Below are 81079 nucleotides of genomic sequence, written 5' to 3'. Positions count from 1 at the left end.
CTTAAAATCCAATGAATGGATCGCTAGTGTGGATTTAGGTGTAGATGTTTTAATGGCTGTAACTTCTAATCAACCGGACTTTGTTCCTTTGTTGATAAATGGCAGACCCTTAAAAAGCCTGAATCAATTCTACAATAAACGGAAAGGCTTTCTTCAATCCCAATTAAAAGGAAATAGTCCCACCTCTAAGAGAATCCAGCGTCTGACTCGATGCCGAAATCAAAAAGTGGAGAACTATCTCCATCGAGCCAGCCGTTATCTGGTCAATCTACTCATTCAGAAAAAGATCGCTACTTTAGTCATCGGCAAAAATGAGGGTTGGAAACAAAATGCCCATATGGGGAAAGTGAACAACCAAAAATTTGTAGGGATTCCTTTCAACCGTCTGATTGAAATGTTGACTTATAAATGTCAATTACTAGGGATTAAAGTGGCGATCGCTGAAGAGAGTTATACGAGTCAGTCGAACTTTTTCAACTTAGATCCGCTTCCCGTTTATGGAGAAACAGTAGAAGTGCCTAAGTTTACGGGAAAAAGAATTAAAAGGGGTCTTTACCGGACTGATACAGGATTCTTGTGTCAAGCGGATATTTTAGGCTCTTATAATATCTTAAGAAAAGCATTCCCAAATGCCTTCACTTCGACTCCGCTCAGTGCAAGGGGCTATGGGATAGAGAGGTGCGTAGTTCACCCAAGGAGAATTAATCTCTCGAAGCCAAAATGAAGGGGATTTTTGCAATAGAATCCATGTCTTGTTTATATCTGACTATATTTTGGTTAACTATAGGACATTTCGCTATATTCTCGAATGCTATATGCGATCGCTCTATCCCGTGGATAATGTTCTCCCTATGGGGGATCGCTACCAGGATTTTCCCTTCTTGATCTTCAGTAGCTACAGTTTAGGGGACATCCGCAAGCAATGGTTTGGCGATCGCTATCTGCTCAATTCCCATGAACTGAATATCCTCAATTTGGTGCTGTCTCAAGATTGAGAATATATAGCAAACCTAAATGAGTTATGTAACGATTGCCCCTCATCCCCCTACCCCCTTCTCCCGCAGGAGAAGGGGAAAGTCCCTTGAAAAGGGCGATTTAGAGGGATCGCTAGGAGGGATAAACTGGGTGAATGTGCCAAATATCTCTCGCGTATTCGGCGATCGCGCGATCGCTGGAAAACTTACCGATTCTTGCGGTATTCAATATCGATTTCTTCGTCCAACTTGCCCGATCTTGATATCCATCACTCACGCGCTCTTGACAGTGGATATAATCGGCATAATCAGCAAAGAGTAAATATTCATCCCGCTCCAATAAAGAATCAACAATCGGCTGAAATAACTCCGGATTTTCCGGTGAAAACTCCCCGTTGGCAATGCCATCGATCGCTGCTTTCAGTTCTCGATTCCGGCGATAATAGGATTTCGGATGATACCCCCTCCCTTTCAGAGCTTGCGCTTCCGATGCGTTTAAACCGAATAGGAAGAAATTCTCCTCACCCACCTCCTCCCGGATTTCAATATTCGCCCCATCTAACGTGCCAATCGTAACCGCACCATTGAGAGCAAATTTCATATTTCCCGTCCCCGATGCCTCTTTTCCTGCCATAGAAATCTGTTCCGAGAGATCGGCAGCCGGGTAAATTTTTTGTCCCAAGGAAACGGAATAGCCCGCCAGAAATACCACTTTTAGGCGATCGCCCACCTCTGAATCGTGATTTACCACCCTCGCCACCGCATTAATCAACTGAATCACCATTTTTGCCATAAAGTAGCCCGGAGCCGCTTTCCCAGCGAAAATAAACGTCCGAGGAAGAAGATTTAGCCCAGGGTTGCGCTTAATCCGATGATACAACGTGATAATATGCAACACACTCAAAAGCTGACGCTTATACTCATGCATCCGCTTCACTTGAATATCAAACAAAGAACTTGGATGCACTTCTAAATCATTAAACAACAGAATATGCTCGGCCAACGCCACCTTATGATCGTATTTAATCTGCTCCCATTCCTGTTGAAACTGGGGATCGTCAGCATAGGGTTCTAACCCCCGCAACTGTTCTAAATCCGTAATCCAACCTTGACCAATTTTTGCAGTAATCAATTCAGACAATTGGGGATTACTCAACAGCAACCAACGCCTCGGAGTAATGCCATTAGTTTTATTCTGAATTTTTTGCGGCCAATAGTCATGAAAATCATGTAAAACCTGAGCCTTTAACAAATCCGTATGCAGTTGAGCCACCCCATTAATACAAGAGGAACCCACGCAAGCCAAATGGGCCATTCTAATCTTTTTCTCTGGATATTCCTGAACTAAAGACATGCGCGACAGGCGGTCTAAATCTCCTGGATATCGGGAACGAACCTCATTAAGAAATCGCTGATTAATTTCATAAATGATTTCTAAATGTCTAGGCAGCAAAGACTCAAATAAACTCACCGGCCAAGTTTCCAAAGCCTCCGAAAGTAGGGTATGATTCGTATAGGCAAAAACATGCTTCGTAATGTACCAAGCCCGATTCCAGCCCAAGTGGTATTCATCTATTAATAACCGCATCAACTCCGCTACGCCAATGGAAGGATGGGTATCATTAAGCTGAATGGCGACCTTTTCATGGAAGCGATCGAACGTTTCATACTGCCTTCTGTAGCGATTAATAATATCTTGCAAAGAACAACTAACAAAGAAATATTGCTGTTCTAGCCGTAACTGTTTTCCCTGGGAGGTATTATCATTGGGGTAAAGGACTTTAGAAATACTTTCCGAGAAAATTTTATCCGATACCGCTCCCACATAATCCCCGCGATCGAACTGGGCAAAATTCAGTTCTTCTGTGGCATGGGCCCGCCATAATCGTAACCGATTGACGGTCTGATTTTGATATCCAGGCACGGGGGTATCGTAGGGAGTTCCAGTCACTTCGCGATCGCCAATCCACCGCACATGCATTTGCCCCGATTCATCGGGAACAAAATCCGTATAGCCCCCAAATTTGACCCGCACACTCGCTTCTGGACGGCCCACTTCCCAAGGGTTTCCGTAGCGCAACCATTTATCGGGACGCTCCACTTGTACCCCATTAATAATCTGTTGATCGAAAATGCCAAATTCATAGCGAATACCATACCCGATCGCCGGTAAACTCAAGGTAGCTAATGAATCTAAAAAGCAGGCCGCCAACCGACCCAAACCCCCATTACCTAAACCCGGTTCGGCTTCTAAAACCACCAAATCTTCAAGGTTTAAGCCCAACTGCGTTAACGCTTCCACCGTATCCTCATAGATGCCTAAATTGAGTAAATTATTACTCAGTTGCCGACCCATGAGGAACTCGGCGGAGAGATAATAGACCGCTTTGGCCTGATGTTCTTGGTAGCGACGGGTGGTATGGAGACGATAATCCAGGAGGCGATCGCGCACCGTATAGGCCAAAGCCATATAATAATCATGGGGAGTAGCGAGATCGATCGTTTTCCCTTGAATACAATGCAGATTACGAATAAAATCCTTTTTTAAGGCTTCCACCTGACTATCAAGATCAACTGTTCTCACCTCATTATCTTGGGCAAAAAATTGGCTTGACATAATCTAATTTTAATCCCGAATAACGATTACATAATTTTTAAGTGTAGATGCCAGAACATACCTAATTAAACGACTGTTCTACTCTATTTTTAACTTTAACAAGGGGCCCCCAGCCCCTTACCTTTTCCCTTAAGAATGTTTGACCCCATCCGGCATAATAGCTTTACTCAAGTCAGTTTTATCCAACTTTGCCGTATCGAATTGGGCATTCGTTAAATTAGCCCGACATAAACTAGCCAGACTCAAATCAGCATAACTTAAATTAGCATCCGTTAAATCAGCCCCACTTAAATCAGCGCTACTTAAATCAGCCCCACTTAAATCAGCACCTCGGAGATCTGCGCCAATTAATTCAGCTTCACCCAAATTAATTCCACTCAAATTAGCGCAGTACAAATTGGCTCGAATTAACCGAGCGCGGAACAAATCAGCACCTAACAGATTAATCCGAAACAGATTAGCGGCAAATAGATCCGCTCGCAATAAGCGAATCCCCGGTAAATTAGCACTACTCAATTCAGCTCGGAACAGGTCAACGTCCTTAAAATAGCGTTCCCCTGCGGCATAGCGGTCTAGAAATTCATTGACATCCATAGAGACGTTCAGGTTGAAACATGAACACATTCTCTATTCTCCCAACTCAAGGGGACAAACGTCACCTATGCAGGGGGTTTTTCGTAACAATTTGTTATATAGCGCTTCCCTCTGGTAATGGGTAATTGGTAAAGCGTTTTTTACTCTATAGTGCCCATTCGACGGTATCTGTAGGGGTGAAAATTTTTCGCCTCTACAGGATCTATAGGGTTTCTTCTAGGCTTTTCTGGGCCAATTTGGAACCATAAAGGATTAAGCTCAATGTGGCGAAAACCCCGATCGCATAAATTGCCCCTTGAGCGATCTGCGCTCCCATCCCTAAATCGAGGCTTTCATTGCCCAATTGGGTGATATCGCCAATTAAAGAGCCGATATAAGTATAACCGACAATAGCCGGAATCATCCCCACCGACCCCAACACATAATCTTGTAGAGAAACTTGCATCACCCCAAAAGCATAATTGAGTAAATTAAACGGAAAGATCGGAGATAAGCGAGTCAATAACACAATCTTAAATCCCGATTTCACCACCGCTCGATCGAGGGCGCAAAATTTCGGAGATTGGGAGAGTTTGCCGATGACCCAATCCCTAGAAACATAGCGTCCTAATAAAAAGGCGATCGTCGCTCCTAATGTGGAAGCTACAAATACATAAATTGATCCCCAGAATACGCCATAGATTGCACCCCCACCTAGGGTTAAAATCACGGCGGGAATTAATAGCACTGTGGCAATATTATACAAGAGAATATAGGCAATGATTCCCTGTTGACAATTTTGAATTGAGAGCAGCAGGGTTTTCAGCAATTCCTGCATGTTTTTCCCTTGCAGGATGATAATCATGAAGGCAACACTAGATATAATTAGGATTAAGGCGATCGCTCGTTGACCTAGACCTCGCTTCATCTGATTTACCCCACCTTCCCCAACACTGAGCTAAGGGCTAGAATACTCCATGCCGGTGGGCCTAACCTGAAAATCGGCTGAGGAGAAAATGAAAATTGTTAATTGATCTAAGCGTCTACATGCTGCAAGGCATCTTCAGCCGCTTTTTTTTCCGCTTCCTTTTTGCGACGGCCTTTACCTTCGCCGTACTTTTTGCCTTTGACCCAAACCTCAACGCAAAAGAATTTTTCATGGTCTTCGCCCCATTCCTGAACTAATTTATAATCTGGGGTTTGTTGATACTCTTTCAGTGCCCATTGCTGAAGTTTGCCTTTGCTATCAATTAAACTTGGAGAATGTTCAGCGTCGGATGAGTCCATCAAATCATCCGCAACTTTGGTAAACAAACGAGTCACAAACTGACGAACTTTAACAATACCCGCATCTAAATAATAGGCTCCGATAATGGCTTCTAGGGTATCACTAAGCAAGGCGGGATTGTTTTGGGCATTGTTTTGGATTGCCCCTTTACCTAAACGCATCACTTGACCGACACCTAATTCTTCTGCTAATCGCGCCAATTGCTGTTCATCGACTAATTTAGAGCGCAACCGAGTCATTTGCGCTTCTGTAATATTTCCCGCACTCCCATAACGTTTATAAATGAGTTCGCTGACCAAAAAGCCTAAAACCGCATCCCCCAAAAACTCTAATCCTTCGTTATCCTCTAGGGTATCGGAATGTTCGTTGGTATAGGAGCGATGGGTTAAAGCATGAAGCCAAAGGGCTTCGTCTTTTAAGGTTGGCAGTTCTATCGGTTTGGCGGAACGAGGCATAAAATGATCTCAGAGTCTAGAAGGCTAAATCAATATTCAACCCAGGGAATAAGATTAAAAATTGGGCAACCAAACCCAGATGAGCATTCAGGCATTTTGGTTAACCCTTGATCTCAACTTAGATCGTTCTAAGATGAGGTATAAACTAGAAGATACATTATATCATTATTTTACTCTTGGGTCAACGATTTAGAACTCGTTGGTAAGGCGGAGGATGATGGGTTCCTATTGCACAACCCAACAGGTTAAAGAGTCACTTAAATGATCCCATTCAGCTTCGGAAATCAAGCCGCGATCGCAAAACTCGGCCAAGATCTGTCCCAAGCTTGTCCATGCATTTTGTCGGTCGATGCGATCGTAAGCTTCCTGAAGAGCCGAAAAGGGATCGCAATGAATGCCGACTAAACAGCCAATTCCGGAATAATCACCATCGGGAGTCATCACATCTACTTGCCAATATTGATCGTATAAAAAAACTTGAATACTCCAACCCTTATAATATTCAATCATTACCCTTTCCTTCCAGTAAAGTTCTATCAATTCTTGACGTTAATACTCTACTTGAATGGTCTACTCTTATCCGGATTGCTCCTGTTTATGTGGACATTTTAGGGTTGGGACTGGGGCAAGGTTCCAGGGCGAATGGAAATCTCTATTTTCTGACCTCCTCGACTCACGGTTAACACCAATAACTCACCCACCCTAGACTGTTCGACCAGCTCTTGGACTTCCGTGGCCTTTTGTACGGGAATGCCATCGACACTGAGAATTATATCACCGGGTTGCAGTTGGGACTTTTCTGCCGGAGAATTCCTGACAATTCCCGTAATAATCACCCCTTCATTGAGGCTATCGGCGATCGGGAATTGCTGCTGTTGTAATAAGGATTTAGTGGCAGGAGTTAAATCGACCATTTGAATACCTAAAAAGGGATGTTCTGCTGTACCGCTTGTAAACAATTGATCGGCAACCCGTAGGGCTGTTTCAATGGGAATAGCAAAGCCTAACCCTTGAGCATCGGCACGAATAGCGGTATTAATGCCAATCACCTGGCCTTGCTCATTCAATAAGGGGCCTCCTGAATTTCCCGGATTAATGGCGGCATCAGTTTGAATAAAACGGACGCGCTTATCGGGGATGCCAACTTGAGCGCTCGATCGCCCCGTGGCGCTAATAATCCCAGCCGTCACCGTATTATCTAAGCCTAACGGATTACCAATGGCGATCGCCCATTGTCCCGGTACTAAGGCCTCAGCCCCCCCCATTTCTACCACGGGCAAGCCCTGAGCCTCAATTTTAACCACTGCAATATCCGTCACGCGATCGCGGCCCAACACCACTCCCTCAAACGTGCGCCCATCGCGCAGGGTAATATCGACCACATCCGCCCCTTCCACCACATGGGCATTGGTAATCAACTGTCCTTGGGCACTCAAAATCAACCCCGATCCCGTTCCTCTCTCCAACCGTTCGGGTTCAGCCGGGAGATCCTCACCAAAAAACCGATCCAACAACGGATTACGAAACGGGGCAGAACTCGGAGATTTAACCCGTCGAGTTGCATCAATTCTCACCACGGCCGGGCCAACTTTTTCCACGGCTCTGGCAATAAAATTCCCCTGGATCGGCTCTGTGGACTCAGCCATGACGGAAGGTTCAGGTAACGGAGGCAAAACCACAGGAACCGCAGAAGGACGAGGACGACTCAAAACGTCCTTGTCTTCCAGGTATCGGCTCCCTAGCCAACCCGCACTGCCTCCCATAACAAAAACACTCAGATAAATGATTGCCCGTTTAATCAATAAGTTCATAGCCTCTTATCCACCCAGAACAATTCTGATGAGTGTGAAGAATAGAAACCCATCTCCTCCACCATCAATACCTTAAAGTAAGTCCCTCAATTTTACCTTCCCGTTTTCAATTAACTTTCACCTGTCACCCAATTTAAGCAGCAGCTTTTTGGTTCTAGTGGTATGATCGGCACAGAAATTCAGCAAAAGGGTGAATAGGTTATGACAAAAGCACCGATATCTCCTGTGGTGCTAGTCATTTTAGATGGCTGGGGTTACCGTGAAGCCACCGACGGAAACGCCATTGCCGTCGCGAAAACACCCATAATGGATAGCCTACAGGCAGCTTACCCAAATACCTTAATTCAAACCTCTGGAAAAGCTGTCGGGTTACCTCAAGGGCAAATGGGTAACTCAGAAGTGGGTCATATGAACATTGGCGCAGGTCGCATTGTCAAGCAAGAACTGCTTCGCATTACCGATGCGGTTGAAGACGGTTCTTTACAAGAGAACCGAGCTTTACAATCAATCTGCGAGCAAGTCAAATCTCGCTCTGGCAAACTCCACTTGATTGGACTTTGCTCAGATGGAGGCGTTCATTCCCACATAGACCATCTATTGGGGTTACTAAAACTAGCCAAAGCACAGGAGATTGAACAAGTTTGTATTCACGCGATCACCGATGGTCGTGATACCTATCCTACGGATGGGGTGAAAAGCTTGGAAAAATTGCAAGCAGAAATCAATAGCTTAGAAATCGGCAAAATTGTCACTCTCATGGGGCGCTATTATGCGATGGATCGGGATCATCGCTGGGATCGAGTGCAAAAAGCTTATCAGGTTCTCACCGACAATAGGATTACGGCTGAAGGGGATGCGATCTCACTGTTGAAGGCTTCCTACGAACAGAAAGTCACGGATGAGTTTGTAAATCCTGTCCGTTGCGCTGAGGGTGCGGTAGAAGCGGGAGATGGGATGATCTTTTTTAACTTCCGTCCCGATCGCGCTCGTCAACTGACTCAAGCCTTTGTCGATCCCAATTTTGACGCATTTGAGCGATCGCCCATCGATCCCCTGTCCTTTGTCACGTTTACGCAATACGACTCCCATCTGCCGGTGTCTGTGGCCTTTGAACCTCAAGACCTGAATAATATTTTGGCTGAGGTTTTGGCCGCGCAAGAACTGCGACAGTTTCGCACCGCAGAAACGGAAAAATACGCCCATGTGACCTATTTCTTTAATGGGGGACTTGAAGATCCCGTAGAAGGAGAAGACCGGGAGTTAATTCCCTCTCCCCAGGTTCCTACCTACGATAGTCAGCCGAGTATGTCGGCTGAAGAGGTGACAGAAACGGCGATCGCCGCCATCGAAGAACAAGTCTATTCTATGGTCGTGATTAATTATGCCAATCCGGATATGGTGGGCCATACGGGAGTCATGGACGCAGCCATTCAAGCCATTGAAACCGTCGATGAATGTTTAGGTCGCCTGCTCGAGGCGATCGCAAAAGTCGGGGGAACCACCATTATCATTGCTGACCATGGCAACGCCGAACTCATGTACGATGAAAAGGGCAATCCTTGGACAGCCCATACAACCAACCCTGTACCCTTTATCCTGCTTGAAGGCGAAAAACGTAAAATTCCCGGCCATGGTAACGATGTTGCCTTGAGAACCGATGGCTGTTTAGCCGATATTGCGCCCACGATCCTGGAAATTCTGCAAATTCCTCAACCCAAGGAAATGACCGGAAAATCCATGTTCGCCCAAGCTGCCTATGAAGTGCAACCCAATCGATCGCCGGTTTCCCTCTCTCGGTAAAACCGCACCTCTAACTTGATGATTGTTCATTCCATTTCTATAACCCTATGACCGTTGTCAGCATCCTACAAATTGTTTGGGCCATCTCAGCCTTTAGTCTCATCGTCTTAATTCTGCTCCATAGTCCCAAAGGAGACGGAATTGGCGGTATTGGTGGCCAAGCCCAACTGTTTACCAGCGCTAAAAGTGCCGAAACGACCTTGAATCGGACAACCTGGGCTTTAGTTGTCATGTTTCTTGGCTTAACCGTTGTGTTAAGCGCTGGATGGTTAGAACCCATCGGTTAAGTCCATGGCCTTTTGGCTCTGGAGGGCTAGAGGTTTAAAACCTCCCCATCAAGGTCTATGGTTGAGAGCTGCTCTGGGTGCGAAAAGATTCCGCATACCTCGACTGCGCTCCCTAGCCACTGCTTATGCGATCGCCACAATTATGTTGGCGGTCTTTTCTTGTGCAGTTGCAGTGGCGCTCCCCCCTGGCATCCGATTTCCTCAAGCGCAAGTTCATCCCCTTCCCCCCAGCCTAGAAAAATGGCACGACCGAGAAGACTCTGGAAACTATTTTGAAGCCATTAAACGCCTTGATGTAGGGTATTTAATTTGGTCTGAGTTTCCCGTGCAGGTGTACCTCGATTTCGATAGCCCCGATCGCCCTTGGGTAGAAGCCGTCACCCAAGCGATTGAACAATGGCAAGCCTATTTTCCCCTAGAAATTAGCGATCGCCCAAATTTAGCCCACATTACCATTCACCGGCAGCGCCCTCCCCTCAAACTGGGCCCGGATGGCGAGCTGGGACGAGTGCGATCGGCGACCACTGAATATCAACTCTATCTTGGCTCCCGTGGCCATCTCCCAGATCGCCAATACCTGCTCCATCACTGTCACATCTTCCTCACCCCAGACCAAACCCCAGAGTATACCCTAGCCACCGCTCGTCATGAACTCGGCCATGCGATCGGCATTTGGGGCCACTCTCCCGAACCCACCGACGCGCTCTATTTTGCCCAAGTGCGCCATCCTCCCCCCATCTCCCCCCGCGACCTGAATACCCTCAAACGCATCTATCAACAACCCACCCACCTCGGTTGGCCCATGCAACCAGAACACTCTAGACTCTGGAACACTTTACCAACCCTACCAACCCTTCCCCCACTTCCAGGTCTTCCTCAACTCCCTCAACTGCCCAAATTGCCCAAACTGCCTGAACTGCCCAAACTGCCCAAACTACCTGAACTTTTTTAAGCAATCTTATCTAAAAGATTACGGCGTTTTTGTTCAAACTCGTACTCAGTGATCAACCCCTCTTGCCGCAAAGCCTCCAACTGGCGTAAAGCTTCTGCCACCGACTCCACCTGGTCGGAGATCGGGCCAGTCGGTTCCGAACTCCCTTTTGGCCAGAACCTTGACCAATCCACTTGGGGGATCTTCAGCCCTGGAATCACCGGAACCAGGCCCGGATAATTCTGCTTAAATTCCTCATCATCTTGTACTAAATACCACACTCCCTCAATCGCACTAGCCACATGGGGAATCGGAGTCCAAGACAACAACAAATAGACCACCCCCCATAAAGGCTGGCCTAAATAAAACTTATGCAATCCGGCGATCGGAATCAAAACCCCAGAAAACGCCAGAATCATCCCCACCTTGCGACTCTTCTCCTTATTCACCACCCCTAAAGCCCATCCTAATCTGCTCCTACTATGATAATAACCCCATTCCCCCATTCCCCCATCCCCCCCATTCCCTCAAATACGGAAAACCGAATTTTACGGGACTCTCTCACTCCATTAGAATAAAATGAGTGCATCATCATTACCGCGCCAAGCGCTGTAACTTACCGTCAGTCAACCTATCCAAAAAAAGCCATGGGATTCTTTGATTCAGAAATTGTGCAACAAGAAGCCAAACAACTCTTTGAGGATTATCAATCCCTAATCCAGCTTGGCAGTGACTATGGCAAATTCGATCGAGAAGGGAAAAAGCTGTTCATCGAACAGATGGAAGCCCTCATGGATCGATATAAAGTATTTATGAAACGCTTTGAACTCTCCGAAGACTTCATGGCTCAAATGACCGTTGAACAGCTCAAAACCCAGTTAGGTCAATTTGGAGTCACCCCGCAACAAATGTTCGATCAGATGAATTTCACCCTAGAGCGGATGAAATCTGAACTCGAAAAACAATCGTAAATTAACCATACACCCTAGGGCTGTGGGCGGGGAAATTCACTCGGAGAACGAAAGTTTTCCACCGGTTCGTTTGCCAAAGCTTTGTGCATAAAATCTCGCCAAATCGGAGCCACAAAACTACCTCCAGTCACTCCCCTAGCTAGAGGTCGATAGTCATCATTGCCCACCCAAACCGCTACAGACAATTGGGGCACATACCCCACAAACCAAATATCCCGCTCCGAAGTCGTTGTTCCTGTTTTACCGGCTGCTGGGCGACCCAATCTTGCAGAAGTAGCTGTTCCTCGGCTAATCACCCCTTGCAAGGCACTGTTAAGAGAAGCCACCGCCCAAGGATCGAGAACCAGCTTCGGTTTCGGGGTATTATCCAATAAAACATTGCCATGACTATCAATCACTTGGGCAATAAACGTCGGTTGTGAATGCCAACCATTATTAGCAAACGTCGCAAACGCTCCCGCCATTTCCAGAGGCGTTAAGTCAACCGACCCCAGGGGTAAAGAAATAACCGGGTCCATAGGACTTTTAATCCCTAAATTGCGAACGACTTCAACGACTTTATTGAGACCCACTGCCTGGCCAATTTTTACGGCCGGCACATTCAAGGACACTTCCAGAGCTTTACGCAAACTGACTGCCCCAGAAAAACTACCGCCATAGTTTTGGGGAGAGTAATAGCCACTCCCATCCCGATATTTTACGGGTGAGTCATTCACCACAGAATTGGGCGTATACTTGCCACTGGCAAAAGCCGTGTAGTAAACAAACGGTTTAAACGAAGAACCCGGTTGTCGTTGAGCTTGTACCGCTCGGTTATATTGACTGGTTTCATAATCAAATCCTCCCACCATCGCCTTCACAAAGTGGGTGCGGGGGTCAACCGCCACCAGGGCCAATTGTCCATTATCATAATCGTAATAGACCCCTTGGTTATAGAGGCGAGTATGCCAATCCTTAACCGTTTGCTCTGCCAGTCTTTGTAACTTCAGATCAATGGTGGTTTGAATCCTTAAACCCCCTTTGACCACCATATCGCGACCAAAGCGGTCTGAGAGTTCTTGAATCACCGCCTCCGTCAAATAGGGCACTTTACTTTGACCAAACGAGGTCACCCGGCCCACCAATAACGGCTGTTCCTTCGCTTCCTTCTCTTCCTCGGCCGTAATCCAATTCAATTCTCGCATCCGACCCAGAACGATCGCCTGTCGCCGTTTGGCTAACTTATAATCCACAAACGGACTCAAACTCTCTGGCGCTTGGATCAAACCCGCCATCATTGCCCCCTCTGCCAACGTTAGATCCGCAGCAGACTTGGCAAAATAACTTTGGGCCGCCGTCTCTACCCCATAGGTATTATGGCCCCAGTAAACCTGATTCAGATACAGCTCTAAAATCTCATCTTTAGTCAGAATTTGCTCCAAGCGCATGGCCAAAACCGCTTCCGCCACCTTCCGACTCAATTGCCGCTCTGGAGACAGAAACAGGTTTTTCACCAACTGCATCGTAATCGTAGAAGCACCCTCGCGAATCCCTCCCTTTTCAATATTGGCCAACAACGCCCGACCCACACTACTGGGATTAATCCCATTGTGCTGATAGAAATGGGAATCCTCGATCGCCAGCACCGCCAGTTTCACGTGGGGCGAAATCCGCTCTAAAGGCACAACTTCCCGGTTAGCCTCATCATGGATACGGGTAAGCAGTTCGCCATTAATATCATAGATATAACTGGTCTCTGTCGGCATATAGCTCCTCAAGCTGCGGACATCCGGCAGATTCCGAAAACTTAAGGCTAAACCCACCAGTCCTCCAGCAAAGATAGAACTGGTGAGCATCATCACTCCCAAAATCGTACCGCCTGCCACTTTGCCCACACCTTGGACAAATTGAAGAGCGGGGGTGATAGATTTAGATGACTTACGACTGATAGTATTAGACGACACGGTGATTTAACTTCCTCACATCAAACAAATGGATAGGGATAAGAACCAGACCTGGAGTCTTAGGGATGGATGAACGGGGACTGACCCATAGTTTAACCTTTACCCGCGATAAGTGTTAACAGTTATTACAGAGATTCGCAAAATATTAATCGTATTATAGAACTTCTAATCCTATGACAAGTCTCAACTCAACCTGGAATTGGCTGCATCGCGGTGTTAGTGAAATTTTTCCCCATCGCCCCGATAGCGACGATCCTGATGAAAACCTACAACGGCGCATTGAGCTGTCCGGACAACCCTTAAGGGTGAAATTGGGCATCGATCCCACCGGAACCGATTTACATTTGGGCCACAGTATTGCCGTGCGGAAATTGCGAGCGTTTCAAGATGCTGGCCATACAGCCGTTTTGATTATTGGGGATTTTACCGCACAAATTGGCGACCCCACCGGAAAATCTGAAGTTCGCCGTCAACTGACAGCCGAACAGGTCAAGAAAAATGCCCAAACCTATTTGGATCAACTGCGCCCGATTCTGGATTTTGATACTCCCGGACGCTTGGAAATTCGCTATAACTCGGAATGGTTAGCCCAGTTAGACTTAAATCAGATTTTACAGCTATTGGCGACGATGACCGTGGGTCAAATGCTGGCCAAAGAAGGATTTGCCGAGCGCTACAGCCAAGAAAATCCTATTTATCTCCATGAGTTTCTGTATCCTCTGATGCAAGGGTATGATTCTGTGGCTGTGAAAGCGGATGTAGAGTTGGGAGGAACCGACCAAAAGTTTAATATTGCTGTGGGTCGAGATTTACAGCGCCATTTTGGACTGAAACCCCAGTTTGGTTTACTCGTGCCAATTTTGCTGGGGACGGATGGAGGGCAGAAGATGTCGAAGTCTTTGGGTAATTATGTGGGGCTGTGGGAAAATGCGGTGACGATGTATTCTAAGTTGGAGAAAACCCCGGATGCGATTATTCAGGAGTATGTGGAGTTGCTGACTAACTTGACTTGGGAGGAGTTACCGGAAAATCCGAGGGAGCGCCAAAAGGTTTTAGCTCTGGATGTGGTGACTCAGTATCAGGGTAAGGAGGCTGCTTTGGAGGCGCAAAAGGCGGCTTTGAGCCAAGGGGAAGCGGGGAGTATTCCTGAGTTTAGTTTGCAGGATGTGCAATTTCCCGTAAAGTTATTTTACATTGTCAGCGCGGCGGGGTTGTCGAAGGGGTCTTCGGAGGCTCGGCGCTTGATTCAAGGGGGCGGGGTAAAATTAGCGGGGGAAAAGGTGAGCGACCCCAATTTAGTATTTGAACGGGCTGAGGAGATGGAGGGAAAAGTCTTGCAGGTGGGTAAGAATAAGTTTGCCCGGTTGGTGAAGTAAGGGGGGAGAAATGATGACGGCCGCAGACCGGATTATTGTACCGTTGGATGTTTCGAGTGGGGAGGAGGCGATCGCCCTTTTGGATCGATTGCCCGATGTTGGGTTCTGGAAAGTCGGCCTAGAATTATTTGTCAGCACCGGCCCGAGTATCCTAGAGGAACTCAAACAACGGCAAAAGCGTATTTTTCTCGATCTCAAATTCCATGATATCCCCAACACCATGGCCGGAGCCTGTCGAGGGGCTGGCCGCTATGGGGTGGACTTGCTCACCGTCCATGGAGCTGCCGGCCGAACGGCTTTGCAGCGTGCCCTAGAAGCTTCTAGAGAAGGGGCGCAATCGGCCGGATTATCCCCCCCGAATCTGCTGGCGATTACCCTGCTCACAAGCTTAAATTCGCGGGATTTAGCCTTTGACCTCAAAGTGCCGGTGGAGTTGCCCGAATATGCCCTCCAGATGGCCCTACTGGCCCAGGAATCGGGCATTCCGGGGGCCGTCTGTTCTCCCCAGGAAGCGGCTGGGTTGCGGCGCGTCTGTGGGGATGAATTTCTGTTGGTCTGTCCGGGAGTGCGCCCAACTTGGGCGGAGGGGGGAGACCAGCGCCGGGTGATGACTCCCCAAGAGGCGCTCAAAGCCGGAGCGAGTTATTTAGTGATTGGGCGACCGATTACAGCGGCCGACGATCCCCAAGGGGCCTGGAACCGGATTAATGATGAGCTTGTAGGTTAAATCCGATGGTGTTTTGGGAATTGACCCTCGGACAACTTTGGGTTACCTATGAGGGTTCAGAAGTTAGGGTTGCCTCAACCCAAAGTTGCGGGGAGAATTTCGAGGTATTAATCCAGGAGATGGTGCGGGATTTTACCGGTTATGCCAATCGGGTAATTCAGCGTCAGCGCGATCGCTTCGAGCCTTATCCTATACCCTCAGTCATTACGGTGGGGCCACCCGACTTTGATCCCTTGCCCCTTCCCTTTGGGGAAGAGGTTCCGGAAAATTCCCGCCAAGTGTTTCTCACTTCCTTAGAGCGCATCTATCAAGGATTAACCATTGTGGATCGAGAGGTCTATTATTGGCTGTTTTTCAGTGAGACTGAACAGGGATGGGAATTAGTCTTACTGTTGTCTGCAATGACGGATGGGGAGCGGTTGTATCGTTTACCAGAGAATCGAGAAACGGCCATTTCTGAAGCGATTCGCATTTGGCTGCGCGATTACAACGCAAAGTCCTGTAGTCGGGGAATGGGGGAATGGGGGAATGGGGAGATAGGGGGATAGGGATTACCCATTACCAATTACCCATTACCTATTACCGCGCGTTTCATGTCTGCGAAGCAGAAAGCGCTATACCTATCGCGAAGCGCTATAAGACAGACAAAGGGCGAACCCGTTGGTCTAAGCCCCTTGCCTGACCTGGATTAAACTGGCGTTTCTATCGTCAAAACTTGACAGCCTTTTAACCCTAAATCGGGTTGTTGGCGATAGGCTTCTAATGGCTCCATCACGGTAACGGTAAAATTCGTTCCGACTTGATAGAGATAATCTACCTTTGGATCGTAGTTTAAGCCGACGCGCAAGTTAGAAAAATCATCTTCACACAATTCAAAACCAAAGCGAACAATAATTTGGGCTACGAGACATTCAGGAGTATGAACTGTTTCCCCCATGGTGTCGCGCTCTTGTGTAAAGGTATCTAAAAATCGTTGCAATTTGGGTAAAACTTTCTTAGGATTGCCATTACGACTGGCGTAGACAATTACTGGGTTACCTTCAACGATGAAGTGACAGGAGACAGCCATAGATTTACAGTGATCTAGTGTTTAAGTCTGATCCGATCATATGCTGGTCTGGGTCATTTTGCTTGACCCGATTTTGAATTGACGGTTGAACATCCCCTTGAGCCACTGCACAGATACAGGGTTTCTCGCTTACCAAACCACTGATAACGATGGTCGCGGATTTGTTCATAGAGGCGATCGCCTACCGCTTTGACTCCTGGTATCCCCCGATAAACCCCGATCAGCGCCTCACCTCCAGGAAGTAAGCGACTGATTTCTTCGGCTGCTTCGCTCCCTTGCCATCGATTTTGGGGATTTTCTGTATCAATTAAAATCATCCCTAATTCACAATCTTGGGGTGTAATGCCCCATTTTGCCAAGGCTTCTTCGTCTTGCATGGGGCTATAGGTAAACTGTTGTCCTTGGTCAAACCCGGCCAGCACCTGAACCAAAGACGAGCATAAATTACAGTTTCCGTCGTAAATAATTTGATATCGCATACTAAGAATAATTTCCTAACCCGGAGGTGGCAAGTTGTAAAAGCGTGGAAAAGGGGTTAGGAAATTTTAGATCGAGTTAGAGCGTTTGGCCCAGTCTGCTAACTGTCAGGGTTAGAAGGCGGAAGACAAATCAAATTATCATCCAAGGTAATAATCAGGCCTTTCGAGCGCAACTTACCCATTAACCGAGTAACCGTTACCCTCGTAGACCCAATGGCGCTACCAATTTGGGCATGAGTCAACGTCCAGGGCAAATAATATCCCTGTTCGCACACTTCGCCATACTCTTCGATCAATAGGGTCAAAAAGCCCAACAGCCGATCGATCGTGCGCCGTTGGCCCATGGTTCCCAACCACAGCAGTTTACGCTGGTTTTGATAACGGAAGGCTTCCATCACTTCACGACGGAAATGGGGCCAGTTATCTAAATCATGCCAATACATCCACAAAACCGTGGTTTTATCCACATGGGCATAACTGGAAATGGTAAACGGAGATTGGGAGACGATTTCAAACGGTTGACCTGCTCCCACAAACCCTAAAAAGGATTCATCAGGACTGAGATTATCGGGATCGGTGTTAGCGCTTAAGCGGGCGACTAAACTGGGCGTTTTGGTCGATGCACTAATTTGGGCACTGACGAGTCGAACGGAACCGCGCTGTACCAGATAGAGCAAGCCCGGACGGACAGGAATTTTATCATCCTTGTTAAAGGTGCGGGTGCGATAGTGATCTTGCGCCCAATCAATAATTCGCTGCCAGGTCAAAAACGGACGGGAGGTTGAAGATTCGGATTCTGGAGACACTGAAAACATAGGTTAGAAATTGTGAAAGAATAACAAAGACAACCAGTGAATTGTTGCTAGATATCAGGATACCCTGTTTCTAGTAAAAACGGTCACTGATAGCCGAAGGCTATTGTTTCTGTTATTAGCCTTCTAGTTTATCACGAGAGTAGCAAAGACTACTCTTTCATGATCAAAATCTTATCGATGTAATAAAAATGTATGGTAATGATTGATAATTCGTCATTGAGCCACTGGGTAATGGTAATATTGCTGATCGGGTTTGCGATCGCCCATAGCGGACTCGCCAGCCTTAGACCTTGGGGAGAACAGAGGATTGGCGCAAGAGTCTATCGGGTAGGGTTTGCCCTAGTGAGTATTCCCTTTGCGGTCATTTTGATTATTTATTTTTTCAACCATCGCTATGACGGTATACAACTGTGGCAAGTGCAAGGGGTTCCAGGGGTGCGATCGCTGGTTTGGGTACTCTCAGCAATTTCATTTTTGTTTTTATATCCAGCGACCTTTAATTTACTGGAAATCGCGGCGATCGCCAAACCGGAAGTTCATCTCTACGAAACCGGAATTATCCGCATTACTAGGCATCCCCAAATGGTGGGTCAAGTGATCTGGTGTATTGCCCATACCCTTTGGCTCGGTACTAGCTTTACCCTCGTCACCTCCCTAGGACTCATTCTCCATCATCTCTTTGCTGTCTGGAATGGCGATCGCCGCCTGTACAACCGCTATGGGGAAGCCTTCCTCAAGGCCAAAGAGCGCACTTCTGTTATCCCATTTTTGGCGATCGTTCAAGGTCGTCAAACCCTAGAACTCCAAGAATTTCTCCGTCCCGCTTACCTCGGCGTACTGCTCTTTATAGGCCTTTTGTGGTGGGCCCATCCTTGGCTGATGCAAGCCACCCTTAAAGTTCCCATTTGAGAGGATAGGGGGATAGGGGACAGGGGGAAATTACCTCTTGCCTTTTGCATGAGTGCCTATTCCCTTAAACTGTGTTGCTCAATCCAACCCAAATGGGTGTAGCATGATCCCAAGAGCAAGTATAAGAAATCCAGATACCAACAACGGCATAATTATGGTGGTACAAATCAGTGAACGCGCCTTTAATCACGAAGTCCTCGATGCACAAACCCCGGTATTAGTCAACTTTTGGGCCCCCTGGTGTGGAATTTGTCGGCTTTTAACCCCTGTCTTAAGCCGCTTTCAAACCGAATGGGGACAAACCATCAAAGTGGTTTCCATTAATGCCGATCAAAGCCTCAAGCTTGCCAATGCCTATCGACTGCGAACCTTACCCACGGTAATTTTGTTCCATCAGGGGCGAGTGCAAAATCGGGTTGAAGGCTTCCATAGTGCAGAAGACTTATATCGACAACTGGAAGTGAGTTGTCAAAGTTTATCCGGGACAAAAACAGTTGATGCCATCGATCTTGAAACCAGTCGCTAACTGAACATAGATGGATCGAAACTCATCAACTCTCCCCTCTGAATGCCCAAAAGATATGCCCAACCAGAAGGCGTATCTTTTTTTATCGAAAATCGTACCATTTCCCTATTTCCATTCCCTCTTCCTTTGACCTGCAACGACCCACTGCCAGAGGGGGTGATGTTCTCCCTGTTGACGAATATGAAAGACCTTACGCTCTAAGCCTTTCTGGTAAGGGCGTGGAAAACCGACGAGAATATTCCGACTTTGCCAGACTAAAACGGCGGTGGTTAAACCGATACTGCTAGAAAAGCCGATCGCCGCTAGGGGATGAAAGTATAAGCTATAGTAGAGTCCAGACCAGGTAAAATGGTCAAGTAGGAGCAATAGGGGCGATCGCATAGCCCAAAGACTGGGCAACCCGAAAACTAGCCACCATAAACTCACCACAAACCACCGTCCCCCAACCAGTAGCCGATGATAGCGCATTACTTGCGCCTGAAACTGGGGATCGAGGTCAATCTGGGAATCTGAGGAAGCCAAGTCAATTCCAAATTATAAATTACACCTGATGTGAATTATATCCCTTTCTGCCATCCCGGATATGAAATGGCCGGGTCACTAGGTCAGCGGTAATGAGGATCGTCAATCTTAAAGGCGATCGAGTTTAAGCGTGATGATGGGAAGGTTGAAACTCATCTAAAGTCAAATGGGACTGAACCACTTGACCATCCCTAAACCAAATGATGCGGTTGGTTAACCGAGCCACATCGGGTTCATGGGTGACCATAACCACTGTCATGCCATCCTGGTTTAATTGGGTAAAGATATCCATCACTTCTTCGGTGGTTTTGGTATCTAATGCGCCCGTTGGCTCATCCGCAAGTAGGACGACGGGACGATTGACGATCGCTCTGGCGATCGCCACCCGTTGTTGTTGTCCTCCAGAGAGTTGATTGGGTTTATTTTGCATTCGATTTTCTAAACCTACTTGTTTCAAGGCTTCCGCCGCTTTGTCTCGACGTTCTCGCCCTTTTATCCCCGCATAAACCATGGGCAACATCACATTTTCTAGGGCGGTTAATTGGGCTAATAAATGAAATTGCTGAAACACAAACCCTAGTTTTTGATTGCGAATGGCGGAAAGTTCTTTTTTCGGTAACTGAGCCACATCTGTGCCATCTAAGTAATACTGCCCTTTGCTGGGACGGTCTAAACAGCCGATAATGTTCATGGCGGTGGATTTTCCCGACCCAGAGGGGCCCATAATGGCGCAATATTCCCCCGCTTGAATACTTAAACTGACATTGGCGATCGCCTGAACTTCTACATCCCCCATCTGATAAACTTTAGAGATCTGTTCTAAGCGAATAATATCTTTTTTTTCTAATGCTTGGTTCATGGATTTTAGAGCGCTGGGCCCTATCTTAATTGGATTGTCCAGAGGATAAAGGCGCGATCGCACTGAGTTTCATATCTGGATGATCGCCTTGGACTTGGTGTAAGTTCCACTCATTCTTAAACAGTAGCACCGGTCGATCCCAATTATCTTTAACGGTCATCGTATTAAACAAGCGACCTATTTGGTCTAAAAAGTCCCAACCATTCAGCACCCATCGCGCCACTGAATAGGGTAACAACTCGGTGCGAGTGTCTACCCCATATTCATTCAGCAGTCGAAATTGCACCACTTCAAATTGCAACTGTCCCACGGCCGCTAAAATGGGGTCGCGCTTAGATTCATCGCTCGAATACATAATCTGTACTGCTCCCTCTTCTCGCAATTGGGTTACTCCTTTGTGGAATTGCTTAAACTTGGAGGGATTGGGATTTCTCAAATAGGCAAATAATTCCGGGGAAAAACAGGGGATGCCTTCATATTCCAACTTTTTACCCGTATAAATCGTATCGCCGATCGCAAACACCCCCGGATTATTCAACCCAATCACATCCCCTGGATAAGCCACATCCACCGATCCTCGGTCTTGGGCAAACAGTTTTTGAGGGCGCGAGAGCCGTACTGTTTTCCCCGTGCGGGCATGACTAACTGTCATATCCTTTTCAAACTTACCCGTACAAACGCGCACAAATGCCACGCGATCGCGGTGTTTCGGGTCCATATTCGCCTGCAACTTAAACACAAACCCCGTAAACTCCGGATACTCTGGAGACATCAACCCCTGAGAACTTTGGCGATCGCCCGGTTTCAGGGCATACTCTAAAAAGGCATCTAAAAAGAGCTGTACGCCAAAATTGGTCATGGCGCTACCAAAAAACACCGGGGTTAGCTCTCCCGCGTGGATCTCGTCCAAGTCAAACTCTGACCCCAAGCCATCCAATAATTCCAAATCTTCCTTGAGCTGATAATACAAATCCTGGTCTAACAACTCCTCAATGCGCGGATCGCCCAAGCGAATCATGGTATCCTTTGCCGCTTGTTTACCATGGGCATTGCGTTCAAACAAATGGATTTCCTGAGTATGGCGATCGTACACCCCTTGGAAGCGATCGCCCGTCCCAATCGGCCAATTCACCGGATAAGTTTTTAACCCCAACTCCTGCTCAATCTCATCCAACAACTCCAGAGGTTCGCGGGTGGGACGATCCATCTTATTAAAAAACGTAAAAATCGGAATGCGCCGCATCCGACAAACTTCAAACAGCTTCCGGGTTTGTGGCTCTAACCCCTTCGCCCCATCCTCCAACATCACCGCATTATCCGCCGCCGCCAACGTGCGATAGGTATCTTCACTAAAATCCTGGTGTCCCGGAGTATCCAACAAATTAATCTGACAGCCCTGATACTCAAACTGCAACACCGTCGAGGTAATCGAAATTCCCCGTTGTTGCTCCATTGCCATCCAATCCGATGTGGCTCGGCGCTGACTGGCTCTCGCCTTTACTGCCCCCGCTTCATGAATTGCCCCTCCATAGAGCAGCAATTTTTCCGTTAATGTAGTTTTCCCCGCATCCGGGTGAGAAATAATCGCAAAGTTGCGCCGGCCATCAACCGCGTTGTGTATTTCCGTAGACAGTTCAGTAGACATTAGGGATATAAATGGGTAATGGGTAATGGGTGATGGGTAATGGGTAAACCATTTTCCCTTAAAGTCCCCCCTAAGAAGTGAGAACAATAGAAATTTATTATTATGTACCAAAGATCTATGATAAGCCATCGGCCAAGCAATGGAGAACTGAAATCCTTGATGAGGAGTATGTCAAAGGAGGGTTCAAGGAGAGTTACTCGATCTCAACTATCTGCAAGAGTGGGGGATACAACTCGGTTTGAGTGCGGATTTGCGTCTGGTGCGTGCAGAAGCGGGTTTGAATTGATGCGATCGCAAGACTGTTACCAAATCTCCCCCACTCCCCCGCTCCCCTGCTCCCCATCATCCCTGCTTCCCAAAGCGCACCAATAATTCCTCACGGGAAAGTTGCAGAAGTGGGGGAACCCATTCTTCTGAGGGGAGGGAGGCGATCGCATCTACAATTTCCGCTAGTTCCTCATCAACTTCACCAAAGCGTGTCCGTAGAAGATTGTTAATCAAACCCAGAGTCGCTTGTTTTTTTCCTTGTTGAAGGAATTCTTCTTTGGCCTGCTGGCGGATTTCTTCCCGCACATCTGCCATCGCTTCTTCATAGAGTTCTGTTAAAGTCACGATTAACTCCCTATCGTCACGATCTAAATTTTGTTCTTGGTTTTGTCGTTTGGTTAACAGAGCAACCAATTCTCTTACCAATTTTATAACACTTTCTCGACTGCGGTTTTCTTGGGGTAAGGTTTCGAGTTCTTGAATCGCTTGTGCTTGGACTCTCCCTTTTCCTAATAATCTCAGCCATAGGGTTTCCAGGGTTTTGGGCAGTTTATGAATGACTATCACTCCCATTTTCCAACCTGACCCCGCATCATATATTCCTTCCTCTTCCCATTCTTGGGAGGAATGACAACGAAATTGTTCTAGTAAGTTCTCTGAAGCTGTTGGTGTTAAAATCCATAATTGCGGCATTTTCGTATCATCGAATGATATTTTTTTACGTTTGGTTTCTCTTTCTAATTCTCCATGAACGGCTAAGAGTTTCATCATACAATTCCGGATCTCGTTTGGTGTAACGGGATTACGAAAGGGTTCAAGTAACGTCGGAGTTGTGGTTAATTTGCCCAACAAGCCGAGATTTTTCCTTTCTTCTTCCTTGGAGTCAGAAGGAGTAAAGAACAGGTCAATTTGACGGACTTCTGGGCTAACATCTTTGCTGCTTTCTACTTTTCCCAAAGGAGAAAGCAGTTCACTGAGGTATTGTTTGGCGAATTGGTCGTGAATGAATCGCGTCACGAGAGGATATCAAACAGAACCAGGGTATTGTATCAGAAATCGAGCGATCGCATTCGCTAATTTAGACGAACCCATCAACTGTTGTTTTACCTATTTTGCGCGAGTGGAGTGGACTACCCTAGTACCCTAGTACCCTACTCTAGAAGTTTTGAGGAATAACCCTTCTGTCCTTCAACGACAAATGATCGTCATATTGATGTTTCAGATCTCGCTTACCCAGTTTCACCGGTTTAATTGACAACTCCTCATAGGGAATTAAACTGAGAAAATGGGAAATACAATTGAGGCGGGCCCGTTTTTTATGATCGGCTGGCACAATATACCAAGGAGCCAAATCCGTATCTGTCGCTTGTAACATCTGATCTCTGGCATGGGAATACTCATACCAGCGTCGATAGGATTGGACATCCATGGGACTCAACTTCCAGACTTTACGCAGATCATGAATACGGTCTTGAAAGCGATGCTCTTGCTCTTTCTGACTGATATCCAACCAATACTTAATCAGTTGAATGCCCGAATCGACTATCATATGTTCAAAGGTGGGTATATAGTGCAAAAACCGTTGATATTCTTCATCGGTGCAAAACCCCATCACCCGCTCAACGCCAGCCCGGTTATACCAACTGCGATCGAAAATGACCACTTCTCCGGCTGCGGGAAAATGCTGAATATAGCGCTGTAGATATAACTGGGTTTTTTCCCGCTCGGAAGGGGTGGGCAAGGCAACCACGCGGAACACCCTAGGACTGAGGCGATCGACGATGCGCTTAATCATGCCACCTTTTCCGGCTGCATCTCGACCTTCAAAGACAACGATAACTCTTAATCCCTTGGCTTGTACCCAATATTGCAACTTCACTAATTCTGCATGAAGCTTGGTTAATTCCGATTCATATGTTTCCTTAGAGAGTTTACCGGGCTTTTGGTCACTAGCCTTCTGTTTTTTTCCCATTCATCTACCGATTTGAATCGACTCTACTAGCCTATCATCCCCCCAACCTCGCCCATCTGTGCCAACTTCACAAAGTTTTGTAACAATAGAACCAGTTCCCTTATTTCAGAATTGATCTATGTTTCTATTTGGATTAGGCAAGAAAACGACCCTCCCCACTCCCGAAGAAGCCTTACCAGGGCGTAAAACCCCCATGCCTGTACCCGACCAACACTTTGTTAATGGTAACCCTCTCCAACCCCCTTACCCAGAGGGACTGGAAATGGTGGTGTTTGGCTTAGGCTGTTTTTGGGGTGCAGAGCGCTGTTTCTGGAAACAACCGGGAGTGTTTACCACTGCGGTGGGTTATGCGGGTGGATATACTCCTAACCCCAACTACCATGAAGTCTGTACGGGTAAAACCGGTCATAATGAAGTGGTGCTAGTGGTTTTTGACCCCCAGCAAATTAGTTATGAAACCCTGCTCAAAGTTTTCTGGGAAAGCCATGACCCCACCCAGGGAATGGGCCAAGGGAATGATGTGGGAACCCAATACCGTTCTGGGATTTATGTGTATTCTGAGGCTCAGAAAGAACTGGCGGAAAAATCTCGTCAACTCTACCAAGAAGAGCTGAAGAAAGCGGGGTACGGGGAAATTACTACGGAAATTCTTGATGCGCCTGAGTTTTATTACGCTGAGGACTATCACCAACAGTATCTGGCGAAAAATCCGGGGGGTTATTGTGGCTTGGGCGGAACGAAGGTGTCTTGTCCAGGGGTGACGACGGTTTCTTAATCACTCTTTAGGGTCATTGTCAATAACAATCAAATAGCAGATGATCTAGGGGCGAACAGCCCTTCGCCCCTACAGATAGGCTTTCGGGTCTAATTCTTGCTGATGAATTTCTGATAGCCTTCACTCAATTCTTCCACGGCTAACTGATAAAATTCTTGGCCATGTTCTGGAGTGGCTAGGGCGGGGTTTGACCCCATGCGACCATCGGGATAATGGCGACGGAATTCGGCGGGGGTGGTGATGGGGTGGCCTTTGCCGACTTCTGGAGAGAGGGGGGCGGTTTTGATGGAGTCGGGATAAACGTATTGGGTGAGGGCGACTTCGCTGGGGGTGGCGTGAGATCCTTCTTGATCTCCATATAGCTCTTGGGCCCGTTTATACACGCTGCGACACATAAACCAGTTGGCTAAATGGCAGGTGACTTTTCCTTCGGGGTCGATGTTGAGGTGGGCTAGGTGGGTGTAGACTTCGGAAAAGGCGGCTTTCATGGGGGAAATATTGCCCCCGTGACCGTTAATAAAGAAGAATTTGGTAAATCCGGCTTGGGCTAGGTGGGTGAGGTAGTCCTTGATGAGTAAAATTAGGGTGGAGGGCTGGAGGCTCATGGTTCCGGGGAAGGCGGTGTGATGGAGGGCCATGCCGACGTTGATGGTGGGGCCGACTATGGCTCCGGTTTTTTCTCCGACTCCTTTGGCGATCGCCTCGGCACAAATGGCATCTGTACCAATTAATCCGGTTGGCCCATGTTGTTCGGTGGAGCCAATGGGCAAAATTAAGCCTGTGGAGTGTTCGAGGTAGCGTTCGACTTCTGGCCAGGTGCTGAGATGGAGCAACATGAGACTAAAGGAGAAAAGAGTATCCTCTAGGGTAGCAAACTCTTTGGGTTCCGGGAAGGCGATCGCGATCGGTTACGGAAAAAATTTGCCCAATTTACAAAAGTTGATCCAATTATGTGGTTCTATCGTTAAAATAAGCGATAACATTTGAAAAGCCCAACTCTAAAGCCACATATCAAGAGCCAATTATGCTACATCGCAAGATCTATCAACTCTGCTCCGAGGGTCGTGAAGTCTGGATTTTCTTGCGAGACCAGCAACGCTGGATAGAATGCGCTCGCATTCTAGAAATCGAAGGAGATTTAGTCACGATCCGCTATGAAACCGAAGAGGAGGATGAGATCTGTGCTTGGGAAGAAATGGTTCGCCTAGAAAGCATTGGTGCAGTGACCCAAAAGCTCTCTAATGTCTCCAAGGGCAATACTGAACTGCTGGTCTCAGATGAGTGTCCGGAAGCCGAACAAATTCGCCAGCACCCAGAATCGAACCCCGATTAATCCAAGCTCTAATCCTAGCGATCGCCCCTTGGCCCAGTACGCTATCATTCACAACTGAAAACCTTAAATCATAATCACAAGACTATGGATGTTAAATTGGTTCTAGTCATTCTAACTGCCCTGTTTACAGTCACCACCTTATTTTTCGGAACCAAAAATGGGTTCTACGACTCCGACAGTTACCACGGTAACGGTTCTGCCCATTAATTTATAGCATTTTTAATTAAACGAGCGATCCACTTGACCTCATCCCCTAGCCCCTTCTCCCGTGGGAGAAGGGGAGTAAAAGTCTCTCTCCTAGGGGAGAGGGATTTTCTGCAAGCGGACATGAAAGGGAGAGGGCATTTCAGTCTGGTCTTGTTGCGATCTCTACCTAGTGTCAACCCTTGATTACCCTTGAATGCATTCCCTATGGTACAGGTCAATCTGGGGATGGGGTCTGTCTGCTGGTGCGGATGGGCCCCTATCGCATCCTGCTCGACTGCGGTTTACATCAGATAGACCCCCTGCTTGCGACTGAGGCGGCCGATTTGGTCTTTTGCTCTCATGCCCATCCTGACCATTGTCGCGGTCTTCCGGATTTATCGGCTCGGTTTCCCGATCTGCCGATTTATGGCAGTGAGGTCACCCAGCAATTATTATCCCTGCATGGCCTAGAACCGGAAAATTGTCAGGCTTTAGAGTGGCGATCGCCGCAACCGCTCAAAACCGATCTCAGTGCCGAACTCTACCCTTGTGGCCATCTCCCAGGAGCCGCCTCCCTCCTGCTCACCTACAGGGCCCCAGAACGGACTTACACCCTCTTCTACACGGGCGATTACTTTTCCTCTAACTCCCGTCTCGTTGAACGGATGCGGATTGAAGATGTGCGCGGCCTGCAACCGGATGTCCTGATTATCGAAGCCACCTATGGAACCGCCCGTCATCCCAACCGCCGCCACCAAGAAAACCATCTGGCTTCGCGAATTTACACTACGCTAAAGCATCAAACCTCCGTGTTGCTACCGGTTCCGGTTCTCGGTCTCGGCCAAGAATTACTGATGTTGCTGCGCTCTCACCATCAGTTCACCGGCCAGGATATCGATATTTGGGTGGATGAAACCATTGCCAGGGGTTGTGATGCCTATCTAGACATTTTGCCCCATCTGCCCAGCAACGTACAAAATTTTGCCCAACATCAATCCCTTTTTTGGGATGAGCGCGTCCGTCCCCAAGTGCGTCGCCTTCCGGCTAATCAGGATTCTGGGCAACTGCCTCGATATCCCTCGATTGTGGTTGCCCATCGCCAATCCCATCTCCAGCAGTGGATTGAAGCCGATCCGGAGGGGTGGTTAGTCTTGCTCTCTGAACATGGCGAAGATACGAGTCAACTGACCCAAACCTTAGAGTCCATTGAAGGCGTAAAAATTGAAACCTATCTTTTTTCCCAACATTGTGACGGCTTAGGAACAACCCAACTGATTCATAATATTCGTCCCCAACATATTGTTTTTTTTCATGGCAGTCATGCTTATCTGACAGATTTAGCCGGTTTGGAAGAACTCCAAAATCGCTATCATCTCCATTGTCCCCAGGTGAATAAACGAGTAGAATTACCTATTGGTGATACCTTTATTCAACCGGCGGCTCCGGAAACCCATTATGAAGGGGAATTAACGGAATTAGAGACCACTGTTAGCATCCATTTACCCGAAGAAATTACCCGCGATCGCCGTTGGCAACAGTTCAGCGATACCGGCATTCTGGAAGCCCGTTGGCAAGGGGAAGAGTTAGTCATTCGCCCTCTCTCTCAACGGGAATTACTGTCCCAAGGAATTCCGAAAATGCCCCCCGATCTCGACTGTTGCGGGAACTGCGCCCATTATCGTCGGCAGCGCTGCTGGAATCCAGCCTCGGCCTTATTTGAATTTCGGGTCAGTCCCGATGGTTTGTGTCCCGTCTTTGCCCGAAGAACCGAGTAATCCTCTTCTATTACCTTTCTGCCCATTACCCATTACCAGCGCAAAGCGCTAGATTAATGTTAAAATCAGTAACAAACATGAGATAGTTATTTACTAAGGGAACCGAAGAAATTATGGGTCGTGTTGGGGTTTTACTCTTAAACTTAGGTGGGCCGGAAAAATTAGAGGATGTTCGCCCGTTCTTGTTTAATCTATTTTCCGATCCAGAAATTATCCGCCTGCCGGTGACCTGGTTACAGAAACCCCTAGCCTGGTTGATTTCCAGTAGTCGCTACAAAAAATCTCAAGAGAATTATAAGCAAATCGGTGGCGGGTCTCCCTTACGCAGAATTACGGAAGAACAAGCCCAAGCCCTGGAAGCGAGTTTAGCCGAAAAGGGACAAGAGGCGAAAATTTATGTGGGAATGCGCTACTGGCATCCGTTTACGGAAGATGCGATCGCCGAAATCAAAAAAGATAAAATCGATCATCTGGTGATTTTGCCCCTCTATCCCCAATTTTCCATTAGTACCAGTGGTTCGAGCTTCCGAGTCCTGGAAAAACTGTGGGAAAAAGACCGAGTATTGGGCAATAATGTTAAATATAGCCTGATTTCCTCCTGGTACGATCGCCCCGGTTATCTCCAAGCCATGGCGGACTTGATTGCCCAACAATTAGACCAATTTGAACATCGCGATCGAGTCCATCTGTTTTTTAGCGCCCATGGGGTTCCCGTCAGTTATGTGGAAGAAGCAGGCGATCCCTATCAACGGGAAATCGAAGCCTGTACAGCTTTGATTATGAAAACCCTCAACCGTCCCAATCCTCACACTCTAGCCTATCAAAGCCGCGTCGGCCCGGTAGAATGGTTACAACCCTATACGGAAGATGCCTTACAAGAATTGGGAGAAAAACAGGTTAAAGATGTGTTGGTGATTCCCATTAGCTTTGTGAGCGAACATATTGAAACCCTCCAAGAAATCGATATTGAATATCGAGAAGTTGCTGAAGAAGCTGGGATTAGCAATTTCCGCCGCGTCCCTGCCCTGGATACCCATGCCCGATTTATTGACGATTTAGCTGATTTAGTGATTGATTCGCTCAACTCTCCGAGTCAAAAATTCTCCGATGTGGTGCGTCCTTCCGAAGAACTGAAAATGTATCCTCAAGAGCGCTGGGAAATGGGAATGACGACTAGCGCTGAAGTCTGGAATGGTCGGTTAGCGATGTTGGGCTTTATTGCTCTACTGGTAGAGTTGTTCAGTGGAAAAGGAATTTTACATGCGATCGGTATTTTGTAGAAGTTTTTCCTAACCCCCTTTTCTGACTGGCCGACATTGCCAGGAGAGACCAGACAATGGGATAATCAATCCCATAAGCTCTGTATCCCTGCCCTTAACCCCATCATGGATTGTATTCACGTCTCCAATATTCGCTGTTATGGATATATTGGCTACTTACCGGAAGAAAAAATACTCGGACAATGGTTTACCGTCGATCTATCCTTGTGGTTAGATTTATCGGTATCTGGGCAGAGTGATAATATCGATGACACCTTCAATTACTGTGAAGCCATTGACCGGGTAAAGGGAATCGTGAGCAGCAACAAATTTGACTTAATTGAAAAATTGGCTACGGCGATCGCCGATGACCTCCTGAATCTGGAAAACCAGTCCCACCAACGCCCGGCCATACAAAAAGTCGGCGTGCGCGTGATCAAATCTCCTCCCATACCCGACTTTGGCGGCCAAGTCACCATTGATATTACACGAGAGAATTCTAAATTCGCCTAATGCCAGTCAACCGGGCAGATCCGCCATTTTTAGCTGGGTTTAGGCTCCCCGCCTTTGCCAAGAAACTGTTACATTAGTTTATAAGCATAGCGATTGACAAAACAGCACAGTAGTGAACTGCTACTGTTATTCAATCTCGAATGCAAAAGCGGCTCCGACCTAAAAGGCTAGAAGTTGTCGCGGTGAACTGTACGGAGGTCTAACGTGAATAACCCGTCGAATCAAAATCCTGAATTATTTCAGGGCGACACTGACAATAACTTATTATGGGACTATGTTCAATCTTTGAGTCCGGAAACCGTGGCTCAACTCTCTAAACCTACCTCTTCCGAAGTTTTCCAAGTGATGGAAAGCAACATCATTGGACTTTTGGGCCATCTCCCGTCAGAACAATTTGGGGTTACTGTAACCACCAACCGAGAAAACCTCGGCCGCCTCTTAGCCTCTGCCATGATCAGTGGCTATTTTTTGCGAAATGCAGAACAGCGTATGATGTTTGAACATACGTGGTCAGCCTCTGAATCTCACGGAGCTGAGACTGATTGACAGACTCCCCGGCCTCCGCTTCGTTAAAGGCTGGGGATTCTCATTAGTATTCGAGCTATTGGGTGAACCGATCCCATCTTGTTTAAGGAGATGTGACGCGACTACAGGGACAGCACTTTAATTTGTGAGCCATCATTGGGAAGGCTGTTGGCTTGAAGCGTGAGGCGATCGCCTGCTATTCTTTGCACAGGAGTCCCATTCATCAGGGCCAGAAACTCATCAACCCTAGCCAAGTTGCAGGCTTGAGGATCGGCCTGTGGGGTTTGGTAATGGCTGGGAATCACAATTTTGGCATTGAGCATCTCTAGAGCAGCTTTAGCCTCTTCCGGATTATAGGCCTTGGGGCCGCCTCCCACCGGAATTAACACCACATCGGGCCTGCCGATAAGAATTTTTTGCTCTACGGTAATGGGAGAAGCCATTCCCCCTAGATGCAGAATTTTCATCCCCGCTTGTCTCCACACCCAAGCTACATTACTGGGAAACCGACTTCCAGGGCGTTTTTCCAGCCGCTCGGCCACCATTCCCCGCACCTGCAACCCCTCATCGAGTTGATAATCTCCGGGTTCAAATAGAAGTCTCGGTTGGCCGGGCAGATTTTCCACATAGCCTTCATCCAACAGTTGGGAACTGATTAACACGAGATCCGCTTCCACATTGGGGGCGGGGTATTGGGCGGTACAACCAATGGGGCGAAAGGGGTTGACCAAAATGTTATGACCGCCCCCGGTAAACAGGAAGCAGGTATGGCCCAGGCTCTGTATGGTCAGTCCACTGGGAGTTTGGGCTTGGGAAGAATACACAGAACTGACGAGGGTGGCGATCGCCATTGCCCCTGTCATGCTGATAAAGTTGCGCCGTTTCATGGGTAATTAATTATCTCTCATCCACTATTTATTATCTATGGTGCGGTTGATCTATGTATGGTGCAGTTTCGCTCTTCAAGAAGAAAGCGATCGCACAAAGTTCCGCAATAGGTCTTTCCCTTTCGTGGTGAGAATACTTTCGGGATGGAACTGAACCCCTTGGATGTGGGGATATTGACGATGGCGAACCCCCATAATCGTACCATCTTCAACCCAAGCGGTAATTTCTAGCTCTTCTGGGCAACTGTTGCGGTCAATGGTCAAACTATGATAGCGAGTCGCATTTAAGGGCGTTTCTAGGCCGGCAAAAATCCCCACTCCGTTATGGTGAATGGGGGAAATTTTACCATGCATGAGGACAGGAGCCGAGACAATTTTAGCGCCAAACACTTGGCCGATACCTTGATGACCCAGACACACCCCCAGAATGGGCAAATTTGGCCCTAATTGGGCGATCGCCTCTAGAGACACTCCAGACTCTTCCGGTCGTCCCGGCCCCGGAGAAATCACGATCGCATCCGGTTTCAGCGCTTGAATTTCCTTCAGGGAGATGCGATCGTTTCGATACACCTGAATCTCTTTGGCTTGGGAAAACTCTTGTCCCAATTCCGCCAAATACTGAACTAAATTGTAAGTAAAACTATCGTAGTTATCGATAACAATGATCATGGGAGCCGTTAAGAGAACAGGAGAAGCATTTTAGGCAATAGTAGAATCACACCTACCAGAATTGAGGCGATCGCCGAGAGCATCACCGCTCCAGCCGCACAATCTTTAGCAATTTTCGCCAATTCATGATAGTTCTGTTCTACCGTTAAATCTACCACGGCCTCTAAAGCCGTATTGAGCAACTCTAGCACCAAAACCAAACAAATCATCACCGCCAAAATCGCCGCTTCCACCGCCTTCACATGCAACAGCGACCCCAGAATCATCACCAAACTCCCACAGATCACATGGATGCGAAAATTGCGTTGCGTTCTAAAAGCGTAAGTCACCCCCGCCCAAGCATACTTAAAACTCGTAAGCAAATTCTCAGCCACCTGCCAAGACGAGTTACGATGAGTAACCCTTGAGGAATGGTTAGATTCAACGGTTGAAATCGAGAGTTTACTGGACATAAGGTTCACCATAATTGAGGGCAAAGGTGGGGATCTGTTGATATAAGCAATGTGAGCGTCCGTCAGATTCCGTCGTCTGTAGAGCAACCCAGACCATAAGCAGAAATTGAATTCACCATGAGGGTAACTCATCTGACCGAAGTTGACATCCCCTCTCGGTTGCCTAGCTCTAAACCCACTTGCACCAGAAGAGATTCCTGTTTTTCCCACATCGCCTGTAAACTGGCTTCATCGGGATGATCCCAACCCAACAAATGCAGTAAACCATGGACACTCAGCCAAGCCAGTTCCACCGTTTCTGAATGGCCCTGTTCTTGAGCTTGATCCCTAGCGATCTCCACCGAAATCATCAGATCCCCTAAGTATAAGGGGTCTTCACTCTCTGGCAGAAGAGGGGTATCGGTCTCTAGAGCCGCAAAAGCTAAAACATCCGTGGGTCGGTCTTGCTGGCGATATTGGCTATTAAAGCTCTGAATCTCTGGATTATCCGTTAACCGTAAACTTAATTCATAGGCACGAGCCGGAGGCAGCTCTAGATTAAGCTCTAAATGCTCCAGCCAAGCACAAAACCATTGATTGAATTCTTCTGGACTTACCGGAGGCTTAGAAATAGACTCACTAACCTCAATATTGACTTCAACATCCATAGAGCCAATCTCCTATCGGGTGAGGTAAGAGAGTCCCACCAATAGACCCAAGAGAGCAAGGGTAGTGAGGGTAAAGTGGGTTAAAGATTTTCTCCCTTTACGCACCATGTTCCTCATCGCTAGTTTCACGTAACTCGGTTGAGGTTCTTGTGAAGGAGTTTCGGGAGTTTCCGGTTGCTCGGAAGCAATAGGAGGAGTTTGAGGTTCAGTCATAATCAAGGCGCTTGAAATTACTTCTTTCAACTGTAACAGTTTTGTTACAGTTTTAAAGCTTAAATCTCTTTTATATAAATTAAGAATATATACTGAATTAATTTGTTTTTTCACTTAAATTTTACTCAAGATACACCCGTGCGCGATCGCCTCTGAAGAAACTGTGATTAAAATACCAGATCGATCATCTGCTAAAATCTGAACGATCATCCTCGTCAATTCATGGAGGTCTCAAAAATGATCATGCCCAACTTTTTACTCATAGGTGCTGCCAAATCAGGAACCAGCTCCGTGCATAACTATCTCAATCAGCACCCTGAAATTTATATGAGCAAAAATAAAGAACCCAATTTTTTCGCTTATGAAGGATGGCAACCCGATTTCTGCGGCTCTGGAGATGCAGAATCGACAACCAATGTCAAAACCATACCCTACTTAAAAGAGTATCAAGCTCTTTTTGAAGAGGTCACCGAAGAAAAAGCGATCGGAGAATCCTCTACTTTTTATCTTTATATCCCAGAAACAGCAGAACGAATAAAACACTATATTCCAGATGCAAAGTTGATCGCGATTTTACGTCATCCTGTCGATCGCGCTTATTCCTTTTATTCCCACTTGCGCCGAGATGGACGAGAGACACTTAAAGATTTTTCCAAAGCGTTAAAAGAAGAAGAAAATCGCAGAAAAAATCATTGGTCTCCTGTATGGCGCTATCAAGATTTTGGGTTCTATGGCCTGCAACTGCAACGCTATTTCGATCGATTCGATCGCCAGCAAATCAAGGTCTATCTTTACGAAGACTTACAAAGTGATGCTAAAACAATGCTTAAAGAAATTTTCCAATTCCTAGAAGTGGATGATACCTTTACCCCAAATTTAAAGCTTCGCTATAACAAATCAGAGGTTCCCAAAAATAAACTTTTCCACAATTTTATCAGCAATAAAAATGTGGTCAAAAGGATAATCAGACCTTTGATTCCCGCCAAAATTCGTCAGCCGATGGCTGCAAAAGCGTATCGTAAAAATTTAGGTAGACTAAAGCCACTATCTCCTGAACTGCGACAAGAATTAATTCCCATCTTTAGAGAAGATATCTTAAAACTTCAAGATTTGATTGGGCGAGATCTGTCCCATTGGCTCGTCTAGTCTCGAATGATTTGACAGGTTTTACCTTCTCCAGAAACCCTCGCCATAACCACTTTACTCTCGATCTCCTTGCCATTCAGGGTAAGATTAAGGCGCTTGATTTTACCTAATTGCATAACCACTTGTTCGCCATCATAAAACTGGATTTGAATCAAGCCATCAGCAATTTGAAAATTAGTGACCAGTTTCATTAAATCTTCAATTGTGTCATTACCCATTTTTCCATAAACCATATTGGCAAGATAAAAAGACTTCTGAGTTTTGTTTTCAAACCCTAAAGCGGGAACAACACTCGATTTATATCTAATATTGTTCTCAATATCCTGAGAGATTAAAGGTTGAGCGGGAAACTGTCGATCGTAGCCATACAAATTGCGAATAAAGCTAATTTTACCGTCTTTATACGCTGCTTCTGCACCTTCTGTTGAGATAATCTCTGGTACACCTTCGTCAAATCCTAATGGATATCCCCCTTCTTTGAAATTCAAAGATTTCCGAGCTTTAATGTGGTGAACATTAATCATAAAGTCATCTTTGACTAGGGTGTAAGTCCATCCCCAACCGAGGTTACTATAGATTCGAGGTAACCAGTTTGTTGCCTCCCGCTTGAGAATTCGCAATGGATATTTAGAGGCAATAAAGTTTGGTTGGCAATAGAGGGGTTGAAGCTGCGATCGCTGCACATATCTATTCCCCTCAGAAAAAGTCAACGCATTGTCACAAAGAGAACTATCACTATCGTATTTTTTTCTAATGGGGCCGATATCATAACCGAAGAGAGAAGAATAGGCAAAATTGGTATATTTACTGCTTAGATCGGGATAACTATGATGAGATTTATGGTTGAGGAGCTGAACATGACCCGATTGGCGATCGCCTACCAGTAACAAACCGGCTGACTGAATGGGAATAGAAAAACTTTGGCGATCGATCGCTAAAGGTTTTTCCTCAGCCTGCCAAAAAGGATGAGATTCTGGCAGCAAGAGAAGGTTAAAGGCTTTTCCTACCCAGTATGGAGAAGCAGCACAGGAGTAAAATTCTAGCAGTCTGGGGGAATGACGGAGATATCCAGGGGTTAACAGATGGTCATCGCTGAGAATGTCTCCAGTGAGAAAGAATTGCAGCGAACGATTACAAATGCTCTTGAGTTCTCCCAAATCTTGCTCTAGGCAACCGAGATACAACCCCAAAGCAATAGGAGCAAGATAGGCAAACCGATAGGTTACCGATCGCCCAAAACAGGGTACATTGCCTTCCCTAGAGACGAAGTAGCGGAAGTTGTGCATGTACTCTCCCATCCTCTGGATATGGAGTTGGGCAATATTTGGGTGGCGATCGCCATCTAAAACAACCCACATCAAAAAATAATAATGGAATCCCCAGGCATTGTAATAATCAATTTGCTTCGTCTTTCCATCTCGATACCAACCCTCTCCAAGGTACATCTTTTTACAAATTTCTAGATTTTTAAAGATCTCTTTTTTAGAAAAAGGCATCCCCAATTTTTCTAAGACCGTATTAATAATCACCTTAAATAACAGCCAATTATTCGCATGAACCTTAACCCCATTGCATTGCAGCAGATAATCAGCAACCTGTTGTTTTTCTCTATCTGAATATTTATCCCAGATATGAGCTTGTGAAAGATATAAAGACCATGCCAAAGATCCACATTCCACAATATTCTGGGAATAATCTTCAATCTGACCCCAATACTCAGGATGCTGAGGATTCGTTCCGGCCAAAATTCCTTCACGATAAAAACCTACAAGATCCAGAATTTGATTCCCAACAGTAAATTTCAAGTTAGGATTACCTTTGAGCAATGGCGTAGCCATAATCAAAGACCGAGAAAACCCTTCAAGTTCATCAGCCACAACACCATGAGTGCTATTCACTCCGGGTAGCTTAATCCTTGCCTTTCCCGGAGAAGCATAGGCAAGCATTCCTGCAAGTAAAATCAAAACCGCTTCTTCCCAGTGTCTTCTAGTTAATCCCGTTACAGAAGCAGTTTGATAATCCCATGGGCTTGTCCATTGAAAGCTATTCATGATTTGATTTTCTTGTACCAATACTGCACATAGTATATACTAAAGTTTAGTTCCAAGGAGTTGAGCAGATATGCCCCTCATTTCTGTCATTATTCCAGCTTACAATAGTGAAAACACCATTGGTGAGACGGTTGAATCTGTTCTCAAACAAACCTTTACCGACTTTGAGTTAATTGTCATTAATGATGGCTCAACAGATAACACTCTAGAAGTGCTATCAAGTATACAAGATCCTAGGTTAAAAGTTTTCTCCTATCCCAATGCTGGATCTAACCCTAGTCGCAATCGCGGTTTTGCACAGTCTTCTGGGGAATATATTGCCTTTCTAGATGCAGATGATTTGTGGACAGCAGATAAACTAGAGGCTCAACTCAAAGCTTTACAAGATAATCCTCAAGCAGCAGTTGCCTATAGTTGGTGCGATCGCATTAATGAATCCAGTCAATTGGTTCGTAAAGGCGGGTATTTTACAGCCCATGGAGATATTTATCCCCAACTTTTACTGACCGATATTTTAGAAAATGGTTCTAATCCCTTGATCCGCCGGGAAGCATTGACTCATGTAGGGGGATTTGATGAATCTCTACCGGCTGGACAAGATTGGGATTTATATCTACGGTTAGCCGCTCACTACCATTTTGTTAACGTCCAACGTCCACAAATTTTGTATCGAATTTCTACATATTCCCTCTCCTCCAATGTGGCAAAACTCGAATCAGGATGCTTGCAAGTGATTACGACAGCTTTTAATCAAGCTCCTGAGTCCCTTCAATATCTTAAGCGAGATAGTCTGGCTAATCTCTATAAATATCTCACTTACAAATCCCTCTTAGGAATCCCCGATCGCTCAAAATCCTTCTTCACCACTAAGTTGATTTTGTTAGCCATTAACTATGATTACTCTCTTTTACGAAGACGAATTTTATGGAAGGTTTTATTGAAAGTTGGCATATCAGTTATTTTGCCTCACAAACAGGCTGAGAAAGTAATGATAAAAATGAACAACTTAACTGATGTTACTACTTTAATGAGACTTTTACGATACGATCCTTAGATGGCACGATATGTAGATTTACTTACTCACTCTATCAACTCCCTTAATAACTGATTCACGGTTTGACCTGCAACAGTCCAATTTAAGCGAGTTTGATATTCTTTAAAGGAAGAAAGCGCTAGTTTTTCATATTGTTCATAATTTTTCATGAAGGATATGATATAATCGCAGTATTCTTTGATATCTGTATCTAAAGCAAATGTTTTGCCATTGGCATTATCTCTAATCACAGAAGGAATTCCTCCTACTTTCGTGGCTAAACAAGGAACACCAAAAGAGTTAGCTTCGCAAAAAACGTGACCAAAGCATTCTGCTCGTGAGGGTAAAATTAGGAAGTGAGATTCAGCTAAGAGCTGATTTAACTTGGCTAATCCTTCAGGTTTCGATTTATCAATAAAGCCCACAGAATGGACATAATCAGGTAAGGGTTCCTCAGACACTGGCTTTACTCCAACTACGTTTAATTCAGCCGATAGTCCAGCACGATTAAGCGATTTAACTACTTCCAAGGCAACATTCCCACCTTTGCGTATCCAATCTACTCCCAAAAAGAGTAATTTGCAGCGATCTGAAGGTCTGGATTTTATGATTGTGTTAATATCATCTACTGTCCGATCGCACTCCAAATTTGCTCCATGAGGAACAACTTTAACCTTAGAGGGATCGATTTGATAGTTATCAATGACCGTTTGGGCAGCCCATTCAGAGGCTAAGATAATAAGATTACAGTTATTCAAGGCTAATCTATCCAGAGTTCTCAAATGCCGCAGGGATTCTTGACAGACATTGAAATAGGTTGGATAAAAATTAATCAACCCTGCATATATGGTATCAGTCCACAGCACAATAGGCTGTTTACATTTCACATAAGAGATGAGATTGGGATCTGAGGTGAAAACAATATCGGGTTGAAAGCTAGAAAGTTTATCATGAATTTGCTTGGCGAAGTCTTGACTAAATATAGGTTCTGCCCAGTAGTGATAGACTTTCTGAGATAGGGTGGAATATAAACGTCTCTTAATTTTAGGAATAATAACCTTTTTGGAGATTAGGGGACTAGCATACTGAACTGTGGTTGAGTCAGTTTCCAGAGATTTAGCAATATAATAGCAATGTCCCCAATGACCGATTTGCTTTTTTGGCCAATTGCCTTGCTGAAAACTAGCAAGATCAAAGTCTGTAATGTATGCTATTTTCATCATGTTATTAATTTCTGTAAAAGTTTTTTGGCTTGTTGGCAACCCACAGACCAGCTTAATCTGGATTGATACTGTTCAAAAGCGGACAGGGCGAGTTGCTTATATTGGTCATAATTATTCATTACAGAAGTGATGTACTTGCAATAGTCAGAAATTTCAGCTTGATGAGAAAACTTCTGACCATTCAATCCATCTTTGATAATGGTGGGTATACCACCAATATTAGTAGTTAAACAGGGAACACCAAAAGCATTAGCTTCGCTCAAAACAATACCAAAAGTTTCTGCTTGAGTGGGGAGAATGAAAAAATGGGTTGCTCCTAATAATTCTTGAATTTTTTGTTCTCCCGATCGCTGGGAACGGTCTATAAACCCATAGACTTTGACAAAGCTGGGTAAGGGGTCTTTGCTCATGGGTTGACACCCGACTATACTTAACTCGGTGGGAAACCCTTGTTTATTTAACTCTTGAGTCACTTCTAGGGCAATATTTCCTCCTTTGCGTATCCAATCGACTCCAATAAACAGAAGCTTGCAGAGGTTTTGGGGTCGAGAGTCTATGAGATGATGAATCTCTTCTGTAGTGCGATCGCCTCTAATATTGGCTCCACGGGGAATCACTCTTACTTTCTCTGGTTGTAAATTATACAGTTTAATCGCCTCTTGAGCCGCCCAATCCGAAACTAAAATAATAAGCTGACAGTTTTCTAGGGCTGCTTTTTCTAAAGCGTAGATTTTTTTCTTAGTTTCTGAGCATAAATTGCTTAAGTAGGGATAGTAATCAATTAAGCTTCCTAAAGGCGCATCTGTCCACAAAACTAAAGGTCTATTGGCCTGAAGACCAGCAATTAGCATAGCATTTTCTGGACAGAGAACCAGATCGGCATCAGAGTGAGATAATTTTTGAGAAATTTGCCGAGCGTAATCTCTATACACAAAGGGTTCTGCCCAGCTATAATAATTTTTCTTGAACAAATGACGATATGCCAACCACTTCACTCTCGTAATTAGAGATTTGCTGCGTTGCAAAGGGCCTAAATAGTCAATGGAAACAGATTCAGATTCCATGTATTTAGCTATAGTAGATCCTGCGCCAAATAGTCCTCTGTTTTGGGGTGGCCAGCTTGAGCTATTGAATACGTCATAACTGGTAATGTACGCTAGTTTCATAGATTAGAAAATCGATTTTTCCTTAACTCTTGCTGTTGCAAAATATGAGAGTGGAGGTGTTACTAGGTTGATTTATACAGTTAATTTACAAAAATGCCCGATCGCCTCCACCAATCCCTCAATTTCCCCAACTTCGGTAAAATAGTGAACACAAGCCCGGACACAGTTGGGATTTAGGATCGTTCTCACCATCAGGTTTTCAGCTTCTAAAGCACTGACAAGTTGCTCGTGTTGACCGCTTTCGAGTTGGAAGGAAACTAAACCAGATTCGGGTGGCGTGGTTCGCAGTCGATGCACTTGGGGAACTTGTCCCAACTTGTCCCAGAGTATAGCACTGAGTTTACAGATTTGATCGTATCGCTGTTGGGCAGTGCCCCAGGATTGATGAAAGGAAATGGCCTCGCGCAGTCCTGCGAGTAGGGGATAGGCAGATGTAGCCACCTCATAGCGTCGGCTGTCGGCTTTCCATCCCTTGGGTTGTGCGGTGGTGGTGGTGAGAATGCCACGCCAACCGATATAGGTGGGATTGAGGGTTTCTAAGGCTTCAGGACGCACATATAAACCGCCTAATCCTTCCGGGCCACACCACCATTTATGACCGGTAAAGGCATAAAAATCAACCCCATCATCGGTTAAATTCAGGGGTAAAGAGCCGACAGATTGGGCGGCATCGACTAAGATTTGAGTGTCTGGATTTTGCGATCGCACTTGCTCGACAATTTCCTTTTGTGGCAACACTTGGCCCGTATTCCAAAGCAGATGGCTGATAATCACCAGTTTAGTGTTAGGTTGGACTCGACTGGCGATCGCCTCTACCGGGTTCCCTTCATTCAGCGTTTCCAAAACCGGACAAGTAGAGAGCGAAACCCCAAACCGACGGCCAATTTCTTGAGCTGCGGCAATAATTCCCGGATGCTCGCAATCACTCAATAGAATATGATCTCCCGCTTTCCAGGGAATTCCCCACAGGGCAATATTACATCCCATGGACACATTTTCTGTGAGGGTAATACTACTAGAGGGAACCTGAACTTCAGCCGCGATGACTTCCCTGGTTGCCTGCAATTCTTGAGCCACCCAATCCCCCACCCCATGGGAAAATGGCCCTAGATTTTGAATGTGGCGATAGGAGTTAAAAATGGCTTCTAGTGCAGCTTCCGGCAGCGGCCCTTGACCCCCATAATTAAAATACCCCTTATTGTGCAGAGCCGTAAGCTGTTGCCGGTGTTGAGTCACATTCATGAGCTATTTTAAGTTTTCTCTTCCTAGCTCTCATGATAAATGATCGGTGGCACGATCCATTCATGGGAAAATGTTAGATGAAGCTTTCAACCGTAACCATGACCCAGACGTACACGATTAAAATCCATAATCGCCACACCAACCAACACCATACCCTGCAAGTTCCCGACGACCGCTATATTCTACAAAATTGCGAAACTCAAGGGGCAGAACTGCCCTTTTCCTGTCGTAATGGGGCTTGTACCACCTGCGCGGTGCGTATCCTGTCTGGAGAAGTCTACCAACCGGAAGCCATGGGACTCTCCCCCGACTTGCAACAACAAGGTTATGCCCTGCTGTGTGTCAGTTATGCCCGATCCGATTTAGAAGTGGAAACCCAGGATGAAGATGAAGTGTATGAACTGCAATTTGGGCGCTATTTTGGTAAAGGGAAAGTGGAAATTGGCTTACCTTTAGAGGATGATTAAATATAAATCCGGCTGGAATCGTGCATGGAAAACCCTGGCTTGGGTGAGCTTGAGTCTAGGTTTGGCGGGCTGTCCATCTTCTCCTCCGGTGGGCAAAACGGTGACGGTGGAGAGAATTGTTAGTGGCAATACCCTAGAGGTAATCGGCGATCGCTCTACCTCGGAAACCATCAGACTCATTGGTATTACTGCCCCATCTGAAGAGCAGAAACCCTGGGGCAGGGAAGTTCAACAGTATCTAGAAAACCGTCTTCATCAACAAGCCGTTATCCTGGAATTGGATCGAGAAACTGAAGACCGCTATGGGCGTATCTTGGGCTATATCTGGCATGATGGGGAGTTGATTAACGAAGAATTGGTTAAAGAAGGGTATGTTTTAGCCCAACAATGGTTTCCCAATACCCAATATAGCCAGCGTCTCCAGTATGCCGAGCAAAGGGCAAGAACCCTGGGTTTGGGCATTTGGAATCCGGAAAACCCCATGCGCTTGACTCCTAGTGAGTTTCGTCGTCGTCAACAGCCTGACAGCACTTTGCTCGGTCATCGGTAATGGGCCGTCTCTGTGTCTGAGGGCAAAAAAAATAAGGAGAGCCATAGGACTCTCCCTACCATCAGGGTGCATCTACTTACCATATTATTACATAATAGGGGTGTGGGGTGTAACCCCTTTTTGTAATGTTTTGATGAAAAAAATGGGGTGTTTTAGACCCCATTTTTGTGCCCAAATTCCGTATTTTTTCTAGTTGTCTCCCGTACACTCCCTAGGAGATGAATTAATTTTTGAAGTCAACTTCAGGGTAATCTGGGGGAATACCGCCGATTTTTTGGCAAAAGAGCTGAATTTGGGTTAAACCCTCAGTGTGACTACTGAAAAGACTACGGATCGGAGATCTGGGCACTAATGTGAAGCAATGATGAAGTTCACCCGTCTAATTAACCGTCTAACTGTTTGGCTAACAGTTGGTTGGTTAACTTGGGATCGGCTCGCCCCCCTGTTTTCTTCATCATTTGTCCGACAAAGAAGCCTTTGAGCTTGGTTTTACCCTTGCGATACTGTTCCAGTTCCTTGGGATGAGCGGCTAGAACTTCGGCAATCATGGCGTTGAGGGTTTCGGGATCGGAAATCTGGGTTAACCCCTTACTCTCGACTAATGTTTTCGGCGATCCGCCTTTAGTGAGGAGTTCCGGGAGCAGATCCTTGGCAATTTTGGAGCTAATGGTTTTGGCTTCAATGAGCTGGATCAACTCGGCTAAGGCTTCTGGAGTGAGGGCAATTTCAGTGATTTTCACTTTCTCGGCATTGAGATAAGCGGCAATATCGCCCATAATCCAGTTGGCGGCAAGTTTGGCGGTTCCTCCAGCCGCGAGGGTGGCCTCGAAAAAGGTGGCAACGCTGCTATCATCAGTAATCACGCGAGCATCATAGGAGGATAAGCCTAACTCGCTTTCATAGCGATCGCGTTTTTGAGCTGGTAATTCGGGTAATTCTCCCGTCCATTCCGAGAGTCGATCCGCAGAAACCTCAATGGGGGGTAAGTCGGGTTCGGGAAAATAACGATAGTCGCTCGATCCTTCCTTACTCCGCATACTCACCGTGCGTTGCGCTCCTTCTTCCCACAAGCGGGTTTCTTGAAAAATGGGTTCTCCCGCTTCAATGGCTTCAATTTGCCGTTCAATTTCGTAATCAATGGCCTTTTGAATGGCGCTAAAGGAGTTCATATTCTTAATTTCCACCTTCACGCCAAACTCTTTTTGCCCAACGGGACGCACGGAAATATTCACATCACAGCGCAATGATCCTTCTTGCATGTTGCCATCGCTAACGCCCAGATAGCGGACGATGCGGCGCAATTCTTGGGCATATTCGGCCGCTTCTTCGCCAGAGCGCAAGTCGGGTTCCGAGACAATTTCAATCAGAGGAACGCCTGCGCGATTGTAGTCTACCAGGGAGAAGGTGGAACCGGAAAGGCGATCGCTCCCTCCGTGGACTAATTTTCCCGCATCCTCTTCCATATGTAAGCGGGTAATGCCAATTTTTTTCCGTTTCGCTTTCCCATCTTTATCGGATAACTCAATTTCCAGCCATCCATGTTCGGCAATAGGCAGGTCATATTGAGAAATCTGATAATTTTTGGGCAGATCGGGATAAAAATACTGTTTGCGATCGAACTTACTGTATTTGGCGATCGTGCAGTTCAGGGCTAAACCCGCTTTCACCGCATATTCCAAAACCTTCTGATTCAAAACCGGCAACACCCCCGGTAACCCCAAGCAAATGGGATCGATATTCGTGTTCGGTGTTGCACCAAAGGCTGTGGAAGAATAGGAGAAAATCTTGGTTTGGGTACTCAACTGACAATGAGTTTCCAAACCAATAATCGCTTCATACTCGGTTTTTGCAGGTGCAGCAGTGGCCATAGGTGAAGTCTTCTTATAATTTCAGGTTAAGTTCTATTATCACCGATCTGTGGGGATGGGGGAATGGGGAGATAGGGGGATGGGGGGATAATTGCATAGTCGTAGGGGCGGGTTCACCGAGATCTGGGCAACCGACAAATCGATGTGGTAAACCCGCCCGATCTCCCGCGATAAACGATGATTAATTTGGGTGTATTGGTGGGGTGGGGGCGGGTTTAGGTAAGTTATCGGTAGGTGTTGTAGATTTGGGTAAAACCCGCCCCTACGGGTTTATTTTTTTCCCATTCATCATCAATTAAGCTGCAATTCCTTCGGCGATCAGATGAGTGACATCAGTTCTCTCGCTTGCATGTTCTAAGGTGATCGCACAAATATTCCCGCGATCGTCAAATTCCAACAAAGTTGTCTCGTCAAGCTCTTGAGTATCGACGATGTTAGAGGCGTTGAATTCTAGATATAAGGTATCTGTATCTGGGAAGTATTGGATTTTCACGGCTTGAACCTCCGATCGAAAAATGCATTATGAACCGTTTCTTCATCGGGTAATAAAACGACGCGCAGGTATCGTCCTTGAGCTTCTGTAATTTGTGCCCATCGCCTAACTCTACCATCTGATTGTACTTGAGTCCGTTCAGGGTTCTCTATTACATATAGAATCCACTCGTCCTTAATAAACGAACGGTCTGGACGCTTTCTCACCGAGTCAAAGTATTCAGTCGTTTTCATAGGGTGAGAGGATGAATTTCCTTAGAACTCCGATGGATTATAACCATGATATAGCACTTTGATCTGCTGAAGGGGTACATCGTTATCGGTAGGTGTTGTAGATTTGGGTAAAACCCGCCCCTACGGGTAATGAATAATTACATGGTTGTAGGGGCGGGTTCACAGAAGTTATCGGTGGGTGTTGTAAATTTGGGCAAAACCCGCCCCTACGGATCAATGCATTGGCTTCATTTTTTAATCGATCTGCGAAACTCATTGGCGGCTTCTAAGCGTGACGTTTGTGCCATCAACACGCAGCGAGTGAGCAGTTCTATATCCAAGTCGATCAGTTCTGGGATTGCACTGCGGGAACTTTGACTGTAATTTTCCCCTTGCAGTCGATAGAGGCTAAATACACCATCTTCCCAAAACCATACTTCTGGAATACCTAGGAGGTGGTAGCGTTGCAGTTTGTTGGGGCTGCCACTGGTAAAGATGACTTCGATGACTAAATCCGGGCTAGGCTTAGATGTACCGAAACAATAAGACTCGTCTGGTTCTGCGGAAACTGTACCTTCGCGCTCCTGTGTCGTCGAGCCAAGGGGTTCAAATTCGATGCCCATTTCCAGGCAAAATAACCCAATCAGAAATCCAATTAAGCGACTGAAAAATTCGTGTTCTCGTCCCGGCATGAGAATTTCTACGGTATTTTGGTAGTAAAAAAGTCGCAGATTGCGGCGATCGCCAAATCCAGACTGAAGGAGTTTGAATTGCTCCCAAGTAATCCCAGAATGGACAATACGCTGATCCGAGGATGGACACTTGACTTGTTCGGATTGCAGTTGAACCATAGGCCTATCAATTAAAAATGGGTTATGCCCTATTCTCCATAAAGATGCGCTTAACAAGGGCCGATCGCCCCTCATTTTTGTAAACAATTATTACAATATCCGCGAATTTGCATAAAATCGCCCCAAAAAAACTGACTAACTTATAGGAGGGATAATAAATTTCTGGGAAAATCCGGACGGGAAATTACCCAGAAACGCAACCTTAACAGCCTCCTATGTCCATCCAGAGAGGGATTTTACGGATAGAGTCTCCCGCTCTGGAACTGAAAACGATTAGGAGAATAAATCCATGTTAACGAACCAATCTGGGATTAATGGAGTTGCTCGCACCGTTAAGCGCGTTGCTCTTGGAGTAACGTCTGTGGTTCTCTGTTGGAGCGGTTTGAACCTGGACTCGAAAGCCAATGCTGCTCAGTTTTCCGTCTTGTGGTGGGATACAACAGAGTCTCATTTGGGTCAACTCCGAGATGAAATTCGTGAAGAAATTCCCACTTTTCTAGATGCTTTTGGCGGTGGAGATGTCTTTAATACCACGTATATTTCCCACAAAACATCTGGAGGTCTGGAAGCCCATTTAGCCTCTAACAGCTATGATGTGGTGGTTTTAGATACTCTACGTGCCCCTGGTCGTGTCCCTATTTCTCCATTTAATTCCGCAGATCAGGACGCTTTGAAAGAGTACTATACCCAGAACTCGAATTTAATGCTCGATGGAAGTCTAGCCATCCGTAGTTTTGAATATAAGCCAGAAACTGATTTTCCTGGCCCCAATAATGCCTTGGGTAACTTTACCGCTAATCAAGTTTACGCACTGGCTAAACGGGGAGGAGGGATTTTGATCGGTACCGATCATTACGATTTTCAACTTGATCCTAACTATATGCTTGATGCTCTCTTCCCAGAGCAAATGGCTAGGTTTAGTGGGAGAACGAATCCTTCTACTGATGGGGTATTCTATGGTGCAGATTTACTCAATAGTGCAGTAGAAGTTGCACCTAATGATATTTTCACCCATTGGAGTTCGGTTCCCAGTCAAGGCGTTGCTCCCACCGGTGATTTTATCGACTTTTTGGGTAACCCTGTCACCCTTTACAGTCAAGTTGATGTTGCCAATAAACCGGGTGGGGGGCAAAAATATTCCTATATTTCCACCAGTTGGAAACCCGATGAATGTGAAACTGCCGTTACCGGGACAAGTTCTGCCTGTCATCAAAAAGTGCCTGAACCTTCGGCACTTTTGGGACTGTTAGCCGTTGGCGCGGTTGGTTCCCTGTTGAAGCGGCATTAACATTGATACCGTAGGAGCGGGTTTCACCGAGATTTAGGAAACCAACAAATCAATGGGGTAAACCCGCCCCATCCCCCGCGATAAACGATGATTAATTGGGGTATATTGGTGGGGTGGGGGCGGGTTCACAAAGTTATCGGTGGGTATTCTAGATTTGGGTTTAACCCGCCCCTACCCATCAATTCAATCCGGCAAAATCTCGAAATACTCACAATGTCGTGGACGAATTATAGAAAAATCTCGGCGATCTAGCGTGAGAACACAGGTAATGTTTTCTCTCTCCGCAATAGACGTATGACATTATGCCCTAGCCTCGATGCCAGAAGATACAGCGCAAAGCGCTATATTACTCATCGGATAAAATCAATTGCTTTCGGTGAGTATGGCGCACAGAAAATTCCACTGCATGAGAATTAATTAATTCAAACAGATAAACCACATCTGTTGGACGCAATAGGGTTCCGTCATTGCGGCAACTGCCGAGATAACGAATATGGGCTAAACCGTCAGCAGAAAACGATTCTAATTCTAATTCAAATAACTGCTCTCGCAGGTTAACCCGTTTGGGTTTCCCGGATTTGGTCTGGCCTTCCTTGATGATTTCCTGACGGTCTAAAATGGTCTGAATCCAGTCTTGCCAGTCTTGGGAAGTCACGGACTGGGAACACTCTAGGGTAATTTGGTATTCTGCCCGCTCTAATAATTTGGCGCTGCTTTTCCCTTTTAAGGGGACTTCTTTGGCTTCGTAAAGGGGACATTCGGCGGGCAGTTGGGCGCGAAGACGTTGTAAAAATTCTTCTGGTGGGACGGGCTGGGTGAGTTCAAAATCGACTAATTCGCCACTGCTGGTGATGCCTAATGAGAGGGCGCTGGCAACCATGATCCGGGGGCCGGGATGATATCCTCCACTATAGGCAACGGGTAAGGCAGCGCGACGAACTGCCCGGTCGAGGAGTCGCAGCCAGTCTAGGTGACTAATTTGGGCCATTTCGTCTTGTTTGCCCCATTTGACTCGCAGGCGTTGGACAGGTTGGACTTTGGTGTTGTCGTGAGTTTCTAGTTTGGGAATGGGGGGCGGGGTGACGATGATGTTATGGCCGAAGTCGGTTCCACAGACTCCGCAGTGGGAACAAGTGTCAAAGGAGCAGTCGGGGACGGTGGTTTCTTGGAGGGCGCGTTTAAGGTCTTCTTTGAGCCAGGTTTTGCTGATTCCGGTGTCGATGTGATCCCAGGGGAGGGGTTGATCTATAAGGGACTCAGATGAGGTCACCGAAAGAGACTCAGATGAGGTCACCGAGCGGAGTCGAGGTGAGGTATTTTCAGAAAGATGATCGGGAATGGCGTGCCAGGTTCCTTCGGTAATTTGCCGGTATTTCCAGGTGAGTCCGGCTTCGTCAATGGCTTGTTCCCAAGCATTATAGGCGGTATGGAGGCTCTCCCACCAGGCATCCATGCCTGCGCCGCGCTTCCAGGCTTGGAGGATAACGGGGCCGAGTTGGCGATCGCCTCTTGAAAGGAAGTCTTCCATGGCCGATAATCGAATATCGGTAAAGTTGGCCTTGACTCCCCGCATCTGCCGAAATTGTTCCCGAAGGAGTTCCTGCTTGCGCTCAAATTCTGCTGTAGATACGCTATGCCATTGAAAGGGGGTATGGGGTTTGGGGGTAAAGTTGGAGATGGTGAGGGTAACGCCTAGGCGCTTTCGACCGCGAGTATAGCATTCTTGCTGGAGCCAATGGACGGTTTCGGCAATGCCTAACACATCTGCATCGGTTTCTCCGGGTAAGCCAATCATAAAGTAAAGTTTGACTCGATCCCATCCTTGATCGTAGGCACTTTTTACGCCGCGCAGGAGTTCTTCATTGGTTAAGCCTTTGTTAATAATGTCGCGCATCCGTTGGGTTCCGGCTTCGGGGGCAAAGGTGAGGGAACTTTTGCGCGTGCCCCCGACAATGTTACCAATGTTTTCATCAAACCGGTCTACCCGTTGACTGGGGAGGGAGAGGGCGATTTTTTTGTCTTGAAGTCGGTTTCTGAGTTCTAAGCCGACGGCAGGAAGGGCGAGATAGTCGGAGCAACTGAGGGAGAGCAGGGAGATTTCATTATAACCGGTGGCTTGAATGCCGTCGGCGATCGCCTCAATCGCATCATCGGGAGCCACATCCCGCGCTGGACGGGTGAGCATTCCTGGCTGGCAAAACCGGCATCCTCTGGTGCATCCGCGCCGAATTTCCAGGGTTAAACGGTCGTGGATGGTTTCAATATAGGGCACAAGGGCGACGGAATAGGCGGGCATGGGGGGCGCTGTTCGGCGTAAAATGCGATCGGGCACATCGTCACGCAGGGGAACTACAGGGCCATCTGCCGTGGGTTGATAAAATTGAGGTACATAGACTCCAGGAATTTGGGCCAAATCCAAGAGTAAATCCCCACGACTTAAGTTATTATTTAAGCCTTCTTCCACAATTAAGCCAATTTCTGGCAGCAATTCCTCCCCATCTCCAAGAGCCATAAAATCAAAGAATTGGGCGTAGGGTTCGGGGTTGGAGGTAGCCGTTTGTCCACCGGCAAAAATGAGGGGAAAGTTTCCCTCTTGGCGCTCTTCCCAGGTGAGGGGAATACCGGCAAGATCGAGCATTTCTAGGATATTGGTAGCGCCAAGTTCGTAGCTGAGACTAAAGCCAATGATATCAAAGTCTTGCAGAGGGCGGCGGGATTCAAGGGCAAATAGGGGAGTTTGGGTTTCCCGCAGTTTAGCGCTCATATCTGGGCCGGGTAAATAGGTGCGATCGCACAGTTGACGCGGCTGGGTATTAATAATGTTGTATAGAATTTGATGCCCCAGATTCGATGAGCCTAATTCATACAATTCTGGATAGCTCAACACCCAATGCACAGATGTGTCTGACCAGGATTTATACGCTGCCCCTAATTCCTTACCAATATAGCGAGCGGGTTTATGGATATCGGGGGTCAGTAATTGATCGATGGCAATAACCATAATTTCACCTCTCGTGTTACCTGTGTTTCCAATGGGCGATCGTACAAACCTCTAGCATACCGTAGCAACCTTTCCCCTGTCTTTGATGTTCGACCCAGGGCGATCGCGCCGAATTGGATTTACAACAGCTACGCCAGAAACTACAACAATTAAATATCGATCCCGATTCTCTACGATCGTTTCTCCCGCCCTTCTTATCGGTATCATTACTTTAACCAATCGATCGAATCCATCAGCCCAAGTCTCGATCCTCCCGCGATCCCCGCTCTTGAGTGATCTATGTCACTTCAATTTCGCTAATTCGATCACATCTGAGCCTAGAAATTGACAGTTAACTATAGGTATATCAAGAAAGTGAGGTTCAATTATGATGCCCACCAGTTTAATCCGTCGGTTAGTAGAGCAGATCCTCTACTTAAAACGGCTCACCCCCGAATTGGAAAATGCCATTAACGCAGAATTAACCCGCTTAGGCCATATTTCCGATGTGGATTATGAAGCCCTAGAATTGCTGATGACCGAAATGGATGAAGGGCGTATTCAATTGGTTTCTAATCCCTAGGGTTCTGATTAAGATTCCATAGGCGATCGATAAAAGATCGTAACTGCTGATGCTGTTCACTCCCCTTAGCGTTACCGGGGGGCATTGTTCCTAACTGGGTAATGATAGGAATCACATCGGTGTCTAAGGCTGGATGAAAAGCATCGAGCGGCCATAATAAATCTGGGCCTTGACGTAAATCATAATAAATGGGCAGATCCGTTGACAGAGGGCTATAATCCTCGGCAGATGTTACCAAAAGTAAAGGGCGCACCCAAGCCAAACCCCTAGGGGTAACAATCTGAATCACTTCACTATAGAGGCGATCGCCTCTAACTTCTAAATATACAATTTGATACGGTTGGATATTGTCCCGGTTCTCCATGGTCGAAGATTAACCAATCATCAATTATCCGTTATGGGTATAGATTCTGAGTATACTCGTCGTCGATCAATTTAACAAAAATTCACAGATCTCGACAGGGGATGCTATAATTCCACTTTAGCTAGATCGCCGAGAAGCCTCACGCCATAATCTGTGATTTGGCGTGAGATGAATTGGCGGTTAATTAAGTAGGCTCGATGCCTACTTAATTAACAATATTACTCTAATTGCATAATAGTTGTCATTTTTGAAAATTGGTGCTACAATAAAAGCATACACCAAGTTAAAGTAGATATGCGAACCGCTTACCAGTACAAGCTTAGACCCAATAAAGAACAAGTCGCAGTAATAGAATTGTGGCTGGATTTATTGCGTCGGCAGTACAACTATCGCTTGGGTGAGCGGTTCTCATGGTGGGAAGAAAACTGCTGTCCGGTAAATGCTTGCCCGTTAATAATACCAATTCCTCAACTTAGAGATAATCCAGACTATTATTCTCAAAAAAAGGATTTGGTAAATACCAAAGATAAATTTCCTGAGTACAAGTTAGTTCATTCTCAAGTATTGCAAGATTGTATTAAACGGGTAAAGCTTGGCTTCGATAGATGGTTGAAAACGGATAAAAATGGGCAGAAATTAGGGAAGCCAAGGTTCAAGGGAAAAGGTCGTTATCATAGTTTTACTTATCCTCAAATCAAGCAAGATTGCATAGAAGGAAATAAAATTACTTTACCCAAAATAGGTAAAGTAAAGTTAATTAAACATCGACCGTTGCCAGAAGGTTTTCAAATTAAAACCGTCACTATTAGCCGTAAAGCAGATGGCTATTATGTAACCTTGTCGTTGGAGGATAAATCAGTTCCAGTCTTAACTTGTGATGTTGAACCAATCCTAGAAAATACCCTAGGTATCGACATGGGGCTGAAAGACTTCTTGGTAACGAGTGATGGAGAATCGGTTCCAATTCCTCAATATTATCGAAAGTCTCAGAAGCGGTTAAAGACTCTACAAAAACGTTTATCCCGTAAGAAAAAAGGCAGCAAAAGATGCTTAAAATCTGTGAAATCTGTGGCAAAGCAACATAAAAAAGTTGCCGACAAGCGCAAAGATTTTCATTTCAAAACAGCTAATGAATTATTATCCAAAGCGGATGTTGTGGCCCACGAAAACTTAAATATTAAAGGGCTGGCGAAAACTAAATTGAGCAAGTCGATTAATGATGCTGGATGGGGACAATTCTTAACTATTTTAACTGTCAAAGCTGAGAATGCTGGGCAAAAAACTATAGCTGTGAACCCCAAAAATACTAGCCAAGACTGCTCGAATTGTGGTGAAAAAGTCCCTAAAGAATTATCTATCAGAACTCATTCTTGCTCACATTGCGGTATCGTCATAGACCGTGACTTGAATGCCGCAATAAACATAAAAAATAGGGCGGCAGGGCATTCCGTCCTTAAAGCTCGTGGAGCCCGACGCAATGGCGGGGCTGTGAAGCGAGAAGCCCACACTATAGCGTCAGCTTAGTGTGGGAGTATGTCACGTATACAAAAGAGCGCTGTATCAAGCCAATCAGAGTTCTTAGCATTTAATCGCTCAAATACAAATGCTTTCCTTTGACCCATTACCCAGAGGTATAAAGCTATGTCTGTGGAAACCATTCAAAAACCGTCAACAACTCGCAAAATTGCCCCTCGTTATCGGGTGCTTCTCCATAATGACGAGTTCAACAGCATGGAATATGTCGTCGAAACCCTCCTAAAAACGGTATCGAGCTTAACTCAGCCCCAGGCCGTCAGTATTATGATGGAAGCTCACAATAGTGGCCTAGCCCTAGTGATTACCTGCGCTCAAGAACATGCTGAATTTTACTGTGAAACCCTGAATAATAACGGACTCACCAGTACCATTGAGCCAGATGAGTAAACCCTCAAACCAATGAGGAACATACAAAAAGCGTCAGCCGTTCAAAGAATCCTCCTCTTTTTGGTGGTGCTTTTGTGTGTTTGGTTACCTATTGCCTGGCCCATTTATCTCTGGGTTCCCGATCCCAACTGGCAGAGTATTTTGGCGATGGGGATATTGTATATCGAGTTCCTGTTGCTGGTGTATATCTGGTCTCGCTGGGTTGACCGGATTCCCCATCTCTTCAAATATTATGGGGTGCGGTTAACCCAAGCCAACCGCTTAGAGTTTTTAGCGGGTTTGTGTATTGCTGTTGCCTGTCTTTTCGGGTTGTTTACCCTACAAGAGCTAATGGGTTGGGTGAGTTGGAAACCCTTACCGGCATCGATTACCCTAGTCATTCTAGAAGCAGCCCTGGTGGGTTTCGGAGTCGGTTGTGCAGAAGAGCTGTTTTTTCGCGGATGGTTCCTGAGTGAACTACAACGGGACTATTCCCCGAACCGTAGCGCTTGGATCAACGCCTTGATCTTTGCCGTGCTGCACTTTATTAAACCTCTAGGGGAAATTGTGCGAACCTGGGTTCAGTTTCCGGGTTTGGTGCTTTTGGGTGTCACCCTAGTTTGGGGGAAATATGCAACCTATGGACGGTTAGGATTATCTATTGGTTTGCATACGGGGTTAGTAGCGACCTTTTATGTGATTAACGTGGGTCAGTTGATTGAGTATACCCAAAGCGTTCCCCCTTGGGTGACTGGTATTGATCGAAATCCCCTAGCAGGTATGATGGGGATATTATTTCTCAGTGGGATTGGCTTTTGGCTCAGACGGCGATCGCGCAAGCTTCTGAAACGCTGCTCAAATCCCTGATAACCTAGGAATCCTTACCGGGTCAACTCGAATCTTATGAACACCGTTGTCCTTGAGTCTCACCCTTGTATCCTGGTGATTGAGAGTGATACAAACTTAGCTGAAAAAATGAGTCTGGACTTACAAGAATCGGGTTACGATCCAGTTTTGGCCAGCGATCCGAAACTTTCTCTGACTCAAGCGGATCGGATTAAACCTGATTTAATTATTATCGATCGCATGTTAGTGGGCGATTCGGGGTTAAGTGTTTGTGAAAAAATGAGGGGACAGGGCATTGTGGCCCCGATTTTAATGTTAATGGCCAAAGATACGGTAGAAGACCGGGTCGCTTGTCTAGAGTCCGGAGCAGATGATTATTTTATTAAACCCTATCGACCAGAAGAATTTTTAGAACGCTTGCGACTGTATCTGAAAAGCAATACGGAAAATAACGAACAGTTGCGCTTTAGTGACCTGATTTTGGATCTCGGTACTCGCAAGGCCTTTCGCGATGGACGGGCGATCGAGTTAACGATGAAGGAGTTTGAACTGCTCAAGTGTTTGATGGAACATCCCCGCGATGTGTTAACCCGCGAACAGATCTTAGAACAGGTTTGGGGCTATGACTTTATGGGAGAATCCAATGTGATTGAGGTCTATATCCGTTACTTGCGACTGAAAATTGAACATGAGGGTGAAAAGCGTCTCATTCAGACGGTGCGCGGAGTCGGCTATGTTTTACGGGAACCTTGACATGGTGAAGAAGAACACGGTTAAAAATTTTTCCTCCCGGCATCTCTCGATCCCCCTATATCCCCCTTTTTTAAGGGGACTTTCACTGCCCCCCTTTTTTAAGGGGGGTTGGGGGGATCTAAACGTACTTCAAAAGAGGGGTAATTGGGCTGTATTAGGATTGTGTTTGTGGTTGAGTCTGGGGGCGATCGGATGTGCCGGATCGACTCCTCCCCCTGTTGCTGTCGATCCCATCTCTGAGGAAAACCCCAAGGGACAGCAGTTAGAAGTGTCTGCACAAGTGGCAATTTCTGGAGAAACGATCGATCTAGAAGTGGCTCGTACCCCTGAGCAACAGGCTTTAGGATTAATGTATCGACCCCAATTACCCGATAATCGGGGGATGTTATTTCCCTTTAGTTCTCCTAGAATCCTGACATTTTGGATGAAAAATGTCCCGGTTCCCTTAGATATGATCTTTTTGCTCGATGGAGAAGTGAAGGCTTTAGCCGCTTCGGTTCCTCCTTGTACCACTCCCTCTTGTCCCGTTTATGGCCCGAATGAACCGGTAAATCAAGTGATTGAGTTACGCTCTGGACGTGCCGAAGAATTAGGCCTACAAGTGGGCGATCGCCTGGAGATTGAGTTTTTAGATTCTCCCTAATCCATAGATGGTTACTTAAGGGCTGGATCTCTTGCTGGTCAAGGGTTTTTACGGGTTTATCTTCCAATCTCTATGGCTCAGAGTTGATCCCCATTAACAAAATCGATTAAAAATCTGTACAAGCCTTTACAAAACCTTAAAGTTTTGATAGTCTGAAAAACTTGAAGCGTAATAAAGCCATCAACCCAACCCCAATATCTGGGAAAATGGGTAAACCGGCGATCGCAGACGATCGAGATCTCCTGGAACTTTATATCCTGCTCATCAGACCCTTAACTTTGGGTCAGATTGTGATCGAGATCCTCTTGCATGAGGGTAGACGATCACATCCTGAATTAAAGCCCTTGAATTATGCTTAGATGACGGGGACAGAATATAAACTGACTCCCCCACCCCCCAATTAACAAATCCTGATTTCAAAATAAGTTTTTAAGATAATGAGGTGAAAAATTTGATTATGTCCCCCGGAAGCTACGCCCAATTAATTCGGTTTTTACAAGACGAGTTATCTATCTCTTCTTCTTCGATCTCCTTAGCGATGAGACAGTGCGAACACGATCCCGGCCCCTTACCCATGGTCTTGTGGCAATATGGCTTAGTGACTTTAGAGCAGCTCGATCAAATCTTTGATTGGCTGGAAACTGCCTAGATCTTAGGTCAAGTGGAATCAGACTATGGAGGTTAGAGTTGATCGTCGCTCTAAAACGGATTCTAACTAATGCCTGGATGACGCTTCATCAGGTAATCATCAACAAGTTAAACATCCAAAAGCGGGTTGAATATTCAACCCGCTTTTGGCAATTGTTGCTACAATCAGTTGGGAATTGAGAGTGTTGATTCAGTTCATTGCCCAAATCGTGAAAGTTGAAGTGTTCTATGGAACTATCAAAACTGATTTTTAGGGGTCTTAAAGCCGATCATTTCCGTCATCCCCTGGATCGGGAAGCGACGCAAGCGCTCAAGCAATTACCGGGACTCGATATGGCGATCCGGAATTTGCTCGCTCCCGTGGGAGAAAAATATTTCTATTTGGATAATATTGCCTCTAGTATTTTGGTGAGCGATCGCCAACTGCCCCATTTACACCAGTTGCTCCTAGAAGCCTGTCAGATCTTAGACCTAGAACCCCCCCAACTCTACATTAAACAGCATCCGGTTCCCAACGCCTATACCTTCGCCATGCGGGGACGACAACCGTTTATGGTGGTTCATACCTCTTTGATCGAACTGCTTAATCCCGAAGAAATTCAAGCCGTGATTGCCCATGAATTAGGCCACCTCAAATGCGACCATGGGGTATATCTGACCTTAGCCAACCTGATGGTACTCGGAGCTAGTTTAGTCCCCACCTGGGGAACCGTAGTCGCTCAACAACTACAGAGCCAGTTAATGGAATGGGTGAGGTGTGCTGAGTTTTCCTGCGATCGCTCCGCCCTCCTCGTCAGCCAAAATCCCAGAGTCGTCATGTCCGTCCTCATGAAACTCGCCGGGGGATCGCCCTCTCTGGCTCCCCAACTTAACCTAGATGCCTTTATTGACCAAGCCCGTGCCTACGATCGCATTGATGAGAGCCAACTCGGTCAACTGCTCAAAGAAGCCCAAAGTTCAGAACTTACCCACCCCGTTCCCGTTCTCCGGGCACGGGAAGTGGATCGATGGGGAAGAAGCCAAGATTATCAAAACCTGTTGCAAAATCTGAAAATAGGTTATAATGATCGAGCTATCCACAAGGGCGGATGGCGAAATTGGTAGACGCACCACACTCAAAATGTGGCACCTTCGGGTATGAGAGTTCGAGTCTCTCTCCGCCCATATCGACAAGGAGATAAAAAAGAAGATACAGCCAGAAAGCTGTATTTCCTGCATCTCCATCCCCCCAACCCCCCTTCAAAAAGGGGGGCTGTTTACAGCCTGCTTTCCAAGTAGGGGGATTTTCTGCAAGCGGACATGATTAGAAAATCTTGCTTTTTTAATAATATCGCTATATAGTTATATTAATAACTAAACATTTATCAACTCGTCTCTGGTTAGGGCGAGGTCAGTACACAAGCAAGCTTTGGAGAAAAAAAGATGACAGACGTTGTGGTAATTGGTGCAGGTTTAGGTGGGCTGCCCGCAGTACATGAATTACGCAGCTTACTACCCAAGAGCGATCGCATCACCCTCATTAGCGATCACTCCCACTTTACCTTTATCCCTGGATTAATCCGAGTCGCCCTCGATATGGCTTCTCTAGAGTCCATTCAAATCGATCTCGAACCCCATCTGAAACGCTTAGGCATTGAATGGATTAACCACAAAGTCACGGATCTCAACCCCCATACCCAAACCATTACCGTAGAAGGCGGGCAAACCGTTGACTATGATTATGTAGCGATCGCCACTGGAGCCTCCTTCGCCTTTGACGCAATCTCTGGCCTCGGCCCCCATGGCGGTTACACCCAATCCGTTTGTACCCCCGATCACGCCATACATGCGCGAGAAGCCTGGTTAAAATATCTGGAAAACCCCGGCCCCATGGTCGTGGGAGCCATGGCCGGAGCGGGCTGTTTTGGCCCCGCTTACGAATTCCTCCTCATGGCAGATTGGGAATTACGCCGTCGAGGATTACGCGATCAAGTCACCCTCACCTATGTCACCCCAGAACCCTACATCGGCCACCTCGGCGTAAATAATGTCAAAAACTCCCAAGAATACACCAGCGAACTGCTACAAGAACGGGGCATCCAAACCATTACCAATGCCGAAATTACCCACATTAGCCCAGACACCGTTACCCTGAAAACCGGTGAACAACTCCCCTTCAGCTACTCCATGATATTACCCGCCTTCCGGGGAGCCACATACCTGCAACAACTCCCAGACCTTGCCAACGCCAAAGGCTTTATTCCCGTAACCCCCACCTATCGGCATCGGGACTTTCCCTCCGTCTATGCCCTAGGAGTAACCGTTGCTCTCGACCAACCCGATCGAACCCCCATTCCCATCGGTTTACCCAAAAGTGGAGCCATGACCGAAGCAATGGCCGTAGCTGTGGCCCATAATATTGGTGTCGCCAGTGGAGCCATTTCAGCCCCCTTCCAGCGCCCCACCCTAGAATCCGTTTGTTTAGCCGAATATGGAGATACAGGCATTGTGTATGTGGCCATTCCGGTATTACCCGATCCGAGTTTGGGAGAGCGCCAAAACTCCTATGCTCTTAAAGGCCATTGGGTCGTTTGGGCCAAAGAACTCCTGGAATATTACTTTATAGTGAAAATGAAATGGGGTTTAGGAGTGCCCTGGTTTGAACGCTTGGGACTGCGGATATTATTCCAAGTCAATATTTCCAAACCCTATATCGAACCCCAATTCATTACTAATGGGTAGAGTCATATCCCAACTTTTGCCTAGCTAACTGTAGTCATGGTTTTGTCCGTTGTTCATTCAACTGGGTCTAAGTTAAAGTAGACATAAGGGAATTTCTTTGTAAGTAGCCTGGATATAACCATGACTTCACCCCTGATCAAAAAATATAAACTTGCCTTTGAAAAATATTGGTTAGCAATTCCCATTGGCCTGATGGTAGGGGCACTTGGGGGTGGAGGATTTGCAGTGCTTCAAGAACCCCAAGGTCTTCCCAGTTATAAATTCCAAGCGGTTTTGCGAATTACTACGCCTCCAGTAACGATTTCGGAAACCGGAACCTCTATCCAGGCCCAAAGCCAACAACTTAAAGAAAATGCTGAAGAGTTGCTCTTAACCGGTGAGGTCTTAGAAACGGTTGCGGATCATCCCAAAATTCAGATTAACCCTAGGGAATTACAGAAAGAGGCTTCAATTCGGGACAATAGTCGAACCCCTTCTCTGTTGTATGTGTCTTTCACTTGGGATAATCGATCGCAAGGTAGACAAATTACTGAAGTGTTAGTGCAAGAGTTGATTCAACAAAGCCGTCGCCTCAATACCAGTCGCTTGCGGTCGATTATTCAAACCCTCAATGAGCGCTTACCGAAGGTGGTAGAAGAGCTGCGTAAGGCGGAAAATGAGCTGGAAGCATTTATTCGACAAACGGAATTCGCAGAAATTAAACGGACTCAATTACCGGGTTCAATTACGCAAAATGAACAGCAGCAACGACAATTAGAGTTGCAAATTGAAACGGTGGCAACTCAGATGGCGAGTCTGCAACGGCAATTGGGTTTGAATCCCGATCAAGCCTATGCTTCAGCCGCTTTAAGTGCCGATCCGATCATTCAAAGATTGCGGGGTCAGTTGTATGAGTTAGAATCTCAGGAGTTGTTGCTTCGTCAAACCCTGCGCCCGGATAATCCGCAAATGGTGGAGTTAAGACGACAATTAGCCTCGTCAGAGAATTTGTTAACAGCGCGAGCGGCTGAGGTGATTGGGGGGGATGGACTGGCTGCCCCCTTGAGAAGTGGTGACCAAATTCGTAAGGATAGTAGTCTCGATCCGGCACGGCAGGCGATCGCCCAAGAATTGGTAGGTCTGCAAACCCAAAAAGAAACCCTAGAGAAAGAATTGGCAGTCGCGAAAACCATTGCCGCCGAATTGAAACAGGAATATGCTGGGTTGCCCAATACTCAAGCAGAACGGGCGAGATTAGAACAGCAGGTGGTTTTGACCAAACAATTTTATGACACCATTCAAGCCAAATTGATTGATGCCCAAACCGCCGAAGCGGAAACGGTGGGTAATTTAAACATTGCCCAACCGCCCCGATTAGCTGACACCATTGTTCCGCCAGCCCCTTTACCGATTTTGCTGCTCCTACCGGCTGGCGCAGTCGGGGGCACAATTTTAGGAGCAGCAGCCATCTTTGGTTTGGGTATGGTATTCGCTACCGCTATGCAAACCGTGGAAGATATTCAAGCCTTTGTTAGTGAGCGTGAAGTGCAAATTTTGGGGATTCTACCCTTTGTCGAAGAGTGGGATGCTTTTGGGGTAGAAGTGCCGCTCATGCTCTCTCGCCATTCCCCCTATTTGGATAGTTATGAACGATTCCGCTCTACATTGCGGCAAGTGGAAGAAAAGCCCAAAGTGGTCTTAGTTACCAGTGGCGATCGCCAGGAAGGAAAAAGTGTCACTGCCTATAATTTGGCGATCGCCTCCGCCAGAGCCGGAAAACGTACCCTCCTGATCGAAGCCGACTTACGCAACCCCTCCAACGCCCACAACCTAAAAGTCGTTCCCGATCCCGACTCCACCCTGGAACCCCTGCGCTACTACAGCCAAATTAGCGACTGCATTCGCCTGGTTCCCAACATTGAAAACCTCTACATTGTCCCCAGTTTTGGCCCCTACGAATATGCCGCCGCCGTAGTCGAATCCGCCGAAATGCGCCTTCTAATCCAAGATGCTCGCCAACGGTTTGATTTTGTCGTCGTTGACGCTTCTGCCCTCAATCTCTGTAACGATCCTCTCATTTTAGAGCGCTATACCGATGGCGTAATCCTCGTCACCCGTGCCGGTTATACCATCAGCGACCATTTAGCCGATAAAATTGACCTCCTCGAAGAATCCGAGGACTACAGTTTATTGGGCATTGTGATTAATGCAGAGGAAATGAACATCCAGCCCCTACCTCCACCGGCGATCGTCGAAACTCCCGATCTCAATGGAGACCTTGAGTCTGAAGCTATCCTGAATGAGGGCAATGGCACTCATGCCTTCCCACGTAATGGTCATAATGGTCATAATGGTCATAATGGTAATGGCAAAGCTCCCACACCACGGCCTGGAGAAAAAAGCACAAAACGATAAGCCCACCAAGCCGGATAAAGAGATTCCCTGGAGAAAGAATCAACAAGGGTTTAATATTCTATGAAGAGTTTTCAGATAAAATAACTGGGCAAACCCTTACTCCCATACGATCCCAGGAGCGCTCTTCACCTATCCCAAGCGTTGAACCCAATGACTCAGTTCAAAACTGCCTTTACCATCTTTTTAAGCCTCATTGTTGAAGCTTTTCCCTTTCTGTTACTGGGAGTATTACTTTCTAGCGCCCTTCTCTTTTTTGTAGATGAGCGCAAACTCCTGAACTTTATTCCCAAACACCCCTTACTCGGAGCGCTGGCAGGAAGCGCCATTGGCTTTCTATTTCCGGTCTGTGAATGTGGCAATGTGCCCGTTGCTCGTCGGTTCTTACTTCAGGGATTTCCCCCTTCGGTGGCAGTGGGTTTTTTGCTGGCTGCACCGACGATTAATCCCGTGGTGATTTGGTCAACCTGGACAGCTTTTCGAGACCAACCGGAATTAGTCGTCTTTCGGGTCATCTTTTCCTTGCTGATTGCCACAGGAATTGCTTGGATTTTTAGTTCACAAGCGGATTTGCGCCCCCTGTTGCAACCAGGAATGGTGCGCTTAATGCCTGCTGCTGATTCTAGCAGTTCTAATTTTAATTCTGACTTTGATGAAGAGAAAGATGAATCCTTATCGCTCTTGCAATCGGGAACCTATATTATTGGCGAGCAGGGGAAACGGGTACGTCTGGATCAGTCAACTTGGGACGCAACCCAGTTATCTCAAGATTTAGTCAAACAGCCTTGGTCTTATCGCGCACGCTTGTTTATGGACAATACGCTGCAAGAGTTACGGGAGTTGGGGGGAGTGTTAGTCATTGGCAGTGCGATCGCCGCTATCATTCAAGTAGGAATGCCCCGCGATCTCATCCTAGCCGTGGGCACAGGCCCTGTCAGCTCAATTGTTGCCATGATGATTTTAGGGGCAGTGGTCTCCATTTGCTCCACCGTTGATGCCTTTTTTGCCCTCTCCTTTGCCTCCACATTTACGAGCGCCTCCTTACTGGCTTTCCTCGTTTTTGGCCCCATGATTGATATCAAAAGTGTCGGGCTGATGTTGTCGATGTTTAAACCCAGGCCTATTATCTATTTATTGGTTTTAGCCGCCCAGTTAACCTTTGTGTTGACCTTTCTCTATCACATGGTGGATTAATTTTCAAGGATGATGAATAAACTGCGTTTTCCTCAGCGTTGGCTTCCCACCTTAGATGTGGTCACCACGGGATTATGGGGATTCTTGTTACTCAAATTATGGATCGGTGGAGAACTGAATTTACTGATTCACCCAGCCTACCATTGGCTGATCGTTATGGCCGGAGTGTGTTTACTTGGACTCAGTATAGTCAAGGGAGGGCAACTGTGGAAACATTACCAAAAACGTTTGGTTGACCGTCCTCGAAATTCTGGTGATTTGCGGGAGCATGTTACCCTATTGCCCCAGAGTTTCAGTTGCTATCTGTTATTATTTACGGCGATCCTTAGTCTAACCATTCGTCCCCAAGCGTTTACGTCTGAAACAGCTTTGAAACGAGGAGTGAATGATTTTGTCCCGGTTACAGAAATCACGCCCCAGTCATTTACGGCTGTGACGAGACCGGAGGAAAAGTCTTTGGTGGAATGGGTCAGGACTTTGAATGTTTATCCCGAACCGGATGCCTATACAGGGCAAAAGGTGCAGGTGAGTGGGTTTGTGATTCATCCCCCCGACTTTCCCCCAGAATATGGATTAGTTTCTCGGTTTATTATTACCTGTTGTGCGGCAGATGCTTATCCGATTGGTTTACCGGTTAAGTTTCCCGAATCTCGCGAAACCTATGCCCAAGATAGTTGGATTGAGGTAAAAGGAGAAATGGCAACAGAAGTTTTAAATGATGAGCGCAGGTTGGTAATTGTTGCCCAAGAAATTCAGCCCATTCCCGAACCTAGAAATCCTTATAACTACTAAAGCTATTGTATTATCGATGGGTAGAAGCATGAATATTCCCGATTATTTAATGGATTTTTACACCGCCAAAATCGAACCCAAGGTTAAAGATTGGCAACCTCTGGATCGCGTGGTAATTGGGGTAGTCATTGTGCTATTTGTGGTCATGTTTTTCCTAGTCATTACCGGCAGGAATGCCGCGCCCAGGGTAAGGGCATTTACTTGGGAAAATAAAACGATTATGGCTCAAGATAAGGCATTTATTTTGCAATTTAGTCATCCCATGAATCGGGAAAGTGTAGAAAATAATCTGAAAATTGAACCGTCGTTATCGGGTAAAACCAGTTGGGCCGGTCGCAGAATGGCGTATACGTTAAATAAGCCTGCACCCTATGGGACAGAATTTAAGGTGCAAATTGAAGGGGCAAGGGATCAATATTCTGATGCTCGACAGGGAGCGACTATTCAACCTTTTGTGGGTCAATTTAGAACTCGCGATCGCGTGTTTGTCTATATTGGCAATCAGGGCGAAGAGTCGGGGCGCTTAATTCTCTATAATCTGACTCAAAATCATCTAGAGATCCTCAGCCCGCCTAATCTGGAGGTGATGGCCTTTGAGCCATATCCCGATCGCGATCGCATCCTCTTTTCAGCACGGGATACGGAAGCCGAGAGTGAGGAACTGATCGAGCAAAAGCTTTATACCACCACCACCGGCTTAAAATCTGGGGAAAATCCGGGGATTATCGAAGACATTCTAGACAACGAAACCCATCAAAATCTGGCCTTCGATCTCTCTCCTGACGGTAAAACCATTGTAGTACAACGGGTGAATCGTGACGACCCCGGAGATTTTGGCCTCTGGCTAATTCCGGAAAAAGGAGACCCCTATCCCATGGAAAACCAACCCGGAGGAGAATTTTTAATTACTCCCGATTCCCAGGCTTTAGCCCTCTTACAAGGAGAAGGGGTTGCCCTGCTTCCCCTCTATCCGGATGACTCCGAACCCACGAACCAACCCTTAGACTTTCTGCCTAAATTTGGTCAAATTCTCAGCTTTGCCCCCGATGGTTCCGCCGCGACGATGATCAAATTTAATACCGACTTCACGCGATCGCTCTATCTCGTCACCAACCAAGGAACCGAAAAAGAACTACTCAAAACCAATGGATCAATTAAAGCCTGCGAATTTGACCCCACCCAAACCCTACTCTATTGTTTGCTCTCCGAACTCTTACCCGGAGAGGTGTACCAAGAACTGCCCTATATTAGCCTCATCGATCTAGAAACCAGCAAGCAAATTCCCTTAGTCGGCTTGCCCAACCAACGGGAAATCCAGATCAGTTTATCCCCCGATGGCGTGGCGATTTTGTTCGATCACAACCAAGTCGATGCCCTCGAAGACTCCCCAGCTACTCCTCCAGAGAACTCAGTCAACAGTAACCTTTGGATCTTACCGATTATTGATGCCGACCAATTAAAGGAAGATCCCCAAATTAAACCCGAAGTTCTGCCCTTAAAAGGCTCCGATCCTCAATGGTTACCTTAACCCGGCTCTCCTCCATCGGCTGACGCAATGGTGTAATCTAGTTTCCTCCTATGCTCAACCGGTTGACGTACACTAGGGGGGACTGGAGTAACAGCTCCGGTCAATCAAAACCCGATTTTACTCCAGTTCAGGGAACCCATCACCAGTTTTCATGGAAACACAAGAGTTATTCAATCGCTATCGACAAGGAGAACGGGATTTTGCCCATGTAGACCTCAGTGGCGCTCACCTCAGTGGGGCAAGTTTACGGCAAATTGATTTGACTGGGGCAGATTTAACTGGAGCCAATTTAACTTGGGTATCGCTCAATGAAGCCAATCTTACAGGAGCCTGTTTGCGACATGCGGATTTAAGTAATGTGGTTTTAACCAGTAGTCAATTAAAGGGTTGTAATTTCAGTGGGGCGAATTTAACTAAGGCGGATTTACGCTTATCCCGAATCCAGGAAGCAGAACTCAATTGGGCGATCCTGACAGAAGCAGATTTAACCAGTGCTGATTTGCAAAATTCAACGTTAGATCAAATTAATTTAGAACGGGCAAAGCTAACGAGTGTGAATTTAAGCAAAACGGAGTTAATGGAAGCAAATCTGCGTCATGCAAATTTGACGGGAGCCAATTTAACAGGGGCGAATTTACGGGAGAGCCATTTAGAGGAGGCCAATTTACGCAATGCAATTTTGGTTGAGGTGAATTTAACGGAGGCGAATTTACTCAACTGTTGTCTGCGATCGGCTGATTTAAGTCGAGCGGATTTACATCGAGTGATTCTTACGGGGGCTGATTTAAGCGATGCAATGCTAGATTATGCCGATTTGAGTCGGGCTGATTTGGCTGGAGCGTATTTGCTGAAAACGAGCTTTAAGAATTCTCATTTGTTGCGAACGAATTTAGAAGATGTTTATCTGTTGCAAGGAAATTTAAGTCATGCCAATTTACGGGGGTCGAATCTCAGACGGGCCGATTTAAGTGGATCTTATTTGAGTGATGCCAATTTGGGGGAAACGGATCTGACGGATGCTCTGTTATTGGAAACTCGACTGATTCGGACAATTTTAGATGGTTGTAATTTAACGGGTGCGTGTATCCAAAATTGGAAAATTGAGGGTGTTGATTTATCTAAGGTCATCTGTCGATATTTGTGGAGACAATATAATTTTACGACGAAACGTCCCACCAGCCGCTATCCAGTGAATCGAGATTTTGAGCCAGGAGAACTGGGGCAAGAGTATCAAGAAAGTAGTACAACGATTGAGGTTTTGTTTAGCGAGCCGCCCAATTGGGAAGTGTTGATTCTGACTTTGGCGGAATTGCAACAGGAAAATTTAGAGCTGCATTTAACGATTGAATCTTATGTGCCGATGGATCATCAATATTTGCTGAGGTTATTAGCGAATCATGTGGTGAATGCCAAAATACTTTCTGAACAGATTTTGAATTTGTATCCGGAAGTTAAGGAACGGTTTACGCTGTGTCGCCAGCAATTATTGAGCCTTTTGAAACATCCAACTTTACCTGAATCTCGACCTGTGGTAAATCAGAGTCCCCCACCCCCTCCGCCTCCGAAACCGATGCTCGATCGCCAACAGCAGTTGTATCAGGAGACCTCGAAGCAGATTAAGTCGATTCTGTTTTCCCAACTACCGGAGCAGTTTGTGGCTAATATTGAACGGTTGTTAAATTATTTGAAAGAGGAAGGGATTGCCCTAGAGCAGCTCCAGAAAAAGGTGATTGTGTCAGCTATAGTGCAGCGATCGCAACAGGATGAGGCTTTTCGTAATAGCTTGCTTCAGTGGGAGAAAAAGGCTTCTCCAGAAATGCGGGTGTCCATGATGGGGAAGTCGGTGCGGGTGGCGATCGCCATTTTATGGAAAAAGCAGAAGCAGGAAAACTCATCCGAATTGAGTTGAACTGTGAAATCTCCTTGATTATTCATACTCAATCCCTGATAATTATTCCATGGGCCTAAGTTAAGGCACGCAAACTCAAGAGGGGGATTTAGGGATGGCAGCTAGTGATGACTTCAAAGCCGCGCTCAAAGCTGGGAATATTAAAGATGCTCTACAAATTGCTTTGAGCGAAGCCGTCGAACTTGATATTAAAACCTGGGTTGCCGACGGCGTTCGCTATGAACGTCCTGCGAACTCTCATCCAACCGACAGTGCAACTCAGGCGACATCAGGTTATCAGATGCGAACTCGGATCAACATCATAGAAGGCAAAATTGATACCGAAGTAGGGAGTCATTTTGTGGGGAATGGCCCTTACACTGAGCTAAAAGACTTTCATCTGAGTCAAATTGACGAAAGCCGCGATATCCTGGAACAGAACTTAGATAACCTAGAGCAACTCTTTGCTATCTTGGCCGCAAGCATGAAGAAAATCTCTTCAGTACAAGCGGCTCAACTCTCTAGCTCTAAACCCTCCAACCTACTCAAGGGTAAATAGATGGGTTTGTGAAAACAGTATCAAACTTGTGCAAATTTCAGATAGCATAGACAGGTGTTTAGGTTTGCTCATATGGGGTCGAGTATCGGCTTCCGGCATCGATTAACGAGGAACTATCATCATGGCAGCCACTGACGACTTTCGGGAAGCAATCAAAGCAGGAGAACTCCTCGATGCTTTGAAAACCGCCTTAAGTGAATCAATAGAACTGGAAATCACGACCTGGATCTCCTTAGCCGATCCCTATAGCGTCAACCCAGATGAGCAACCAGAATCCCAACCGGGTTATCGGATGCATAGCCGGATTAATATCGTTGATGGCGAAATCGATACCGAAGTGGGTAGTCACTTTGTGGGGAATGGGCCTTTTACTGAACTGCGAGAGTTCCACATTAATCAGATTCGATCGAGTCGGCAAATCATTAAACGCAATCTTAACAGTATTCAAAAACTGTTTGGATTATGGGCAGAGATGCAACAAACTGAGTTTGAGACGGTGGTGACTCATCTGGAAACAGTTGCGGGTCAAAATAATGAGAGCGCTCCTTCTTCGGAGGAAAACTCAGAAACCGTGGATTGGGAGGTAGAAGTGCCTCCAGTGGAAGATAGGGGTGAGGAAATGGGCGATCGCCCCCCAGAACCTTCCCTACCCCCCTCAGAAGACCCCGAAGAGGACTTTTTCGACTCTTTTGATACTCAACCGGTTGAAACTCAACCCGAAACCCCCTCAGATCCCCTCGATGACATTTTTGGGGAAAATGAACCCGAATCTTCATCAGAGAGCCAAAAACAAACCGATCTCAGCCTAGAAACCATTGCGGCAGCAGCCGGATTTACCGCCGCCGCCGTTGCGGTTACCTCAGCAGCACAAGCATCTGAACCGGAAGAACAACCAGACGATCCCTCAGAAGACACTAACGATCTAGAGATCGAATCTGAAGAACCTCTAGATGATGAAGAAGAAGAGATCATGAGCGCCTTTGATGCGACTTACTCAGATGCGGCTCAATCCGATCTAGAGGAAAGTTCAGAAGCGATCGCCGAAGGTGCGATCGAAGAACCCCCCTTAATCCCCATTGAAGACTCTCCAGAAATCCCCGAACTAGACACAGACCTAGAATCTTCAACCCTAGAAACTGAAATCGATTCATCATTACCCAGTGTCGATTCTAGCTTAGACCCAGAAGACGATGAAATTATGGCTGCATTTGATGCTGATGATTCCGAAGTTGGCTCGGAAGAATTAAGTGTAGAACCCGACCTAACCCCTTCAGAATTAGGAACCTTACCCGTCATCGATGCAGTCCAACTAGAAACCGAAAGTGCTGATTCATCTTTGTCTGAAATAACTGACTCGAGCGATCAAGATTTATTAGAAAGTTTCGATACAGAAGAAGGAACCCCTGATTCCCCAATAGATTCCTTACCCACCGATATCCAAGAGTCCTCTGCTGAAACTTCTCAACAGCCAGAAGAAAACTTGCCCGATCTAGAGTCGTCCGACGAAGATTCAGACGAAGATGATATTATGGCAGAGTTTGATGCTCAATATGGAACAACACACCAAGAAACAGACACAGAATCTTCTGGCGATCTCTCTTCTCAAGAATCCTTAGAACAAGCTTCAGAAACGGAGGGGTTATGGGAAGAGGAAGAATCAGTAGAAACGCCCGTATTTGAAGAATCTTTAGACGAAGAATTGGTGGTAACGGAAGAAGATCCGTTTGCAGGTGAAGAAACTTCAGAAATGCAAGAATTGGAAGAATCTCTAGACGAAGAATTAGTGGTGACGGAAGAAGATCCGTTTGCTAGTGAAGAAACTTCAAAAATGGAAGAATTGGAAGAATCAGCAGAAGCAGATCCGTTTGCGGGCGAAGAAACTTCAGAAATGCAAGAATTGGAAGCATCGGCAGAAGAAGATCCGTTTGCGGGCGAAGAAACTTCAGAAATGCAAGAATTGGAAGCATCGGCAGAAGCAGATCCGTTTGCGGGTGAAGAGACTTCAGAAACGCCCGTATTTGAAGAATCTCTAGACGAAGAATTGGTAGTAACGGAAGAAGATCCATTTGCGGGCGAAGAAACTTCAGAAATGCAAGACTTGGAAGAATTGGTAGAAGAAGATCCATTTGCTAGTGACGAAACTTCAGAAACGGAGGGATTATGGGAAGAGGAAGAATCAGTAGAAACGCCGGTGTTTGAAGAATCGGTAGAAGAGGAATTGGTGGTGACGGAAGACGATCCGTTTGCTAGTGACGAAACTTCAGAAATGGAAGAATTGGAAGAATTGGTAGAAGCAGATCCGTTTGCTAGTGAAGAGACTTCAGAAACGGAGGGATTATGGGAAGAGGAAGAATTAGTAGAAACGCCGGTGTTTGAAGAATCGGTAGAAGAGGAATTGGTGGTGACGGAAGAAGATCCGTTTGTTGGTGAAGAGACTTCAGAAATGCAAGAATTGGAAGAATCGGCAGAAGCAGATCCGTTTGCTAGTGAAGAGACTTCAGAAACGGAAGGATTATGGGAAGAGGAAGAATCAGTAGAAACGCCGGTGTTTGAAGAATCGGTAGAAGAGGAATTGGTGGTGACGGAAGACGATCCGTTTGCTAGTGAAGAGACTTCGGAAATGGAAGGGTTATGGGAAGAGGAAGAATCAGTAGAAACGCCGGTGTTTGAAGAATCGGTAGAAGAGGAATTGGTGGTGACGGAAGACGATCCGTTTGCTAGTGAAGAGACTTCAGAAATGGAAGGGTTATGGGAAGAGGAAGAATCAGTAGAAACGCCCGTATTTGAAGAATCGGTAGAAGAGGAATTAGTGGTGACGGAAGAAGATCCGTTTGCGGGTGAAGAATCGGGAGATCTGCTCACGGATGAATCCCAAGAATTGTTATGGGAAAAAATAGAAGAAGCGGAAGGAGATCCGTTTGGGAGTTCCGAGCAAGAGTCATTGGATATTCCACAAGTATCAGAGGAACAAGAAGCAGAAATTTTAAGCGAGTTTGAAACGGATACGATGTCAGAGACGATCTGGAACGATCCAACCTCTTCCGAGGAATTTTCTGGGGAAACAGAAGAGTTACTCGATGTATTTGCAGAAGAGGAAGTGCAAACGCCTTTGGAAGCTCCGGATTTTTCTGGGGGTGTGACTGAGGATCGGGGTGTGGAAGAAGAGGAGGATCTGTTAGATGTTTTTGGGGATACGGAGGAGTTAGATTTTCCGTCCGTTGATGAGGGAACTATAGAGGCTGAAGATCCGGCTCAAGCTCGATCGCGCAGAGATGCGGAAGCGGTGAAGGAAATTGAGGCAGATATGGGGGATCTGTGGGAGGAGTCACCTGTGAGTCATACTGCACCGACGGTGGTGGAGCCAGAGTCAGAAGAAATGATTGACGAATTTGCCCAAGAGGGGTTAGATTCCTCTGGGGAGTCAGATCGAGATTCAGTTTTGGATCGCTCAGATGGACTAGACGATCTGTTGTCTGAGGATTGGGAGACAGAGGAGGAGGCGATCGCCCCTGCGGCCACGACAGAAGAACTGATGTTAGAAGAGGAGGATGAGGTTGACCCCTTAGCAGATTTGTTTGCTGATGAAGAAGAGGCCGATCCTTTTGGCGAGTCTCTAGACTCATTCGAGCAATCAACCCAAGAAGATTCAGAACTCTTTGATGATTTGGATGAAGATCCTTTTGCTGATTTAGAAGATCCTTTTGAGGACAAAAAATCTTAGAATTAGAGTTCTCTGTCGGCTCAGAGATTCTCTAGCCTAGTCGATCTATACTTTTTTCAATAGGAGTGAAATGGTTATGCCTGATTCAACTGAGATAACGCCCACCCAGGATGGGCAACCAACACAAACCTCTAGTCTTCAGCGTCGGTTTAGTGATTTTGTCATTGGGTTGGGTGAAGTCCTCACCGATATGACTGCCTTGGAAGTGAATACGATGGTGGTGGCTCAGATTACGGGGAGCAAATTTGTCCCCCAAGAGGCCTATCGTTATATTTATGAGATTCCGGAGCATGAAGGGGATGAACAATATTTTTATGAGCGTAAAATTCCGCCAGCTCTTTACCATCGCTATTATGGATTGCGTCGTAAAATGCTGATGGAGTATCGCCAGGTACTTAATAGTCCGACGAATGATTTATTCGATCCTCAAGAGCGACTGCCGAATCCAGACGATCCCAAGGATGAGGAAAAGCTACAGCAGTTGCTCTCGAATGGGCGTTTTTTACGGGGTTTGCGTAAACTGCTAGAACTGAAAGCGGCTTTGGATAGTCAAGATCTCAGTTCTGAGTCAACGGATATTATTTATGCCCAAACGGTGATGCAGCTCGATGGTGATATTATTAATCGCTACCATGAGCAACTGTTGAGTTTCGATCAGAAGGAGTTGTTGATCCAAATTCATAATGAGGGGGTGAGTTCTGGGGAACGGCAATGGCGCGGTTTGCTGGAGTTTATGGTGGAGATTGTGCAAAATATTCTGGAAAAAAGTACGGATGGACGGTTTAGATTACCGGCTGCTACGTTTGTTAATCCTAATCGGTAGATGAGACTCCAAAGGAGAGTGTGTTTAAGTTTATCCGAAATACGGCAGAGCGGGTGCGATCGCTGGTAAATCCCCCAGAAACCCCAGGAAGCTTGATTGCGCCTTGTATTCGAGCGGAAGAGGGCGAATTTGTATTTTATCTGAATCCGTTGATGCTCAGGCAAATTGAGGGAGTGCGGTTGGGAGGCGATCGCCTAATTATCCCCCCCCGCCAGTTGGCTCGTCTCCTGGTGGATCTGAGGCAACTGGTAGTTGTTGATACGACCTCTTGGGGAACGATTCAATCTGCCTTGACATTTAAGACATTCTATGTAGGCAATGAGGCGAAGGAAGGCAAGTTTCTATTACGGACGGTGCTATCTCCGGATGGTGACATTATCAACCAAGTAGGTCGAGAGTTACTGAACAAACCGGAGTGTTTGCGAGTGGTTCAAAGCCACAATTGGTTGATTAATGAGCTGTTGAGTTTCTTGCAATTGAGAACGACTCAGTTGGTCGATCGCATTGCTTGGGCGATCGCCATGCTGACGATCTGGATTCCAGACGCGATCTTGGTGATCAGAAACCTGATCGTCGTTCTTCAAGACCCTGGCGCTCTTCAACAAGTCCTGATCTCCCTATTGCTTTGGGTGGTTTTACCCGCAGTCATTGGCACATTTCTGGGCTTTTGGTTCCGGGACTGGTTAATTCGGCGGATGATGACAACGCTTCCCCGGCTCAGTTCTTGGGCTTTGCGAGAATTGTTTACTTCTCGACCCACATTAACCAAACGCATTGCCCAACAAATTTGGGGACAATTCGGGGTCTGATTGAGTAATCAGTTTTTCCCCTTACCAATTATATCAAGTCCGGTTATTCATGTCCGCGAAGCGGAAACACCATAATTAAAAGTCTAGGGAGCGAGACGCTCCCACTCCAGAATATCAAGGTATTCCAGGAGTGCGGGCATCTTGCCCGCTTGTCTTTTCCCATTCACCGGACTTGATATTACCCATTACCCATTACCCATTACCCATTACCCATTACCCATTACCCATTACCCATTACCCATTACCCATTACCCAATCTGTGTCTGAAAGTACGATCGATATTCTGATTCTCTCCAATGGGCCGGGAGAATTAACCACTTGGGTGCGTCCAGTGGTCAAAGAAATTCGCCAAGCTTTAGGAGTCGATAACAACAGGGTTCGCATCTCGGTGGTGTTGTCTCCCTGTCCGAATGCGAGTGGTTCGGAAATGCAGATGGCGGCTGCTTGGCCAGAGGTGAACCGGGTTCAGGGGCCGGAGGATTTTATCCCTTTTTTATTGTGGGGGAAAACGGCCCAAAATTGGCCATGGAGCGATCGCGGTCTGGTACTTTTTCTGGGTGGCGATCAGTTTTTTACCCTGGTTTTAGGCAAGCGGTTGGGCTATCGAACCTTGGTTTATGCAGAATGGGAAGCCAGATGGCAGCCTTGGATTGACCAATTTGCGGTGATGAATCGGCAAGTTTTAGACAAAGTTAAGCCTTCATTATCCCATAAATTCACCGTAGTGGGAGATTTAATGGCAGACTCGGCCGAGTCTGTCTCAACATCAGAATATCCAGTTAACGGGGAGTTGATTGCCCTATTACCGGGGTCAAAACCGGATAAACTACGGCCGGGATTACCATTTTCGTTGGCGATCGCCCAATTAATCCATCAACAGCGCCCTCAAACCCAGTTTATCATTCCCGTTGCGCCGACCCTCGATATCCAAACCTTAGCCCAATTTGGTAATCCCCAATTCAATCCTACGTTGCACCATTGGCCCACAGGGGAAGCGGAGTTAATCCAAACCGGGCCCATACCGCGCCTCAAAACCCCCAGTAGCTTAGAAATTGACCTCTGGACTCCCTTTCCTGCCTATGACGTGCTAAGGCAATGTCAATTGTGTATCACCACTGTGGGGGCAAATACGGCAGAATTGGGGTCTTTGGGGATTCCCATGATCGTGTTATTGCCCACCCAACAGCTCGACGCGATGCGGAGTTGGGATGGCATTTGGGGACTATTAGCCCATTTACCAGCCGTGGGTTCGAGTCTGGCTAAAGCGATAAATAAAGCGATTTTATTCTGGAAACAGCAGCGAGGGGAATTTTTTGCCTGGCCCAATATTTGGGCAAATGAAATGATCGTGCCGGAATGGGTGGGACATTTAGAGGCTGAAGCCGTTGCCCAGCAAGTGATTGAGTATTTAGAGTATCCAGAGCAATTAGAAGAAATGGGCGATCGCCTCGCTCAGGTGCGCGGACACCGTGGAGCGGCAGCAGAATTAGCTCAGATGGCGATCGCACAAATAGACATCCCCTATAGCCCTGGGTGCTAGTCCCGTGACCCGGCTAAAGTCTTGCCATGAGGGGATTAAGAAGCCAGAGAATTCGACATAGGTAGATAACTCAAATCCACCTGTTCAACCTGGGGAGTATGTCCTAACCAACACACAGAACGACTCCTAAACTGTTGAGCCAAACCACTAACACAAAAGTAGGTCGGTTTAGGGGCACAAGTATGGCGCAAACCCAACAAATCTAGCTCTTGTGCCGTGGATTGAACCACATGAACTGCTGGATTAATGATTTGTACAGTTTTGGGCAACAGTTGACGAATCACCGAATCTAACAGAGGGTAATGGGTACAGCCATAAACCAGGGTATCAATCTTTTGTTGTAGCAAAGGTTGCAAATAGGAGCGAGCCACCTCATAAGTATAGGGATCGTTAATCCGATTTTGTTCAATCAGGGGCACAAACTCTGGGCAGCCCACTTGCCAAACCTGAACCGTCGGATCGACTTCAATCATAGCTTGGCGATAGGCTTGACTGGCAGCAGTAGCAGGAGTAGCAATTACCCCAATACGTTTACCCACAGAAACAGCCGCTCTCGCGGCTGGTAAAATCAATCCCAGGATGGGAACCGAGAACTCACCATTAATGGCTTCTAAGGCCAAGGCATTACTGGTATTACAAGCCATCACCACCATTTTCACCTGTTGGTTTTCCATCCAGGTAATAATTTCCCGTACAAATTGAATAATCTCTTCTGGCGATCGCGTACCATAGGGCAAGCGTGCCGTATCCCCAAAATAAATAATCGATTCCTGGGGAAGCTGACGATACAGTTCGCTCAGAACCGTCAGTCCACCCACACCGCTATCAAAAACCCCAATTGGCCGATGGTTGATGGTCATGCTTCGTATTTACTCCAAATCACTCACTCACACCATGGGGTTTAGCAATGGGTGCTTCCCCCCATTAATAGTTTTGCTGAATATGGCGCAGAATGCCATTGGCAATTCCTTGAGCCATCTGGCGACGGAAAACCGGATTAGCTAACTTCACCGAATCTTCCCGACCCGTGATAAAACCAGTTTCCACCAAGACAGAAGGCATGGATGTTTTCCTCAGCACATAAAATCTAGCACGCCGCACTCCGCGATCGCGAATATTTAAAGTTTGCAGAATACTATTCTGGATATCGCGAGCTAAACGTTCACCCGTTTGATAGTAAAATGTCTCCAGCCCATTCACTTCCGGACGGCTCATACTAATAGCATTCGCATGAATACTCACAAACAACGTCGCATTAGCTCGTTCGGCCGTCGCTACCCTAGGCGCTAAATCAATTTCCCGGTCATCCCGACGAGTCATCACCGTTTGCACCCCATTCTGTTCCAGGATAGCCGCCACTTGATTGGAGATATCCATCACAATATGTTTCTCTTGCAGTCCATTGCCCACTGCTCCAGGGTCTCTGCCCCCATGGCCGGGGTCAATCGCCACCCGAATGCGAGAATTACGAGGAGGAGTCGGAGTAGACGGACGAGGATTGGTTGTCGGAGGAGGTAAAGGTTGGGGACGAGGGGGAGTCGGAGGCAAAGGATTAGCCGGTGGCGGCACATTAATCGCAATTCCATCTTGAGGCGGTAGAGCAGATGGAGGTTGCGTCGGAGCAGGGCCCAGGGAAGAATTCACCGATGCCAGTTCCCGATTTCTGGGCCAAGGCTGTTGGGCCTCTTGACCCATGGAACCACGACTGCCGGAAATGGGAATAATCACTGCTCCAAACTTATTGGTTAACCCTTGCCAATCTGGACTGGCAGGAGTTACATCTAAAGTCACCCGCACGATAGAATCCTCCCGTTGGCTCATCTGGATTTGCCGTACCCCTCGACTATTAATCGGTAACGGTCTTTGGTGTAAATCCGGCGCTAAGGTCACCCCCTCAAAATCGATCGTAATTTGCTCTTGATCTGAGGTGCGTCTAACCGACTTGACTTTAGGCTTTTCGCCATTTACCCGTAAATAAAAGCCACCATCGGTCACCCGAATGGCTTCGACCACCGATGAAGCACTGCTAGGGGGGGCAGGCGTAGCAACAGGAGGAGGAACGGGTCGTTCATCCCGTTGAGGATTGGGAATTTGAACCGCCCATCGACGGGGGGAAATGCCTTGGAATTTGACTTGATTGGGGTCAAGGGTATAGCCCGGTGCAAGTTCCACCACTAAGCGGGTGGTATTAGAATTGAACTGGCCGGTGCGGACTGTGGCAATGCCAGGAGTATTGATCAACTGCTCTCGTAAGGCTCTGCCTAACTGAATGCCGGGTAAGTCAATCACCAGACGAGTCGGCCCGTAAATGAGCTGCGCCCTGGGCTGAACATTGGTATCGGTGGTAAATTCTAAACGATTGTTTCTGGCATCAAAGCGCCAATTTTCTAAACTGGCTGCATACACGGGAGATGAGAGCAGCCATAATCCTAAAACACCTGGTAAGAGCCAATGAAGTTTCACGCCGTTTCCTCGCTGATGATAGTGATACGCCCTTGCTGCTCCGACTCACTACCTAAGCTTTGGAAATGAACCCGCTATGAGGGCGTGAAACTTTCCGAACGTAGCTCTAGTAGTATTGCCGGATGTACAGCAAAATTCCATTGGCGATCGCCTGAGCCATCTGACTTCTAAAGGCCGGATTCATTAACCTGGGAGCATCCTGGGCCCCAGTCACAAATCCAGTTTCCACTAATACGGCGGGCATCGAAGTTCTACGCAGGACGTAAAAGCGAGCGCGTTTTACTCCCCGGTCTCTCATCGGTATGCTCCGGAGGATGGAACCTTGAATCATCTGGGCTAGACGAGCGCCACTGTTGTAATAGTACGTTTCTACTCCATTGACATCCGGGCGACTCATACTAATTGCATTGGCATGAATGCTAACAAAGAGGGTGGCGTTGACTCGCTCGGCCAGATTCACCCTAGGAGCAAGGTCAATTTCTACTTCGCGATCGCGGGTTAACACCACTTGCACCCCATTTTGTTGCAAAATAGCCGCCACTTGCCGAGAGATATCTAAAACCACATCCGTTTCTCGCAATCCACGAATGCCGACTGCACCGGGATCGCGACCCCCATGACCCGGATCGATCACCACCCGAATCCGAGAATTGGGCGTGCGTCCTGGAGAAGGCAGGGGCCATTGGGTACGGGGTGGAGTCGTCGGCTGAGGAGGGAGAGGATTAGCCGGTCTAGGGACGGGAATGGGAATGTTTGCGGAGGGAGGATTAGGAGTTGTGGCAATGGGGGGGAGGGCAGTTGTGCCTGACCCCAAGGATAGGGAAATCACCTGAGAACCCGGTTGATTAATCTGTCCCAAGCTAAATCCAGAACGAGGGGTCATGGAAATCACCACCGTTTGCTCGTCAGCTTGTTGCACATCAAAACGGGTAAAGGGACTATTTCCCCCTGTAGGCATCTGGGGCGGATTTTGTCCTAAGCGAGCGGGAGATAATCTTAAGGTATAGACCGAAGGATTGGGCCAGTCGCCCACCGCATTCATTCGGCCACTGGCGCGAATCACCAATTGAGAATTCGTGCTATTGCCAGACACCTCGATCGCCTGAATTAGGGGCGGTTGACTCGGATCGGGCACATTGGGATCGGGGGCTTCAATCTCGCGACCGGCCGGCCAAGGGTTAGCACTAGCCACATCAGTTCCACTGCCTGCTCTGGGAATCAGAACCACCCCTAACCGACTGGATAAGGCTTGCCAATCTGCACTATTCGGGTTGACATTGAGGGTAATGCGGGTTCCTGTTTCATCCCCCTCTAAGGGACTGAGAATCAGTTGATTAACCCCTCGGCTATTAATGTTTAAGCGTCTGGGGTTTAAGTTATCGGGTAAACTCACCCCTTCGAGATCGATTTCAATTTGGCGCTGGTCTGAAGAGCGCTCAACCCTGGCAATTTCTGCGGGAGTTGTGGTGCGAATGAAAAACCCATCCCCAGTGATGCGAACGGCTTCAATTTTATTGCCCGTGCTGCTGCGGTTGGGGGAGGGTTGTTGAGCCACCGGCCGAGAAGGGGGAGGTGAAGTTAAGGTGGGCTGAGGATTAGAGCGCCTTGGGGTGCTGCTCTCTCGTTGGGGTTGGGGCAGTTGCACCGTCCATCGGGAAGGAGAAGATCCCACAAATCTGACTTGAGAGGGGTCGAGGGTGTAGCCAGAGTTTAATTCAATGACGATGCGGGTGGTGTTGCGCTCAAATTGCCCAGTTCTGACTTGTTTAATGCCTGGGGTAGAGACCAGTTGGGAGCGAATTTGGTTGCCCAAACTGGTTCCCGGTAGATCGATTACTAAGCGGGTGGGGTTAAAGATCAGTTGAGCGCTGGGTTGAACTCGGCCATTGGTGGCAAATTCCAGACGATTGTTTCTGGCATCAAACCGCCAATATTGTAAACTGGCTGCTTGGACTGGAGCTGACCAAAGCCAGAGTCCTAAAAGGCTAGATAATAACCAATGCAGTTTCACAGATGGGCCTCTAGAAGAGTGACTAAATTTCATGACGGTTGATTGGGAGGAGTCTGTAAGTAACAGTCAAGTCACTATATTACAAGTGCTGACCAAAAAAAAGATGGGGGGGCAATCTCGGTAGCGATCGCGATCTAGTCGCGATTCTAACGGTATGATTGCACCCCCACTATCTGTTGTTCAATGCTGATTGTAATGCCGATGGGCGGCGATCGCCTGATTATTTGCTCGATTCCGATTTGGCGATCGCTGCGGGTTCTTTGCTCGGTTCTCCACTGGATGGTTCTGATTGTTGAAAAGCCACTCTCAATAAGGGGGGCGCAACAAACGTGGTCAAAATGACCATCACAATAATCGCCGCATCCAAGGATTCTGGCAATACACCACTGGCAGAACCGACTCCAGCAAAGACTAATCCGACTTCGCCCCGTGGAATCATGCCCACACCAATGGCAATCCGATTCACCGGTTCACCGCCGAAGAGGGTAAATCCACTGACTACTTTACCAACTATCGCCACTATCACCAGGAAACTGGCAATAATCAGGCCTTCTCGGTTACTGGGCACAGCAGGGTTGAGAACGGATAGATCGGTTTGCGCCCCTACCGTGACGAAGAAGACGGGAACGAGCATAAATCCAATCGGTTCTACTAATTCTTCGAGTTCTCGATGTTTCTCCGTTTCTCCCAAAATTAGACCGGCTGTAAAGGCTCCTAAAATGGCTTCGAGTTGGATAATTGCACCGATATAGGCAAAGATAAAGGCGATAATTAATCCACCAATTAACAGTGTTCCTGGGGTGGTGAGTTTGTTAAGCATCCCCATAAAATAGGGCATTAAGAGACGACCCAGGAAAATCGAGCCAATTAGGAAAGCAGCAGCACTGATCACCAAATAAACAATGCTCGATACTTCAACTTCTCCTTTTTCCGCTAAGGAAGCCACGATCGCCAGAATAATAATGCCGAGGATATCATCTAATACGGCTGCGCCGATAATGATTTGTCCTTCTTTGTCATTCAGACGTTTAATTTCTGCCAGCACTTTCGCCGTAATGCCAATACTGGTCGCCGTCAAAGCTGCACCGGCAAAGATGGCGGGAATATTGGGCACGTTGAAAAAATAAATCAGTCCCAATGTACCGGTTAAAAACGGGACGACTACCCCAGTCACGGCCACTAATGCCGATTGCACTCCGGCATCAATAAGTTGTTTTAAATCTGATTCTAAACCAATTTGAAACAGGAGAAAAATAACTCCTAATTCTGATAAAACGGAGATGACTTCACTTTCAGCCAGAAAAACACCATTGGCTCCTTCCGGGGTTAAACCGGCTGTTTTTTCCAGTAAGGTAATAATCAAGGATTCATCGGCTGTTGCTCCACCTTCTGGAAAAACCAGAAATTTGAACACAGAGACCCCGATAATCACCCCTCCCAAAAGTTCTCCTAGGACGGGAGGTAAGTCAAGGCGAGCGCATAATTCGCTACCAATTTTACTGGCAAGATAGATGGTAACGAGGCTCAGAAGAACCCCAGCTAAGACGAGGGTAGCGCTGGGTGGCTCTTGGCTTTCAGTTGCTGTGGCTAATAAGGGGGTGAGGCTGGTTGGGGTGTGAGAACACACCCAAGGGAGTATTTCAACCATTATGTTATTTAACTCATCGATGTCTACTGTACAGGTTCTTTACAAATTTGACATACTCCCCACTCTAAAGAGATGGGGATTCTCCGGCTAATCAAACAGACTAAGCTGCTTAACTGACGGTTGGTTTGACAAAGCTATCGGATTGCCAGAAACCCTGGTCTTATGCCCGTTCTTTATCCATTTAGAGTCGTGGGTATGCCCTGCCCCGACTTTTTCTATGTTTTTGGCAGCATTCTCATCTCTATCATGTTCAGTTCCGCAATTGAGACAAACAACGGAACGAATAGATAAGTCTATTTTGCCCCATTTATAGCCGCACTCTGAACAAGTTTGAGATGTTGGTTCCCAACGACTGATAACATTAGAGAAGGCTACACCTAAATCTCGCACAGACTGCTGTAAAGGAACACTTGAAACATCAGATAGCCAATGCCGTTCAGGAGTCTTTTTAGCTTGAGTGATTACCTGTTTTTGTAGCTCTGAGTTACTCGGCCACTTTTCTCCTGATGGGGTTGATTTAACTCTAGTCAAAGCATCATTCCACACAACGCGACAACAGCCAAACAACTGGGCAAGTTTTTGTGTCTGGCGCTGGGTTGGATAGATTCGATATTGGTATCGCGCTCTCATCT

General features: G+C 46.7%; 78 protein-coding genes, 1 tRNA gene and 3 pseudogenes. 43 read left to right on the top strand and 39 right to left on the bottom strand.

Going from position 1 to position 81079, the window contains the following annotated elements:
* Both PJF56_RS08335 and PJF56_RS08330 read left to right on the top strand, forming a co-directional pair.
* Nucleotides 1–724: RNA-guided endonuclease TnpB family protein (locus tag PJF56_RS08335; RefSeq protein WP_283762196.1), on the top strand; the 724-nt coding region annotated here is incomplete at its 5' end.
* Between the two features lie 28 nt (nt 725–752).
* Nucleotides 753–995 carry a hypothetical protein gene (locus PJF56_RS08330; protein ID WP_283762195.1) on the top strand — a complete coding sequence of 81 codons (243 nt, stop codon included), beginning with the start codon at nt 753–755 and terminating at the stop codon, nt 993–995.
* A 112-nt stretch (nt 996–1107) separates the two neighbouring features.
* On the opposite strand, the gene PJF56_RS08325 is transcribed toward PJF56_RS08330, so the two are convergent.
* The 6 genes from PJF56_RS08325 to PJF56_RS08300 form a co-directional block, all read right to left on the bottom strand.
* A complete protein-coding gene (locus PJF56_RS08325; protein WP_283762194.1) occupies nt 1108–3591 on the bottom strand; it encodes a glycogen/starch/alpha-glucan phosphorylase in 2484 nt (827 codons plus the stop codon).
* Nucleotides 3592–3720: 129 nt separating this feature from the next.
* The gene (locus tag PJF56_RS08320; protein ID WP_283762193.1) at nt 3721–4185 is read right to left on the bottom strand and encodes a pentapeptide repeat-containing protein; all 465 of its coding nucleotides are present in this window, start codon (nt 4183–4185) and stop codon (nt 3721–3723) included.
* 202 nt (nt 4186–4387) lie between these two features.
* Nucleotides 4388–5092, bottom strand: a complete 705-nt coding sequence (locus PJF56_RS08315) for a TVP38/TMEM64 family protein (RefSeq protein WP_283762192.1) — start codon at nt 5090–5092, stop codon at nt 4388–4390.
* Nucleotides 5093–5199: 107 nt separating this feature from the next.
* Nucleotides 5200–5907 (bottom strand): ribonuclease III, encoded by a 708-nt coding sequence (gene rnc / locus PJF56_RS08310; RefSeq protein ID WP_283762191.1) that lies wholly within the window; start codon nt 5905–5907, stop codon nt 5200–5202.
* Nucleotides 5908–6132: 225 nt separating this feature from the next.
* On the bottom strand, nt 6133–6417 hold the full coding sequence (locus PJF56_RS08305; protein ID WP_283762190.1) for a hypothetical protein: 285 nt from the start codon (nt 6415–6417) through the stop codon (nt 6133–6135).
* 98 nt (nt 6418–6515) lie between these two features.
* Nucleotides 6516–7718: an HhoA/HhoB/HtrA family serine endopeptidase gene (locus PJF56_RS08300; RefSeq protein WP_283762189.1), complete on the bottom strand. Its 1203-nt coding sequence runs from the start codon at nt 7716–7718 to the stop codon at nt 6516–6518.
* Nucleotides 7719–7919: 201 nt separating this feature from the next.
* Between PJF56_RS08300 and gpmI the strand changes: the two genes are divergently transcribed.
* Genes gpmI through PJF56_RS08285 form a run of 3 tightly spaced genes read left to right on the top strand, consistent with a single transcriptional unit; the run spans nt 7920 to nt 10757 of the window.
* Nucleotides 7920–9518, top strand: a complete 1599-nt coding sequence (gene gpmI / locus PJF56_RS08295) for a 2,3-bisphosphoglycerate-independent phosphoglycerate mutase (RefSeq protein WP_283762188.1) — start codon at nt 7920–7922, stop codon at nt 9516–9518.
* A 47-nt stretch (nt 9519–9565) separates the two neighbouring features.
* On the top strand, nt 9566–9805 hold the full coding sequence (gene secG, locus PJF56_RS08290; protein WP_283762187.1) for a preprotein translocase subunit SecG: 240 nt from the start codon (nt 9566–9568) through the stop codon (nt 9803–9805).
* Between the two features lie 4 nt (nt 9806–9809).
* Nucleotides 9810–10757, top strand: a complete 948-nt coding sequence (locus PJF56_RS08285; protein ID WP_283762186.1) for a hypothetical protein — start codon at nt 9810–9812, stop codon at nt 10755–10757.
* Here PJF56_RS08285 and PJF56_RS08280 read toward each other — a convergent pair.
* The gene (locus PJF56_RS08280; RefSeq protein ID WP_347179484.1) at nt 10754–11188 is read right to left on the bottom strand and encodes an NINE protein; all 435 of its coding nucleotides are present in this window, start codon (nt 11186–11188) and stop codon (nt 10754–10756) included. The genes PJF56_RS08285 and PJF56_RS08280 overlap by 4 nt on opposite strands.
* A 195-nt stretch (nt 11189–11383) precedes the next feature.
* On the opposite strand from PJF56_RS08280, the gene PJF56_RS08275 reads away from it, so the two are divergent.
* Nucleotides 11384–11707, top strand: a complete 324-nt coding sequence (locus PJF56_RS08275; RefSeq protein ID WP_283762184.1) for a DUF1825 family protein — start codon at nt 11384–11386, stop codon at nt 11705–11707.
* Between the two features lie 14 nt (nt 11708–11721).
* On the opposite strand, the gene PJF56_RS08270 is transcribed toward PJF56_RS08275, so the two are convergent.
* Nucleotides 11722–13650, bottom strand: coding sequence for a transglycosylase domain-containing protein (locus PJF56_RS08270; RefSeq protein WP_283762183.1), 1929 nt, complete (start codon nt 13648–13650; stop codon nt 11722–11724).
* Nucleotides 13651–13823: 173 nt separating this feature from the next.
* Here PJF56_RS08270 and tyrS point away from each other — a divergent pair, with 173 nt between their 5' ends.
* The 3 genes from tyrS to PJF56_RS08255 are packed head-to-tail and all read left to right on the top strand — an operon-like array spanning nt 13824 to nt 16301.
* Nucleotides 13824–15026, top strand: coding sequence for a tyrosine--tRNA ligase (tyrS, locus tag PJF56_RS08265; RefSeq protein WP_283762182.1), 1203 nt, complete (start codon nt 13824–13826; stop codon nt 15024–15026).
* Between the two features lie 13 nt (nt 15027–15039).
* Nucleotides 15040–15753, top strand: a complete 714-nt coding sequence (pyrF, locus tag PJF56_RS08260) for an orotidine-5'-phosphate decarboxylase (protein ID WP_347179489.1) — start codon at nt 15040–15042, stop codon at nt 15751–15753.
* A gap of 5 nt (nt 15754–15758) precedes the next feature.
* Nucleotides 15759–16301, top strand: a complete 543-nt coding sequence (locus PJF56_RS08255) for a hypothetical protein (protein ID WP_283762180.1) — start codon at nt 15759–15761, stop codon at nt 16299–16301.
* 140 nt (nt 16302–16441) lie between these two features.
* Here PJF56_RS08255 and PJF56_RS08250 read toward each other — a convergent pair whose 3' ends face one another.
* The 3 genes from PJF56_RS08250 to PJF56_RS08240 form a co-directional block, all read right to left on the bottom strand.
* Entirely contained in the window at nt 16442–16822 is a 381-nt protein-coding gene (locus tag PJF56_RS08250; RefSeq protein ID WP_283762179.1) for a hypothetical protein, read from the bottom strand.
* A 53-nt stretch (nt 16823–16875) separates the two neighbouring features.
* On the bottom strand, nt 16876–17301 hold the full coding sequence (locus PJF56_RS08245; RefSeq protein WP_283762178.1) for a thiol-disulfide oxidoreductase DCC family protein: 426 nt from the start codon (nt 17299–17301) through the stop codon (nt 16876–16878).
* Nucleotides 17302–17399: 98 nt separating this feature from the next.
* Nucleotides 17400–18116: a Crp/Fnr family transcriptional regulator gene (locus PJF56_RS08240; protein ID WP_283762177.1), complete on the bottom strand. Its 717-nt coding sequence runs from the start codon at nt 18114–18116 to the stop codon at nt 17400–17402.
* Between the two features lie 198 nt (nt 18117–18314).
* On the opposite strand from PJF56_RS08240, the gene PJF56_RS08235 reads away from it, so the two are divergent.
* Both PJF56_RS08235 and PJF56_RS08230 read left to right on the top strand, forming a co-directional pair.
* The gene (locus tag PJF56_RS08235) at nt 18315–19025 is read left to right on the top strand and encodes an NnrU family protein (protein ID WP_430540877.1); all 711 of its coding nucleotides are present in this window, start codon (nt 18315–18317) and stop codon (nt 19023–19025) included.
* 154 nt (nt 19026–19179) lie between these two features.
* Nucleotides 19180–19551 (top strand): thioredoxin family protein, encoded by a 372-nt coding sequence (locus PJF56_RS08230; RefSeq protein ID WP_283762175.1) that lies wholly within the window; start codon nt 19180–19182, stop codon nt 19549–19551.
* Nucleotides 19552–19656: 105 nt separating this feature from the next.
* On the opposite strand, the gene PJF56_RS08225 is transcribed toward PJF56_RS08230, so the two are convergent.
* The 5 genes from PJF56_RS08225 to ppk2 all read right to left on the bottom strand — a co-directional run bounded on the left by PJF56_RS08225 (nt 19657) and on the right by ppk2 (nt 24816).
* The gene (locus PJF56_RS08225; protein WP_283762174.1) at nt 19657–20073 is read right to left on the bottom strand and encodes a hypothetical protein; all 417 of its coding nucleotides are present in this window, start codon (nt 20071–20073) and stop codon (nt 19657–19659) included.
* A gap of 124 nt (nt 20074–20197) precedes the next feature.
* Nucleotides 20198–20932, bottom strand: a complete 735-nt coding sequence (locus tag PJF56_RS08220) for an ABC transporter ATP-binding protein (RefSeq protein WP_283762173.1) — start codon at nt 20930–20932, stop codon at nt 20198–20200.
* Nucleotides 20933–20957: 25 nt separating this feature from the next.
* Nucleotides 20958–22577 (bottom strand): peptide chain release factor 3, encoded by a 1620-nt coding sequence (prfC, locus tag PJF56_RS08215; RefSeq protein WP_283762172.1) that lies wholly within the window; start codon nt 22575–22577, stop codon nt 20958–20960.
* A gap of 342 nt (nt 22578–22919) precedes the next feature.
* Complete coding sequence (locus PJF56_RS08210) at nt 22920–23861, bottom strand: RpnC/YadD family protein (protein WP_283762171.1); 942 nt, start codon at nt 23859–23861, stop codon at nt 22920–22922.
* Nucleotides 23862–24000: 139 nt separating this feature from the next.
* Nucleotides 24001–24816 carry a polyphosphate kinase 2 gene (gene ppk2 / locus PJF56_RS08205; RefSeq protein WP_283762170.1) on the bottom strand — a complete coding sequence of 272 codons (816 nt, stop codon included), beginning with the start codon at nt 24814–24816 and terminating at the stop codon, nt 24001–24003.
* Nucleotides 24817–24934: 118 nt separating this feature from the next.
* On the opposite strand from ppk2, the gene msrA reads away from it, so the two are divergent.
* Entirely contained in the window at nt 24935–25591 is a 657-nt protein-coding gene (msrA, locus tag PJF56_RS08200; protein ID WP_283762169.1) for a peptide-methionine (S)-S-oxide reductase MsrA, read from the top strand.
* 89 nt (nt 25592–25680) lie between these two features.
* Here msrA and PJF56_RS08195 read toward each other — a convergent pair whose 3' ends face one another.
* A complete protein-coding gene (locus PJF56_RS08195; RefSeq protein WP_283762168.1) occupies nt 25681–26427 on the bottom strand; it encodes a creatininase family protein in 747 nt (248 codons plus the stop codon).
* Nucleotides 26428–26615: 188 nt separating this feature from the next.
* Between PJF56_RS08195 and PJF56_RS08190 the strand changes: the two genes are divergently transcribed.
* The 6 genes from PJF56_RS08190 (at nt 26616) to PJF56_RS08165 (ending at nt 31203) form a co-directional block, all read left to right on the top strand.
* Entirely contained in the window at nt 26616–26924 is a 309-nt protein-coding gene (locus PJF56_RS08190; RefSeq protein WP_283762167.1) for a DUF6679 family protein, read from the top strand.
* 84 nt (nt 26925–27008) lie between these two features.
* Complete coding sequence (locus PJF56_RS08185; protein ID WP_283762166.1) at nt 27009–27131, top strand: hypothetical protein; 123 nt, start codon at nt 27009–27011, stop codon at nt 27129–27131.
* A 182-nt stretch (nt 27132–27313) separates the two neighbouring features.
* Complete coding sequence (locus PJF56_RS08180) at nt 27314–28885, top strand: MBL fold metallo-hydrolase (protein WP_347179488.1); 1572 nt, start codon at nt 27314–27316, stop codon at nt 28883–28885.
* Nucleotides 28886–28998: 113 nt separating this feature from the next.
* On the top strand, nt 28999–30165 hold the full coding sequence (gene hemH, locus PJF56_RS08175; RefSeq protein WP_283762164.1) for a ferrochelatase: 1167 nt from the start codon (nt 28999–29001) through the stop codon (nt 30163–30165).
* Between the two features lie 105 nt (nt 30166–30270).
* Nucleotides 30271–30657, top strand: coding sequence for a dihydroneopterin aldolase (folB, locus tag PJF56_RS08170; protein WP_283762163.1), 387 nt, complete (start codon nt 30271–30273; stop codon nt 30655–30657).
* Nucleotides 30658–30861: 204 nt separating this feature from the next.
* A complete protein-coding gene (locus tag PJF56_RS08165) occupies nt 30862–31203 on the top strand; it encodes a DUF760 domain-containing protein (protein WP_283762162.1) in 342 nt (113 codons plus the stop codon).
* A 101-nt stretch (nt 31204–31304) separates the two neighbouring features.
* On the opposite strand, the gene PJF56_RS08160 is transcribed toward PJF56_RS08165, so the two are convergent.
* The 5 genes from PJF56_RS08160 to PJF56_RS08140 form a co-directional block, all read right to left on the bottom strand.
* Nucleotides 31305–32069 (bottom strand): MBL fold metallo-hydrolase, encoded by a 765-nt coding sequence (locus PJF56_RS08160; RefSeq protein ID WP_283762161.1) that lies wholly within the window; start codon nt 32067–32069, stop codon nt 31305–31307.
* Between the two features lie 75 nt (nt 32070–32144).
* Complete coding sequence (locus tag PJF56_RS08155) at nt 32145–32738, bottom strand: anthranilate synthase component II (protein WP_283762160.1); 594 nt, start codon at nt 32736–32738, stop codon at nt 32145–32147.
* A gap of 8 nt (nt 32739–32746) precedes the next feature.
* Entirely contained in the window at nt 32747–33190 is a 444-nt protein-coding gene (locus PJF56_RS08150) for a diacylglycerol kinase family protein (protein ID WP_283762159.1), read from the bottom strand.
* Nucleotides 33191–33318: 128 nt separating this feature from the next.
* Nucleotides 33319–33837: an rRNA maturation RNase YbeY gene (gene ybeY / locus PJF56_RS08145; RefSeq protein WP_283762158.1), complete on the bottom strand. Its 519-nt coding sequence runs from the start codon at nt 33835–33837 to the stop codon at nt 33319–33321.
* Between the two features lie 12 nt (nt 33838–33849).
* A complete protein-coding gene (locus PJF56_RS08140) occupies nt 33850–34050 on the bottom strand; it encodes a DUF3285 domain-containing protein (protein ID WP_283762157.1) in 201 nt (66 codons plus the stop codon).
* A gap of 237 nt (nt 34051–34287) precedes the next feature.
* Here PJF56_RS08140 and PJF56_RS08135 point away from each other — a divergent pair, with 237 nt between their 5' ends.
* Entirely contained in the window at nt 34288–35196 is a 909-nt protein-coding gene (locus PJF56_RS08135; RefSeq protein WP_283762156.1) for a sulfotransferase family protein, read from the top strand.
* Here the strand turns inward: PJF56_RS08135 and PJF56_RS08130 are convergent.
* Nucleotides 35193–37247: a DUF2264 domain-containing protein gene (locus tag PJF56_RS08130; protein WP_283762155.1), complete on the bottom strand. Its 2055-nt coding sequence runs from the start codon at nt 37245–37247 to the stop codon at nt 35193–35195. The two genes, PJF56_RS08135 and PJF56_RS08130, sit on opposite strands and share 4 nt — an antisense overlap.
* Before the next feature lie 70 nt (nt 37248–37317).
* Between PJF56_RS08130 and PJF56_RS08125 the strand changes: the two genes are divergently transcribed.
* Complete coding sequence (locus PJF56_RS08125; RefSeq protein ID WP_283762154.1) at nt 37318–38301, top strand: glycosyltransferase; 984 nt, start codon at nt 37318–37320, stop codon at nt 38299–38301.
* A gap of 26 nt (nt 38302–38327) precedes the next feature.
* Here PJF56_RS08125 and PJF56_RS08120 read toward each other — a convergent pair whose 3' ends face one another.
* The 3 genes from PJF56_RS08120 to PJF56_RS08110 form a co-directional block, all read right to left on the bottom strand.
* Nucleotides 38328–39500, bottom strand: coding sequence for a glycosyltransferase family 4 protein (locus tag PJF56_RS08120; RefSeq protein WP_283762153.1), 1173 nt, complete (start codon nt 39498–39500; stop codon nt 38328–38330).
* The gene (locus tag PJF56_RS08115; RefSeq protein WP_283762152.1) at nt 39500–40567 is read right to left on the bottom strand and encodes a glycosyltransferase family 4 protein; all 1068 of its coding nucleotides are present in this window, start codon (nt 40565–40567) and stop codon (nt 39500–39502) included. The genes PJF56_RS08120 and PJF56_RS08115 overlap by 1 nt, the downstream gene beginning before the upstream one ends.
* A gap of 174 nt (nt 40568–40741) precedes the next feature.
* Complete coding sequence (locus PJF56_RS08110; protein WP_283762151.1) at nt 40742–41911, bottom strand: aminotransferase class V-fold PLP-dependent enzyme; 1170 nt, start codon at nt 41909–41911, stop codon at nt 40742–40744.
* 98 nt (nt 41912–42009) lie between these two features.
* On the opposite strand from PJF56_RS08110, the gene PJF56_RS08105 reads away from it, so the two are divergent.
* Both PJF56_RS08105 and PJF56_RS08100 read left to right on the top strand, forming a co-directional pair.
* On the top strand, nt 42010–42378 hold the full coding sequence (locus tag PJF56_RS08105; protein ID WP_347179487.1) for a 2Fe-2S iron-sulfur cluster-binding protein: 369 nt from the start codon (nt 42010–42012) through the stop codon (nt 42376–42378).
* A complete protein-coding gene (locus tag PJF56_RS08100) occupies nt 42371–42928 on the top strand; it encodes a thermonuclease family protein (protein WP_283762149.1) in 558 nt (185 codons plus the stop codon). The genes PJF56_RS08105 and PJF56_RS08100 overlap by 8 nt, the downstream gene beginning before the upstream one ends.
* A gap of 383 nt (nt 42929–43311) precedes the next feature.
* Here the strand turns inward: PJF56_RS08100 and gatB are convergent, their stop codons facing one another.
* The 4 genes from gatB to PJF56_RS08080 form a co-directional block, all read right to left on the bottom strand.
* Entirely contained in the window at nt 43312–44796 is a 1485-nt protein-coding gene (gene gatB / locus PJF56_RS08095) for an Asp-tRNA(Asn)/Glu-tRNA(Gln) amidotransferase subunit GatB (RefSeq protein WP_283762148.1), read from the bottom strand.
* 295 nt (nt 44797–45091) lie between these two features.
* A complete protein-coding gene (locus tag PJF56_RS08090) occupies nt 45092–45289 on the bottom strand; it encodes a DUF2283 domain-containing protein (protein WP_283762147.1) in 198 nt (65 codons plus the stop codon).
* Nucleotides 45286–45522 (bottom strand): hypothetical protein, encoded by a 237-nt coding sequence (locus PJF56_RS08085; protein WP_283762146.1) that lies wholly within the window; start codon nt 45520–45522, stop codon nt 45286–45288. The genes PJF56_RS08090 and PJF56_RS08085 overlap by 4 nt, the downstream gene beginning before the upstream one ends.
* A 227-nt stretch (nt 45523–45749) precedes the next feature.
* Nucleotides 45750–46352 carry a Uma2 family endonuclease gene (locus tag PJF56_RS08080; RefSeq protein WP_283762145.1) on the bottom strand — a complete coding sequence of 201 codons (603 nt, stop codon included), beginning with the start codon at nt 46350–46352 and terminating at the stop codon, nt 45750–45752.
* Nucleotides 46353–46641: 289 nt separating this feature from the next.
* On the opposite strand from PJF56_RS08080, the gene PJF56_RS08075 reads away from it, so the two are divergent.
* Nucleotides 46642–47640, top strand: a complete 999-nt coding sequence (locus PJF56_RS08075) for a PEP-CTERM sorting domain-containing protein (RefSeq protein WP_283762144.1) — start codon at nt 46642–46644, stop codon at nt 47638–47640.
* Nucleotides 47641–47823: 183 nt separating this feature from the next.
* Here the strand turns inward: PJF56_RS08075 and PJF56_RS22115 are convergent.
* Both PJF56_RS22115 and PJF56_RS08070 read right to left on the bottom strand, forming a co-directional pair.
* Nucleotides 47824–47931, bottom strand: a pseudogene (locus PJF56_RS22115) (VapC toxin family PIN domain ribonuclease); the annotation flags it as partial.
* A gap of 55 nt (nt 47932–47986) precedes the next feature.
* Complete coding sequence (locus PJF56_RS08070; protein WP_283762143.1) at nt 47987–50641, bottom strand: TIGR03960 family B12-binding radical SAM protein; 2655 nt, start codon at nt 50639–50641, stop codon at nt 47987–47989.
* A 367-nt stretch (nt 50642–51008) separates the two neighbouring features.
* On the opposite strand from PJF56_RS08070, the gene PJF56_RS08065 reads away from it, so the two are divergent.
* On the top strand, nt 51009–51203 hold the full coding sequence (locus PJF56_RS08065; protein WP_283762142.1) for a hypothetical protein: 195 nt from the start codon (nt 51009–51011) through the stop codon (nt 51201–51203).
* On the opposite strand, the gene PJF56_RS08060 is transcribed toward PJF56_RS08065, so the two are convergent.
* Nucleotides 51193–51567 carry a hypothetical protein gene (locus PJF56_RS08060; RefSeq protein ID WP_283762141.1) on the bottom strand — a complete coding sequence of 125 codons (375 nt, stop codon included), beginning with the start codon at nt 51565–51567 and terminating at the stop codon, nt 51193–51195. The two genes, PJF56_RS08065 and PJF56_RS08060, sit on opposite strands and share 11 nt — an antisense overlap.
* 294 nt (nt 51568–51861) lie before the next feature.
* On the opposite strand from PJF56_RS08060, the gene PJF56_RS08055 reads away from it, so the two are divergent.
* From PJF56_RS08055 to PJF56_RS07965, 19 genes are all read left to right on the top strand, one after another.
* The gene (locus PJF56_RS08055; protein ID WP_283762140.1) at nt 51862–53091 is read left to right on the top strand and encodes an RNA-guided endonuclease InsQ/TnpB family protein; all 1230 of its coding nucleotides are present in this window, start codon (nt 51862–51864) and stop codon (nt 53089–53091) included.
* A 117-nt stretch (nt 53092–53208) separates the two neighbouring features.
* On the top strand, nt 53209–53490 hold the full coding sequence (gene clpS, locus PJF56_RS08050) for an ATP-dependent Clp protease adapter ClpS (protein ID WP_283762139.1): 282 nt from the start codon (nt 53209–53211) through the stop codon (nt 53488–53490).
* 12 nt (nt 53491–53502) lie between these two features.
* Nucleotides 53503–54336 carry a CPBP family intramembrane glutamic endopeptidase gene (locus PJF56_RS08045; RefSeq protein WP_283762138.1) on the top strand — a complete coding sequence of 278 codons (834 nt, stop codon included), beginning with the start codon at nt 53503–53505 and terminating at the stop codon, nt 54334–54336.
* A gap of 36 nt (nt 54337–54372) precedes the next feature.
* Entirely contained in the window at nt 54373–55068 is a 696-nt protein-coding gene (nblR, locus tag PJF56_RS08040; RefSeq protein WP_283762137.1) for a response regulator transcription factor NblR, read from the top strand.
* A gap of 166 nt (nt 55069–55234) precedes the next feature.
* Nucleotides 55235–55711, top strand: a complete 477-nt coding sequence (locus PJF56_RS08035; protein WP_283762136.1) for a DUF192 domain-containing protein — start codon at nt 55235–55237, stop codon at nt 55709–55711.
* 457 nt (nt 55712–56168) lie between these two features.
* A complete protein-coding gene (locus PJF56_RS08030) occupies nt 56169–56360 on the top strand; it encodes a DUF2949 domain-containing protein (protein WP_347179486.1) in 192 nt (63 codons plus the stop codon).
* Nucleotides 56361–56587: 227 nt separating this feature from the next.
* Nucleotides 56588–57463 (top strand): M48 family metallopeptidase, encoded by an 876-nt coding sequence (locus PJF56_RS08025; RefSeq protein WP_283762134.1) that lies wholly within the window; start codon nt 56588–56590, stop codon nt 57461–57463.
* A tRNA-Leu gene (locus tag PJF56_RS08020) sits at nt 57442–57523 on the top strand. Before PJF56_RS08025 ends, PJF56_RS08020 begins: the two co-directional genes overlap by 22 nt.
* Nucleotides 57524–57781: 258 nt before the next feature.
* A complete protein-coding gene (locus tag PJF56_RS08015; RefSeq protein WP_283762133.1) occupies nt 57782–59080 on the top strand; it encodes an NAD(P)/FAD-dependent oxidoreductase in 1299 nt (432 codons plus the stop codon).
* Between the two features lie 120 nt (nt 59081–59200).
* Nucleotides 59201–61474 (top strand): GumC family protein, encoded by a 2274-nt coding sequence (locus PJF56_RS08010; protein WP_283762132.1) that lies wholly within the window; start codon nt 59201–59203, stop codon nt 61472–61474.
* Between the two features lie 150 nt (nt 61475–61624).
* Entirely contained in the window at nt 61625–62665 is a 1041-nt protein-coding gene (locus PJF56_RS08005; protein ID WP_283762131.1) for a permease, read from the top strand.
* 12 nt (nt 62666–62677) lie between these two features.
* On the top strand, nt 62678–63457 hold the full coding sequence (locus tag PJF56_RS08000; RefSeq protein ID WP_283762130.1) for a TIGR03943 family putative permease subunit: 780 nt from the start codon (nt 62678–62680) through the stop codon (nt 63455–63457).
* 28 nt (nt 63458–63485) lie between these two features.
* A complete protein-coding gene (locus PJF56_RS07995) occupies nt 63486–64985 on the top strand; it encodes a TolB-like translocation protein (protein WP_283762129.1) in 1500 nt (499 codons plus the stop codon).
* Nucleotides 64986–65136: 151 nt separating this feature from the next.
* Nucleotides 65137–66894 (top strand): pentapeptide repeat-containing protein, encoded by a 1758-nt coding sequence (locus PJF56_RS07990; protein ID WP_283762128.1) that lies wholly within the window; start codon nt 65137–65139, stop codon nt 66892–66894.
* 94 nt (nt 66895–66988) lie between these two features.
* Nucleotides 66989–67432 (top strand): hypothetical protein, encoded by a 444-nt coding sequence (locus tag PJF56_RS07985; RefSeq protein ID WP_283762127.1) that lies wholly within the window; start codon nt 66989–66991, stop codon nt 67430–67432.
* A gap of 121 nt (nt 67433–67553) precedes the next feature.
* The gene (locus tag PJF56_RS07980; RefSeq protein ID WP_283762126.1) at nt 67554–71153 is read left to right on the top strand and encodes a hypothetical protein; all 3600 of its coding nucleotides are present in this window, start codon (nt 67554–67556) and stop codon (nt 71151–71153) included.
* 76 nt (nt 71154–71229) lie between these two features.
* Nucleotides 71230–71976, top strand: a complete 747-nt coding sequence (locus PJF56_RS07975; protein WP_283762125.1) for a hypothetical protein — start codon at nt 71230–71232, stop codon at nt 71974–71976.
* 20 nt (nt 71977–71996) lie between these two features.
* On the top strand, nt 71997–72785 hold the full coding sequence (locus PJF56_RS07970; protein ID WP_283762124.1) for a hypothetical protein: 789 nt from the start codon (nt 71997–71999) through the stop codon (nt 72783–72785).
* 259 nt (nt 72786–73044) lie between these two features.
* Complete coding sequence (locus PJF56_RS07965) at nt 73045–74325, top strand: glycosyltransferase family protein (protein ID WP_347179485.1); 1281 nt, start codon at nt 73045–73047, stop codon at nt 74323–74325.
* Between the two features lie 35 nt (nt 74326–74360).
* Here PJF56_RS07965 and murI read toward each other — a convergent pair whose 3' ends face one another.
* The 6 genes and pseudogenes from murI to PJF56_RS22335 form a co-directional block, all read right to left on the bottom strand.
* Complete coding sequence (gene murI, locus PJF56_RS07960; protein WP_283762122.1) at nt 74361–75185, bottom strand: glutamate racemase; 825 nt, start codon at nt 75183–75185, stop codon at nt 74361–74363.
* A gap of 64 nt (nt 75186–75249) precedes the next feature.
* Complete coding sequence (locus PJF56_RS07955; RefSeq protein ID WP_283762121.1) at nt 75250–76788, bottom strand: N-acetylmuramoyl-L-alanine amidase; 1539 nt, start codon at nt 76786–76788, stop codon at nt 75250–75252.
* Between the two features lie 106 nt (nt 76789–76894).
* The gene (locus tag PJF56_RS07950; protein WP_283762120.1) at nt 76895–78832 is read right to left on the bottom strand and encodes an N-acetylmuramoyl-L-alanine amidase; all 1938 of its coding nucleotides are present in this window, start codon (nt 78830–78832) and stop codon (nt 76895–76897) included.
* Between the two features lie 187 nt (nt 78833–79019).
* Complete coding sequence (locus PJF56_RS07945) at nt 79020–80447, bottom strand: cation:proton antiporter (RefSeq protein ID WP_283762119.1); 1428 nt, start codon at nt 80445–80447, stop codon at nt 79020–79022.
* A gap of 87 nt (nt 80448–80534) precedes the next feature.
* Nucleotides 80535–80750: pseudogene (locus PJF56_RS22340) on the bottom strand (zinc ribbon domain-containing protein); the annotation flags it as partial.
* Nucleotides 80751–80807: 57 nt separating this feature from the next.
* Nucleotides 80808–81077 (bottom strand): annotated as a pseudogene (locus tag PJF56_RS22335) (helix-turn-helix domain-containing protein); the annotation flags it as partial.
* Between the last annotated feature and the right edge of the window lie 2 nt (nt 81078–81079).

Origin of the sequence: Roseofilum halophilum BLCC-M91 (assembly GCF_030068445.1) — a bacterium.
Lineage (GTDB): Bacteria > Cyanobacteriota > Cyanobacteriia > Cyanobacteriales > Desertifilaceae > Roseofilum > Roseofilum halophilum.
The sequence above is the reverse complement of the archived record's forward strand: the minus strand, read 5'-3'. Positions and strand labels throughout refer to the sequence as shown.

Excerpts from the sequence above, each read along its gene's own strand:
- PJF56_RS08235 (WP_430540877.1), top strand. The coding sequence starts at position 18,315 with ATGATTGATAATTCGTCATTGAGCCACTGGGTAATGGTAATATTGCTG.
- PJF56_RS08030 (WP_347179486.1), top strand. The coding sequence starts at position 56,169 with ATGTCCCCCGGAAGCTACGCCCAATTAATTCGGTTTTTACAAGACGAG.
- PJF56_RS08115 (WP_283762152.1), bottom strand. The coding sequence starts at position 40,567 with ATGGAATCTGAATCTGTTTCCATTGACTATTTAGGCCCTTTGCAACGC.
- PJF56_RS08135 (WP_283762156.1), top strand. The coding sequence starts at position 34,288 with ATGATCATGCCCAACTTTTTACTCATAGGTGCTGCCAAATCAGGAACC.
- PJF56_RS08190 (WP_283762167.1), top strand. The coding sequence starts at position 26,616 with ATGCTACATCGCAAGATCTATCAACTCTGCTCCGAGGGTCGTGAAGTC.
- PJF56_RS07995 (WP_283762129.1), top strand. The coding sequence starts at position 63,486 with ATGAATATTCCCGATTATTTAATGGATTTTTACACCGCCAAAATCGAA.
- PJF56_RS08055 (WP_283762140.1), top strand. The coding sequence starts at position 51,862 with ATGCGAACCGCTTACCAGTACAAGCTTAGACCCAATAAAGAACAAGTC.
- tyrS (WP_283762182.1), top strand. The coding sequence starts at position 13,824 with ATGACAAGTCTCAACTCAACCTGGAATTGGCTGCATCGCGGTGTTAGT.
- PJF56_RS07980 (WP_283762126.1), top strand. The coding sequence starts at position 67,554 with ATGGCAGCCACTGACGACTTTCGGGAAGCAATCAAAGCAGGAGAACTC.
- PJF56_RS08305 (WP_283762190.1), bottom strand. The coding sequence starts at position 6,417 with ATGATTGAATATTATAAGGGTTGGAGTATTCAAGTTTTTTTATACGAT.
- PJF56_RS08065 (WP_283762142.1), top strand. The coding sequence starts at position 51,009 with ATGATGCCCACCAGTTTAATCCGTCGGTTAGTAGAGCAGATCCTCTAC.
- PJF56_RS08010 (WP_283762132.1), top strand. The coding sequence starts at position 59,201 with ATGACTTCACCCCTGATCAAAAAATATAAACTTGCCTTTGAAAAATAT.
- gatB (WP_283762148.1), bottom strand. The coding sequence starts at position 44,796 with ATGGCCACTGCTGCACCTGCAAAAACCGAGTATGAAGCGATTATTGGT.
- nblR (WP_283762137.1), top strand. The coding sequence starts at position 54,373 with ATGAACACCGTTGTCCTTGAGTCTCACCCTTGTATCCTGGTGATTGAG.
- PJF56_RS08015 (WP_283762133.1), top strand. The coding sequence starts at position 57,782 with ATGACAGACGTTGTGGTAATTGGTGCAGGTTTAGGTGGGCTGCCCGCA.
- PJF56_RS08285 (WP_283762186.1), top strand. The coding sequence starts at position 9,810 with ATGGCCTTTTGGCTCTGGAGGGCTAGAGGTTTAAAACCTCCCCATCAA.
- PJF56_RS08025 (WP_283762134.1), top strand. The coding sequence starts at position 56,588 with ATGGAACTATCAAAACTGATTTTTAGGGGTCTTAAAGCCGATCATTTC.
- PJF56_RS08195 (WP_283762168.1), bottom strand. The coding sequence starts at position 26,427 with ATGTTGCTCCATCTCAGCACCTGGCCAGAAGTCGAACGCTACCTCGAA.
- folB (WP_283762163.1), top strand. The coding sequence starts at position 30,271 with ATGGATTGTATTCACGTCTCCAATATTCGCTGTTATGGATATATTGGC.
- PJF56_RS08105 (WP_347179487.1), top strand. The coding sequence starts at position 42,010 with ATGACCCAGACGTACACGATTAAAATCCATAATCGCCACACCAACCAA.
- PJF56_RS08275 (WP_283762184.1), top strand. The coding sequence starts at position 11,384 with ATGGGATTCTTTGATTCAGAAATTGTGCAACAAGAAGCCAAACAACTC.
- PJF56_RS07990 (WP_283762128.1), top strand. The coding sequence starts at position 65,137 with ATGGAAACACAAGAGTTATTCAATCGCTATCGACAAGGAGAACGGGAT.
- PJF56_RS08155 (WP_283762160.1), bottom strand. The coding sequence starts at position 32,738 with ATGATCATTGTTATCGATAACTACGATAGTTTTACTTACAATTTAGTT.
- rnc (WP_283762191.1), bottom strand. The coding sequence starts at position 5,907 with ATGCCTCGTTCCGCCAAACCGATAGAACTGCCAACCTTAAAAGACGAA.
- PJF56_RS07985 (WP_283762127.1), top strand. The coding sequence starts at position 66,989 with ATGGCAGCTAGTGATGACTTCAAAGCCGCGCTCAAAGCTGGGAATATT.
- PJF56_RS08325 (WP_283762194.1), bottom strand. The coding sequence starts at position 3,591 with ATGTCAAGCCAATTTTTTGCCCAAGATAATGAGGTGAGAACAGTTGAT.
- PJF56_RS08245 (WP_283762178.1), bottom strand. The coding sequence starts at position 17,301 with ATGCGATATCAAATTATTTACGACGGAAACTGTAATTTATGCTCGTCT.
- ybeY (WP_283762158.1), bottom strand. The coding sequence starts at position 33,837 with ATGGATGTTGAAGTCAATATTGAGGTTAGTGAGTCTATTTCTAAGCCT.
- hemH (WP_283762164.1), top strand. The coding sequence starts at position 28,999 with ATGGGTCGTGTTGGGGTTTTACTCTTAAACTTAGGTGGGCCGGAAAAA.
- PJF56_RS08230 (WP_283762175.1), top strand. The coding sequence starts at position 19,180 with ATGGTGGTACAAATCAGTGAACGCGCCTTTAATCACGAAGTCCTCGAT.
- PJF56_RS08045 (WP_283762138.1), top strand. The coding sequence starts at position 53,503 with ATGAGGAACATACAAAAAGCGTCAGCCGTTCAAAGAATCCTCCTCTTT.
- clpS (WP_283762139.1), top strand. The coding sequence starts at position 53,209 with ATGTCTGTGGAAACCATTCAAAAACCGTCAACAACTCGCAAAATTGCC.
- PJF56_RS08255 (WP_283762180.1), top strand. The coding sequence starts at position 15,759 with ATGGTGTTTTGGGAATTGACCCTCGGACAACTTTGGGTTACCTATGAG.
- PJF56_RS08005 (WP_283762131.1), top strand. The coding sequence starts at position 61,625 with ATGACTCAGTTCAAAACTGCCTTTACCATCTTTTTAAGCCTCATTGTT.
- secG (WP_283762187.1), top strand. The coding sequence starts at position 9,566 with ATGACCGTTGTCAGCATCCTACAAATTGTTTGGGCCATCTCAGCCTTT.
- PJF56_RS08240 (WP_283762177.1), bottom strand. The coding sequence starts at position 18,116 with ATGTTTTCAGTGTCTCCAGAATCCGAATCTTCAACCTCCCGTCCGTTT.
- PJF56_RS08320 (WP_283762193.1), bottom strand. The coding sequence starts at position 4,185 with ATGGATGTCAATGAATTTCTAGACCGCTATGCCGCAGGGGAACGCTAT.
- PJF56_RS08060 (WP_283762141.1), bottom strand. The coding sequence starts at position 51,567 with ATGGAGAACCGGGACAATATCCAACCGTATCAAATTGTATATTTAGAA.
- PJF56_RS07975 (WP_283762125.1), top strand. The coding sequence starts at position 71,230 with ATGCCTGATTCAACTGAGATAACGCCCACCCAGGATGGGCAACCAACA.
- PJF56_RS08125 (WP_283762154.1), top strand. The coding sequence starts at position 37,318 with ATGCCCCTCATTTCTGTCATTATTCCAGCTTACAATAGTGAAAACACC.
- PJF56_RS08080 (WP_283762145.1), bottom strand. The coding sequence starts at position 46,352 with ATGGTTCAACTGCAATCCGAACAAGTCAAGTGTCCATCCTCGGATCAG.
- PJF56_RS08150 (WP_283762159.1), bottom strand. The coding sequence starts at position 33,190 with ATGTCCAGTAAACTCTCGATTTCAACCGTTGAATCTAACCATTCCTCA.
- PJF56_RS08000 (WP_283762130.1), top strand. The coding sequence starts at position 62,678 with ATGAATAAACTGCGTTTTCCTCAGCGTTGGCTTCCCACCTTAGATGTG.
- PJF56_RS08070 (WP_283762143.1), bottom strand. The coding sequence starts at position 50,641 with ATGGTTATTGCCATCGATCAATTACTGACCCCCGATATCCATAAACCC.
- PJF56_RS08075 (WP_283762144.1), top strand. The coding sequence starts at position 46,642 with ATGTTAACGAACCAATCTGGGATTAATGGAGTTGCTCGCACCGTTAAG.
- PJF56_RS08140 (WP_283762157.1), bottom strand. The coding sequence starts at position 34,050 with ATGACTGAACCTCAAACTCCTCCTATTGCTTCCGAGCAACCGGAAACT.
- gpmI (WP_283762188.1), top strand. The coding sequence starts at position 7,920 with ATGACAAAAGCACCGATATCTCCTGTGGTGCTAGTCATTTTAGATGGC.
- PJF56_RS08185 (WP_283762166.1), top strand. The coding sequence starts at position 27,009 with ATGGATGTTAAATTGGTTCTAGTCATTCTAACTGCCCTGTTTACAGTC.
- PJF56_RS08085 (WP_283762146.1), bottom strand. The coding sequence starts at position 45,522 with ATGAAAACGACTGAATACTTTGACTCGGTGAGAAAGCGTCCAGACCGT.
- msrA (WP_283762169.1), top strand. The coding sequence starts at position 24,935 with ATGTTTCTATTTGGATTAGGCAAGAAAACGACCCTCCCCACTCCCGAA.
- PJF56_RS07950 (WP_283762120.1), bottom strand. The coding sequence starts at position 78,832 with ATGAAATTTAGTCACTCTTCTAGAGGCCCATCTGTGAAACTGCATTGG.
- PJF56_RS08130 (WP_283762155.1), bottom strand. The coding sequence starts at position 37,247 with ATGAATAGCTTTCAATGGACAAGCCCATGGGATTATCAAACTGCTTCT.
- prfC (WP_283762172.1), bottom strand. The coding sequence starts at position 22,577 with ATGTCTACTGAACTGTCTACGGAAATACACAACGCGGTTGATGGCCGG.
- PJF56_RS08220 (WP_283762173.1), bottom strand. The coding sequence starts at position 20,932 with ATGAACCAAGCATTAGAAAAAAAAGATATTATTCGCTTAGAACAGATC.
- PJF56_RS08250 (WP_283762179.1), bottom strand. The coding sequence starts at position 16,822 with ATGGCTGTCTCCTGTCACTTCATCGTTGAAGGTAACCCAGTAATTGTC.
- pyrF (WP_347179489.1), top strand. The coding sequence starts at position 15,040 with ATGACGGCCGCAGACCGGATTATTGTACCGTTGGATGTTTCGAGTGGG.
- PJF56_RS08100 (WP_283762149.1), top strand. The coding sequence starts at position 42,371 with ATGATTAAATATAAATCCGGCTGGAATCGTGCATGGAAAACCCTGGCT.
- PJF56_RS08300 (WP_283762189.1), bottom strand. The coding sequence starts at position 7,718 with ATGAACTTATTGATTAAACGGGCAATCATTTATCTGAGTGTTTTTGTT.
- PJF56_RS08315 (WP_283762192.1), bottom strand. The coding sequence starts at position 5,092 with ATGAAGCGAGGTCTAGGTCAACGAGCGATCGCCTTAATCCTAATTATA.
- PJF56_RS08110 (WP_283762151.1), bottom strand. The coding sequence starts at position 41,911 with ATGAATGTGACTCAACACCGGCAACAGCTTACGGCTCTGCACAATAAG.
- ppk2 (WP_283762170.1), bottom strand. The coding sequence starts at position 24,816 with ATGGGAAAAAAACAGAAGGCTAGTGACCAAAAGCCCGGTAAACTCTCT.
- murI (WP_283762122.1), bottom strand. The coding sequence starts at position 75,185 with ATGACCATCAACCATCGGCCAATTGGGGTTTTTGATAGCGGTGTGGGT.
- PJF56_RS07945 (WP_283762119.1), bottom strand. The coding sequence starts at position 80,447 with ATGGTTGAAATACTCCCTTGGGTGTGTTCTCACACCCCAACCAGCCTC.
- PJF56_RS08120 (WP_283762153.1), bottom strand. The coding sequence starts at position 39,500 with ATGAAAATAGCATACATTACAGACTTTGATCTTGCTAGTTTTCAGCAA.
- PJF56_RS08160 (WP_283762161.1), bottom strand. The coding sequence starts at position 32,069 with ATGAAACGGCGCAACTTTATCAGCATGACAGGGGCAATGGCGATCGCC.